At 56.2% G+C, this 112,435-nt stretch carries 110 protein-coding genes and 4 tRNA genes (2 of these 114 only partly in view); 78 read left to right on the top strand and 36 right to left on the bottom strand.

The features are described 5' to 3' along the window. Both ftsB and ispD read left to right on the top strand, forming a co-directional pair. On the top strand, window positions 1-153 hold the 3' portion of the coding sequence (gene ftsB / locus D3Z90_RS20845; protein WP_136477809.1) for a cell division protein FtsB. Its footprint begins 126 nt before the window's first position; only the last 153 of its 279 coding nucleotides appear in the window; the start codon falls outside the window, past its left edge; it ends in the stop codon at window positions 151-153. Further along, a complete protein-coding gene (gene ispD / locus D3Z90_RS20840; protein ID WP_136477808.1) occupies window positions 150-857 on the top strand; it encodes a 2-C-methyl-D-erythritol 4-phosphate cytidylyltransferase in 708 nt (235 codons plus the stop codon). Before ftsB ends, ispD begins: the two co-directional genes overlap by 4 nt. Window positions 858-939: 82 nt before the next feature. On the opposite strand, the gene D3Z90_RS20835 is transcribed toward ispD, so the two are convergent. Continuing rightward, window positions 940-1,836, bottom strand: coding sequence for a LysR substrate-binding domain-containing protein (locus D3Z90_RS20835; RefSeq protein WP_136477807.1), 897 nt, complete (start codon window positions 1,834-1,836; stop codon window positions 940-942). 106 nt (window positions 1,837-1,942) lie between these two features. Here D3Z90_RS20835 and D3Z90_RS20830 point away from each other — a divergent pair, with 106 nt between their 5' ends. The 8 genes from D3Z90_RS20830 to rpoS all read left to right on the top strand — a co-directional run bounded on the left by D3Z90_RS20830 (window position 1,943) and on the right by rpoS (window position 9,100). Further along, window positions 1,943-3,055 carry an S-(hydroxymethyl)glutathione dehydrogenase/class III alcohol dehydrogenase gene (locus tag D3Z90_RS20830; protein ID WP_136477806.1) on the top strand — a complete coding sequence of 371 codons (1,113 nt, stop codon included), beginning with the start codon at window positions 1,943-1,945 and terminating at the stop codon, window positions 3,053-3,055. 8 nt (window positions 3,056-3,063) lie between these two features. Beyond that, entirely contained in the window at window positions 3,064-3,912 is an 849-nt protein-coding gene (fghA, locus tag D3Z90_RS20825; protein WP_136477805.1) for an S-formylglutathione hydrolase, read from the top strand. Window positions 3,913-3,988: 76 nt separating this feature from the next. Next, entirely contained in the window at window positions 3,989-4,462 is a 474-nt protein-coding gene (gene ispF / locus D3Z90_RS20820) for a 2-C-methyl-D-erythritol 2,4-cyclodiphosphate synthase (RefSeq protein ID WP_136477804.1), read from the top strand. Then, entirely contained in the window at window positions 4,459-5,505 is a 1,047-nt protein-coding gene (gene truD, locus D3Z90_RS20815; RefSeq protein WP_136477803.1) for a tRNA pseudouridine(13) synthase TruD, read from the top strand. Before ispF ends, truD begins: the two co-directional genes overlap by 4 nt. Further along, window positions 5,505-6,254 (top strand): 5'/3'-nucleotidase SurE, encoded by a 750-nt coding sequence (gene surE / locus D3Z90_RS20810; protein ID WP_136477802.1) that lies wholly within the window; start codon window positions 5,505-5,507, stop codon window positions 6,252-6,254. The genes truD and surE overlap by 1 nt, the downstream gene beginning before the upstream one ends. Beyond that, complete coding sequence (locus D3Z90_RS20805; protein ID WP_136477801.1) at window positions 6,254-6,931, top strand: protein-L-isoaspartate(D-aspartate) O-methyltransferase; 678 nt, start codon at window positions 6,254-6,256, stop codon at window positions 6,929-6,931. The genes surE and D3Z90_RS20805 overlap by 1 nt, the downstream gene beginning before the upstream one ends. 178 nt (window positions 6,932-7,109) lie before the next feature. Continuing rightward, entirely contained in the window at window positions 7,110-7,985 is an 876-nt protein-coding gene (locus D3Z90_RS20800) for a peptidoglycan DD-metalloendopeptidase family protein (protein WP_136479014.1), read from the top strand. A 107-nt stretch (window positions 7,986-8,092) separates the two neighbouring features. Next, the gene (gene rpoS / locus D3Z90_RS20795) at window positions 8,093-9,100 is read left to right on the top strand and encodes an RNA polymerase sigma factor RpoS (protein WP_136477800.1); all 1,008 of its coding nucleotides are present in this window, start codon (window positions 8,093-8,095) and stop codon (window positions 9,098-9,100) included. 563 nt (window positions 9,101-9,663) lie between these two features. Here rpoS and fdxA read toward each other — a convergent pair. Continuing rightward, the gene (fdxA, locus tag D3Z90_RS20790; RefSeq protein WP_136477799.1) at window positions 9,664-9,987 is read right to left on the bottom strand and encodes a ferredoxin FdxA; all 324 of its coding nucleotides are present in this window, start codon (window positions 9,985-9,987) and stop codon (window positions 9,664-9,666) included. Between the two features lie 140 nt (window positions 9,988-10,127). Continuing rightward, window positions 10,128-12,695 (bottom strand): DNA mismatch repair protein MutS, encoded by a 2,568-nt coding sequence (gene mutS / locus D3Z90_RS20785; protein WP_136477798.1) that lies wholly within the window; start codon window positions 12,693-12,695, stop codon window positions 10,128-10,130. 207 nt (window positions 12,696-12,902) lie between these two features. Between mutS and D3Z90_RS20780 the strand changes: the two genes are divergently transcribed. The 3 genes from D3Z90_RS20780 (at window position 12,903) to recX (ending at window position 15,030) form a co-directional block, all read left to right on the top strand. Next, complete coding sequence (locus D3Z90_RS20780) at window positions 12,903-13,385, top strand: CinA family protein (protein ID WP_136477797.1); 483 nt, start codon at window positions 12,903-12,905, stop codon at window positions 13,383-13,385. A gap of 103 nt (window positions 13,386-13,488) precedes the next feature. Further along, window positions 13,489-14,553 carry a recombinase RecA gene (recA, locus tag D3Z90_RS20775; RefSeq protein ID WP_136477796.1) on the top strand — a complete coding sequence of 355 codons (1,065 nt, stop codon included), beginning with the start codon at window positions 13,489-13,491 and terminating at the stop codon, window positions 14,551-14,553. A gap of 9 nt (window positions 14,554-14,562) precedes the next feature. After that, on the top strand, window positions 14,563-15,030 hold the full coding sequence (gene recX, locus D3Z90_RS20770) for a recombination regulator RecX (RefSeq protein WP_136477795.1): 468 nt from the start codon (window positions 14,563-14,565) through the stop codon (window positions 15,028-15,030). A 12-nt stretch (window positions 15,031-15,042) separates the two neighbouring features. Here recX and D3Z90_RS20765 read toward each other — a convergent pair whose 3' ends face one another. Continuing rightward, on the bottom strand, window positions 15,043-16,161 hold the full coding sequence (locus tag D3Z90_RS20765) for an LOG family protein (protein WP_136477794.1): 1,119 nt from the start codon (window positions 16,159-16,161) through the stop codon (window positions 15,043-15,045). 390 nt (window positions 16,162-16,551) lie between these two features. Between D3Z90_RS20765 and D3Z90_RS20760 the strand changes: the two genes are divergently transcribed. Then, a complete protein-coding gene (locus tag D3Z90_RS20760; RefSeq protein WP_136477793.1) occupies window positions 16,552-16,755 on the top strand; it encodes a hypothetical protein in 204 nt (67 codons plus the stop codon). A gap of 10 nt (window positions 16,756-16,765) precedes the next feature. Here the strand turns inward: D3Z90_RS20760 and D3Z90_RS20755 are convergent, their stop codons facing one another. Next, window positions 16,766-17,182, bottom strand: a complete 417-nt coding sequence (locus tag D3Z90_RS20755; protein ID WP_136477792.1) for a quorum-sensing-regulated virulence factor family protein — start codon at window positions 17,180-17,182, stop codon at window positions 16,766-16,768. 237 nt (window positions 17,183-17,419) lie between these two features. On the opposite strand from D3Z90_RS20755, the gene D3Z90_RS20750 reads away from it, so the two are divergent. From D3Z90_RS20750 to D3Z90_RS20740, 3 genes are all read left to right on the top strand, one after another. Then, a complete protein-coding gene (locus D3Z90_RS20750; RefSeq protein WP_136477791.1) occupies window positions 17,420-18,130 on the top strand; it encodes a tRNA-uridine aminocarboxypropyltransferase in 711 nt (236 codons plus the stop codon). 265 nt (window positions 18,131-18,395) lie between these two features. Continuing rightward, window positions 18,396-19,046 carry a response regulator transcription factor ErdR gene (gene erdR, locus D3Z90_RS20745; RefSeq protein WP_136477790.1) on the top strand — a complete coding sequence of 217 codons (651 nt, stop codon included), beginning with the start codon at window positions 18,396-18,398 and terminating at the stop codon, window positions 19,044-19,046. Between the two features lie 77 nt (window positions 19,047-19,123). Next, window positions 19,124-19,489 (top strand): diacylglycerol kinase, encoded by a 366-nt coding sequence (locus D3Z90_RS20740; protein ID WP_136477789.1) that lies wholly within the window; start codon window positions 19,124-19,126, stop codon window positions 19,487-19,489. Here the strand turns inward: D3Z90_RS20740 and D3Z90_RS20735 are convergent. After that, window positions 19,486-20,412, bottom strand: a complete 927-nt coding sequence (locus tag D3Z90_RS20735; protein WP_168198491.1) for a LysR family transcriptional regulator — start codon at window positions 20,410-20,412, stop codon at window positions 19,486-19,488. The two genes, D3Z90_RS20740 and D3Z90_RS20735, sit on opposite strands and share 4 nt — an antisense overlap. 119 nt (window positions 20,413-20,531) lie before the next feature. Here D3Z90_RS20735 and fpr point away from each other — a divergent pair, with 119 nt between their 5' ends. Continuing rightward, window positions 20,532-21,311, top strand: a complete 780-nt coding sequence (gene fpr / locus D3Z90_RS20730) for a ferredoxin-NADP reductase (protein WP_007908723.1) — start codon at window positions 20,532-20,534, stop codon at window positions 21,309-21,311. A gap of 118 nt (window positions 21,312-21,429) precedes the next feature. Here the strand turns inward: fpr and tsaA are convergent, their stop codons facing one another. From tsaA to rimO, 5 genes are all read right to left on the bottom strand, one after another. After that, window positions 21,430-22,125, bottom strand: a complete 696-nt coding sequence (gene tsaA, locus D3Z90_RS20725; protein WP_136477788.1) for a tRNA (N6-threonylcarbamoyladenosine(37)-N6)-methyltransferase TrmO — start codon at window positions 22,123-22,125, stop codon at window positions 21,430-21,432. Between the two features lie 7 nt (window positions 22,126-22,132). After that, window positions 22,133-22,594 (bottom strand): DUF1456 family protein, encoded by a 462-nt coding sequence (locus D3Z90_RS20720; RefSeq protein ID WP_136477787.1) that lies wholly within the window; start codon window positions 22,592-22,594, stop codon window positions 22,133-22,135. Between the two features lie 47 nt (window positions 22,595-22,641). Further along, window positions 22,642-23,352 carry an rRNA pseudouridine synthase gene (locus tag D3Z90_RS20715; protein WP_136477786.1) on the bottom strand — a complete coding sequence of 237 codons (711 nt, stop codon included), beginning with the start codon at window positions 23,350-23,352 and terminating at the stop codon, window positions 22,642-22,644. Between the two features lie 129 nt (window positions 23,353-23,481). After that, window positions 23,482-23,952, bottom strand: coding sequence for a GNAT family N-acetyltransferase (locus tag D3Z90_RS20710; RefSeq protein WP_136477785.1), 471 nt, complete (start codon window positions 23,950-23,952; stop codon window positions 23,482-23,484). A gap of 84 nt (window positions 23,953-24,036) precedes the next feature. Continuing rightward, window positions 24,037-25,380, bottom strand: coding sequence for a 30S ribosomal protein S12 methylthiotransferase RimO (gene rimO, locus D3Z90_RS20705; protein ID WP_136477784.1), 1,344 nt, complete (start codon window positions 25,378-25,380; stop codon window positions 24,037-24,039). A 255-nt stretch (window positions 25,381-25,635) separates the two neighbouring features. Here rimO and D3Z90_RS20700 point away from each other — a divergent pair, with 255 nt between their 5' ends. Further along, the gene (locus D3Z90_RS20700) at window positions 25,636-27,534 is read left to right on the top strand and encodes a potassium transporter Kup (protein ID WP_136477783.1); all 1,899 of its coding nucleotides are present in this window, start codon (window positions 25,636-25,638) and stop codon (window positions 27,532-27,534) included. Window positions 27,535-27,563: 29 nt separating this feature from the next. Here D3Z90_RS20700 and D3Z90_RS20695 read toward each other — a convergent pair whose 3' ends face one another. From D3Z90_RS20695 to D3Z90_RS20680, 4 genes are all read right to left on the bottom strand, one after another. Further along, window positions 27,564-28,859: a virulence factor family protein gene (locus D3Z90_RS20695; protein ID WP_136477782.1), complete on the bottom strand. Its 1,296-nt coding sequence runs from the start codon at window positions 28,857-28,859 to the stop codon at window positions 27,564-27,566. After that, window positions 28,859-31,501 (bottom strand): bifunctional lysylphosphatidylglycerol flippase/synthetase MprF, encoded by a 2,643-nt coding sequence (gene mprF / locus D3Z90_RS20690; RefSeq protein WP_136477781.1) that lies wholly within the window; start codon window positions 31,499-31,501, stop codon window positions 28,859-28,861. The genes D3Z90_RS20695 and mprF overlap by 1 nt, the downstream gene beginning before the upstream one ends. Before the next feature lie 213 nt (window positions 31,502-31,714). Continuing rightward, window positions 31,715-31,791, bottom strand: a tRNA-Met gene (locus D3Z90_RS20685). A gap of 133 nt (window positions 31,792-31,924) precedes the next feature. Further along, window positions 31,925-32,001: transfer RNA gene (locus D3Z90_RS20680), tRNA-Met, on the bottom strand. Between the two features lie 217 nt (window positions 32,002-32,218). On the opposite strand from D3Z90_RS20680, the gene dinB reads away from it, so the two are divergent. Further along, entirely contained in the window at window positions 32,219-33,283 is a 1,065-nt protein-coding gene (gene dinB, locus D3Z90_RS20675; protein WP_136477780.1) for a DNA polymerase IV, read from the top strand. Window positions 33,284-33,326: 43 nt separating this feature from the next. Here the strand turns inward: dinB and D3Z90_RS20670 are convergent, their stop codons facing one another. The 3 genes from D3Z90_RS20670 to D3Z90_RS20660 all read right to left on the bottom strand — a co-directional run bounded on the left by D3Z90_RS20670 (window position 33,327) and on the right by D3Z90_RS20660 (window position 37,492). Next, entirely contained in the window at window positions 33,327-34,280 is a 954-nt protein-coding gene (locus D3Z90_RS20670) for a hypothetical protein (protein ID WP_136477779.1), read from the bottom strand. 18 nt (window positions 34,281-34,298) lie between these two features. Next, on the bottom strand, window positions 34,299-36,014 hold the full coding sequence (locus tag D3Z90_RS20665) for a proline--tRNA ligase (protein WP_136477778.1): 1,716 nt from the start codon (window positions 36,012-36,014) through the stop codon (window positions 34,299-34,301). Between the two features lie 170 nt (window positions 36,015-36,184). Further along, window positions 36,185-37,492 carry an OprD family porin gene (locus D3Z90_RS20660; protein WP_136477777.1) on the bottom strand — a complete coding sequence of 436 codons (1,308 nt, stop codon included), beginning with the start codon at window positions 37,490-37,492 and terminating at the stop codon, window positions 36,185-36,187. Window positions 37,493-38,313: 821 nt separating this feature from the next. Between D3Z90_RS20660 and D3Z90_RS20655 the strand changes: the two genes are divergently transcribed. Further along, a complete protein-coding gene (locus D3Z90_RS20655) occupies window positions 38,314-38,739 on the top strand; it encodes an HIT domain-containing protein (protein ID WP_136477776.1) in 426 nt (141 codons plus the stop codon). A gap of 3 nt (window positions 38,740-38,742) precedes the next feature. Next, a complete protein-coding gene (locus D3Z90_RS20650) occupies window positions 38,743-38,949 on the top strand; it encodes a SlyX family protein (protein WP_136477775.1) in 207 nt (68 codons plus the stop codon). Between the two features lie 66 nt (window positions 38,950-39,015). Here D3Z90_RS20650 and D3Z90_RS27245 read toward each other — a convergent pair whose 3' ends face one another. Further along, window positions 39,016-39,603 (bottom strand): cold-shock protein, encoded by a 588-nt coding sequence (locus D3Z90_RS27245; RefSeq protein ID WP_136477774.1) that lies wholly within the window; start codon window positions 39,601-39,603, stop codon window positions 39,016-39,018. A gap of 320 nt (window positions 39,604-39,923) precedes the next feature. On the opposite strand from D3Z90_RS27245, the gene D3Z90_RS20640 reads away from it, so the two are divergent. The 21 genes from D3Z90_RS20640 (at window position 39,924) to D3Z90_RS20540 (ending at window position 56,063) form a co-directional block, all read left to right on the top strand. Then, window positions 39,924-40,397 (top strand): Dps family protein, encoded by a 474-nt coding sequence (locus D3Z90_RS20640; protein ID WP_136479013.1) that lies wholly within the window; start codon window positions 39,924-39,926, stop codon window positions 40,395-40,397. Between the two features lie 240 nt (window positions 40,398-40,637). Then, window positions 40,638-40,967, top strand: coding sequence for a ribbon-helix-helix domain-containing protein (locus D3Z90_RS20635; protein ID WP_136477773.1), 330 nt, complete (start codon window positions 40,638-40,640; stop codon window positions 40,965-40,967). A 93-nt stretch (window positions 40,968-41,060) separates the two neighbouring features. After that, window positions 41,061-41,282, top strand: a complete 222-nt coding sequence (locus tag D3Z90_RS20630) for an FmdB family zinc ribbon protein (RefSeq protein WP_136477772.1) — start codon at window positions 41,061-41,063, stop codon at window positions 41,280-41,282. Window positions 41,283-41,375: 93 nt separating this feature from the next. After that, entirely contained in the window at window positions 41,376-43,151 is a 1,776-nt protein-coding gene (aspS, locus tag D3Z90_RS20625; protein ID WP_136479012.1) for an aspartate--tRNA ligase, read from the top strand. Window positions 43,152-43,271: 120 nt separating this feature from the next. Further along, on the top strand, window positions 43,272-44,018 hold the full coding sequence (locus tag D3Z90_RS20620) for a YebC/PmpR family DNA-binding transcriptional regulator (RefSeq protein WP_136477771.1): 747 nt from the start codon (window positions 43,272-43,274) through the stop codon (window positions 44,016-44,018). Window positions 44,019-44,137: 119 nt separating this feature from the next. Continuing rightward, window positions 44,138-44,662, top strand: coding sequence for a crossover junction endodeoxyribonuclease RuvC (ruvC, locus tag D3Z90_RS20615; protein ID WP_136477770.1), 525 nt, complete (start codon window positions 44,138-44,140; stop codon window positions 44,660-44,662). A 108-nt stretch (window positions 44,663-44,770) separates the two neighbouring features. Then, window positions 44,771-45,379: a Holliday junction branch migration protein RuvA gene (gene ruvA, locus D3Z90_RS20610; RefSeq protein ID WP_136477769.1), complete on the top strand. Its 609-nt coding sequence runs from the start codon at window positions 44,771-44,773 to the stop codon at window positions 45,377-45,379. Continuing rightward, entirely contained in the window at window positions 45,380-46,435 is a 1,056-nt protein-coding gene (gene ruvB, locus D3Z90_RS20605; RefSeq protein WP_136477768.1) for a Holliday junction branch migration DNA helicase RuvB, read from the top strand. A gap of 125 nt (window positions 46,436-46,560) precedes the next feature. Beyond that, window positions 46,561-47,016, top strand: coding sequence for a tol-pal system-associated acyl-CoA thioesterase (gene ybgC, locus D3Z90_RS20600; RefSeq protein WP_136477767.1), 456 nt, complete (start codon window positions 46,561-46,563; stop codon window positions 47,014-47,016). Between the two features lie 2 nt (window positions 47,017-47,018). After that, window positions 47,019-47,714 (top strand): protein TolQ, encoded by a 696-nt coding sequence (gene tolQ / locus D3Z90_RS20595; RefSeq protein WP_128322363.1) that lies wholly within the window; start codon window positions 47,019-47,021, stop codon window positions 47,712-47,714. A 14-nt stretch (window positions 47,715-47,728) separates the two neighbouring features. After that, the gene (gene tolR, locus D3Z90_RS20590; protein WP_136477766.1) at window positions 47,729-48,181 is read left to right on the top strand and encodes a protein TolR; all 453 of its coding nucleotides are present in this window, start codon (window positions 47,729-47,731) and stop codon (window positions 48,179-48,181) included. Next, window positions 48,181-49,257, top strand: coding sequence for a cell envelope integrity protein TolA (gene tolA, locus D3Z90_RS20585; protein WP_136477765.1), 1,077 nt, complete (start codon window positions 48,181-48,183; stop codon window positions 49,255-49,257). The genes tolR and tolA overlap by 1 nt, the downstream gene beginning before the upstream one ends. Before the next feature lie 47 nt (window positions 49,258-49,304). Beyond that, complete coding sequence (gene tolB / locus D3Z90_RS20580) at window positions 49,305-50,555, top strand: Tol-Pal system beta propeller repeat protein TolB (protein WP_211201883.1); 1,251 nt, start codon at window positions 49,305-49,307, stop codon at window positions 50,553-50,555. 52 nt (window positions 50,556-50,607) lie between these two features. Then, window positions 50,608-51,105, top strand: a complete 498-nt coding sequence (pal, locus tag D3Z90_RS20575) for a peptidoglycan-associated lipoprotein Pal (RefSeq protein WP_028943075.1) — start codon at window positions 50,608-50,610, stop codon at window positions 51,103-51,105. A 6-nt stretch (window positions 51,106-51,111) separates the two neighbouring features. Beyond that, window positions 51,112-51,924: a tol-pal system protein YbgF gene (gene ybgF / locus D3Z90_RS20570; RefSeq protein WP_136477763.1), complete on the top strand. Its 813-nt coding sequence runs from the start codon at window positions 51,112-51,114 to the stop codon at window positions 51,922-51,924. Between the two features lie 159 nt (window positions 51,925-52,083). Next, on the top strand, window positions 52,084-52,731 hold the full coding sequence (gene queE / locus D3Z90_RS20565; protein WP_136477762.1) for a 7-carboxy-7-deazaguanine synthase QueE: 648 nt from the start codon (window positions 52,084-52,086) through the stop codon (window positions 52,729-52,731). A 14-nt stretch (window positions 52,732-52,745) separates the two neighbouring features. After that, window positions 52,746-53,420, top strand: coding sequence for a 7-cyano-7-deazaguanine synthase QueC (gene queC, locus D3Z90_RS20560; protein ID WP_136477761.1), 675 nt, complete (start codon window positions 52,746-52,748; stop codon window positions 53,418-53,420). A gap of 61 nt (window positions 53,421-53,481) precedes the next feature. Next, window positions 53,482-53,557 (top strand) — tRNA-Lys (locus tag D3Z90_RS20555). Between the two features lie 200 nt (window positions 53,558-53,757). Next, complete coding sequence (locus D3Z90_RS20550) at window positions 53,758-54,651, top strand: glycosyltransferase family 2 protein (RefSeq protein WP_136477760.1); 894 nt, start codon at window positions 53,758-53,760, stop codon at window positions 54,649-54,651. A gap of 49 nt (window positions 54,652-54,700) precedes the next feature. Beyond that, window positions 54,701-55,324, top strand: a complete 624-nt coding sequence (locus tag D3Z90_RS20545) for a CatB-related O-acetyltransferase (protein WP_136477759.1) — start codon at window positions 54,701-54,703, stop codon at window positions 55,322-55,324. A gap of 52 nt (window positions 55,325-55,376) precedes the next feature. Next, window positions 55,377-56,063: a peptidoglycan DD-metalloendopeptidase family protein gene (locus D3Z90_RS20540; protein ID WP_136477758.1), complete on the top strand. Its 687-nt coding sequence runs from the start codon at window positions 55,377-55,379 to the stop codon at window positions 56,061-56,063. A 1-nt stretch (window position 56,064) separates the two neighbouring features. On the opposite strand, the gene D3Z90_RS20535 is transcribed toward D3Z90_RS20540, so the two are convergent. The 4 genes from D3Z90_RS20535 to D3Z90_RS20520 all read right to left on the bottom strand — a co-directional run bounded on the left by D3Z90_RS20535 (window position 56,065) and on the right by D3Z90_RS20520 (window position 60,359). Further along, window positions 56,065-56,460 (bottom strand): hypothetical protein, encoded by a 396-nt coding sequence (locus D3Z90_RS20535; RefSeq protein ID WP_136477757.1) that lies wholly within the window; start codon window positions 56,458-56,460, stop codon window positions 56,065-56,067. A gap of 93 nt (window positions 56,461-56,553) precedes the next feature. Beyond that, a complete protein-coding gene (locus tag D3Z90_RS20530) occupies window positions 56,554-57,867 on the bottom strand; it encodes an FAD-binding oxidoreductase (protein ID WP_256658263.1) in 1,314 nt (437 codons plus the stop codon). Further along, window positions 57,864-58,952, bottom strand: coding sequence for a polyamine ABC transporter substrate-binding protein (locus tag D3Z90_RS20525; protein WP_136477756.1), 1,089 nt, complete (start codon window positions 58,950-58,952; stop codon window positions 57,864-57,866). Before D3Z90_RS20525 ends, D3Z90_RS20530 begins: the two co-directional genes overlap by 4 nt. 48 nt (window positions 58,953-59,000) lie before the next feature. Next, window positions 59,001-60,359: a glutamine synthetase family protein gene (locus D3Z90_RS20520; protein WP_128322352.1), complete on the bottom strand. Its 1,359-nt coding sequence runs from the start codon at window positions 60,357-60,359 to the stop codon at window positions 59,001-59,003. Between the two features lie 173 nt (window positions 60,360-60,532). On the opposite strand from D3Z90_RS20520, the gene D3Z90_RS20515 reads away from it, so the two are divergent. The 4 genes from D3Z90_RS20515 to nadA all read left to right on the top strand — a co-directional run bounded on the left by D3Z90_RS20515 (window position 60,533) and on the right by nadA (window position 65,244). Continuing rightward, a complete protein-coding gene (locus tag D3Z90_RS20515; RefSeq protein WP_136477755.1) occupies window positions 60,533-61,444 on the top strand; it encodes a helix-turn-helix domain-containing protein in 912 nt (303 codons plus the stop codon). Window positions 61,445-61,536: 92 nt separating this feature from the next. After that, window positions 61,537-62,406, top strand: coding sequence for an oxaloacetate decarboxylase (locus tag D3Z90_RS20510; RefSeq protein WP_136477754.1), 870 nt, complete (start codon window positions 61,537-61,539; stop codon window positions 62,404-62,406). Between the two features lie 51 nt (window positions 62,407-62,457). Continuing rightward, the gene (locus tag D3Z90_RS20505) at window positions 62,458-63,948 is read left to right on the top strand and encodes a YdgA family protein (RefSeq protein ID WP_136477753.1); all 1,491 of its coding nucleotides are present in this window, start codon (window positions 62,458-62,460) and stop codon (window positions 63,946-63,948) included. Between the two features lie 237 nt (window positions 63,949-64,185). Continuing rightward, entirely contained in the window at window positions 64,186-65,244 is a 1,059-nt protein-coding gene (gene nadA / locus D3Z90_RS20500) for a quinolinate synthase NadA (protein WP_136477752.1), read from the top strand. A 102-nt stretch (window positions 65,245-65,346) separates the two neighbouring features. On the opposite strand, the gene D3Z90_RS20495 is transcribed toward nadA, so the two are convergent. Continuing rightward, window positions 65,347-66,780, bottom strand: coding sequence for a M48 family metalloprotease (locus D3Z90_RS20495; protein ID WP_136477751.1), 1,434 nt, complete (start codon window positions 66,778-66,780; stop codon window positions 65,347-65,349). 108 nt (window positions 66,781-66,888) lie between these two features. Here D3Z90_RS20495 and D3Z90_RS20490 point away from each other — a divergent pair, with 108 nt between their 5' ends. Together D3Z90_RS20490 and D3Z90_RS20485 are read left to right on the top strand one after the other, a co-directional pair. Beyond that, window positions 66,889-67,128, top strand: coding sequence for a sulfurtransferase TusA family protein (locus tag D3Z90_RS20490; protein ID WP_136477750.1), 240 nt, complete (start codon window positions 66,889-66,891; stop codon window positions 67,126-67,128). A 22-nt stretch (window positions 67,129-67,150) separates the two neighbouring features. After that, on the top strand, window positions 67,151-68,221 hold the full coding sequence (locus D3Z90_RS20485; RefSeq protein WP_136477749.1) for an AI-2E family transporter: 1,071 nt from the start codon (window positions 67,151-67,153) through the stop codon (window positions 68,219-68,221). Window positions 68,222-68,284: 63 nt separating this feature from the next. Here the strand turns inward: D3Z90_RS20485 and D3Z90_RS20480 are convergent, their stop codons facing one another. The 3 genes from D3Z90_RS20480 to D3Z90_RS20470 are packed head-to-tail and all read right to left on the bottom strand — an operon-like array spanning window position 68,285 to window position 69,592. After that, a complete protein-coding gene (locus D3Z90_RS20480; protein ID WP_136477748.1) occupies window positions 68,285-68,758 on the bottom strand; it encodes a peroxiredoxin in 474 nt (157 codons plus the stop codon). A gap of 11 nt (window positions 68,759-68,769) precedes the next feature. Further along, window positions 68,770-69,330, bottom strand: a complete 561-nt coding sequence (locus D3Z90_RS20475; RefSeq protein WP_136477747.1) for a glycine cleavage system protein R — start codon at window positions 69,328-69,330, stop codon at window positions 68,770-68,772. Between the two features lie 40 nt (window positions 69,331-69,370). Beyond that, the gene (locus D3Z90_RS20470; protein WP_136477746.1) at window positions 69,371-69,592 is read right to left on the bottom strand and encodes a hypothetical protein; all 222 of its coding nucleotides are present in this window, start codon (window positions 69,590-69,592) and stop codon (window positions 69,371-69,373) included. On the opposite strand from D3Z90_RS20470, the gene dapA reads away from it, so the two are divergent. The 10 genes from dapA to D3Z90_RS20420 all read left to right on the top strand — a co-directional run bounded on the left by dapA (window position 69,591) and on the right by D3Z90_RS20420 (window position 78,117). Then, window positions 69,591-70,469 carry a 4-hydroxy-tetrahydrodipicolinate synthase gene (gene dapA, locus D3Z90_RS20465; RefSeq protein WP_136477745.1) on the top strand — a complete coding sequence of 293 codons (879 nt, stop codon included), beginning with the start codon at window positions 69,591-69,593 and terminating at the stop codon, window positions 70,467-70,469. The genes D3Z90_RS20470 and dapA overlap by 2 nt on opposite strands. 17 nt (window positions 70,470-70,486) lie before the next feature. Continuing rightward, window positions 70,487-71,602: an outer membrane protein assembly factor BamC gene (gene bamC, locus D3Z90_RS20460; protein WP_136477744.1), complete on the top strand. Its 1,116-nt coding sequence runs from the start codon at window positions 70,487-70,489 to the stop codon at window positions 71,600-71,602. Beyond that, window positions 71,603-72,361, top strand: coding sequence for an MBL fold metallo-hydrolase (locus D3Z90_RS20455; protein WP_136477743.1), 759 nt, complete (start codon window positions 71,603-71,605; stop codon window positions 72,359-72,361). A 32-nt stretch (window positions 72,362-72,393) separates the two neighbouring features. Then, window positions 72,394-73,104, top strand: a complete 711-nt coding sequence (gene purC, locus D3Z90_RS20450; protein ID WP_038613804.1) for a phosphoribosylaminoimidazolesuccinocarboxamide synthase — start codon at window positions 72,394-72,396, stop codon at window positions 73,102-73,104. A gap of 93 nt (window positions 73,105-73,197) precedes the next feature. Further along, window positions 73,198-73,287, top strand: a tRNA-Ser gene (locus D3Z90_RS20445). Between the two features lie 391 nt (window positions 73,288-73,678). Continuing rightward, window positions 73,679-74,350, top strand: coding sequence for a hypothetical protein (locus tag D3Z90_RS20440; protein WP_136477742.1), 672 nt, complete (start codon window positions 73,679-73,681; stop codon window positions 74,348-74,350). A 9-nt stretch (window positions 74,351-74,359) separates the two neighbouring features. Further along, window positions 74,360-74,803: a DUF488 family protein gene (locus tag D3Z90_RS20435; protein WP_136477741.1), complete on the top strand. Its 444-nt coding sequence runs from the start codon at window positions 74,360-74,362 to the stop codon at window positions 74,801-74,803. Then, the gene (locus D3Z90_RS20430) at window positions 74,800-75,399 is read left to right on the top strand and encodes a DUF4326 domain-containing protein (RefSeq protein ID WP_136477740.1); all 600 of its coding nucleotides are present in this window, start codon (window positions 74,800-74,802) and stop codon (window positions 75,397-75,399) included. The genes D3Z90_RS20435 and D3Z90_RS20430 overlap by 4 nt, the downstream gene beginning before the upstream one ends. A gap of 372 nt (window positions 75,400-75,771) precedes the next feature. Then, complete coding sequence (locus D3Z90_RS20425; protein ID WP_136477739.1) at window positions 75,772-76,305, top strand: hypothetical protein; 534 nt, start codon at window positions 75,772-75,774, stop codon at window positions 76,303-76,305. Between the two features lie 111 nt (window positions 76,306-76,416). Continuing rightward, window positions 76,417-78,117, top strand: a complete 1,701-nt coding sequence (locus tag D3Z90_RS20420; RefSeq protein WP_136477738.1) for an LA2681 family HEPN domain-containing protein — start codon at window positions 76,417-76,419, stop codon at window positions 78,115-78,117. Window positions 78,118-78,204: 87 nt separating this feature from the next. Here D3Z90_RS20420 and D3Z90_RS20415 read toward each other — a convergent pair whose 3' ends face one another. After that, window positions 78,205-78,909, bottom strand: a complete 705-nt coding sequence (locus D3Z90_RS20415) for a hypothetical protein (protein WP_136477737.1) — start codon at window positions 78,907-78,909, stop codon at window positions 78,205-78,207. A 793-nt stretch (window positions 78,910-79,702) separates the two neighbouring features. On the opposite strand from D3Z90_RS20415, the gene D3Z90_RS20410 reads away from it, so the two are divergent. The 5 genes from D3Z90_RS20410 to D3Z90_RS20390 all read left to right on the top strand — a co-directional run bounded on the left by D3Z90_RS20410 (window position 79,703) and on the right by D3Z90_RS20390 (window position 82,909). Continuing rightward, window positions 79,703-80,644, top strand: coding sequence for a replication initiation protein (locus D3Z90_RS20410; RefSeq protein ID WP_136477736.1), 942 nt, complete (start codon window positions 79,703-79,705; stop codon window positions 80,642-80,644). Further along, window positions 80,635-81,036 (top strand): hypothetical protein, encoded by a 402-nt coding sequence (locus D3Z90_RS20405; protein ID WP_136477735.1) that lies wholly within the window; start codon window positions 80,635-80,637, stop codon window positions 81,034-81,036. Before D3Z90_RS20410 ends, D3Z90_RS20405 begins: the two co-directional genes overlap by 10 nt. Next, window positions 81,029-81,700, top strand: coding sequence for a hypothetical protein (locus tag D3Z90_RS20400; RefSeq protein WP_136477734.1), 672 nt, complete (start codon window positions 81,029-81,031; stop codon window positions 81,698-81,700). The genes D3Z90_RS20405 and D3Z90_RS20400 overlap by 8 nt, the downstream gene beginning before the upstream one ends. Before the next feature lie 10 nt (window positions 81,701-81,710). After that, complete coding sequence (locus D3Z90_RS20395; RefSeq protein ID WP_136477733.1) at window positions 81,711-82,256, top strand: hypothetical protein; 546 nt, start codon at window positions 81,711-81,713, stop codon at window positions 82,254-82,256. 191 nt (window positions 82,257-82,447) lie between these two features. Further along, window positions 82,448-82,909 carry a hypothetical protein gene (locus D3Z90_RS20390; RefSeq protein ID WP_136477732.1) on the top strand — a complete coding sequence of 154 codons (462 nt, stop codon included), beginning with the start codon at window positions 82,448-82,450 and terminating at the stop codon, window positions 82,907-82,909. 15 nt (window positions 82,910-82,924) lie between these two features. Here the strand turns inward: D3Z90_RS20390 and D3Z90_RS20385 are convergent, their stop codons facing one another. The 6 genes from D3Z90_RS20385 to D3Z90_RS20360 all read right to left on the bottom strand — a co-directional run bounded on the left by D3Z90_RS20385 (window position 82,925) and on the right by D3Z90_RS20360 (window position 91,788). Beyond that, window positions 82,925-84,487: a relaxase/mobilization nuclease domain-containing protein gene (locus tag D3Z90_RS20385; protein WP_218571411.1), complete on the bottom strand. Its 1,563-nt coding sequence runs from the start codon at window positions 84,485-84,487 to the stop codon at window positions 82,925-82,927. Beyond that, window positions 84,484-84,936 (bottom strand): hypothetical protein, encoded by a 453-nt coding sequence (locus D3Z90_RS20380; RefSeq protein WP_256658261.1) that lies wholly within the window; start codon window positions 84,934-84,936, stop codon window positions 84,484-84,486. Before D3Z90_RS20380 ends, D3Z90_RS20385 begins: the two co-directional genes overlap by 4 nt. Before the next feature lie 317 nt (window positions 84,937-85,253). After that, a complete protein-coding gene (locus D3Z90_RS20375; RefSeq protein ID WP_168198490.1) occupies window positions 85,254-86,726 on the bottom strand; it encodes a tyrosine-type recombinase/integrase in 1,473 nt (490 codons plus the stop codon). A 310-nt stretch (window positions 86,727-87,036) separates the two neighbouring features. Continuing rightward, entirely contained in the window at window positions 87,037-87,909 is an 873-nt protein-coding gene (locus tag D3Z90_RS20370) for an alpha/beta hydrolase (RefSeq protein WP_136477729.1), read from the bottom strand. Then, window positions 87,909-90,497 (bottom strand): autotransporter outer membrane beta-barrel domain-containing protein, encoded by a 2,589-nt coding sequence (locus D3Z90_RS20365; protein WP_136477728.1) that lies wholly within the window; start codon window positions 90,495-90,497, stop codon window positions 87,909-87,911. The genes D3Z90_RS20370 and D3Z90_RS20365 overlap by 1 nt, the downstream gene beginning before the upstream one ends. 298 nt (window positions 90,498-90,795) lie before the next feature. After that, on the bottom strand, window positions 90,796-91,788 hold the full coding sequence (locus D3Z90_RS20360; RefSeq protein ID WP_136477727.1) for a YeiH family protein: 993 nt from the start codon (window positions 91,786-91,788) through the stop codon (window positions 90,796-90,798). A 93-nt stretch (window positions 91,789-91,881) separates the two neighbouring features. Between D3Z90_RS20360 and D3Z90_RS20355 the strand changes: the two genes are divergently transcribed. From D3Z90_RS20355 to D3Z90_RS20335, 5 genes are all read left to right on the top strand, one after another. Beyond that, window positions 91,882-92,808: a LysR substrate-binding domain-containing protein gene (locus D3Z90_RS20355; protein ID WP_136477726.1), complete on the top strand. Its 927-nt coding sequence runs from the start codon at window positions 91,882-91,884 to the stop codon at window positions 92,806-92,808. Window positions 92,809-93,100: 292 nt separating this feature from the next. Beyond that, window positions 93,101-94,087, top strand: a complete 987-nt coding sequence (locus tag D3Z90_RS20350) for a LysR substrate-binding domain-containing protein (RefSeq protein ID WP_136477725.1) — start codon at window positions 93,101-93,103, stop codon at window positions 94,085-94,087. A 250-nt stretch (window positions 94,088-94,337) separates the two neighbouring features. Continuing rightward, entirely contained in the window at window positions 94,338-96,572 is a 2,235-nt protein-coding gene (gene katG, locus D3Z90_RS20345) for a catalase/peroxidase HPI (protein WP_136477724.1), read from the top strand. 255 nt (window positions 96,573-96,827) lie between these two features. Continuing rightward, on the top strand, window positions 96,828-97,298 hold the full coding sequence (locus tag D3Z90_RS20340) for a VOC family protein (RefSeq protein ID WP_136477723.1): 471 nt from the start codon (window positions 96,828-96,830) through the stop codon (window positions 97,296-97,298). Window positions 97,299-97,399: 101 nt separating this feature from the next. After that, on the top strand, window positions 97,400-98,203 hold the full coding sequence (locus D3Z90_RS20335; protein ID WP_136477722.1) for a glycine betaine ABC transporter substrate-binding protein: 804 nt from the start codon (window positions 97,400-97,402) through the stop codon (window positions 98,201-98,203). A gap of 41 nt (window positions 98,204-98,244) precedes the next feature. Here D3Z90_RS20335 and D3Z90_RS20330 read toward each other — a convergent pair whose 3' ends face one another. Continuing rightward, entirely contained in the window at window positions 98,245-98,910 is a 666-nt protein-coding gene (locus D3Z90_RS20330; RefSeq protein ID WP_218571410.1) for a TetR/AcrR family transcriptional regulator, read from the bottom strand. A gap of 285 nt (window positions 98,911-99,195) precedes the next feature. Between D3Z90_RS20330 and D3Z90_RS20325 the strand changes: the two genes are divergently transcribed. Next, the gene (locus D3Z90_RS20325) at window positions 99,196-99,543 is read left to right on the top strand and encodes a type 1 fimbrial protein (RefSeq protein ID WP_136479008.1); all 348 of its coding nucleotides are present in this window, start codon (window positions 99,196-99,198) and stop codon (window positions 99,541-99,543) included. 13 nt (window positions 99,544-99,556) lie between these two features. Here D3Z90_RS20325 and D3Z90_RS20320 read toward each other — a convergent pair whose 3' ends face one another. After that, on the bottom strand, window positions 99,557-100,585 hold the full coding sequence (locus D3Z90_RS20320; RefSeq protein ID WP_136477721.1) for an AraC family transcriptional regulator: 1,029 nt from the start codon (window positions 100,583-100,585) through the stop codon (window positions 99,557-99,559). Window positions 100,586-100,797: 212 nt separating this feature from the next. Here D3Z90_RS20320 and D3Z90_RS20315 point away from each other — a divergent pair, with 212 nt between their 5' ends. The 8 genes from D3Z90_RS20315 to D3Z90_RS20280 all read left to right on the top strand — a co-directional run. After that, window positions 100,798-102,393 (top strand): FAD-binding oxidoreductase, encoded by a 1,596-nt coding sequence (locus D3Z90_RS20315; protein ID WP_136477720.1) that lies wholly within the window; start codon window positions 100,798-100,800, stop codon window positions 102,391-102,393. Between the two features lie 4 nt (window positions 102,394-102,397). After that, a complete protein-coding gene (locus D3Z90_RS20310; RefSeq protein ID WP_136477719.1) occupies window positions 102,398-103,993 on the top strand; it encodes a glycerol-3-phosphate dehydrogenase/oxidase in 1,596 nt (531 codons plus the stop codon). A 20-nt stretch (window positions 103,994-104,013) separates the two neighbouring features. Further along, window positions 104,014-105,582: an FGGY-family carbohydrate kinase gene (locus D3Z90_RS20305; RefSeq protein ID WP_136477718.1), complete on the top strand. Its 1,569-nt coding sequence runs from the start codon at window positions 104,014-104,016 to the stop codon at window positions 105,580-105,582. A gap of 194 nt (window positions 105,583-105,776) precedes the next feature. Next, window positions 105,777-107,093 (top strand): phospholipase, encoded by a 1,317-nt coding sequence (locus tag D3Z90_RS20300; protein ID WP_136477717.1) that lies wholly within the window; start codon window positions 105,777-105,779, stop codon window positions 107,091-107,093. A 50-nt stretch (window positions 107,094-107,143) separates the two neighbouring features. Further along, on the top strand, window positions 107,144-109,099 hold the full coding sequence (locus tag D3Z90_RS20295) for a DUF1302 domain-containing protein (RefSeq protein WP_136477716.1): 1,956 nt from the start codon (window positions 107,144-107,146) through the stop codon (window positions 109,097-109,099). Window positions 109,100-109,149: 50 nt separating this feature from the next. Continuing rightward, window positions 109,150-110,523: a DUF1329 domain-containing protein gene (locus D3Z90_RS20290; RefSeq protein ID WP_136477715.1), complete on the top strand. Its 1,374-nt coding sequence runs from the start codon at window positions 109,150-109,152 to the stop codon at window positions 110,521-110,523. Window positions 110,524-110,914: 391 nt separating this feature from the next. Further along, a complete protein-coding gene (locus D3Z90_RS20285) occupies window positions 110,915-112,354 on the top strand; it encodes a sodium:alanine symporter family protein (protein ID WP_136477714.1) in 1,440 nt (479 codons plus the stop codon). A 28-nt stretch (window positions 112,355-112,382) separates the two neighbouring features. Continuing rightward, window positions 112,383-112,435 carry the start of a LysR substrate-binding domain-containing protein gene (locus D3Z90_RS20280; protein ID WP_136477713.1) on the top strand. It continues 844 nt past the right edge of the window, so the window shows 53 of its 897 coding nt (coding positions 1-53); it begins with the start codon at window positions 112,383-112,385; its stop codon lies off the right edge, out of view.

Raw genomic sequence — 112,435 nt, 5'->3', positions numbered from 1 at the left:
CACGCCGAGAACGAGCGGCTGCTGGAACGTAATCGTGTGCTTGATGCTGAAGTACTGGAGTTGAAGAAAGGTATGGAAACCGTCGAAGAACGGGCTCGCCACGAACTGGGTATGGTCAAGGAGGGTGAAACCCTCTACCAGCTTGCCCAATGAACCAGACCTTGCCGGCCTTCTGGGCCGTGATTCCTGCTGCGGGCGTTGGTGCCCGCATGGCTGCCGACCGTCCCAAGCAGTACCTGCAATTGGGCGGGCAGACCATTCTCGAGCATAGCCTCGACTGTTTTCTCGACCATCCCTGCGTAAAAGGGGTGGTGGTCAGTGTTGCTGCTGACGACCCTTATTGGCCTAGCCTGCGTTGCGCCAGCGATCCGCGCATTCAGCGTGCCGCTGGAGGCTTGGAGCGCGCCGACTCGGTGCTCAATGCCTTGTTGCTGTTACACGCACAGGGTGCTGCCGACAGCGATTGGGTGTTGGTACACGATGCCGCTCGGCCGAACCTTGCGCGCAGCGACCTTGATCGGCTGCTGTTTGAACTTGCTGACGACCCGGTTGGCGGGCTGCTGGCGGTGCCCGCGCGCGATACGCTCAAGCGCGCCGATGGTAAGGGCCGGGTCAGTTCTACCATTGATCGCAGCGTTGTTTGGCAGGCGTACACCCCGCAGATGTTTCGTTTGGGCACTTTGCATCGGGCGCTGGCTGATAGCCTGGTGGCGGATGTGGCGATCACCGATGAGTCCTCGGCCATCGAATGGGCCGGACAGGCACCGCGCTTGATCGAAGGGCGCAGTGACAACATCAAGGTCACTCGACCGGAAGACCTGGAATGGTTGCGCCAGCGCTGGGCCAAACGCTGCTGAAAGCCCCCGTCTGTAGCGGCGGGCTTGCCTGCGATCGTAACTGCCCATAAGCGAAGTTTTCCCTGAATACGCGGGAGCTGCTTCAGCCCGCGCGATACTCGGGTAGACGCGCCAACCCCTCGCGTAAATAATCCACCAGCTTGCGTACTTTCGGTGACAGGTGCCGTTGCTGTGGATACAGCGCCCAGACCGCGGTGTTGGGTGGTTGCTGGGCCTCAAGCAGCGACACCAATGTGCCCGTCTTCAAGTGTTCCAATACGTAGTAATCCGGAAGCTGACACAACCCTATGCCTTGCAATGCAGCGTCCAGCACCGCCTGGCCGCTGTTGCAGCGCCAATTGCCCTGTACCCGCAGAGCATGCTCACGGCCGTCCTGTTGCAGGGTCCACACATCCGAGCTGCCGATCAGGCAATTATGCCGTGCCAACTCCGAAAGGCTGTGCGGACGCCCGTAACGCTCGAGGTAGGCAGGCGATGCGCACACATACATGCGTCGCGCAGCCAAGCGGCTGGCGACCAGGCGCGAGTCCTGCAAACGGCCCAGACGAATGGCCAGATCCATGCCTTCATGGACCAGGTCCAGGGTGCGGTTGCTCAGTTCGATATCGACTCGTAACTGTGGGTATAACGCCATGAATCGCGTTACCAACGGAACAATGAAGCGCTCGCCATAGGCCACCGCACAAGTCATGCGCAGCAACCCCTTGGGTTCACTGGTGAGGTCGCCGATGGCGCGCAGCGCTTCCTCACGGCCATCTTGCAGGCGCTGGCAGTGTTGAAGAAAGGTTTGTCCGGCCTCGCTCAAGGTCACTTTTCGTGTGCTGCGGTACAGCAAGCGAGTTTGCAGGCGATCTTCCAGTCGGGCGATCTGGCGGCTGATATGCGAGGACGAAACCCCCAAACGCTCGGCTGCTGCAGTGAACTGGCCTGACTCCGCCACCGCGACGAATTCATCGATCCCTTCCCAGCGACTGCTCATTGATTATCCCTGTATGGCAATAATGTTTTGTCTTTGCCCGGATTATTAAGCAAAACAGGATGAATTACACTTCGAGCTTGAACCAACCTCTTGCTGGAGAAGATTGATGATCAAGTCCCGTGCCGCTGTTGCCTTCGAGGCGAAGAAACCGCTGGAAATCGTCGAAGTCGATGTGGCAATGCCCCAGGCTGGCGAAGTGCTGCTTCGCGTTGTTGCCAGCGGTGTCTGCCATACCGATGCGTACACGCTGTCCGGTGCGGACCCTGAAGGTATCTTTCCATCGATTCTGGGTCATGAAGGCGGAGCTATCGTCGAGGCCGTGGGCGAGGGCGTCACTTCGGTAGCCGTGGGTGATCATGTTATCCCGCTGTATACACCCGAATGTGGCCAGTGCAAATTCTGCCGTTCCGGCAAGACCAACCTGTGCCAGGCCATCCGTGCGACCCAGGGCAAAGGCCTGATGCCAGATGGCACAACACGTTTTTCCTACAAAGGTCAGCAGTTGTTCCATTACATGGGTACTTCGACTTTTTCCGAGTACACCGTGCTGCCGGAAATTTCCGTGGCCAAGATCCAGAAAGAAGCGCCGCTGGAAAAAGTCTGCCTGCTCGGCTGCGGCGTCACTACTGGCATCGGCGCAGTGCTCAACACCGCCAAGGTAAAGCCGGGTGACACCGTGGCTGTATTCGGTCTTGGCGGTATTGGTCTCTCGGCGATCATTGGTGCAGTCAAAGCCAAGGCTTCTCGGATCATTGCCGTAGACATCAACCCGAGCAAATTTGAAATCGCCCGGCAGTTGGGTGCCACCGATTGCGTCAACCCAAAGGACTACGATCGTCCGATCCAGGAGGTAATTGTCGACCTCACCGATGGCGGCGTGGACTTCTCGTTCGAATGCGTCGGCAACGTGCAACTGATGCGCGCAGCGCTGGAATGCTGCCACAAGGGTTGGGGTGAATCGGTGATCATTGGCGTTGCCGGTGCCGGCCAGGAGATCTCGACGCGTCCGTTCCAACTGGTTACGGGTCGGGTATGGCGCGGTTCGGCCTTCGGTGGCGTGCGTGGCCGCAGCGAGTTGCCAAGCTACGTTGAAATGTCGGAAAAAGGTGAGATTCCGCTGGATACGTTCATTACCCATACCATGGGTCTGGAAGATATCAACAAGGCTTTCGACCTGATGCATGAAGGCAAGAGCATTCGCAGCGTCATTCATTTCTGAGGTTAGCCATGAGCCTGGAAAACATTTCCTGCCAGAAAAGCTTTGGTGGCTGGCACAAGCGCTACCGCCACCGGTCCGAAGTGCTGGGTTGCGACATGGTGTTTGCCGTTTACCTACCACCTCAGGCAGAGCATGGCGGCAAGCTGCCCGTGCTGTATTGGCTTAGCGGCCTGACCTGCACGGACGAAAACTTCATGCAGAAGGCTGGGGCACAGAAGCTTGCCGCCGAGTTGGGGTTGATCATCGTTGCGCCTGACACCAGCCCTCGTGGGCCGCAAGTGCCGACAGATCCGGAGGGTGCCTGGGACTTTGGCCTGGGGGCCGGTTTCTACCTCAATGCCAGCGAGCAGCCCTGGGCGCAGAACTATCGCATGCACGACTATGTTGTGCAGGAACTGCCAAAATTGGTCGAGGCGCATTTTCCAGCCTCCGATCTGCGCGGGATCAGTGGGCATTCGATGGGTGGGCACGGAGCGTTGGTCTGTGCGCTGCGCAATCCTGGGCGTTATCGCTCTGTGTCGGCGTTCTCACCGATCAGTAATCCAATGGATTGCCCATGGGGACAGAAGGCATTTTCGCGCTTCCTGGGCGAAGATCGGGCGCGCTGGCGCGAGTGGGATGCCAGTGTGTTGATAGCCGAGGCTCAACAGCGTTTACCGCTGCTGGTGGACCAGGGGGATCGTGACGACTTTCTTGAAAACCAGCTCAAGCCACAGGCATTGATCCAGGCCGCGCAAGCGGCAGGCCATCCACTGGATCTGCGCATGCAGCCAGGCTATGACCATAGTTACTACTTCATCGCCAGCTTTATCGATGAGCATTTGCGCCATCATGGAGTGGCACTGGGTTTGTTGTAGGCACCGTCTTACAAATCAGCCTAATGCCCGGCAAAGCAGGTAGAATCACGCCCTGACTCAATCAGGGCGTTTTTTTATGCGTATTGGCCACGGCTACGATGTGCACCGCTTCGCGGAAGGCGATTTCATCACCTTGGGTGGGGTGCGCATTGCGCACAAGTTCGGGCTGCTGGCCCATTCCGATGGCGACGTGGTGTTGCACGCCCTGAGCGATGCCTTGCTTGGGGCTGCGGCGCTGGGTGACATCGGTAAGCACTTTCCCGATACCGACCCTCAGTTCAAAGGCGCCGACAGTCGTGTATTGCTGCGCCATGTGCTCAATATCGTTCAGGCCAAAGGCTGGAAGGTTGGCAATGTCGACGCCACTATTGTCGCCCAGGCACCCAAAATGGCGCCGCACATCGACACCATGCGTGAACTGATTGCTCTGGACCTGCAGGTCGAGCTCGATCAGGTCAACGTCAAGGCCACCACTACCGAGAAGCTTGGCTTCACCGGTCGCGAGGAGGGCATTGCCGTACACGCTGTCGCCTTGTTGCTGCCCGCATGAATGAACTGCAACTGTTAGGCCCGCGCGCGTCGGGCCCGGTACTCGGCAACGCTATTCTCAAAGCCACCGCGGAAGACTTTCAGGTCGATGAGGTGCTGGACATCCCGCTGTCCGGTAACGGTGAACACCTGTGGTTGTGGGTCGAGAAGCGCAATCTAAACACTGAGGAGGCCGCGCGCCGTTTGGCCCGGGCCGCCGGTGTACCGCTGCGCAATATCAGCTACGCCGGTCTGAAGGATCGCCAGGCACTGACCCGTCAATGGTTCAGTCTGCACCTGCCAGGCAAGGCCGACCCGGATCTTGGCGCGGCCGAAAACGAGACCCTGGGCATCCTCAAACGCACCCGGCACTCACGCAAGCTGCAGCGTGGCGCGCATTCAGCCAACGGCTTCACCTTGCGCCTGACGGGTCTGAACGCCGATCACCCAGCCCTGGATGCACGCCTGGAGCAATTGCGCAGTCAGGGCGTCCCCAACTATTTCGGTATCCAGCGTTTTGGTCACGAAGGCGGCAACATTCATGACGCCCGTGACTGGGCTGGGCGCCAGGCTTTGCCAGAACAGCGCAACGTGCGTTCGCGACTGCTTTCCAGCGCGCGCAGCTACCTGTTCAATCAGGTGTTGGCGCAACGGGTGGCCGACGGAAGTTGGCAGCACGCTCAGATCGGTGATCTTCTGGCCTTTACTGACAGTCGCAGTTTTTTCCCGGCGGGCGAGGCGGAGTGTTCCGATCCGCGTCTGGCAATTCTTGACGTGCATCCCACCGGTCCGATGTGGGGCGAGGGGCTGCCAGCTACCAGTGGCGCCCCTGGCGAACTGGAACAACGTCTCGGCGAACAGCACGCTTCGCTGTGCCAATGGCTGGCGCGGGCGGGCATGGCTCAAGAACGTCGTATCCTGCGACTGCCCATTGGCGGTCTGACGTGGCATTATCCCGAGCCTGATGTTCTGCAACTGGAATTCGTCCTGCCGGCCGGATGCTTTGCCACCGTAGTGGTGCGCGAGCTTGTTGAGCTGGTGTCGGTAGGGCAGACGGACAGCTAATGCATATTCTGATTTCGAACGACGACGGGGTTACCGCACCGGGGCTCGCCGCGCTGCACGCTGCGCTGGCCGATTATGCCGAATGTGTGGTCATAGCTCCCGACCAAGACAAAAGCGGCGCCAGCAGCTCGCTGACGCTCGACCGTCCACTGTGCCCGCAGACTTTGCCCAACGGCTATATCAGTCTCAATGGCACGCCTACCGACTGTGTGCACCTGGGGCTCAACGGCTTGCTCGAGCAAACGCCGGACATGGTGGTGTCGGGGATCAACCTAGGCGCCAACCTGGGTGATGACGTATTGTATTCCGGGACTGTCGCGGCAGCGCTGGAGGGGCGTTTCCTGGGCGGGACGTCTTTCGCGTTCTCGCTGCTGTCGCGCCTTCCAGACAATCTGCCGACTGCTGCCTATTTTGCCCGTAAGTTGGTTGAGGCGCACAAGAGCCTGGAATTGCCGCCGCGAACAGTGCTCAATGTAAACATTCCCAACCTGCCGCTGGAGCATATCCGTGGCATCCAGTTGACGCGCCTGGGGCACCGTGCCCGCGCTGCGGCACCTACCAAGGTGGTCAACCCAAGGGGCAAGGAAGGTTACTGGATCGCGGTGGCGGGTGACGCTGAAGATGGCGGCCCGGGCACCGATTTTCATGCGGTGATGCAGGGTTTCGTCTCGATCACACCATTGCAGCTAGACCGCACTTTCAACGATGCATTCGAGCGTCTGGATGGTTGGCTGGAGGGGCTGCTCTGATGCGCGAACAGGAGGATCTGATGCGCCATGGTATCGGTTTTACCTCTGAGCGAACTCGTGAACGTCTGATCAAGCGCCTGATGGAAGAAGGGGTGTCCAACCCCAAGGTGCTCGACGTATTACGGCGTACGCCACGTCACTTGTTTGTCGACGAGGCCCTGGCTCATCGCGCCTATGAAGACACTGCGCTGCCAATCGGCAACAATCAGACGATCTCCCAGCCGTTCATGGTTGCGCACATGAGTGAACTGTTGCTCGAAGCAGGTCCTCTGGACAAGGTGCTGGAGATCGGCACCGGTTCTGGCTATCAGACTGCAATCCTCGCCCAGTTGGTCGAACGGGTTTTTTCGGTTGAACGCATCAAAGTGCTTCAGGATCGCGCCAAGGAGCGACTGACCGAGCTGAACTTGCGCAATGTGGTGTTCCGCTGGGGGGATGGTTGTGAAGGCTGGCCGGCGCTCGCACCGTACAACGGCATCATCGTTACCGCCGTTGCTCCGGAAGTTCCGCAAGCCTTGCTTGACCAGTTGGCACCTGGTGGACGCATGGTCATCCCCGTAGGGCCAACGGGTGAAACCCAGCAGTTGATGCTGATCGTGCGCGAAGAGCATGGTTTTTCGCGACGAGTATTGGGCGCCGTGCGCTTCGTCCCCCTGCTGACCGGGCCGTTGGCCTGATCAGCTTTTTTTCGTAGCGGGCGAATTACTCCGGTATTGCTCTGTCTATCTGCCTGGCTGCCCCTAATCTGTCAGGGTTCACATTTGCGAAGACCCGGTGTCCGCAAGGTGCATGTGCTCGGTTATAATTGAAACACTATTGCATTTTCACAGCGTTCACCAAGAGAGGGAGCGGCGGGTGGGTCACACAATCATTCAGCAGCGCAGGGGATTTTCGAGCTTCAAGCTTCTGGTGATTGCACTTGCCGTGGGTTCACTATTGTCCGGCTGCTCCAGCACCTCCTCCAACAGTGCCCGAGTGGTAGACCGCAATGCACCGGCGGTAGCCAAGCGCCCAGCCACTACTAGTGGTCAGTATGTGGTGCGCCCCGGCGATACCTTGTTCTCTATCGCCTTTCGTTACGGTTGGGATTACAAGGACCTGGCTGCGCGTAACGGTATTGCGCCGCCCTATACCATCCGCCCCGGACAGGCTATTCGATTTGATAACCGTACGGGGGGCGCTGTTGCAGGTGCAACCAAGGTCGTTACTTCCTCCTCCTCTTCTTCAAGCAAAACCACCGTCACCACCCGCCCGGCAGGTACGCCTGCGAAGCCGCCGACAACGGCGCCAACCACTCCAGCGCCAGTGGTGAGCGCCACTACGGCGGCCCCGGTGCAGGTGCCTGCAACGGAGCGTGTAGTGGGCGGCTGGGCCTGGCCGGCTAGCGGTGTGTTGATTGGAAAATTTGCTTCAAACGGTAGTTTGAATAAAGGCATTGATATCGCCGGTGATTTGGGACAGCCTGTTTTTGCTGCGTCTGATGGTTCAGTTGTCTACGCCGGGAGTGGCTTGCGGGGCTACGGCGAGTTGGTAATCATCAAACACAGCGATACCTACGTCAGTGCCTACGGTCACAACCGCAGGCTTTTGGTTCGGGAGGGTCAGCAGGTCAAAGTAGGGCAGACAATTGCCGAAATGGGTTCCACGGGCACAGACCGGGTGAAGCTGCATTTTGAGATTCGCCGCCAGGGCAAACCTGTTGATCCGCTGCAGTTCCTGCCGCGTCGTTGATTGCTAGAACCCGGCCTGTTCCTCGCGTAGAGGGGACAGGCTCCAGCGCTGCCAAGGATATCGGCGTCGCTTGAGTCTGAGTTCGAACTCAGCAAAGGACTATAACAATGGCTCTCAGTAAAGAAGTGCCGGAGTTTGACATCGACGATGAAGTTCTCCTGATGGAGACCGGCATTGTTTTGGAAACGGATGCGGTGTCAGACGAACCTGCTGTATCTACGGTTCGGACCAAGGCTAAACAAGGCTCCTCACTCAAGCAGCACAAGTATATCGACTATACGCGCGCGCTTGATGCAACCCAGTTGTACCTCAATGAAATCGGCTTTTCGCCTTTACTCTCACCCGAGGAAGAGGTTCATTTTGCGCGCCTGTCGCAAAGTGGCGATCCGGCCGGGCGCAAGCGCATGATTGAGAGCAACCTGCGTCTGGTGGTGAAAATCGCCCGACGCTATGTCAATCGTGGGCTGTCGTTGCTGGACCTGATCGAGGAAGGCAACCTGGGGTTGATTCGTGCAGTCGAGAAATTCGACCCTGAACGTGGTTTCCGTTTCTCTACCTATGCTACCTGGTGGATTCGGCAAACTATCGAACGGGCAATCATGAACCAGACCCGTACGATTCGCTTGCCCATTCATGTGGTCAAGGAGCTTAACGTTTACCTGCGCGCTGCTCGCGAACTGACCCAGAAGCTCGATCACGAACCGTCCCCGGAAGAGATCGCCAGCCTCCTGGAAAAACCAGTTGGTGAAGTTAAACGCATGCTCGGGCTCAACGAGCGGGTATCGTCAGTGGATGTGTCCCTGGGGCCAGACTCTGACAAGACCTTGCTTGATACCCTGACCGATGACCGCCCCACTGACCCTTGTGAGTTGCTCCAGGATGACGACCTGTCCCAGAGCATCGATCAATGGTTGAGTGAACTGACCGACAAGCAGCGGGAAGTGGTGATTCGTCGTTTTGGCCTGCGGGGGCATGAAAGCAGTACCCTGGAGGATGTTGGACTGGAGATAGGCTTGACCCGTGAACGGGTTCGCCAGATCCAGGTAGAGGGGCTCAAGCGCCTGCGTGAGATCCTTGAGAAGAATGGCTTGTCCAGTGAGTCGCTGTTCCAGTAAGCATTGCTTGCAGCAAAGAACGCCTCGACATGATCGAGGCGTTTTTGTTTGTAGCGTTGCCCTGGTTGTTGCTAATGCTTGTGCCGCAGCGTAAAGCGTCTAAGGGTAAATGTTTCCTTTCAATACCAGTGAAACATTTGGACTCGACGGATGATGCCTTCCAAGGGTGTCTGAGTGCGTTTCCGTGTAGGCGTTTGCTTACGTGCGGTGTAAGCCATCAGTAAGAATTCAAGTAAATTTATGCCGATTATTTCGTGATCGTTTTTGTAAGTTATTGAAAAATAAAATTATTCTTTTTTATTTCAGCAATGTTTCTGCAGCTTTTTGAGAGCTTTAACCAGTTGCTGTAAATATTGCGCACGCTAGTATCTGAACTGTGTCTACGGACTGACACAGGCTTTCAAGGATGACGGCCAAGGACATCGCAGGACGCGATTCATCAGGACGATGACAGGGAATAAAGGGACTACGGAAAAAATGTGGGCGGGTCAAACCGCCCCTTTTTTTGCCCGCGATAAACATGAAAAAAGGCCCTTGAAGGGCCTTTTTTTGATCCGGAGCGCTTAGCGCTCCAGGTCTGCGATCTTGCCTGGCTTGCCATCCCACTCTTCAGCGTCTGGCAGGGGATCCTTACGCTCGGTGATGTTTGGCCAGATTTCTGCCAGCTCGGCATTGATCTCGATAAAGTTCTCCATGCCGCTTGGCACTTCGTCTTCCGAGAAAATGGCTTGGGCAGGGCATTCAGGCTCACAAAGTGCACAGTCGATGCACTCATCCGGGTGAATGACCAGGAAGTTCGGGCCTTCGTAAAAGCAGTCCACCGGACAGACTTCTACGCAGTCGGTGTACTTGCACTTGATGCAGTTGTCGGTGACGACGAAGGTCATTTCTAATTCTCTCCTCAGGCGACGGCAGCGATACCCTTCCAGACAGGGTCGCTCGGTTTGATCATCTGGCTGCAGGCCAGGCTAGTAACCTGCAGCACCGTCAAACCGCGCGGGATTCTATCAGCTTGTGCGGGCTCGCGTTATAACAGAGTCTTTAGTGTATAGAGCATTTCGATAGCTTGACGCGGCGTCATGTTGTCCAGGTCGAGCTTCCCGAGCTTCTCAATGGCCGGGTGAGGCAGGCTGGCAAACAAGTCGCTCTGGTGCGGAACATCAGGCGCACCTTTGGGCACAACGGGCATTTCATGGGGCAAACTGGCGGTTTCCAGCCTGCCCAGGTGTTCGCGTGCACGCTGGATTACCGGCGTTGGAACGCCGGCCAGCTGGGCCACGGCCAGACCGTAGCTCTGACTGGCAGGCCCCGGCAGCACATGGTGAAGAAAGACAATACGTTCGTTGTGCTCGGTTGCATTCAGGTGGACGTTGGCAACCAGTGGCTGGTTTTCCGGCAACACCGTAAGTTCGAAGTAGTGCGTGGCAAACAACGTATAGGCACGTAGCTGGGCCAGGCGCTCGGCCGCTGCCCAAGCCAGCGACAGGCCGTCGAAGGTGCTCGTCCCACGACCCACTTCGTCCATCAGCACCAAGCTGCGGTCGGTAGCGTTATGCAGGATGTTGGCGGTTTCACTCATCTCGACCATGAAGGTCGAACGCCCGCCGGCCAGGTCATCGCTGGAGCCGATACGGGTGAAAATCCGATCTACCAGTGACAGCTCGCAACTGGCGGCGGGTACAAAGCTGCCGATATGCGCCATCAGCACGATCAAGGCGGTCTGACGCATGTAAGTGGATTTACCACCCATGTTCGGGCCGGTGATCACCAGCATGCGGGTGTTGTCATCCAGGTTCAGGTCGTTGGCCACGAAAGGTGTGGTCAGTACCTGTTCGACGACTGGATGGCGACCCTGGTTGATGCGCATGCATGGTTCATCAACAAAGTTCGGGCAATTCAAGTCGAGATTCAGCGCGCGTTCGGCAAGATTGCTCAACACATCCAGTTCGGCCAAGGCCGCAGACGTGTCTTGCAGCGGCGCCAGATGGTCGATCAGGGTTTCGAGCAGGGCGTCGTAGAGCATCTTCTCGCGTGCAAGGGCGCGGCTCTTGGCCGACAGTGCCTTGTCTTCGAAGACTTTCAACTCAGGGGTGATAAAGCGCTCTGCGCCCTTGAGTGTCTGGCGACGGATATAGTCGGCGGGTGCCTGTTCGGCTTGTTTGCTCGGCAATTCGATGAAGTAGCCGTGCACACGGTTGTAGCCGACTTTCAGGTTGGCAAGGCCGGTGCGCGCTTTTTCCCGGGCTTCCAGATCGATGAGGAACTGGCCGGCGTTCTCGCTCATCGACAGCAGTTCGTCCAGCTCGCTGTCGTAACCGGTTTTCAGCACTCCGCCGTCACGAATGACAGCAGGTGGGTTGTCGATGATGGCTTTTTCCAGCAGGTCAGCCAATTCCGGGTAAGTCCCCGCAATGACCGCCAGGCGTGCCAGGTGAGGGGCTTCAAGCTCTGCCATGGCATTTTGCAGTTCCGGCAGGGCGCCGAGGGCATCGCGCAGTCGCGCCAGGTCGCGGGGACGGGCGTTACGCAAACCAATTCGGGCGAGAATCCGCTCTAGGTCGCCGATTTCCTTGAGCTGGGGCTGCAGCTTCTCGAAGCGGTAGCTATCGAGCAAGCAGCGAATCGAGCCCTGGCGCGCTTGCAGCACTTTCAGGTCGCGAAGCGGCCGGTTTAGCCAGCGCGTCAGAAGGCGGCTGCCCATGGCGGTCTGACAGCGGTCGATGACCGACTGCAAGGTGTTGTCGCGGCCACCGGCCAGGTTTACATCCAGCTCGAGGTTGCGGCGGCTGGCGCCGTCGAGCACCACGGTGTCGTCCAGGCGTTCATGCTTGAGACTGCGCAGATGCGGCAGGGCGGTACGCTGGGTTTCCTTGGCGTAGCCCAACAAGCAGCCGGCGGCGCCGATGGCCAGGGTAAGCTTCTCGCAGCCAAAGCCTTTGAGGTCCTGGGTTGCGAACTGCTGGCACAGGCTCTTGCGTGCCGAGTCGCGATCAAAATCCCAAGGCGCACGGCGACGCGCGCCACGACGCTTTTCCGCCGGCAGGCCTTGCGGCCAGTCATCGGGAATCAGCAGCTCGACCGGATTGATACGTTCAAGCTCGGCCAGGAGGTTTTCCCAACCCTTGATTTCGACCACGGTGAAGTTGCCACTGGTGATATCCAGCACTGCCAGGCCGAACAGGCGCTCGTCCCCCAGCACCGCAGCAATCAGGTTGTCGCGACGCTCATCGAGCAGCGCTTCGTCACTGACCGTACCTGGCGTGATGATTCGCACAACCTGCCGTTCTACCGGCCCTTTGCTGGTGGCCGGATCGCCAACCTGCTCGCAGATCACCACCGACTCGCCCAACTTCACCAGCTTGGCCAAATACCCCTCGGCCGCGTGGAAGGGGATACCACACATGGGAATCGACTGGCCCGCCGATTGCCCGCGAGCAGTCAGGGTTATGTCCAGGAGTTTTGCGGCCTTCTTCGCATCTTCATAGAAGATTTCGTAGAAGTCGCCCATGCGGTAGAACATCAGTTGGTCTGGGTGCTGATTTTTCAGCTTCCAGTACTGCTGCATCATCGGGGTGTGCGCGGAAAGATCACTCATTACAGAAACATGGCTCGCAGTGTCGTTTAGACCTAAGGCAAGCGGACAATGTTACAGGGATTTTGCCGCGGATGCCGAGCCATCCTGCGCGCCGCGACCATTTGTCCATGCATTTTCGTGCCTCTCCTGCGCGCCTGGTGCTGCTCTGAAGATGTATGCCGCACAGGGCTGGTGTAGGGTAGGCAGCAGTCTTTCAAGGAGCTTGTCATGGATACGATCACTGCGCTTTCTGCCCGTTTGGGTGAGCACTTGCGGCGTTTCAATGCCCAGGTGACCACCGCCGAATCCTGTACCGGGGGTGGCATCGCCGAAGCGATTACGCGGATCCCGGGCAGTTCCGCCTGGTTCGAAGCCGGCTATGTAACGTATTCCAACCGCCAGAAGACTCGACAGTTGTCAGTGCCTGAAATTCTTTTTGCTCAAGTTGGCGCCGTTAGCCAAGAAGTGGTCGAAGCCATGGTCCGTGGCGCCCGGGCCGCCAGTGGCGCACGCTTTGCCGTGGCGGTCAGTGGTGTGGCCGGGCCAGACGGTGGTTCGCCGGCAAAGCCGGTAGGTACCGTGTGGCTGGCCTGGGCCGATGGCGAGCGCGTGAGCAGTGAGCGCCGGCACTTCGATGGCGACCGCGACGAGGTACGCCGACAAACGGTAATCGCCGCGCTAGAGGGCTTGTTACAGCTTGGTGCAGAGTAAATCGCACTTCGGGGGTAGGCGGGAAGAAAACCCTGTGGAATAATACTGGCTACTTATACAGGTGTTCAGGCCGTCAGGCCCTATCGATTACGTGAGGACTTCAATGGACGACAACAAGAAGCGCGCCTTGGCTGCGGCCCTGGGGCAAATCGAGCGTCAATTCGGTAAAGGCGCGGTCATGCGCATGGGCGACCACGAGCGCCAAGCTATTCCGGCCATTTCCACCGGCTCCCTGGGCCTGGATATTGCCCTGGGCATTGGCGGTCTGCCAAAAGGTCGTATCGTCGAAATCTACGGTCCTGAGTCGTCGGGTAAAACCACGCTGACCCTGTCGGTTATCGCCCAGGCCCAAAAAATGGGGGCTACCTGTGCGTTCGTCGACGCCGAACACGCGCTCGACCCTGAGTACGCAGGCAAGCTGGGTGTCAATGTTGACGACCTGTTGGTCTCGCAGCCAGACACTGGCGAACAAGCCCTGGAAATCACCGACATGCTGGTGCGCTCCAACGCTGTCGACGTGATCATTGTCGACTCCGTAGCTGCGCTGGTACCCAAAGCTGAAATTGAAGGCGAAATGGGTGACATGCATGTGGGCCTGCAAGCTCGCTTGATGTCCCAGGCGCTGCGTAAAATCACCGGTAACATCAAGAACGCCAACTGCCTGGTTATCTTCATCAACCAGATTCGTATGAAAATCGGCGTGATGTTCGGCAGCCCGGAAACCACCACCGGTGGTAACGCGCTGAAGTTCTACGCTTCGGTCCGTCTGGACATCCGTCGTACTGGCGCGGTGAAGGAAGGTGACGAAGTCGTCGGTAGCGAAACCCGCGTCAAGATCGTCAAGAACAAGGTGGCACCTCCTTTCCGTCAGGCTGAATTCCAGATTCTCTACGGCAAGGGTATCTACCGCAACGGCGAGATCATCGACCTTGGCGTACTGCATGGTTTCCTGGAAAAAGCCGGCGCCTGGTATAGCTATCAGGGCAGCAAGATTGGTCAGGGCAAGGCCAACTCGGCCAAGTTCCTCCAGGACAATCCGGAAATCGCAGCCACCCTCGAGAAGCAGATTCGCGACAAGCTGCTGAACCCAGGTGCTGTTGAGGCTGCAGGCAAAGCTGCTGCGGTTAACGCCGAGCCTGAAGACGAAGCTGAAACTGAAGTTGGTTGATTTGTCTCCATGTCCGTTGTACTCGACACCCCCGTCGCCGTAAGGCGGACAGCCATGGACCTGCTCGCGCGTCGCGAGCATGGTCGAGTCGAGCTGACGCGCAAGTTGCGTCAGCGCGGCGCTCCCCCCGAATTGATTGATCAGGAGCTCGACCGTTTGACGGAAGAGGGCCTGCTCAGCGAAGCCCGCTACCTGGAAAGCTTTATCAGCTATCGCTCGCGATCTGGTTACGGTCCTGCACGCATTCGCGAAGAACTCAGCCAGCGCGGCCTGCAACGTGGCGACATCGACCAGGCCCTGCGCGAGAGCGGAGTGGACTGGGCGGGGCTGTTACAAGATACCTGGCAGCGAAAATTTTCCGGTCAGTTACCCAGCGACCCGCGTAGCCGTGCACAGCAAACCCGCTTTCTGGTCTACCGTGGTTTTTCCATGGAGATGGTCGGCCGCTTGTTGAGCGGCCGAGGTCTGGACGACTAGACGTGCACGCGCCTAAGTAACTTTGAGCGCTTCGCGGGCCCGTTGCGTCGTGTGCATGGGTTCGGGTTTGGCCCAGTTTTCCGACAGGTTGATAAAGTCCACCAGTTCGCGCAGGCGTCCCTGGTCACGGCCATTGAAGGCGAAGGAAAGCCGTGTCAAGTGACTGAACCTGGCTTCATCGTGGTGTTCTCCCGCGTAGGCGTGCTGGTGGTACTGGCCGCTCAGGCGCAGGTCGGCAAAGCCTTCTTGCAGATCGAACAGCGCACCCTCGTTAAGAGGATGGTGCATGCGAATCACAAACTGGTTTTTCAGCCAGCGACTGGAATGGTAGTTGCTGTAGAACTGATTGATTTCCTCTACAGCTTCCTCGGCACTCTGTACCAGGCGCAGCAGCTTCAGGTCGCTAGGTAGGATGTAGCGGTTTTCTTCCAACTGCCGGCTGATGAAGTTCAGGGCATCCTGCCAGAAGTTGCCGCCTGGCGAGTCCAGAAGCACCACAGGCACCAACGGGCTCTTGCCGGTCTGGATCAGGGTGAGCACTTCCAGCGCTTCGTCCAATGTGCCAAAGCCACCTGGGCAAAGTACCAGGGCATCGGCCTCCTTGACGAAGAACAGCTTGCGGATAAAAAAGAAATGGAATGGCAGCAGTTTGTCAGTGCCGTCCACGGTGGCATTGGCGTGCTGTTCGAACGGCAGCGTGATGTTGAAGCCCAGGCTATTATCGACCCCTGCGCCTTCGTGGGCAGCGGCCATGATGCCGCCGCCAGCACCGGTAATGACCATCAGGTTCGAACGGGCAAGGGCTGCGCCCAGTTCCCTGGCCAGTGCATACATGGGGTGTTCGATGGGAGTACGGGCGGAGCCGAACACGGTGACCTTGCGCTTGCCCTTGTACTGTTCAAGGGTGCGGAAGGCGTGGTCCAGCTCGCGTAGCGCTTGCAGGGTGATCTTGGCATTCCAGCGGTTACTGTCGTCCTGGGCCATACGCAGGACGGTCAGCATCATGTCGCGGTACAGCGGCAGGTTGGGGCTATTCGGTGCAACCAGGTTCAGTTGTTCTTCCAGCTTGCTCAGATCGATTCCATTGCTTTTGAAATGACTGTAAAGCAGCTCATTCGGATGGTACGGCATTCAGCGTCTCCTTCTGCAGCAAAACCTCTGACCGGCCCCATTGTAGGGCTTCCGGCCGCGACACTGCATGTGTCGCTGGCTGCTGTGGCTCGAGTGTGCATCTCGAGCATTGCAGTAGACCTGCAAGGTCTCATTGCAGTAATGATGGGCTCTTTGTTGTTGTCGCTCGGCAATGCTGATGCAAGGCCTGGGCAGGCATCCCCCGGTGCTAGCCCCTGAACGGGCGGGCGCTTGCTATCAATTTAGACCCTGGCAGGGTTTTATGCAGAAAGGTTCGCTGTCGAGTTGTGCAGTAGCACTGCGCACCGCTCGTCAGTCGAGGATCTGCAGAGGCAAGGGAATGGTTAACTGGAAATCTGAATAGTTGTCGCGGTGCAGGGAGGCTGTCACATGCAACGGCTGAATCTGGAGCTCGATGCGCAATTGTTTGAGCAACTCGAGCGTTCGGCTCAGGACAACAATCTGAGCCTTGAAGAAGAGTGTCTGCGTCGTCTTGGGGGAGGAGAGCGACACTCACGTTACGTCCAGGCCCTGGTGGCTGAACTGCGCGCCGACGAAAAGCAACGGCGCGACAGTGAAGAAGAGGTGGTCTAGGGGTTTGAGGCTACTTGGTTACTTTCAGGCCGCAGCTTGCAGCATCAAAGGCCTGTTCACCGACCAGGCGATTGGTTTTGTACTCGGTGAAGCGATAGGTCAGCACCGCGCCTTTGGCCAGCAACTGGCGGAAGCCGGTGTTCTTGCAAACGCTGTCGCCCAGTTGGCTGCGCACCGTGTTCGGATCAGCCTGCATTTTTTCGGCATGGCTGGCGCGCACGCTCAGGTGGTTGATCAATTGCTTGCCTTCGACGGTATAACCTTGGTCGAGGATGTCTTCGTTGATCGCCCGCGGTGTGCCCACGCTGCTTTGGGTGGCAACTTTCTGCAGCATCTTGCTCAGTTCGTATTCCTGCTTGGAGGCGGCATTGGCAGCCAGGGGCAGGGCGAACAGTAGGCTCAGAGTCGGGGCGATGAAACGCAGCATGAATTTCTCCTGATTCGGTAACTGGCGATTTGACCGGCAACTGCGCACGGCGTTCCCTCAAGTGCGAAGTCGTGGTGCCAGTGGGTAGCGGCAGGGTGGGGATTATAAGGAGTCGCCGCTTAAGCTGCACGGCAAATACCGTCAGCCAATAGGGAAGCTCTGATAAACTGCACGGGTTTTCCTGTCTTGCCGAGTCCGCGCAGTGCCATCCCTTAATTGCCTACATAGTCTGCTGCCATGAGCCACGCCGTATCGCGCCTGCGCGCCGAACGCCTGGCGCGCAGTGTAAAACCTTTCGTTGCTCGTGGATCGCGGGCGCCACGCTGCCCGCAGTGTCGCGTCATTTTCAGTCACTGCCTATGTGCCTGGCGGCCGCAGTTGCCGTCCGACTCAGCCATGTGTCTGCTGATGCACGACACCGAGCCATTGAAACCGAGCAATACCGGCTGGCTGATTGCTGACCTGATCGCTGATACCTCGGCATTTGGCTGGCAACGTACTTCGGTTGATGAGGCCCTGTTGGCATTGCTGGATCAACCGCATTGGCAGCCTTACATCGTCTTTCCGGGGGAGTTTGTCGTGCCGCAAAGGGTGGTCAACGAGGTGGTCCGCGAGCCGGGTAAACGGCCGCTGTTCATTCTGTTGGATGCAACCTGGACCGAAGCCCGCAAAATGTTTCGCAAAAGCCCTTACCTCGATCGCTTCCCAGTACTGAGCCTGCAGCCGGAGCAGCTCTCGCGTTATCGTCTGCGTCGCTCCAAGCGTGACGACCATCTCTGTACCGCAGAAGTTGCGGCCTTGTGCCTTGACCTGGCGGGTGACCAACGCGCCTCCGAGGCGCTGGATGCTTATCTGGATGTATTCAGTACGCACTACCTCAGTGCCAAGCACCAAAGGCCGATTGACGAGCAGGACGCAGTACACCAGCGTTTGCATACCTTCCTATAGTACAAGGGGCAGGCACTGCACATTGCGTCATAATGGACGGGCTGGCGACCATTGCCTGCCTGCCCTGACCGGGCAATCAGCTTGACCACCCGGTTCTGGCTCGGCATTCTTGGCGCCGATTCGGGCATAGACAAGGCTTGAAACACTGCAATTCCTGGCCTTGAAGTGCCTTTTGGGTGCGCGGCAGTGCCGCCAATACCTTGAGTTGCCCGCCAGGCGCCTATTCTTCCTCCCTGCGCCTGCACAGAACAGGATCATTAGATCGATGGCCACGTACGAAATCCTGATTGCCGATGACCACCCGCTGTTTCGCAGTGCCCTGCGTCAAGCCGTAACCTTGGGCCTTGGGCCCGATGTTCGCCTGGTAGAAGTGGCAAGTATTGCCGAGCTTGAAACCCGTCTCGCTGAAAAGTCCGACTGGGACTTGGTGCTGCTCGATCTCAACATGCCGGGAGCCTACGGTTTCTCAGGCCTGGTTTTGCTGCGTGGACAATATCCACAGATTCCCGTGGTGATGGTTTCGGCTCAGGAAGAAGCCGCAGTGGTGGTGAAGTCGCGTGAATTCGGCGCCAGTGGCTTCATTCCTAAATCAAGTTCGCTGGAAGTCATTCAGGAAGCGGTGAAGAAGGTCCTCGATGGTGACATTTGGTGGCCGCCACAAGCGTTTGAAAAAGTCGATGTGTCGCCGGAGGCCAAAGCTGCCAGTGAGGGGCTGGCCAGCCTTACACCACAGCAGTTCAGGGTGCTGACCATGGTCTGCGAAGGTTTGCTGAACAAGCAGATCGCCTATGAACTGAGTGTGTCGGAAGCAACCATCAAGGCTCACGTAACGGCGATCTTCCGTAAACTCGGTGTACGTACCCGAACCCAGGCTGCGTTGCTGCTGCAACAGCTTGAATCGGTTTCGTCGAGCTGACGTCCCGATCTTCACGCTTTTTTGACTCAACTTGCATTAGGCTGCGCGCATTTTTTCAGTGGATGAAGTGACCTTCTATGTCATCGCCTTTCAAGGGTCAGACCGGCCTCAAACGTATTTTCAACGCTGCCGGCTATTCGTTCGACGGTCTGCGCGCAGCCTTTACCGGCGAGGCGGCTTTCCGCCAGTTGGTGCTGCTCAATGTAATATTGGTTCCGATAGCGTTCTGGCTGGACGTCAGTCGCGCCGAACGGGCGATTCTTATCGCCGTGTGCCTGTTAGGCCTGATCGTTGAATTGCTGAACTCCGCTATCGAGGCGGCAATCGATCGGATCTCCCTGGACCGCCACCCCCTGTCGAAAAACGCCAAGGATATGGGCAGCGCCGCTCAGCTCGTGGCCATGTCGATGGTGGGACTGATCTGGGCGGTCATCCTGCTCTAGGCAATGTTGGGCAAGACGATTTCGTCACTGCGCTGCACACCGGCGGTAAAGCTGCGGCATAGCTCAAGAAACTCTCGCATGGCAGAGGTTTGATACTTCTGCTTGTGCCAGATGAAGTAGAACTGCCGAGCCAAGTCCAGTTCTGGGGTTTCCACCGCTACGAGGCTACCGCGACGAAAAGCGTCGCGTAACGCCAGACGCGAAATGCAGCCGATACCCAGTCCCGATTCCACCGCACGCTTGATGGCTTCGGTATGTTCAAGTTCCAGGCGGATGTTCAGGCTGGAGCGATGGTGACGCATGCCCTGATCGAAGGTCAGGCGGGTACCGGAGCCCTGTTCACGCAAGATCCAGGCTTCGTGGGTCAACTGTTCCAGGCTAGCCTGGCCGCGGCTCGCCAGCGGATGCTGCGGCGCGCAAAACACCACCAGTTCGTCCTCCACCCAAGGCTGAACTTCTATATCGGGATGGTTGCAGTCGCCCTCGATTAGACCCAGATCAATTTCATAATGGGCAACTTGTTGCACAATATGCGCAGTGTTTTGTACGTGCAGCTTTACCTGGCTTTCCGGGTGAACCTGCATGAAGCTGCCGATCAGCAAGGTGGCCAGGTAGTTACCGATGGTCAAGGTAGCGCCGACTGCCAGGGAGCCGAAGCCAGACTTGCCGTTGAACAAGTCTTCTATTTCTTTGGCCTGATCGAGCAGTGCCACAGCCTGTGGCAACAGTTGCTGGCCGAGAGCATTGAGGCTCAACCGTTTACCGGCGCGGTCAAATAGCTTGCAGCTGGACTGGCGCTCAAGCTCGGTGATCGAAGTACTGGCGGCCGACTGCGATAACGCCAGAATTCCTGCGGCTCGCGAGACGCTTTGGTACTGGGCTACGGCGACGAACACTTGGAGCTGACGAAGCGTAAATCGCATATCTATATAACCGATAAGACATATCTTGATAATTCAGTTAACAGATATTGTCGCTCGCACTAAACTATCGCGCAATCGCGCTCTAGGTTAGCGCTGCGTTTTATTTCAGGAGCCCGTACATGAGCAACATGAACCACGAACGTGTCCTCAGTGTTCATCACTGGAACGACACCCTGTTCAGCTTCAAGTGCACCCGCGATCCGGGTTTGCGCTTCGAGAACGGTCAGTTCGTGATGATCGGCCTGCAACAGCCCAACGGCCGCCCGCTCATGCGCGCCTACTCGATCGCCAGCCCGAACTGGGAAGAGCATCTGGAGTTCTTCAGCATCAAGGTGCAAGACGGCCCGCTGACCTCGCAGTTGCAACACCTGAAGGAAGGCGATGAGATCATCATCAGCAAGAAGCCTACTGGTACCCTGGTGCTGGACGACCTGAACCCGGGCAAGCACCTGTACCTGCTGAGCACCGGTACTGGCCTGGCGCCGTTCATGAGTGTCATCCAGGATCCGGAGACCTACGAGCGCTTTGAAAAAGTGATCCTCGTTCACGGTGTTCGTTACGTTAACGAAGTGGCTTACCGCGAGTTCATCACTGAGCACTTGCCTCAGAACGAATTCTTCGGCGAAGCACTGCGTGACAAACTCATCTACTACCCAACCGTTACGCGCGAGCCGTTCGAGAACCAGGGTCGCCTGACTGACTTGATGCGCAGTGGCAAACTGTTCAGTGATATTGGTTTGCCGCCAATCAATCCTCAGGATGACCGTGCGATGATCTGCGGTAGCCCAAGCATGCTGGATGAAACCAGTGAAGTGCTCGACAGCTTCGGTTTGAAGATCTCGGCGCGTATGCGTGAGCCGGGTGACTATCTGATCGAGCGTGCATTCGTCGAGAAATAAGCAGCGCTAGAACCAAAAAAACCGGCCAATAGAGCCGGTTTTTTCATGTCTGCAGAGGCGGGCTCGCCTCGCGATTGTCATCGTCCCGCAGGGCAAGCCTGCGTCTACGCTGATATTTTCATCGATCCAGAACTACTTCCAGCACGCGAATCTCGTCCGCCTGCGGATAGTGCCAGCGCACCTGCACGTCCCAGAATTTCACTCCGTAGACGCGTTCGGGTGGTGGCATCTGGTAGGCCGGGCGCGGGTCTTGGGCCAGGCATTGTTCAATCAGTTCCACCAACGGCTCGGCAAGGCGCAAGGCGTGCTCGTGGGCCTGGGGCAGGGCGGTCTCGCTCCAGGCGACCGCGATCGATGCGGGGGGCGCACTGGCCATCTGGTTGGTCGCACCGCTGACCGCATCGGCATAGGGTACGTAGGGCTTGATGTCGAGCACCGGGGTGCCGTCGAGCAGGTCGATGCCTGACAGCGTCAGACGTCCGGCTTCCACCTTCTCCAGGCGCACTACCGACTGGCCGATGCCATTGGGTCGATGTGTCGCCCGGGTGGCAAACACGCCCATTGAGGTGTTGCCGCCCAGGCGCGGCGGGCGCACCTTGAGTCGTGGCTTGTCTTCAAGTGCCTGATGAAACAGGAACAACAGCCAGACATGGCTGACCTGCTCCAGTCCGGCTACCGCATCGCCACTGTTGAAGGGGGGGACTAATTCCAGGACGCCGCGTGCCGCCGGTGCCAGGTGCGGCTGGCGCGGAATGGCGAACTTTTCCTTGAAGCAGGAGCGGACGAAACCGATCGGTGCGACGCTGTAGCTCATAGATGGCTCAGCCACGCACTCGCAGGGTCAGGCCCTTGAGGAAGTTGCGCAGCAACTGGTCGCCACAGGGACGGTAGTTGTTGTGTCCAACCTTGCGGAACAAGGCGCTGAGCTCTGGCTTGGATACCGGGAAGTCGGCGGCCTTGAGAATTGCATGCAGGTCGTCTTCCTTCAGCTCGAACGCCACCCGCAGCTTTTTCATGATGATGTTGTTGGTCACTGGCAGTTCGACTGGCTGCGCAGGACGACTTTCGTCCTTGCCGCGCTTGAAGATCACCAGGCCATCAAGAAAGTGCGCGATGACCTCGTCAGGGCAGCGTACGAAGCCTTCTTCGTCTTCTTTCTTGAGGTACGAGACGACATCGCCGGTGGCAACTTCCAGGCCGCCGAGCTTGGTGATGTCAGTGAGTTTGGCGTCGTTGACGTCGAGCATATAGCGCAGGCTGCGCAGTACATCGTTGTGAATCATGGTGACAATCCTGTTCGGGGCGCAACCTGATTGGTTGCGCGGTGTTGCTAGAATTTTTCGGTGGCGGCCAGATAGCGCCATTGACCCAGTGGCAGCTTGCTCATGGAAACGCCGCCAAGGCGAATCCGCCGCATGCTTACCGGGGTGACTCCGACACTGCTGCACAACAGGGCAATCAAGCCGGGCTGCGGGTTCTTCAGCACCATGCGCAGGCGAGTCTCGTTCTGCCAGCTGGCCTTGATCTTCGGCAGTTCCTTGCCTTTCCAGGTGAACCCACGGTTCAGCCGTTCCAGACCGTGAGCTATCATCTCGCCAGTCACTTCAACGACATATTCCTGTTCCAGCTTGCCCAGGTCAGAGTCGAGCTTGCGGGTGATCCGCCAGTCCTGGGTGAACACTTGCAGGCCGCTGGCACCTTGTTGCAGCGGCGCCACGCAGTTCAAACGAGCGAAATGGCCCTTGAGTGGGCGACGGCCCTGACTGTGCTCTTCAGACAAGCTGGCGGCATTGATGCTGCTGCAAGCGCTGTCGACCTCCTGGTCGGCAGGTTGATGGAGCAGCAGGGTGACCGGCTCCAGCGCTTCGGCACGGGCGCCAGTCAGTAGTTCGACTTTATGCTCGGACACCTTGAACTGCGGTTCATCGACCACAACGCCATCGACCGTTACCCAGCCGCCTTCGATATAGAGTTCAGCCTCCCGTCGGGAGCAACCGACCAGTTCGATAAGGCGTTTGGAAAGGCGAATGGGTTCAGACATGACGACAGCCGTAGGCATAGGGGAAGGTGCCTATTGTAACCGCCTGGGCGTGCCCTGGTCCGGCAACATTCGCCCATCGGGCTATTAATCTGCGATTTCGCTTGTTTCAGAAGGCTACGAGGCTGGCTGTCAGCCCAGTTGCGCCTCTTTTGCCTGGATGAGTCTAAGGTGCAGCAAGGGATAGGGTTGGCCCATGCCGTCGGTCTCTGAGCGCCCGATGACCTCGAAACCCTGGCGCAGGTAAAAGCCTAGCGCCTGCGGGTTCTGTTCGTTTACATCAAGCTGGTAGGCATTGAGTTCGTGGATCGCGTATTGCAGCAGACGTTTGCCTACACCTTGGCCGCGACTGTCTGGATCTATGAAGAGCATCTCCACCCGCCCGGCGGCAACACCGGCAAACCCGATGATCCGCTGCTTGGCATCCTTGCAGCAGATGAGCATCACCGCATCCAGGTATTGATCGAGCAACAGCTCGCGCAGCAGGCATATATAGCTGTCCGGCAGGAAATCATGGGTTGCACGTACCGATGCCTCCCACACACGCACCAGCTCCGAGTAGTCGCTCAAACTTGGGGTCTGCACGTTGCTAGGCCTGTACATCGATCCGTTCTCCATGGACAACAGAAACAACGATAGTTGCAAAAAAAAGCCCCGCCAGGGTCGGCAGGGCTATTTTTCAGCAGGTCAGGCCTGCAGGGGTTCGGCCCACATGTCGTACTCATCGGCGTCAGTGACGCGGCAGCGTACGGTGTCGCCTGGCTTGAAGCCGTGGTTGCCGTCGATGAATACGTTACCGTCGATTTCCGGTGCGTCGAAGTAGCTGCGGCCTACCGAGCCTTCCTCCTCGACTTCATCGATCAGAACGTCGATTTCACGGCCGATGCGCAGTTGCAGACGGGCAGTACTGATTGCCTGCTGATGGGCCATGAAACGATCCCAGCGCTCTTGCTTGACCTCATCAGGAACGATATCCAGGCCCAGGTCGTTTGCCGGGGCGCCTTCAACCGGCGAGTACTGGAAGCAGCCTACGCGGTCGAGCTGGGCTTCGGTCAACCAGTCGAGCAGGTACTGGAAGTCTTCTTCGGTTTCACCTGGAAAGCCGACGATGAAGGTCGAGCGGATGATCAACTGCGGGCACTGTTCGCGCCAGCTTTTGATGCGTGCCAAGGTACGGTCTTCAAAAGCCGGACGCTTCATCGACTTGAGCACTTTCGGGCTGGCGTGCTGGAACGGGATATCCAGGTACGGCAGGATCTTGCCAGCCGCCATCAACGGAATGATGTCGTCGACATTCGGGTAGGGGTAAACGTAATGCAGGCGTACCCAGGCGCCCAGGCTGCTCAGTGCCTCGCACAGCTCAAGCATGCGCGTCTTGACCGGCCGACCGTTCCAGAAGTCGGTCTTGTACTTGACGTCGACACCATAGGCGCTAGTGTCCTGGGAAATTACCAGGATCTCCTTGACCCCGGCTTTGACCAGGCGTTCGGCTTCGCTCAGCACTTCACCAACCGGGCGGCTGACCAGCTTGCCACGCATCGACGGGATGATGCAGAAGCTGCAACTGTGGTTGCAGCCTTCGGAAATTTTCAGGTAGGCGTAATGACGGGGTGTCAGTTTGACGCCTTGTGGCGGTACCAGGTCGATCAACGGGTTGTGATCCTGACGCGGCGGCACCACTTCGTGCACGGCGGTAACCACCTGCTCGTACTGTTGTGGACCGGTTACAGCCAACACGCTTGGATGCACATCGCGGATGCTGCCTTCCTCGACACCCATGCAACCGGTGACGATGACCTTGCCGTTTTCCTTGATGGCTTCGCCGATCACTTCAAGGGATTCGGCCTTGGCGCTGTCGATGAAGCCGCAGGTGTTGACCACCACTACATCGGCGTCCTGGTAGGTCGGCACGACTTCATAGCCTTCCATGCGCAGTTGGGTCAGGATGCGCTCGGAATCGACCAGGGCCTTGGGGCAACCCAGAGATACGAAGCCGACCTTAGGCGTGGTTGGCGTAGGAGTGGTGGACATGACTAACCTCGGTGTAATGGGGACAGTCGTGCCACAAGCGCGCTGTCCTGGATGGGCGCTGGCAGCGCCTCTGATCAAAAAGTGCGCAATTCTAGCGGGCGCAAAGTCACTTGACCAGCAGAAAAGCGACGAACGCTAAGCTATGCTTCGCCCCAGCATGCCTGTGTTTGCATAGGGCCTGGCTAGCGATGGCGGCAGGGTGGCAATCATTTTAGCGTTCTACCAACTCATAGGCCTCGGTTGCGGGAGTGATGGATGGTTCAGGCAAGCGATCAGGCTGATTCCGGGCATTCGGCGGCGAAGCCGCTGAGCTTGTTGGTGGCGGCAGTAGGTGTGGTTTACGGCGACATTGGTACCAGTCCTCTTTATACCCTCAAGGAAGTGTTTTCCGGTGACTATGGGGTGCCGGTCAACCATGACGGCGTACTGGGCATTCTGGCGCTGATCCTTTGGTCGCTGATCTGGGTGGTTTCGCTCAAGTATGTGGTGTTCATCCTGCGCGCCGACAACCAGGGCGAGGGCGGCATCATGGCCCTGACCGCGCTGGCTCGCCGGGCCTCGGCGCCGTATCCCAAGCTGCGTACGCTGATGGTTGGCTGCGGCCTCATTGGCGCTGCGCTGTTTTATGGCGACAGCATGATCACCCCGGCCATTTCGGTGTTGTCGGCAGTGGAGGGCATGCAACTGGCCTTCGACGGTATCGACCATTGGGTGGTGCCTGTGGCGTTGGTGGTTCTGGTTGCGCTGTTTCTGATCCAGAAACACGGCACGGCGCGAATCGGCATTCTGTTCGGGCCGGTGATGGTCGTTTGGTTTGTCGTCCTGGCAGCGTTGGGCGTGCATGGTATTTCCCAAAGCCCCGAAGTGCTCAAGGCATTCAACCCGATCTGGGCGGTGCGGTTCTTCATTGTGCACCCTGGGATGGGCGTCGCCATTCTAGGCGCTGTGGTGCTGGCCTTGACCGGTGCCGAGGCGCTTTACGCCGACATGGGCCATTTCGGCCGTAAACCCATAGCCCGGGCGTGGTTCATCCTGGTGTTGCCAGCGCTTGTGCTCAATTACTTTGGCCAGGGGGCGATGTTGCTGCAGAGCCCCGAGGCTGCGCGTAACCCCTTTTATCTGCTGGCGCCGGGTTGGGCGTTGATCCCCTTGGTCGGCCTGTCCACCCTGGCGACGGTGATCGCTTCCCAGGCGGTGATATCAGGGGCCTTCTCCCTGACGCGCCAGGCCATTCAACTGGGCTATGCGCCGCGCATGCAGATTCAGCACACCTCTAGTGACGAGCAGGGGCAGATCTACATTGGCACTGTGAACTGGGCGTTGATGGTGGGGGTAATCCTGTTGGTGATCGGGTTCGAATCTTCGGATGCGCTGGCATCAGCCTACGGCGTGGCGGTTACCGGGACCATGTTGATGACCACGTTGTTGGTATCCACTGTCATGCTGTTGCTGTGGAAGTGGCCCCCCGTGCTGGCGGTGCCGGTGCTTCTCGGCTTTTTGTTTGTCGATGGCCTGTTCTTCGCCGCCAACGTGCCCAAGGTTGTGCAAGGCGGTGCTTTTCCGGTTCTGGCGGGGATTGCTCTGTTCGTCCTGATGACCACCTGGAAGCGCGGCAAGCAGATCCTTGTCGAGCGCCTGGATGAGGGTAGCTTGCCGTTGCCCCTGTTTATCAGCAGCATTCGCGTGCAGCCACCGCACCGGGTTGAAGGCACCGCAGTGTTTCTGACGGCCCGGCCGGATGCAGTGCCTCATGCGTTGCTGCACAACATGTTGCACAACCAGGTGCTGCATAACCAGGTGGTGCTGTTGACCGTCGTCAGCGAGGACACGCCGAGGGTGCCAGCGCAGCAACAGTTTGAGGTCGAGGCCTATGGAGAAGGTTTTTACCGAGTCTTGCTGCACTTTGGCTTCATGGACGAGCCGGACGTCCCCGCCGCGCTCAAGCTGTGCCACCTTGAAGGCCTTGATTTCAGCCCGATGCGAACCACCTACTTCCTCAGTCGCGAGACGGTGATTCCCTCTCGGCTGGTAGGCATGAGCCGATGGCGGGCCATGCTCTTTGCGTTTTTGTTGAAGAACGCCAACGGCAACCTGCGCTTCTTTAACCTGCCGTTGAACCGAGTGATCGAGCTGGGCACCCAGGTCGAAATCTAGGAACGGGCAGCTGCGCGCCAAGGCGCGCATCAATTCTGTTCGGCGACGCTGGTTTTGCCCTGGCGGTTCTCGATGTCGCCGATAAGGCGTTTGGCCAGTGCTGGGTAATTCTCGTCAAAATGATGCCCGCCTGGAAGTTTCAGGCGTTCACCAACGGCGGTGTGCTCGGTGCAGCCACTTTCATCGGCTTCTTCTTCACCGTAGATACACACCACTTTGGCGGCCGGCAACTTGGCCATTTCCGGGCCGGTAGGGGCCTCTTTGCCGGCATTGCCCAGCCAGCCCTCGACTTCGATCTCGAAACTGCCACTGCGGGCGAAGGCCAAAAGGATGACTGCATCGATTCGTTTCTGGTCTTCGGCTGGAAGGCGGTTGTAGATAGCAGGCAGCACATCGGCTCCGAAGGAGTAGCCCGTGAGGACAAAGCGCTTGGTGCCCCATTTCTGGCGGTAGTGCTGCATCAGCTCCGACAGGTCGATGGCGCTTTGTTCGGGCGTCTTGTGTTGCCAGTAGTAGCGCAGGGTATCGATGCCGACCACTGGATAGCCAAGCTTGGCCATCTCGCCAGCTACATCGCGATCCAGGTCGCGCCAACCACCGTCACCCGACAGAAACAGGGTTACCGTGTCGGTGGTCTGGCCGGCCGGAACTTCAACTACCGGGATGCTCATGGCATTGCCTTCCTCGCCCACCAGCGCTTGGGTCAGTTGCGCCTTGAGCACTTGCGGCAAGTGGATGTCGTAATCGCTGATGCTGGTTTCGGCGTTCGGCTGGTCGCGTACAAAAGCTGCGCTGGCGTCATCCGGGTTGTCGTTCCAGGCCACGCTCCAATGGCCGTGGGCGGCCGACTTGGGCAGCGGTGTGGCGCAGCTGGGGCGTTCGATACTGAAATCCACCGAGATGGCCTGGACCTTGTCATCGGTCTGTGTCGCGAGCCAGTCCCATGCTTGGGTGGCGCCTGGGCCGATACCTGCGACCAGCGTCGCGGGGCCCTGCAGGTGTTGCAGTGCTTGCTTGACAGCAGCCTGTTGCACGCTGCAGTCCCCGGGCGGCAGGATGACCTGGACCAGTTGCGCTTCCCCGCTCTGGCTCAAGTTCAACAATTGTTTGTCGGTCAAGGATTGGTCCTGGGCAACTGCGACAACCACGCGGGCTTTGGGGGGGGTGCCGGGGGTGGCTCGGGTCAGGCTGCTGCCATCGCCCAGCGTCAGATGCTCCAGGCGGGGTTCGGGGGCAGGGCGATTCCACAGCCAAAAGCCCAATGCGGCGGTGAACAAACCCAGTAGCAGCGTTGCCACAATATGCAGCCAATAGCGTCGAATCATCAGCGTTTCACCAAACCAGTCAGGCCGCCAGCGATCAGGGCGGCAGTGTCAGCCAGTGCCACCAACGGATCGAGTCCGGCGGGCACGGCCATGTATCGGGGCTCCCAGTCAGGCTGGAACTTGTCCTTGAAACGCCGCAGCCCCTGGAAGTTGTACAACTGCTCGCCTCGCTGGAACACCATCGAACCCAGACGTTGGGTCAACGGTGCGCCACGGCGAGGTTGCAGGCCAGCAAGTGGCACCATGCCCAGGCTGAAACGGCTGTAAGCCTGATGCTTATAGTGCTGGATCAGGCCGATCATCATGAACTCCATGGTCAGCTTCGGTGCTTGCGGATGAGCGCGCATCAGGTCAATGCTGGCAAGCTCGCGGCTATGGGTTTCCAGTAAGTTGGCAAACGCCACCGGACGGCCTTCGAAGCGGATCAAGGCGATGCGAAAATGGTGCAGGTATTCGGGGCTGAAACGGCCCAGGGAGAAGCCCTTTTCGCGCACGTTCTTGCCGCTAAGCCAAGCATCGGAAATCACTTTCAGCTCTTCGAGTGGCGCTTGCCCTGGTTCGTGGATTTCCAGGGTCAGGCCATCGCGCCCGCCACGATTCCAGGTGTAGCGCAGGTCCTTCATTTCTTTGCCTTTGGCGTCCAGATCAAAGCGATCCAGATCGACGCGAGCCTCTTCACCCAGCTTGATGGCAGTCAGGCCAATGTCCATATAGAAAGGCAGATTCTCGGCGCGCACCTGGTAAAAGACTGGGCGGGCATGGTGCACATCACACAGGTCGCGAAATTGCCAGATCATCTCGGCACGCTTGTGCGCCGGCCCGATGGGGTCATACAGGGCTACCAGGCTACGACCACGTTGAGCATACATAAGGAACGCATCATCATCGGGATGGAACAGCAGTGCCTTGTCGCCGGTCAGCGCCAAGCCTCCATCTGGCTGGTCCGATGCCTGCAATATGCGATTGGCGCGCTGCAGTTCTTCCTCATTAGGCAAATGAATCACCGGGCGTGCGGTGCGAAGTAGCCAGGTCAGCGCGAACGCCACCAACAGTACCGCGCTACCTAGCGCCGAGCGCAGTCCTCGAGGGGCATCGGCGTCCAGCGTGAATTGCCACCATAACTGGTGGCTATAGGGCACGTCCTGGTAGGCGAACAGCAATAGCCAGATCGATGCACCCAGCACGCAGGTGCTGGCTGCCAGGTAAACCGGAGAAAAAGGCAGTTCCAGCAAGCGGCTGGGCCGGTAGAAAGCGCGGCGGAACAGCGCCAGTAGGCAGGCAGTGAAGGTCAGGATACTGGCCTCTTCCCAGTCAAAACCTTTGAGCAACGAGAGCAGGGCGCCGACCAGCAACAGAATGGTGGTCAGCATCCAGGCCGCGGAGAGACGGCGGCGCAAGCCTTGAGCCAACAGCAGGCACAGTACGCCAATCAGGCTGGCGCCAAAATGCGAAGCGTCGATCAGGCGATGGGGAATGAGAAAGCCCAGGTGCTGGAGACGTTCGTCGATCTCCGGTGTCGCGCCGGAAAACAGCAGCACTACACCGGAAAGAAATACCAGTACAGCGAGCACTGGAGCGGCAAGTCCTGATGCCACCTTGATTGCCTGGCTGGCGACTTTGTATCGACGCGCCTCACTGAACAGCAGCACGGCGCAGGCAAGCAGCAACGGCAATACCACATAGATCAGGCGATATAGCAGCAGCGCAGCAGCCAGAGGCGCGGCACCCAGTTGATCGGCGAACGCTGCCAGAAGAATTGCCTCGAATACCCCGACACCACCTGGCACATGACTCAGCACCCCGGCAGCCAGCGCCAGTAGGTACACCAGCAGGAAGGCGCCAAAGGGCGGCGCCTCGGGCAGCAGCAAGTACAGCACGGTCGCTGCGGCAGCGACATCCAGTGCAGTAATCAGCACTTGTAGAAGTGTCAGGCGGGCACCCGGCAAACGCAGGGTGCGACGACCCACCCTGACCAGCAAATTGTCAGCATGAGGCTGTTCTGGCAGGCGTCGACGGTACAGCCCGTAGACCATCAGCATGGCCAGGCCTAGTACTGCCAATGCAATACCGGCTAGCAGTGTTGATGAGAGGCGCAGGGCGGATGCGGCCGCAGGCAGATTGCTCAGTGTCGCCAGAGCAGCCAGCGGCGGCAGCGCACATCCCAACGACAAGCTGGCGAACAGGGTCATACGCGCGACTTCGGTAGCACTGACACCCTGACGGACATAAAGTCGGTAGCGCACTGATCCACCGGAAAGCAGCGACAGGCCTATGGCATTGCCAATGGCAAAGGCGCTGAAGCCCCCCATGATCAGCGTACGCGCCGGTAGCTGTACGCCGGCATAGCGACTGGCAGACCATTCGTACCCCAGCAGGATGATGAAACCGACAGCAGTCGCCAGTAGGGCTCCGGCAAGCGAAGAAGGCGGAACGCTCAGTAACGAATCATGCAGTGCATAGATATCCAGCTCGCTCAGCAGGTGGCGGCAGGCGATCAAGGCAATGGTGAATAGCAATAGTGTCAAAGCCAGGCCGATGGCTTGGCGATAACGGCTAAAGCGGTCGAGCCAACGCAACTGGCGTTTGGCATTGGGCAAGGTTGCGGTAACAGGCGCTTCTGTCTCGGATATCTGGCTGCGCATCAAATACCTCGTGGGTGGTGCACGCCAGGACGAACGTATTCAGCCAAGGTACCAATCCCTATGGAAAGTAGTGACGGCTATGATCGGGCCGCTGCCTTCCTTGAGGATAGTTAAAGAAAATTTATGTTGCCGCGTGGAGGGGAGGGCGGAGATGAGAGGCGAATCGCAGATGCAAAAAAGGCCACTTTATTCAAAGTGGCCTTTTCTGTTGTTTGGTTGCGGGAGCCGGATTTGAACCGACGACCTTCGGGTTATGAGCCCGACGAGCTACCAGGCTGCTCCATCCCGCGTCTGATGCGGCGAATTCTACAGCCTTTGAGAAAGCTGTCAATGCTTAATTATTGATTTTCAATAAATTTATGTGCCAACACTTTATTTCGGACAAAGAAAAAGGCCACTCCGAAGAGTGGCCTTTCCTGAATCTGGTTGCGGGAGCCGGATTTGAACCGACGACCTTCGGGTTATGAGCCCGACGAGCTACCAGGCTGCTCCATCCCGCGCCTGTGAGGTGAATTCTACAGTTATGCGCCAGGGTGTCAAGCACTCATTTTGAGAAAACCTTTTTTCTTCAAGCGCTTAGCGGTTGTCTGGAGGATAGCGGGGCTTCTGGTGTGGGGCTGTAGGTTATGCGGGTGTATATTTATCCAGTGCGGATGGTCGTGGCTACCTTGTGGTGAGATACTGCCTACACCTTTATACCCGTGGTTACGGTTGCTGATGTCCCAGCGCAAGATCATCCATATAGATTGCGATTGCTTCTATGCCGCTATTGAAATGCGTGACGATCCACGTCTGTCTGGGCGACCTCTGGCCGTGGGGGGCTCTGCCGAGCGGCGCGGTGTAATTGCAACGTGCAACTATGAGGCGCGAGCGTATGGCGTGCGTTCGGCGATGTCGTCTCGCCATGCACTCAACCTGTGTCCCGACCTGTTGATCGTGAAGCCACGAATGGATGCTTATAAAGAAGCCTCCAGGGAAATTCATACTATCTTTCGTGACTACACCGATCAGATCGAGCCGTTGTCACTGGATGAAGCCTACCTTGATGTTTCGGACAGCTCCTGGTTTGCCGGCAGTGCGACGCGCATTGCCGCTGATATTCGTCGTCGAGTTGCCCAGCAGTTGCATATCACGGTGTCAGCCGGCGTGGCACCGAACAAGTTCCTGGCCAAGATTGCCAGTGATTGGCGCAAACCCAATGGCTTGTTCGTGATCACCCCGGATCAAGTCGAAGCGTTCGTGGCGCAATTGCCAGTCAGCAAGTTGCACGGTGTGGGCAAGGTCACTGCCGATAAGTTGAGTCGCCTGGGCATCAGCAATTGTCTGGATTTGCGCGATTGGAGCCGACTGTCTCTGGCTCGCGAGTTTGGAAGTTTTGGTGAGCGATTGTGGGGGTTGGCGCGCGGCATTGATGATCGGGCAGTCCATAATGACAGTCGCCGTCAGTCGGTCAGTGTTGAAAACACCTACGATGTCGATTTGCCTGATCTGGCCAGCTGTTTAAGCAAATTGCCGGAGCTGATGCAAACCCTGGCCGGGCGTATGCAGCGTATCGACGATAGCTATCGGCCAGGCAAGCCGTTCGTCAAAGTGAAGTTTCACGATTTCACCCAGACGACCTTGGAACAGGCTGGCGCTGGACGAGACCTGGTTAGCTATCAGCAGTTGCTCAGTCAAGCCTTTGCCCGTGGTGGCAAGCCGGTGAGGCTGCTGGGAATCGGCGTGCGCTTGCAGGACTTGCGTGCTGGGCACGAGCAGTTGGAGCTTTTCAGTCGAGATTAAGAAAAAACGCCAGCAAGCTGGCTTTTTTTCAAGGCCCAGGCAATCAATGCACGCCAGGGTCGGCAACCAGACGACCGGCATCCTTGGTCAAAGACTGGAGAAACTCCTGCTGCAGCTCGGGATCGTTGCGGGTGAGCTCGATCAGGCTTTGTTCCAGCTCGCTGGCTTCTTCCTCCAGGCCCAATTCGGACAGGCGCTTGACTCGGTGTACCCACTGACTGACTTCATCGTCCTCAAGGTCGTCGAAAATCAGGTCGTGGGCTTCAACCAGCTTGCTACGCAAGGTGCCGCTGATCAGCAGGCTGGCATCGCCACGTACATCGTTGTCCTCATCGGCGACTTGCAGATGCAGAGTGCCGATATGGGTAAGGTTCTGCTCCGAAAACGGGCTATCGAGCAAATTCAACAGCAGCACGCCGTTGCGGTCGGTAGTCAGCGTGTGGGTGACCTTGCCAGCCTTGACTTCAACCGGACGATCACTCCACGGCAGACTCGCATACTCCTTGCGCTTGTCTTTCTGTACCTCGGTGATCCCGGCAAGATTCTGCTGGGCGCGGCCATTGGACTGGGCGTTCATGAATGGATTGAGACCATCGATGCCGTAGCTGAACCAGTCGCGGGTGACACTGTCGGGCAGATTGCCCAGCGCAAAGATGTTAACCACGTTGGCGCCGACCCCGGCAACCACAGCTACCGCGCCGAGGGGGATCTCGTAGACTTCCCGCCAGGGTTGGTAGGGCGTGTAGCGATCATAACGACGGGTCACTTCAAATTCGGTGACTTCGAAGTTTTTCTGTTCATGAATACGCACACGCCGCTGGGGCAGCTCGAGTACCTTGGGGTCCCCGACATCTATCTGCAGGCTGTGCTCGAGCAGCTTGCGCTCGATGCGTTCCTCGTGCTCGCTGCGCTGGGACATCTGGTTGGCGCAGCCGCTGAGCAACAGGGCGCCGCACAGTGCGGCGCCCCCCAGGGAGTAGGTACTTCGCTTGAACATGATTACTCTTGCGTTGACTTAGCGGCGGATGCGGGCTTGCAGGAACGACAGCACCTCAGCCACTGGCAGTGGTTGCGCGTCACGTTCGGTGCGGTGCTTGTATTCCAGGTTGCCTTCGGCCAGGCCGCGGTCGCTGACGACGATGCGGTGTGGAATGCCGATCAGTTCCATGTCTGCGAACTTGATGCCTGGGCTGGTTTTCTTGTCACGGTCGTCCAGTAGCACTTCGAAACCAGCCGCGGTCAGCTCGGCATAGAGCTTGTCGGTGGCTTCGCGAACCTGCTCGGTTTCGTAGCGCAGCGGTACCAGGGCAATCTGGAATGGGGCCAGGGCATCGCTCCAGATAATGCCGTTATCATCGTAGTTCTGCTCGATGGCCGCAGCTACCACGCGCGATACACCAATACCGTAGCAACCCATGCTCAGGGTTACCGGTTTGCCGTTATCGCCCAGTACCTGGCACTTGAGCGCCTCGCTGTACTTGGTGCCCAGTTGGAAGATGTGCCCAACTTCGATGCCGCGCTTGATCACCAGGGTGCCTTGGCCATCAGGGCTTGGGTCACCGGCAACAACGTTGCGCAGGTCGGCTACCTGTGGAACGGGCAGGTCACGCTCCCAGTTGACGCCGAAATAGTGCTTGTCGTCGATGTTGGCGCCGATACCGAAATCGCTCATCAAGGCCACCGAGCGGTCGATGATGCACGGCAGTGGCAGGTTCAGCGGGCCAAGGGAGCCTGCACCTGCGCCGATGGCGTCACGCAGTTCTTCGTCGCTGGCCATGACCAGAGGGCTGGCAATTTCTGGCAGGTTGGCGGCCTTGATTTCGTTCAGCTCGTGGTCACCGCGAACGACCAGGGCAATCAACTTGCCTTCTTCGGCAGCATGAACGATCAGGGTCTTGACGGTCTTCTCGATCGCCAGATTGTAGTTCTCTACCAGTTGCGCGATGGTCTTGGCGTCGGGGGTGTCGACCAGGCGTAGCTCTTCGGTAGGTGCAGGGCGCACGGTTTCCCGTGGAATCGCCTCGGCTTTCTCGATGTTGGCGGCATAATCGGAGCTGTCGCTGAAGATCACGTCGTCTTCACCGGACTCGGCCAGTACATGGAATTCGTGGGAGTAGCTGCCGCCGATGGAACCGGTGTCGGCTTGCACTGGACGGAAGTCCAGGCCCAGGCGTGTGAATATGTTGCTGTAAGCCAGGTGCATGCGGTCGTAGGTTTCCTGCAGGGAAGCCTGGTCGGCATGGAACGAGTAAGCGTCCTTCATGATGAATTCGCGACCGCGCATCAGACCGAAGCGTGGACGGATTTCGTCACGAAATTTGGTTTGGATCTGGTACATGTTCAACGGCAGCTGTTTGTAGCTGTTGAGCTCGTTGCGGGCGAGGTCGGTGATGACCTCTTCGTGGGTTGGTCCCACGCAGAACTCGCGGCCGTGACGGTCTTTCAGGCGCAGCAGTTCAGGGCCGTACTGCTCCCAACGACCGGACTCCTGCCACAGCTCTGCAGGCTGGATGCTTGGCATCAGCACTTCCAGGGCGCCGGCGGCGTCCATTTCCTCGCGGACCACGGTCTCAACCTTGCGCATTACCCGAAGGCCCATCGGCAGCCAGGTATAAAGGCCGGAGGCGAGCTTGCGGATCATGCCGGCACGCAGCATGAGCTGGTGGCTGATGACGACCGCGTCGGACGGGGTTTCTTTCTGGGTAGCGAGCAAATATTGACTGGTGCGCATGGTAGGCCGTTGTCGGTTGCTTAAGACTTAAAATGACCCCGCATTGTACGGGGGCGATTCGGTGGCGTACAGGATGCCGGAGCACGAAGGCGTTGTCAGCCCGGTTCAAGACAAGAAAAAGCCCGGCAGTGCCGGGCTTCTTCGTACTGGGAATACTGAAAGCCCGGGGCTTACAGGATGCTCAGCGGGTACTCGACGATCAGACGCAGCTCGTCGATCGATGGCGAACCGTAGTACACACCATCGCCGGAACGGTAGGTCGCTTGACGGACGCGGAAGCTCAGGTCCTTGGCAGCGCCTTCTTGCAGCACATACTTCACGTCGATGTCGCGTTCCCATTCCTTACCGTCGTCGGTGGTACGGGTCTTGGCATCGGTACCACGGGCGTAACGCGTCATGAAGGTCAGGCCAGGCACGCCGAACTCAGCGAAGTTCAGGTCGTAGCGGGCTTGCCAGGACTTTTCGTCTTCGGCGTTGAAGTCGGAACGGGCAATGGAGTTCGCCAGGAAGATCGAGCCACCACCGTCGATGCCGTAGGCATAGTCGCCGTCACCGCTCAGAGCCTGGTATGCCAGGGTGAAGGTATGAGCACCAATGTTGTAGGCGCCGGAAAGGCTGAACGCGGTGTTGTCGAGCTCGCCGCCGCGGGTGCGGTAAGCGCCGGTGCGGTTGTCGCCGATGGACTTGGTGTCATAGATGTTGAAGTCGAACACCAGGCCTTGGTTGTCGCTGATTGGCAGCGCCCAGTTGATGTTGCCGTACCATTTGCGGAAGTGGTCTTCTACATGAGAGTAGTAGACGCTGGAGCTGAGGTTGTCAGTGAGGGCGTAGGTGCCACCAATGACGTCGGCTTGGGTCAGACCAGGATTTTTGAGGCGGTCATCATCAAGGCCACCAATGCTGTCATGGTAGGACTGTGATTGCGCATTCAGCGCGGTGAAGCGACCAGCGTTCACCTCCAGGCCTTTGATTTCGTTGGTGGTCAGCAGGAAGCCTTCAACGGTTTCAGGCAGCAGACGGCTGTCGTCTGTTGCCAGGACCGGCATGGCAGTGAACTGGGTGCCGTATTTCAGCACGGTGTCGGAGATGCGCATTTTGACTGCGCCGCCGCCTTCGGAGAACGAGTCTTCGGAGCGACCGTCGGAGCCGGTAGGGAATTGGCCGGTGCCGGCGCGACCTTTGCCGCTGTCCAGTTTCAGGCCGAGCATGCCGATCGCGTCAACACCAAAGCCTACAGTACCTTGAGTGAAGCCCGATTCGTAGGTGCCGAGAAAGCCCAGACCCGTTTCTTCAGCACGGCTTTGCTCGCTACTTGGAACGTTGCGGAAGTCACGGCTGAAATACAGCATCCGAGTTTTGACGCTCAGTTGGCTGTCTTCGATAAAGCCCTTGGATTCACTCTGAGAAGACGCAATTGCCATCTGCGAGGTGCCTGCTGCAACAGCCAGGGCGATCATGCTCCACTTCATCACGCGCATCGTGATTTGCTCCTTTGGTTTTTAGGAAGAGTACTGCCGTCGCCGATTGGTTTTTTTATGCGGCGCGGCTCTTTCTTTTTGTGTCGGCGGAAATGTATATCACGCTGACTGTAGTTGGCGATATGGGGATAAAGAACCTTTCGGTAACTTTATGGTCATGTCGCTAACGGTTAAGTCCCTGTCGCAAATCACGCCCCGGTTTTCGCGGGTCGTGCAACTCCAGCGCTGTTCCGAGCGGCTTAAGGATAGGTAAAAAACATCTAACCCCCACATCCCCGGAACTCCCTGGTTCACCCATGCAACTGTTGTTATTTGTCGCACTTCACCGCCTCCAGTGCAGGTGTCGTGCCGACTGTGGCGAAAGGGAATGCAACAAGCGTGCTCAAAATTCCGCACAGTTCACAAAATTTTCACAACGGCGCTAATCGCAGGACGAAAGCCCCGTAAATCCGGGGGCTAAGATCGGTTGGTTTGCTGGTCTGTGTCGTTCGGGAATAAGCGCAAAAGCTGTCCGTTAAGTCAAAGCGTTACCGTTAAAGTCGTGCGCTGAGTAGTTTGCGGATACTTTGAGTGCTGGCATCCGCAGCAGGGCCTCATTTTGGTGCGAAAAGTAGCGTTTACCAGGATGTCAGGCTGTTACCTGATTCGGTGCAGGGAGTCCGATGGCAAAAAAACGTTCAAAGCGGTGCGCTTCATGCTGATCTACCGGCTGTCCGGCGGTGCTCCAGCATGCAAACGGAGGTATCCTGCAGCATTAGGTCTGCGGCGCAGGGTTTGGCGGTGAGTGGACAAGGTATTAAACAGTTGTAGGAGATTCTCCCGTGTTTGAATTGGACCCACGCTTGCAGCAAGACACCTATGTGCTTGGGGACTTCCCCCTTTCGCGACTGTTGTTGAGTAAGGATGCCAACTACCCGTGGTTTATTCTGGTGCCGCGTCGCGCGGGTATCAGTGAGTTGTTTCAACTTGATGACAGCGAGCAGCAGCAATTGTGGAAAGAAACCACCGCGCTGGCTGAAACACTTAAAGACTGTTTTGCTGCCGACAAAATGAATGTTGCCACGCTTGGCAATGTCGTCAGTCAACTTCATATGCACGTTATAGTGCGCCGCCGTAATGATCCGGCCTGGCCTGCTCCGGTCTGGGGTAGCAAGCCGGCGACCGCTTATACTGCTGAACAAGTTGCAGGCATTCGCCAGCGACTGGCGACTGTTCTCGATGACAACTTCACATTCGCCGAGGCTTAAGACATGACACTCGAAGCGCGGGTAACAGAGTTGGAGAGCCGTTTGGCCTTCCAGGACGATACGGTGCAAACCTTGAACGATGTCCTGGTCGAACAGCAGCGGATTGTCGAGCGGTTGCAGTTACAGATGGCAGCGCTGCTCAAACGTTACGAAGAGATGGTCGGCCAGTATCAGAGCAGCGAGGAGGAAGCGCCGCCGCCACATTATTGATCGGCGCGCATCCCCAGGCATAAAAAAACCGCGGACGCTTTGGCTCCGCGGTTTTTTTCTGCTCGATCAGCGCCGTGGGGCGGCGATTACATCTTCTGCCTGCAGGCCTTTGTCGCGATTCATGACCGAAAACTCCACACGTTGGCCCTCGACCAGTACGCGGTGACCTTCGCCACGAATAGCGCGAAAGTGCACAAAGATGTCATCGCCAGAATCACGCGAGATGAAGCCGAAGCCTTTGGAAGTGTTGAACCACTTGACCGTCCCGGTATCACGGTTGGTCATGTCGTATTGAGGGGCCTGGCTACGGGCACTGCCGGTTTTGAGGAAGCCGGCAACCAAATGCACCACTACGGCCAGCAGGGCACAGCCCAGGGCTGGCAGGTTGCCCAGTTCCGGGCGGGCCAGCAGGGTAAGCGTCTGTAACACCACTGCCAGCACCAGCAAGACGCTCGCCAGGCGTTGCAGGTGGAGGCGGGCACCTTTGTAGTAATGGGGTACTACGGGAGCGAGGAGCAGGTTAAGCAAACCGAAAAGTGCCAGGTAAACGGCTTCCGGTTGTTGCAGCAGCGGTTGCGCATCAGTTCTGAGGCTGGGAATGAAGGACAGCAGCAAAGCTGCAGCGCCCGTCAAAAGGTGGACGATTTTGAACATGTTGGTTGGCTCACATTTATAAGGCACATCACAGGAAGAGCTGACATCACGGCGCGCATTGGGTTGAGAAGCGCAAAAACGTGAGAAAAGGTCAGCCTATGCGCCCCTGCATTAACAATCGTCAGAGACGGCACGCCGCCTATTTAACAGCAAAGCCGGGGGCTTCTCAAATCATAGGCCCGCCGTGTGTCGCTTGCCTTGGATCAAGGTCTCGCTGCCTGCAGCCAGCGGTCGCAAGTCTCTGGCTGCAGGCGGTGACGAGTCTTGATACAGTGGGGCGTACCTGCTTGATCATCAAACATCATGGAAAGGGGAATCGCATGGCTATTGATATCGGTATTAGCGAAGAAGATCGCAAGTCTATCGTCGATGGATTGTCGCGACTCTTGTCGGATACTTATGTACTTTACCTGAAGACTCATAACTTTCACTGGAACGTGACCGGTCCGGCTTTTCGGACATTGCACTTGATGTTCGAAGAGCAATATAACGAACTGGCGTTGGCGGTTGATTCCATTGCAGAACGAATTCGCGCTTTGGGTTTCCCGGCGCCGGGTGCTTATTCCATTTATGCACGCCTGTCTTCGATCAAGGAAGAGGAAGGCGTGCCGGCAGCCGATGAAATGATCAAGCAACTGGTTGAAGGGCAGGAGGCCGTGACCCGCACAGCCCGGGGTATTTTCCCGCTGCTGGACAAGGTCAGCGACGAGCCCACCGCAGACCTTTTGACCCAGCGCATGCAGGTGCACGAGAAAACGGCGTGGATGCTGCGCTCGTTGCTTGAAGGCAAGTAATCTCACGCCCTTCAAACAGTTGGTAGCCAGCGCCCGAACCACGATGTTCGGGCGTTTTGTTTGGTGGGGAAGTAGTTCTGTTCTTACATGATTCTTCGCAGGTTATCGAGGAATCCTACAATTAGAGTGAGTGGGTCTGCTGGATTCAATGCGCGGGTGCAGTGCTTATTAGGGTTCATCTTCAGGTAATAGCGATTGCCCGGAGTTGTTTCCCCGATAGTTAAAGTGCGTGGTGCTTGTATGTCTTCATGGATGAATCGTGTGGGGCGCGTGGCGGGCGATACCGGTACAGAGGGTATCGATCCGTTCGAGGCGGACTTCAATATGGGCCTGGCACAGCCATTGTCACGCTCGGTCCGACTGAACGGATTTGCCACTTGTCTGCGTCTGGAGGAAATCTACTGGCACGTGCTTGAACGGATTGCCCAGGCAAACCATTGCTCGGTCAACGCCGTGCTGTCCTACGTGGATCGCGAGGTGCACCTGCGTCATGGCGGGGTAAAAAATTTCAGTGGCCTGATTCGGGTGGTCTGTGTGGTCTATCTGCTGGGCACCCAGGTGACACGCTAGTCGGTTGTCGGGCTGCACAGCACTCCTTAACCATATATAATCCCGCTCTTTACTGCCTGAACCCGCCCGCGCTGTGGTTAACGAGACACACTTATGCCCCTGTACGACTATCAATGTGCTTCCTGCGATCACCAGATGGAAGTCCTTCAGAAGATCAGCGCAGAGCCGCTGAGCGATTGCCCGGCCTGTCAAAAGCCGGCGCTGAAGAAGCTGATCTCCGCACCGGGGTTCCGTCTGGGCGGTACAGGCTGGTACGAAACCGACTTCAAGACCGGTGCAAAGAAGAATCTTGCGGGCGGCGACAAAGCCGACTGAGTTGAATGCACCGGCCGGGTCTTGCACTATTAGCCTTTTGTGGCGCCAAGACCTCCACTGAACACACGAATGACGAGAAGCGAAACCACCATCATGATGCGCAGCCATTATTGCGGCCAACTGAACGAGAACCTGGAAGGTCAGGAAATTACCCTTTGCGGATGGGTCCATCGTCGCCGCGACCACGGCGGGGTGATTTTCCTCGATATCCGTGACCGCGAAGGCATGGCCCAGGTCGTATTCGACCCGGATCGCGCAGACAGCTTTGCTGCCGCCGATCGCGTGCGTAGCGAGTACGTGGTGCAGATCACCGGTAAGGTACGCCCACGTCCAGCGGGCGCTGTGAATGCCAATATGGCGTCCGGTGCCATCGAAGTGCTGGGTTATGAGTTGACCGTCCTGAACGAAGCGGAAACCCCGCCGTTCCCGCTCAACGAGTACTCCGACGTCGGCGAAGAGACCCGCCTGCGCTATCGCTTCATCGACCTGCGTCGCCCGGAAATGGCCGAGAAGCTGCGTCTGCGCTCGCGGATCACCACCAGCATCCGTCGCTTCCTCGATGAAAACGGCTTCCTCGATGTTGAAACACCAATCCTCACCCGTGCCACTCCGGAAGGCGCGCGTGACTACCTGGTGCCGAGCCGTACCCACGCTGGCAGCTTCTTCGCACTGCCGCAATCGCCGCAGCTGTTCAAGCAATTGCTGATGGTCGCGGGCTTTGACCGCTACTACCAGATCGCCAAGTGCTTCCGCGATGAAGACCTGCGTGCCGATCGTCAGCCAGAGTTCACCCAGATCGACATCGAGACCAGCTTCCTCGATGAGTCCGAGATCATGGGCCTGACCGAGAGCATGATCCGCAAGCTGTTCAAGGAAGTCCTGGACCTGGAGTTCGGCGAATTCCCGCACATGACCTTCGAAGAAGCCATGCGCCGCTACGGCTCCGACAAACCAGACCTGCGTAACCCGCTGGAACTGGTTGATGTTGCCGATCAGCTCAAGGACGTAGAGTTCAAGGTCTTCAGTGGCCCGGCCAACGATCCGAAGTGCCGTGTTGCCGCCCTGCGCGTTCCTGGCGCTGCCAGCATGCCGCGCAGCCGCATCGACGAGTACACCAAGTTCGTCGGCATCTATGGTGCCAAGGGCCTGGCGTACATCAAGGTCAACGAGCGCGCCAAAGGCGTTGAAGGTCTGCAATCGCCAATCGTCAAGAACATCCCTGAAGCCAACCTCAATGTGATTCTCGATCGCGTTGGCGCGGTCGACGGCGACATCGTGTTCTTCGGCGCCGATAAAGCCAAGATTGTCAGCGAAGCACTGGGTGCACTGCGGATCAAGGTCGGCAACGACTTCAACCTGCACACCTGCGAGTGGGCCCCGATGTGGGTTGTCGACTTCCCGATGTTCGAAGAGAACGACGACGGCAGCTTCACTGCCCTGCATCACCCGTTCACAGCGCCCAAGTGCACGCCTGAAGAGCTGGCGGCCAACCCGGCCACCGCGCTGTCGCGTGCTTACGACATGGTCCTCAACGGTACTGAGCTGGGTGGCGGTTCGATCCGTATCCACCGCAAGGAAATGCAACAGGCGGTCTTCCGCTTGCTGGGTATCGAGGCAGCAGAACAGGAAGAGAAGTTCGGCTTCCTGCTCGACGCCCTGAAGTTCGGTGCACCGCCGCACGGTGGCCTGGCTTTCGGTCTGGACCGTCTGGTCATGCTGATGACTGGCGCCCAGTCGATTCGTGAAGTGATCGCCTTCCCGAAAACCCAGAGCGCCGCTTGTGTCATGACTCAGGCGCCTGGCTTGGTCGATGCGAAGGCTCTGCGCGAGTTGCACATCCGTCTGCGTGAACAGCCCAAGGCTGAGTAAGTAGACCCCGGGCGCATCCAAATGGATGCGCCTTTGCGTTAAGCGGTACGGAATTTATTGTTCCTGCCCGATTGTTGTCGGGCAGGGGCGTGGCATTGTTTCAAAGGATTCGGAGTCGTTATGGCTGGTCATTCCAAATGGGCAAACATCAAGCACCGCAAAGAGCGTCAGGACGCCAAGCGGGGCAAGATCTTCACCAAGTGGATTCGTGAGCTGACCGTTGCTGCCAAGCAGGGCGGCGGTGATCCGGGCACCAACCCGCGTCTGCGTCTGGCGCTGGACAAGGCGTTGGGTGCCAACATGAGCCGCGACATCATCGACCGGGCCATTGCCCGCGGTGCTGGTGCGACCGAGGCCGATAACGTTGAAGAGCTCAGCTACGAAGGCTATGGCCCTGGTGGCGTGGCGATCATGGTCGAGGCCATGACCGATAACCGCAACCGTACCGCAGCTGCCGTGCGCCATGCCTTCAGCAAATGTGGCGGCAACCTGGGTACTGACGGTTCCGTGGCCTACCTGTTCGAGCGTAAAGGACAGATCAGTTTTGCCGCTGGGGTCGACGAAGATGCGTTGATGGAAGCGGCAATGGAAGCCGACGCTGACGACGTGGTCAGCAACGAAGATGGCTCCTTTGATGTGTTCACCTCGTTTGCCGGCTTCTATGCCGTGCGCAATGCCTTGGAAGAAGCAGGGTTCAAGGCGGCGGACGCCGAAATTGTCATGCAGCCGACCACCAGTGCCGAACTGGACCTCGAGGGTGCGCAAAAGGTGCTCAAGCTGATCGATATGCTGGAAGATCTGGACGACGTACAGAACGTCTACTCCAATGCTGAGATCCCCGATGAGGTCATGGAGCAACTGGGTTAACTCGCTTCCAGCCGATTTTCTCCAAGCCGGGTCTGCTTGCAGGTGTACTGTACCTGCAAGCAGATCCGGCTTCTGTCTTTACAACGACGCCTAAGCGCGTCATTGAGTATGCAGGCGTTATGACTCTGATTCTTGGCATCGACCCGGGCTCGCGCATTACAGGCTACGGTGTGGTGCGCCAGGGGCCCCGGGGCTGTGAGTATGTGGCATCCGGGTGCATTCGAACCGGTAGCGGCGAGTTGCCCGAGCGCTTGCAGATAGTCTTTCGCGGGGTGCGCGAAATCATCAGCCAGTACGGGCCGGTAACCATGGGGATCGAGCGAGTGTTCATGGCCCGCAACGCCGATTCAGCGCTTAAATTGGGGCAGGCCCGCGGCGCCGCTATCGTGGCGGCCATCGAGGAGGGGCTGGAGATTTCCGAGTACAGTGCGACCCAGGTCAAGCAAGCGGTTGCCGGTACCGGTGGCGCTAATAAGGAGCAGGTGCAGATGATGGTTATGCACTTGCTCAAGTTGACCAAAAAGCCGCAGATCGATGCTTCCGATGCCCTGGCCATCGCCCTGTGCCATGCCCATACTCGCTCCAGCTTGTTACCCCATGGGCTTTCCACTGCACGAAGCCGTAGCGGACGTCTGCGGCTCTGATAGCATCATGCGCTGAAACAAATTTTGACCGGGCAATGCCATCGGCCATTGCATTTGCTGTTAGGGTTGGTCGGTTGTTTGCCGGCGCCCATGAGGAAGGATTGCAACGTGATTGGACGTTTGCGCGGTACATTGGCTGAAAAGCAGCCGCCGCACCTGATTGTTGATGTCAATGGCCTGGGCTATGAGCTCGAAGTGCCCATGACAACCTTGTATCGTTTGCCCAAGATTGGCGAAGCGGTAACGTTGCACACCCACCTGGTGGTGCGTGAGGACGCTCATCTGCTCTACGGCTTTCATGAAAAGCGCGAGCGCGAACTGTTCCGTGAATTGATCCGCCTCAACGGCGTAGGTCCCAAATTGGCCCTGGCGTTGATGTCGGGCCTTGAGGTCGACGAACTGGTGCGCTGTGTTCAGGCGCAGGATACGTCGGCGTTGGTCAAGGTACCAGGTGTCGGCAAGAAGACTGCCGAGCGCCTGCTGGTCGAGCTTAAAGACCGCTTCAAAGCCTGGGAAACCTCTCCTGCCATGTTCGCCCTGGTGCCCAATGGACCAGCGCCTGTGGCCAGTGTGTCCAGCGCCGAAGCCGATGCCGTCAGCGCGCTGATTTCCCTGGGCTACAAACCCCAGGAAGCCAGCAAGGCGGTGGCTGCTGTCGATGCCAAGGGTTTGAGCAGCGAAGAACTGATCCGCCGCAGCCTGAAGGGAATGATCTAAGTGATTGAAGCTGATCGGCTGATAGCCGCCACCGGGCGTGACCGCGAAGAGGTCCAGGATCGGGCGATTCGCCCGCTGCGTCTGGCCGAATACATTGGTCAGCCAGTGGTGCGCGAGCAGATGGCCCTGTTCATTCAGGCGGCGCGCGGACGCAGCGAGTCGCTGGATCACACGCTGATCTTCGGCCCGCCGGGGTTGGGCAAGACCACCCTGGCCAACATCATCGCGCAAGAAATGGGCGTATCGATCAAGAGCACTTCGGGCCCGATTCTGGAACGACCAGGCGACCTGGCGGCATTGCTGACCAATCTCGAACCTCACGATGTGTTGTTCATCGATGAGATCCATCGCCTGTCACCGATTGTCGAAGAAGTGCTGTACCCGGCCATGGAAGATTTCCAGCTGGACATCATGATTGGCGAGGGACCGGCAGCCCGTTCCATCAAGCTCGACCTACCGCCTTTCACCCTGGTCGGCGCCACCACGCGGGCCGGCATGCTGACCAACCCGTTGCGTGACCGTTTCGGTATTGTCCAGCGCCTGGAGTTCTACAACACTGAAGACCTGGCCACTATCGTCAGCCGCTCCGGTGGCATTCTCGGTTTGCCGATCGAAGATGAAGGGGCTTTCGAGATCGCTCGCCGGGCGCGAGGTACGCCACGCATTGCCAACCGCCTGCTGCGTCGGGTGCGAGACTTTGCCGAGGTTCGGGGCAAGGGGCATATCACCAAGCCGATCGCCGACATGGCGCTGAACCTGCTAGATGTCGACGAACGTGGTTTCGATCATCAGGACCGTCGCCTGCTGCTGACCATGATTGAAAAATTCGACGGCGGGCCCGTCGGGGTCGACAGCCTGGCTGCAGCCATCAGTGAAGAGCGCCACACCATCGAGGATGTACTGGAGCCCTACCTTATTCAGCAGGGCTACATCATGCGTACGCCGCGAGGCAGGGTGGTAACCCGGCATGCTTATCTGCATTTTGGCCTGAACATCCCGAACAGACTGGGTGAGTCGGTCTCTGCCGAAGGTTTTTCTGCCCAGCCCGATGAATGACAGATTTATCTGGTGTTTTCGTGGTCCTATCGGCTGTCATGGAAGGACCACGCTGGCAATACGACATAATCAATGAAAAACAGTTGCTGGGGCGGATTGGCAAGCTGAGGAGTAAGCACTAGAGTATGCGCGCGCAAAATGGGCTTGAGTCGTTCGCACACCGTTGTCGGGTCTATTACGAAGACACTGATGCGGGCGGCGTGGTGTATTACGTCAATTACCTGAAATTCATGGAGCGTGCCCGCACCGAGCGGTTACGCGCCCTGGGCTTTGCCCAGTCGGCATTGGCGCAGGACAACCTGCTGTTCGTTGTTCACTCCAGCGAAGCGCGCTATCACGCGCCTGCGCGGTTGGACGACGAGTTGCGGGTTACCGCGCAAGTGCTTGAGTTGAACCGTGCCAGCCTGCGATTCGTGCAGCAGGTATGGCGCGAAAAAGATGCAACGCTGCTCTGCGAAGGGCAGTTCCTGGTGGCCTGTGTGCGCGCCGATACTTTCAAACCCCGGGCCATTCCCCCAGCGCTGCGAACGGCATTCGCCGAGGCGGGCGATCCGGGTACTCATTCAAATGCAGGAGATTAAGCGTGGAAGCTAACGTCGTCGACCATACCTCCATGTGGAGCCTGGTCAGCAATGCCAGCATCGTGGTGCAGCTGGTTATGCTGGTTCTGGTTGCCGCATCGGTAACGTCATGGATCATGATTTTTCAGCGCAGCACCATGCTGCGTGCCGGTCGTCGAGCGCTGGACAGCTTCGAAGAACGTTTCTGGTCGGGTATCGACCTGTCCAAGCTGTACCGTCAGGCGGGCAGCAACCCCGACCCGGATTCGGGTGTCGAGCAGGTATTTCGTGCCGGCTTCAAGGAGTTCTCACGCCTGCGCCAGCAGCCAGGTGTTGACCCAGATGCGGTGATGGAAGGTGTCGGTCGTGCCATGCGCGTCGCCATTTCCCGCGAAGAAGAGAAGCTTGAGCAGAGCCTGCCGTTTCTGGCCACTGTCGGTTCCACCAGCCCGTATATCGGTCTGTTTGGTACCGTGTGGGGCATCATGAACTCCTTCCGCGGTCTGGCCAGCGCCCAGCAAGCCACCCTCGCCACTGTGGCTCCGGGTATTGCCGAAGCACTGATCGCAACCGCAATCGGTCTGTTCGCTGCAATTCCAGCGGTTATCGCCTACAACCGCTTCGCGGCCCGCAGTGAAGTCTTGATCGGCCGTTACTACACGTTCGCCGACGAGTTCCAGGCCATTTTGCACCGTAAAGTGCACACCAGCGAAGAGTGATCAGGTAAAAGCCCATGGCCCGAGTTCGCCACAAACGCAAGCCGGTCGCCGAGATGAACGTGGTGCCTTACATCGACGTGATGTTGGTACTGCTGGTCATTTTCATGGTGACCGCACCGATGCTCAACCAGGGCGTGAAGGTTGATCTGCCCAAGGTTTCCAGTGAAGCCTTGCCGCAGGACAACAACGTCCAGGTCCTGACTATTTCGATCAAGGCTGACAAGACCTATTACTGGAACCTTGGCAGTGAAGTCGACACCGACAAGCAAATGGACAAGGCCATGACCTTGCCGCAGATGACCGACGCGGTGACCAAGATCATCGCTGCCGGCCGTGACCAGGGCAAACAGACCCAGGTCTTCATTCGTGGCGACAAAACTGTCGACTACGGCGCGGTCATGGGTGCCATGGGCGGGTTGCAAAAGGCAGGTGTCGGTAACGTTGGCCTGATTACCGAGGCGCCCTGATGCAACAGCGAGAGCCATCCGCCTCGGAAAGCTATTTCTGGCCCAGTGTCTGGGCCATTGCGCTGCACGTTCTGGTGTTCGGCATGCTGTTCGTCAGTTTTGCCATGACGCCGGAGCTGCCGCCGGCCAAGCCTATTGTTCAGGCAACCCTGTACCAGCTGAAATCGAAAAGTCAGGCCACCACCCAGACCAATCAGAAGATTGCGGGTGAAGCGAAGAAAACCGCTTCGCGCCAGACCGAAGTCGAGCAGATGGAACAGAAGAAGGTCGAGCAGCAAGCAGTAAAAGCTGCGGAACAAAAGAAAGAAGAAGCTGCTCAAAAGGCGGAAGAAGCGCGCGCCGAAGCCGAAGCGAAAAAGGCCGAACAAGCCAAGCAGGCAGAGGAAGCGAAGAAAACAGCCGAGGCCAAGAAAGCCGAGGAGGCCAAGAAGGCCGCCGAGAAACAACAGGCTGACATCGCCAAGAAGAAGGCTGAAGAGGAAGCCAAGAAAAAGGCTAACGAAGAGGCCAAGAAGCAGGCGGCTGAAGAAGCCAAGAAAAAAGCAGCCGAGGACGCCAAGAAAAAGGCAGCCGAGGATGCCAAGAAAAAAGCAGTAGCCGAGGAAGCAAAGAAAAAGGCTGCTGAAGACGCCAAGAAGAAAGCTGCAGCTGATGCGGCCAAGAAGAAGGCGCAGGATGCGGCCCGCAAGGCAGCAGAAGACAAGAAAGCCCAGGCCCTGGCCGAGCTTCTGTCCGACACTACCGAGCGGCAACAGGCATTGGCTGACGAGCAAGGTGACCAGGTAGCCGGCGATTTCGACGACCTGATCCGTGCACGTGCGGCCGAGGGCTGGGCGCGTCCACCTTCTGCGCGCAAGAACATGACGGTGGTTCTGCAGATCGGCATGCTGCCCGATGGCACCATTACTTCGGTGAGCGTAGCTCGCTCCAGTGGCGATGGTCCGTTCGACAGCTCGGCAGTTGCCGCGGTCAAGAACATTGGTCGGTTAACCGAAATGCAGGGCTTGAAACCGAGCGAATTCAATCCCTATCGTTCATTCAAGATGACATTCACACCTGAGGATCTAGCCTTGTGATTAAACTTCTTCGAGGACTGCTGGTTGTTCTCTGCTGCGTAGCAGGAATGGCCGTGGCAGAAGAAAAGAACATCCTGGTCACCAGCGGCAGTGATCGCGCCACCCCTATCGCGGTCGTACCGTTCGGTCTGCAGGGCGGTAGCGTGCTGCCTGAAGACATGGCCGACATTATCGGTAATGACCTGCGCAACTCCGGTTATTACTCGCCGATTCCGCGCCAGAACATGATCAGCCAGCCTAGCCAGGCCAGCGAAGTCATCTTCCGTGACTGGAAAGCCCTGGGTGCCCAGTACGTCATGGTCGGCAGCATCGTTCCGGCTGGCGGTCGCCTGCAGGTGCAGTACGCACTGTTCAACGTCGCGACCGAGCAGCAAGTGCTGACCGGTAGCGTCTCGGGCAGCGTCGATCAATTGCGCGACATGTCGCACTACATTGCCGACCAGTCTTTCGAGAAACTCACCGGTATCAAGGGTGCGTTCTCTACCCGCATGTTGTACGTCACGGCCGAGCGCTTCTCCACCAACAATACGCGCTACACCCTGCAGCGTTCGGACTACGACGGTGCCCGCGCCGTTACCCTGCTGCAATCGCGTGAGCCTATCCTGTCGCCGCGGTTTGCGCCTGATGGCAAGCGTATTGCCTATGTCTCGTTCGAGCAGAAGCGTCCGCGCATCTTCGTTCAGCACATCGATACTGGTCGTCGCGAGCAGATCACCAACTTCGAAGGCCTGAACGGTGCACCGGCGTGGTCGCCGGACGGTTCGCGCCTGGCGTTCGTGCTGTCCAAGGACGGCAACCCTGACATTTATGTAATGAACATGGGGTCGCGCCAACTGTCTCGTGTTACTGCAGGTCCGGGTATCAATACCGAACCGTTCTGGGGTAAAGATGGTTCGACCATCTACTTTACTTCCGACCGTGGCGGTAAACCGCAGATCTATAAAACCAATGTTTCGGGCGGTGGCGCCGAGCGTGTAACTTTTGTAGGAAACTACAACGCCAACCCTAAACTTTCTGCGGATGAAAAGACTTTGGTGATGATTCATCGCCAACAAGGTTTCACCAACTTCAAGGTGGCTGCTCAAGATTTGCAGCGCGGTAGTGTAAAGATTCTCTCTGAAACAAGTCTTGATGAGTCTCCTACTGTTGCGCCCAACGGCACCATGCTAATCTACGCCACCCGCCAGCAGGGCCGGGGAGTCTTGATGCTCGTCTCTCTCAACGGACGCGTGAGGCTCCCGCTTCCTACCGCTCAAGGCGAAGTCAGAGAACCGTCCTGGTCCCCTTACCTGAACTGACGCGGCGCTTTACGTTGTACTTAACACATTGGGGTTCATTAGGAGTTTCACGATGGAAATGCTGAAGTTTGGTAAGTTTGCTGCGCTGGCTCTGGCCATGGCCGTAGCTGTAGGTTGCTCTTCGAAAGGCGGCGACGACGCTGGTCAAGGCGCTGTTGACCCTAACGCTGGCTACGGTGCCAACACTGGTGCTGTTGACGGCAGCCTGAGCGAAGAAGCTGCTCTGCGCGCAATCACCACCTTCTACTTCGAATACGACAGCTCGGACCTGAAGCCAGAAGCCATGCGCGCTCTGGACGTTCATGCCAAGGACCTGAAAGGCAACGGCGCTCGCGTCGTGCTGGAAGGTAACACCGACGAGCGTGGTACTCGCGAATACAACATGGCTCTGGGCGAGCGTCGTGCGAAAGCCGTTCAACGCTACCTGGTTCTGCAAGGCGTCTCTCCTGCTCAGCTGGAACTGGTTTCCTACGGCGAAGAGCGTCCAGTTGCTACCGGCAACGACGAGCAGTCCTGGGCTCAAAACCGTCGCGTCGAACTGCGTAAGTAATTCGATATGCGAACGTGCCGTCGTGCTCTAACCGTCCTGGCGCTCAGCCTGCCACTCGTGGCCTGGGCTGAGGTTCCTGTTGTTGATGACAACGCTGGCTATAGCGGCGCAAGCAGCTATCCGCCATCGGGTTATGGTACGAACGGCGCCTACGCCGGGGGAGGGGTTACCGCCCCTGCCTCGGCGCAGGGTCAGCTGTTCATGCAACTGCAGCAAATGCAGGATCAGCTATCGCGTCAACAAGGCATCATCGAAGAGTTGCAAAACGATGTTGCGCGCATGAAACAGGAAAGCCTGGAGCGATACCAGGACCTGGATCGGCGTATTGGAACCGGCGCTCCTGCCGAGGCTCCACAGAATTCTTCCGCGGGTGGCGAAGCCGCCGGCGCCGCTGCAGGGGCTGCCGCTGCGCAACAACCAGCAGCCAGCAGCGAACCTGGTGATCCGGCCAAAGAAAAGCTCTACTACGATGCTGCTTTCGACCTGATCAAAGCCAAGGATTTCGACAAGGCCAGCCAGGCGTTCAACGCCTTTCTGCGCAAGTACCCCAACAGTCAGTACGCCGGCAATGCCCAGTACTGGTTGGGTGAAGTGAACCTGGCCAAGGGTGATCTGCAAGCTGCAGGGCAAGCCTTTGCCAAGGTCAGCCAGCTGTATCCCAAGCACAACAAAGTGCCGGATTCGCTGTACAAGCTAGCCGATGTAGAGCGCCGCCTGGGCCACACCGACCGGGTCAAGGGCATTTTGCAACAGGTCATCACCCAGTACCCGGGTACCTCCGCAGCACAGCTCGCTCAGCGCGATCTGCAAAAGCTCTAAACCAGCTGTTTCAAAAGAAACCCGCGCTTGCCGCGGGTTTTTTCGTTAGAATCTCTGCCCTTTTATTGAACTACGCTGCTGAAAACTACGCGATGCCGGGTTTTCAGCAGTGCCTGACGGAGGCGGACAGCCTGTTTAGCTGTTACGCCCGTGGCGACTATGCAAGACACATTACGTATTACCGAAGTTTTTTACTCTTTGCAGGGTGAAACGCGCACCGCTGGCTTGCCCACGGTTTTTGTCCGTCTCACCGGCTGCCCGTTGCGCTGCCAGTATTGCGACAGCGAATATGCCTTCAGTGGCGGCACCGTGCGCACACTCGACTCTATCCTTGAGCAGGTAGCAGGCTTCAAGCCGCGCTATGTCTGTGTCACCGGGGGTGAGCCGCTGGCCCAGCCCAATGCCATTCCTTTGCTCAAGCAGCTGTGCGATGCAGGTTACGAGGTTTCGCTCGAGACCAGCGGCGCGCTGGATATCTCCAAGGTGGATACGCGCGTCAGTCGGGTTGTGGACCTGAAAACGCCGGGCTCCGAGGAAGTGCACCGCAACCGTTACGAGAACATCGAACTGCTGGGCGCAAATGACCAGGTCAAGTTCGTAATCTGTTCGCGGGAAGACTACGACTGGGCGGTGTCAAAGCTCATTCAGTACGGTCTGGAAAAACGTGCGGGTGAAGTGCTGTTTTCGCCGAGCCATCACCAGGTGAGCGCTACAGATCTCGCTGATTGGATTGTGGCCGACAATTTGCCGGTTCGTTTTCAGATGCAGTTGCACAAGCTGCTGTGGAATGACGAGCCGGGACGCTGACAGGAGTGAATGCAATGACTGAGAAACGTGCGGTAATCCTGCTTTCCGGTGGCCTTGATTCGGCAACCGTGGTGGCCATGGCCAAGGCCGATGGCTACAAGTGCTACACCATGAGTTTCGACTATGGCCAGCGTCACCGTGCCGAGTTGAACGCTGCTGCGCGAGTGGCCCGTGACCTGGGTGTGGTCGAGCATAAAGTGATTGGCTTGAACCTGGACGGGATTGGCGGCTCGGCCTTGACCGACAGCAGCATCGATGTGCCCGAGGCGCCCTCTGAGGGCATTCCGGTAACCTACGTGCCGGCGCGCAATACTGTGTTCCTGTCGCTGGCGCTTGGTTGGGCAGAGGTGCTCGAGGCGCGGGATATCTTCATTGGCGTCAATGCCGTGGACTACTCGGGTTATCCGGATTGCCGCCCAGAGTTCGTCAAAGCATTCGAGCGCATGGCTAACCTTGCCACCAAAGCCGGTGTAGAAGGGCAGGGCTTTCGTATCCAGGCGCCGCTGCAGAACTTGAGCAAGGCGCAAATCGTTCAGGCCGGCGTTGCCCATGGTGTCGATTACAGTCTTACCGTTTCCTGCTACCAGGCCGACGACGAAGGCCGTGCGTGCGGTAAATGTGACAGCTGCCGCCTGCGCGCCGATGGCTTTAAAGCAGCGGGTGTAGAAGACCCAACACGATATTTTTAAATTATTTTGCGATGGGGTGTTGATTTCCTGTTAGAAATCAGTATTATACGCGCCATCCAACGGGTCGTTAGCTCAGTTGGTAGAGCAGTTGGCTTTTAACCAATTGGTCGTAGGTTCGAATCCTACACGACCCACCATATGCTGTAAGTCAAAGCCCGCGTCCTGCAAAGGTCGCGGGCTTTTTCGTTTTCATCTTTTTGATTGTCTGGAGTACTGCGTGTCTCACCGTGGGTTCATGACAAAACACTCAAGTTCCCGCATCATGGTTTTCCACTTGAATGCATGACAATCAGGAATAGGCCCGCTTTGCGGGTCACGCATGAGGCATGAAGTAGCTATGACTGAAGGTCGTATCAACGCAGGTTCCGAGGCCGTGAGCAGTCAACCACTGGTATCGATTGTTGCCCCTTGCTATAACGCCGAGAAGTACCTCGAAGTAGCCCTGCAGAGCATCTTCGCCCAGGACTATGGCAACTTTGAAGTGATCATTGTCGATGACGGCTCGACCGACAATAGTCTCGCCATGTTGCGCGCCTTGCAGCAAACCTACGATTTTCAGCTCTACACTCAGCCCAACCAGGGGGTCAGTGCCACATTGAACAATGGCCTGGCCCACGCCAAAGGCGTTTATGTTTCAACGCCTGACCTGGATGACATCATGCTCCCTCATTCGATCAGCACCCGAGTTCGCTATCTCGATGAGCACCCCAAGGTCGGCTGCGTTGGTGCGTTGATTGCCTATATGGACAGCGATGGCGTCGAGATAAAAACCCAGCACCGTAGCAAGGTGAAGAAGTTCAGTTTCGACGAGATCGTCAGTGACGCTGTGGTCATGGGGGCGCCGGGTGCGCTGTACCGGATGGAGGCGATGAAGGCTGCGGGCTTCTACGATCCTGCGATCAAGGTTCAGGATTTCCAGATGACCTTGCGTATTGCCAGCAAGGGTTACGAGATTCATGAGTTGCCGGTGGTGGTTACGCGCTATCGTCGGCATCCCAATAACTTGTCGCGGCGCTTCAAGGTATTGCTTGATGCCGACCTGCAGGCCATGGCGCCTTTTCAAGATCATCCAGGTTACGAGAAGGGCCGCTCGGTCCTGATTCACAAGGCCTTGAAGTACGCTGTGGTGTCAGACAAAAAGTACGCATGGAGCTTGCTGCGCTCCATTCCGTTGCGTCATTTCAACCGTACGACGTTCAAACGACTGAAGCGTCTCGTACTGCACCGTTGATGTTCATCCGCCTACAAAAACGATAACAACTGCACGCAAGGATCAACCTGTGAAGCTTTTCGAGATGCTGAAGGATCGCCGAGAGTACAAGCGACTGCGCGCGATGGACAGGCTTGAACGCAAGGCCGAGAAGATCCGCCTTAGATACCCTCGATACACCATCGGTACCGGAACCTACGGAATCCCCGAAGTGATTGAGTTCGGTGATGACACGGTGCTTAAAGTGGGTTCCTACACCTCGATCGCAGAAGGTGTGCAAATTCTCCTCGGCGGTGAACACCGCACCGACTGGCTGACGACTTATCCTTTCCCAGCGATGGTCGATGAAGTTCGCGACATCAAGGATTACGCCCCGAGCAAAGGTGATGTGGTCATCGGCAGTGACTGCTGGATCTGTACCAATGCAGTCATTCTCTCCGGTGTAACCATTGGCCACGGTGCCATTGTGGCAGCTGGTGCCGTCGTTACCCGTGACGTGCCGCCTTTCGCCGTGGTGGGTGGTAACCCCTGCAAGCAGATCAGGTGGCGCTTCGAAGAGGACGTTCGTGCCCTGCTGCTTGAGGCCGCGTGGTGGGATTGGCCGATGGAAGAGGTCAAGGCGGTGGCGAGAATGTTGTGCAGCACCGACCAGGAGGCATTCCTCGCCTACATCAGGACGCGCAAGGCCCAGTAATCATTTATGATCGCCCGCTTGGCCAGTAGCTCCTGCGGGAAAAGGATGTTGTGTGTTTTTCAGGTCTGTTCTGATCGCCCTCATGTTGGCGGTATCTGCTTGTAGCTCTCACTCCCCAAGTTCCGGGGTTTCTGCCAACAAGGTGGTAGCCGGTAGCTACAAGGTCAAACGTGGCGACACGCTGTACTCGATTGCCACGCGTCACGGCTGGAACTTCAAGGAACTGGCGCGCTATAACGGGATCAGCCCGCCCTATGCGGTTAATGTCGGTCAGACAATTCGGTTCGGCGGATCGAAAGCTACGTCACGAAACAGAACCACTACTGCCAGCAAGCGCAAATCGGTTGCCCCGGCCACCAAGGTGACGCTGCGCGGTTGGGCGTGGCCGGTACAGGGCGCGGTGATTGGTCGCTACTCTGCGGCGGATAAACTCAGCAAAGGCATTCGTATTGCCGCCACTCAAGGGCAACCGGTGTTCGCCAGCCTCGGCGGCAAAGTGGCGTTCGCAACGAATATCCGCGGCTACGGCAACCTGATCATCCTTCAGCATGGTCCCTCCCATGCCAGTGTCTACGGCCACAACAGCAAACTGCTGGTCAAGGAAGGGCAAACTGTCAGCAAGGGCCAGAAAATTGCCGAGGCAGGCGACCTGGATGCCGATCGCGTGCAGCTGTACTTCGAGATTCGCCAGAACGGCAAGCCGCTCGATCCGCTTAGTGTCCTGCCGGCCGCCAGTTGAATTACTGGTACTTGATCACGATGCCCTTGAGCTTGCGCCCTTCGACAGAATGTATGTCACGGTCCCACAGGGGGCCGCTGACATAGGCCGACAGTGGCTGGATACGGTCGTAGACCACAACGACGGCATCACCACCAATCTTGGCGGCTTCGCTGCGCAGTTTCTGTTCTACGTCGCTGATAGGCGGCGCTGGCTCGACACTGGCATCGACGAGAATCTCGCCCAGGCGCGTATGCGCACGCAAAGGTTCGCGGCGCAGCACTTCAACATGAGCTGCGTCGGTGGGGGCGGCGTGTTCAACGCCGACATATTCGGTAGTGCGGGCATCGATGCTGCTGCAGCCAGCCAGTGCCAGCAGCAGCGCACCTGACAAGCAGAGTTTACTGATTGTCTTCATGGCTTCTCCCCTTCGGTACCCGTTGCCCAATGCAACGCGACTCAACTGACAGTAGCTGCAATTGAGTCACTGGCAAGGGGTCGAAGGCGGGGCTCAGCCGAGTACTTCTCGCAGGCGATACCACATCATTCCCAAGGCCAGCAGCGGCGAGCGCAGGGCCTTGCCGCCAGGGAAAGTCATGTGAGGCACAGCGCTGAATACATCCATGCCTTGGCTATGACCAACATCGATGGCTTCGGCGAGCAGGCGAGCCGTCCAGTGGGTAACGTTCAGGCCATGGCCCGAGTAGCCTTGGGCGTAGTACACGTTAGGGTGCTGCGACAGGCGGCCAACCTGCGGAAAACGGTTGGCAGTGATGCCAATCTTGCCACCCCATTGGAACTCGACTCGGGTGTCAGCCAATTGCGGGAACACTTTGAGCATCTTCGGACGCATGTAAGCGGCGATGTCCAGCGGATCACGACCGGAGTAGTGACAGGCGCCGCCGAACAGCAGGCGGCGATCTGCCGTGAGGCGGTAGTAATCCAGGCCGACTTTCTGGTCGCACAACGCCAGGTTCTGCGGGATCAGTGCATCGGCCTGCGCAGCGGACAACTGCTCGGTGGCGATGATGTAGCTGCCAGCAGGAAGTACCTTGCCGCTCAGGCGTGGCTCCAGTTCTTCCAGGTGAGCATTGCAGCCCAGCACCAGGCTACCGGCCCGCACGCTGCCCTGGGCGCAGCGCACGTGGACGGTGGCGCCGTGGTTGATCTCGATAACCGGGCTGTGCTCGAAAATCCGCACCCCCAGGGACGCTGCTACTTGTGCTTCGCCCAGCACCAGATTGAGTGGGTGCAGGTGGCCCGAACCGCGATCGATCAAACCGCCCGCATACAGCTTGGAATTGACCACTTCACCCATTCGCTCGGGCCCGATCAACTGGGTCTGGTGGCGGTAGCCCAAGGTTGCCAGGTGCTCCTGCTCGGCGCGAAATGCGGCGAACTGGGCCGGGGAGTTGGCCAGTTCGCAAAAGCCCCAGCGCAAGTCGCAGTCGATGCCATGTTCCTTGATGCGGTTGGCGACAACTTCAACCGATTCAATCCCGGCCCGCAGCAGATACTTCACGCCGTCCTGGCCAACGTAGCGGGCAAAACCTTCGACGTCGTGACCGATGCCGCGAATCAGTTGACCGCCGTTGCGCCCGCTGGCGCCCCAGCCTATGCGTCGCGCTTCGAGCAAGATTACCGACAGGCCGCGCTGTGCCAGTTCGATAGCGGTATTGACACCGGTGAAGCCACCGCCGATCACGCAGACATCGGCGCTAAGGTCGGAACTCAACTGTGGGTGTTCAGGCATCGGACCCACCGATGCCCGGTAATACGAGCTGGCATGTTGCGCAGCAGGATTGATCATGGCGTGCTGGTTCATTTGTTCGACTTCACTTTGCTCCACGAGCGTGTCATCAGGCGCATGATTTGCGGGGTAGGGGTGTTGGAAACGTAGAGTTTGTCCAGCACCTCCTGCGGCGGGTACACCTCTGGGTTGTTGACCAGATCGGCATCCATGTACTGCTTGGCGGCCGGGTTGGCGTTGGCATAACCGACAGTGGCGCTGACCTGGGCGATCACTTTCGGCTCAAGCAGATAGTTGACGAAGGCATAGGCCTCTTTTGGATTGCTGGCATCGGAAGGGATGGCCAGCAGGTCGAACCACAGGTTGGCGCCTTCTTTGGGAATGGAGTAGGCGATGTTCACGCCGTTGTTGGCTTCCTTGGCGCGGTTGGCTGCCTGGAAAACGTCGCCTGAGTAACCGAAGGCCATGCAGATATCACCGTTGGCCAGGTCCGACACATACTTGGATGAGTGGAAGTAGGTGATGTACGGGCGCAGGGTCAGCAGCTTGGCCTCAGCCTTCTTGTAGTCTTCGGGATTATTGCTGCGTGGGTCCATGCCCATGTAGTTGAGCATCGCCGGGAACAGCTCGTCGGCCGAGTCCATGAACGACACGCCGCACTTGCTGAGCTTTTTCAAATTCTCTGGTTCGAACATCACGGCCCAGGAGTCGATGTGATCGACGCCGAGCACTTGCTTGACCTTGTCGACGTTGTAGCCGATGCCGTTGGTGCCCCACAGGTAAGGTACCGAATGCTGGTTGCCGGCATCGTTGCTCTGCAGAGCCTTGAGTAGCACAGGGTCAAGGTTTTTCCAGTTGGGCAGTTGCTCGCGATCGAGCTTCAGGAACGCGCCAGCTTGGACCTGGCGCGCCAGAAAGTGGTTGGAAGGCACGACCACGTCGTAGCCGGTGCGGCCGGCCAGCAACTTGCCTTCCAGGGTTTCGTTGGAGTCGAATACGTCATAGATGACTTTGATGCCAGTGCTGCCCTGGAAGTCTGCCAGGGTGGTGGTGCCGATGTAGTCGGTCCAGTTGTAGACGCTGACGCTTGGCTGGGCTTGGACTGTGGCGCTGACCAGCAGCGCCAGGGTTGCACTTGCAACGGTTTTCAATGAACGCATATCGACCTCTTCGAATTGTTTTTATCGATGCTTGTTACGCAGCAGGATTTAAACGCTGAGCAGCAAGAACTCTCGCTCCCACGAGCTGATCACACGTTTGAAGTTTTCGTGTTCGGCCCGTTTGACTGCCACGTAACCGCGCACGAACTTGCTGCCCAGGTGTTGCTCCACGCTCGGGCAGTCTTCCATGTTGGCCAAGGCGTCTTCGATGGTGATTGGCAAGCGCAAATTGCGCCGCTCGTAGGCGCGGCCCTGAACCGGGGCGCTCGGATTGATTTTCTCGACCATGCCCAGGTAACCGCACAACAGGCTCGCGGCGATGGCCAGGTATGGGTTGGCGTCGGCACCCGGCAAGCGGTTCTCCACGCGCATTGCATCTGGGCTGGAGGTAGGCACGCGCAGGCCTACGGTACGGTTTTCCTCACCCCATTCAACATTCACTGGCGCCGAGGTATCGGGCAGGAAGCGGCGGAACGAGTTGACGTTGGGGGCGAACATCGGCAACACCTTGGGGATGTACTTTTGCAGGCCGCCAATGTGTTGCAGGAACAACTCGCTCATCTGGCCGTCTTCATTGACGAAGATCGGCTTGCCGGTGGCGATGTCAACCACGCTCTGATGCAGGTGCATGGCACTGCCTGGCTCGTCGCCCACCGGTTTGGCCATGAACGTAGCGGTCACGTTGTGCTTGAGTGCAGCCTCACGCATGGTGCGTTTGAACACGGTGATCTGGTCGGCCAGATCCAGGGCGTCGCCATGGCGGAAGTTGATTTCCATCTGTGCCGGGCCGTCTTCGTGAATCAGCGTATCGAGGTCCAGGCCTTGGGCTTCGCACCAGTCGTAAACATCTTCGAACAACGGATCGAATTCGTTGGCGGCATCGATCGAGAACGACTGCCGACCGCTTTCGGCGCGGCCCGAACGACCCAGTGGAGCCTGCAACGGCAAGTCCGGGTCTTCGCAACGCTGGGTCAGGTAGAATTCCATCTCCGGCGCGACGATTGGTTGCCAGCCCTTGTCGGCATACAGCTTGAGTACTTTCTTCAGGACGTTGCGTGGCGACAGCTCAATCGGGTTGCCCTGCTTATCGAAGGTATCGTGGATCACGATGGCAGTCGGCTCGATGGCCCATGGCACCACGTATACGGCGGCCGAGTCTGGGCGGCAAACCATGTCGATATCGGCAGGGTCAAGCAGGTCGTAGTAGATGTCGTCGTCGACAAAATCCCCGGTTACCGTTTGCAACAGCACACTTTCCGGCAGGCGCATGCCTCGCTCATGCAGGAACTTGTTGGTGGGTGCAATTTTGCCGCGGGCGATACCGGTCAGGTCACTGACCACGCACTCGACTTCGGTAATCTTGTGTTCTTTCAGCCAAGCAGACAGCTGATCGAAAGGGGCATTCATAAAGACCTCGTTATTGGTTTTATTCCGCGCCAGGACCTGCGATCAAGGCTGGCATGCCGTCTGGACGACTTCCCCTGCAGCGCGTTGAGGGCTATCTTGGTCGAGGTGTGCAGATCCATCTATCCACTTTTTCCGGAATTAAATGCACCAAAAGAGTGCATGACGAGCCGTTTATGACAGCGCCAAATCCGTTTCAGGTTCAGGCTTTCAGTACCGCTACAGTGATCGAGCAAGAGCGCGCCTCGCCCAATTGGAGCGTGCAATACCAGCAGATGTCGCCGGGGCATTTCGAGGGGCGTATACGCTGCCTGGAGCTTGAAGGCGTAGAGATCTACGAAGAGTCCATGAACACGCGGGTAGAGCAGAGTTTTCACGCTCCTAGCGGGGCCTTGACCTTCTGTTTTGACCGCACGGACAACAGCCTTTACTTGCTCAACGGTGAAAGCCGCAACATCTGGATTACGCCAGAGAACTACCAGGAAGTGGCGGTGGTGTTCGGCCCCGAGTTCGTCCAGCGCCACGCTGTGGATATCGCCAGGCTCGAAGGGCTGTTCATGGCGCCGCTCAACTCGAGGCAGACTGCATTGTTCGGCGGTTGGTTAAGCAGCACCTTGACCCGTCTGGGGCAGGAAATTGATCCGCCCAGCCGCGAAGCCCTGACCGAGCAGTTGCTTCAGGATTGCCTGTACATACTCGACAGCGCCAGTGTTTGCCTGGACCGCAGCGCATTGGGGCGGCGCACCGAAGAACGCACGATCATGCGCCGTATCAGCCAATGGGCTGCCGACTGCCCGGAAGAGACGCTCAACCTGCTGGAGTTGGCGCAGGTTGCCGAGGTGCCATTGCGTCAGTTGCAGCAAGCCTTCAAGACCTACACCGGGATGACGCCGGCAAACTGGTTGCGTTTGCGTCGCCTGAACAGCGCGCGCCGTGAGTTGTTGAGCGCTCGACCCGGTGCCAGCACCGTCGCGGAAGTCGCCATGCATTGGTCATTCTGGCACTTGGGGCGCTTCTCTAATAGCTATCAGCAATTGTTCAAAGAGCTGCCTAGTGAAACGCTGAAACGAACGCAGCAGCGCAACTGAGCCGACAACTGCATGGCATCTGACCCTGTCGGCCATAGGCCCTGCAGTGGTATGTTCTGTCCGATAAATGAAGTCGATAGATTGGAAAGACCATGCCAAGAGCCTCACACCAAGACCTGCGTCGCGCGTTTCGTAAACTCCTTGCTTCTCCCGCCTGTTACCACACGGCTTCCGTGTTTGACCCGATGTCGGCGCGTATCGCCGCTGATCTGGGGTTCGAGGTGGGCATTCTCGGTGGTTCGGTCGCATCCCTGCAGGTGCTTGCTGCACCTGATTTTGCCCTGATCACCCTTAGCGAATTTGCCGAACAGGCGACGCGCATTGGCCGTGTGGCCCAATTGCCGGTGATTGCCGACGCCGACCATGGCTATGGCAACGCCTTGAACGTAATGCGCACGGTCACTGAACTTGAGCGTGCCGGAATCGCGGCGCTGACCATCGAGGACACGCTGCTGCCCGCTCAATTCGGGCGCAAGTCCACCGACCTGATCAGCATTGCCGAAGGTGTCGGCAAGATCCGTGCGGCGCTGGAGGCGCGTGTCGATCCCGAGCTTGCGATCATTGCGCGCACCAACGCTGCGTTGATTCCGGTTGAGGAAGTCATTGCCCGCACCGTGGCGTATCAGAATGCCGGTGCCGATGGCCTGTGCATGGTTGGCATTCGTGATTTTGACCACCTTGAACAGATCGCCAAGCACCTGAGCGTGCCGTTGATGCTGGTGACCTACGGCAATCCGCAATTGCACGATGATGCGCGTCTGGCGCAGTTGGGAGTGCGCATTGCCGTGGACGGTCATGGCGCTTATTTTGCGGCGATCAAGGCGACCTATGATTGCCTGCGCGAGCAGCGCCGCATCACCAGCAGTGCCTCGGACCTGAGTGCCACCGAACTTACCCATACCTACACGGTGCCTGGCGACTATATCGTCTGGGCTCGTGAGTTCATGGACGTCAACGAATAGGCCCATGGCCTTGCTGCAACAACTCTCAAAAATGGACAAGCGGAACAATTCATGAAGAAGACAGTAGGTGTACTTTCCGGGCTCGTAGTCGCCGTGGCAGCAGTTTGCACGGCGGGTGCCTGGTACACCGGTAAGCAACTCCCGGCGGTGCTCGAGCAGGCTATGGTGCAGGCCAATATCCAGCTCAAACAGTCCGCTGGCAATATGACCGTGGAGCTGGCATCGCTGGATTCGCACCTGTTCTCGAGCACCGCGCACTACCGGGTGAAGGTCAAGGACATGGTGGTTGGCGATCAGCTCAAGAGCTTTGAGTTCGGCATCGTCGATCGCATCGAGCATGGTCCGTTGCCCTGGACCCGGGTCAAGGCGTTGAAGCTCATGCCAGTGATGGCGGCGAGTAACTATGCACTGGAAAAAGATGCTGTCACCGCTGACTGGTTTGCCGCCAGTGGCGATGTGGCGCCGGTATACGGGCAGAACAGTCTGGGTTACGACGGTTCCACCGATGGCACCCTGATCATGCCGCCCATGGAGTTGAAAGAGGCGGGTGTCACGCGCATAAAGTTCTCCGGATTGCAGGTGCAGGCGACTGGCACCAAGGATGCCGAGCAGGCCAGGTTCACCGGCGATTCGGCGAGCTTGATGTTGAACCTGGAGGACGCAGACGACGTGCCCATGAAGGTGGAACTCAAGGACTTGCGTGTGTTTGGCGACCTGACCAAGACACCCCATGGTTTCTATGTGGGTACCATGAACATGGGTATGGGAGAGGTCAGCGCGTTGCTGGGTGAGCAGCAGAAAGTGCTGTTGATGAAGCATCTTGAGCAAAACAACGAATACCAGGCTGACGGCGACAAGCTGTCCGGCACCATGGCCTACAAGGTTGGTGATATCAACTTTGATGGCAAACCGGTAGGTTCCGGAGCGATGCACTGGAGCATCAAGAATCTAGATGTGCCAGCCATGCAGGCGCTGGCTGCCTGGTACCAGACCCGTTTGCCCGAGTTTCAAGCGGCAGCTGCGCAGGGTGATGCACTGCCATCACTGCCGATGACCGACGCAGAAAAAGCTCAGGTCAGCGCCCATGTTCAGCAAATGCTGGCCGCCAAGCCGCAAATTGCCCTGGACGATTTCTCGTTCAAGACAGCCAACGGTGAAAGTCATTTCAGCTTGAGTGTTCAATTGGGCAAGCCGGCTTCGCTGGAGTTGCCGACGGCTGAGCTGTATCAGCAGATGATTACCCAGGTGCAGAGCAAACTGCAGGTATCCAAACCCATGATCGGTGACTTGGCCACATTGCAGGCACGCCTGGAAGGGCAAAGCGATGCGCAGGTGCTTTCCCAGCAAGCATCGCAGGCTGGCGAAATGGTCGGCATGATGGCGCTGCAGAGCCGGATGGCTACGGTGCAGGGCAACGATATCCTTGCCAATCTGCACTACGCCGAAGGCATGGTTGACTTCAACGGCCAGAAAATGACCGTCGAGCAGTTCGCCAGCTTGATCATGGCCCACCTCGGCGCAATGCAGCCGACGGAAGGCTGACGGCACGCCTTGGGGCGGCATGGTCGTCGCCCCAAGGCCTGTTTCACTAAAAAAACCTTTTGAATTCATCCGATTAACTGTAGCCTTCGGCATCCCATAAAAACCCGAGGCCGCAGAAGGTCTTTGGTTCCGCCTGCCATGTCATTGTGTACGTTGCCTGCGGAGCCTGTAGCCGATTTGCCAGGGCTCGGTGATACACTCGGCTTACGCGCACAAGCGCCTGCAGGTCCAGCGATCATGACCCAGATTTCCGAACGCCTTTTGGTGCAAGCCCACCTCGATGCCAAGCAGCCCAAGCCGCTGACGCCCGAGCAAGAGGCCGACTACCGCGCCGCCATCGCCGCCGAACTCAAGGCGCAGAACGCGGTGCTGGTTGCCCATTACTACTGTGATCCTGTGATTCAGGCACTGGCCGAGGAAACCGGCGGCTGCGTGTCTGATTCGCTGGAAATGGCTCGCTTCGGCAACAAGCACGAAGCCAGTACCGTGATTGTCGCGGGCGTGCGCTTCATGGGCGAGACGGCAAAAATCCTCAATCCCGAAAAGCGTGTGCTGATGCCCACCCTGGAAGCGACGTGCTCGCTAGACCTGGGCTGTCCGGTAGAGGAATTCTCGGCCTTTTGCGACAAGCACCCAGAGCGAACCGTGGTGGTCTATGCCAACACTTCGGCGGCGGTCAAAGCCCGCGCCGATTGGGTGGTGACCTCCAGCTGTGCGCTGGAAATCGTCGAAAGCCTGATGGACAACGGCGAAACCATTATCTGGGGCCCGGACCAACACCTGGGGCGCTACATCCAGAAACAGACCGGCGCCGACATGCTGCTTTGGGACGGTGCCTGCATCGTTCACGAAGAGTTCAAGTCACGCCAGTTGGAAGACATGAAGGCGCTGTATCCGGATGCCGCGATCCTGGTGCACCCGGAATCGCCGGAGTCGGTGATCGATCTGGCGGATGCGGTTGGCTCTACCAGCCAGCTGATCGCCGCAGCGCAAACCATGTCGAACAAAACCTTCATTGTCGCCACCGACCGCGGCATCTTCTACAAGATGCAGCAGCTGTGCCCGGACAAGGTGTTCATTGAAGCGCCGACGGCCGGCAACGGTGCTGCTTGCCGCAGCTGTGCCCATTGCCCGTGGATGGCCATGAACACGCTGGAACGCACGCTGCAATGCCTGCGTGAAGGCAGCAACGAGATCTTCGTGGAGCCTGCGCTGATTCCCCAGGCGATCAAGCCACTCAAACGCATGCTCGATTTCACCCAGGCAGCGCGGATGAAACTGTCTGGCAACGCCTGACGAGGTCGTTCACTCACTGCCTAGTGTAGGCGCCGGCATCGCCGCGAAGGACTGCCCTGCAGTCCCTCGCGGATAAATCCGCTCCCACACGGACGGTTGTTCTCAGCGCATCATGTCCTTGACCATCCGCTGCTGCTCCAGCAATTCGCGCTGACGTGCATCGATTTTCGATGCCAGCACAAAGTTGCTGCCTGCACGTTGCTTGGCATAGTCGAGTTGCTGCAGCGCCTGGTCGAAATCGCCCACCAGGGCGAAATATTCAGCGCGCGCCTGATGCAGGCCGATGGTGTTGCCAGAAAGCCCGCGAACTTCAGCAACGTCGTACCAGACATCCGGGTCATCCGGGCGACTCTTGAGCAGGGCATCCAGGGCTTTTTCCGCTTCAGGCGCGCGGTTCTGTTTGAGCAGCAGGTCAATTCGCGCCTGCTGCAGCGGGTAGTTCCCTGGATACAGTGCGCGCATGCGCTCGATCCGTTGCTGGGCATCGGTCAGGCGATTGTTGGTAACGTCGAGGTCGATTTGGGCCAGGTTGTAGGTGACGTCGTTGGGCGCCTTGGCCAGCAAGGGCTTGAGGGCATCTCGCGCTTCGTTGAGACGGCCACCTTTGATCAACGCTAGCGCCAGGCCGTAGCGGGCCGAGTCCAGGTTCGGGTTTTCATCCAGCTGCGCCCGGAAGCGTTTGGCTGCAAGGCCCGGAGTGCCCTCGTAGATCAGCGCAACGCGAGCTCGAATCAACTGGTAGCGCTGGCTGTCCTCAGTACCACCCTTTGGCGCTTGTTCGGCGCGGTTGCGGGTGTCGGCGATACGCGACTCGGTAACCGGGTGAGTGAGGAGGAATTCCGGTGGCTTGGCGTCATAGCGGTACTGGCGCATCAAGCGCTCGAACATGCTCGGCATGTTGCGTGGGTCGTATCCGGCTTTTTCCAGGTTGAGAATGCCGATGCGGTCGGCCTCTTGTTCGTTCTGGCGCGAGAAGCGCCGCTGTTCCTGGATAGCGGCTGCCTGGGTGCCGGCAATCGCGGCGATACCGGCATCACCGGCACCGGCTGCGGCAGCGACGATGCCCGCTAGCAACGCCGCCATCATCGGCAGTTGCATGCGCTGCTGGGCTTCGACACCTCGGGCAAAGTGACGCTGAGACAAGTGCGCCAGTTCGTGGGCCAGTACCGAGGCATATTCGCCTTCGGTCTGCGCGTTGAGGAACAAACCCCCGTTGACCCCGACAATCCCGCCTGGGGCGGCGAAGGCGTTGAGCTCGCGGCTGTCGATCAGGACAAATTCCAGGCGACGGTCCTGCAACTGACTGGTTTCAGCCAGGCGATAGACGCTGGTTTCGACATAGTCCTTGAGTTGCGGGTCATTGAGCTGGTTGATGTTGCCCCGTAGCAGGCTGAGCCAGGCACGACCCAACTGGTGTTCCTGTTGCGGAGAGACAATGGCAGAACTGGCGTCGCCAAGTGACGGCAGGTCGTCGGCATGACTGGGAAGCGCCATCAAACAGGCCAGCGTCAGCAGGGTAGGGCGCAGTAAATTCATGCACAAAGCTCTGGTCGACAAAGAACCTTACTGTAGCTGGCTCACACGTTGGCGACCAGTGGCGGTATTCTACGAAGCTTGTTCGAATGTGCCTGCCTGGAGTCCCTGATGAGCGATACCCTGACGTTTGACGCCGAACTCGACGCCTGTGGCCTGAACTGCCCGCTGCCGTTGCTCAAGGCAAAGATGGAACTCAATCGCCTGGCCAGCGGCGCGGTGCTCAAGGTGCTGGCCACCGATGCCGGGTCGCAGCGCGATTTTCGCACTTTTGCCAGATTGGCCGGTCATACGCTGCTGCTCGAAACAGCAGAAGAAGGTGTTTACACCTACTGGCTTCGCAAAGCCTGAGTTTTTTTCCTAAGGATCGTCAATGTTCAAGGTGCTTCGCGACTGGATGCAGCGCTACTTCTCCGATGAAGAGGCAGTGGTGCTGGTGGTCTTGTTGGTTCTGGCTTTTACCGCTGTCCTGACGCTGGGCGGCATGCTGGCGCCAGTGCTCGCCGGCATGGTTCTGGCGTTTCTCATGCAAGGCCTGGTCAATGCCCTGGAACGCCTGCATGTACCGACCCGCTATGCCGTCGGTATGGTCTTTACCCTGTTCATGGGCGCCTTGGCCGTGTTTTTGCTGGTGCTGGTGCCATTGCTCTGGCATCAGTTGATCACCCTGTTCAACGAACTGCCGGGTATGCTTGGCAAGTGGCAATCGCTACTTCTATTGCTTCCCGAGCGTTACCCGCACCTGGTGTCTGACGAACAGGTGCTGCAGGCCATCGAGGCGATGCGTGGCGAAATTGGCAAGTTTGGCCAATGGGCACTGACCTTCTCGCTGTCGAGCTTGCCGCTGCTGGTCAACATCATGATTTACCTGGTGCTGGTGCCGATCCTAGTGTTTTTCTTCCTCAAGGATCGCGAACTGATTGCTCGTTGGGTCAGTGGCTACCTGCCGCGTGAACGCACGTTGCTGAATCGGGTGTCCGAGGAAATGAACCGGCAGATCGCCAACTACATTCGCGGCAAGGGTATCGAGATCCTGATCTGCGGCGTGGCGACCTACATCGCCTTCATCGCCCTGGGGCTCAACTATGCGGCGCTATTGGCGCTGTTGGTGGGGTTTTCGGTGGTGGTGCCTTACGTCGGCGCCGTCGTGGTGACCGTGCCAGTTACCCTGATTGCATTGTTCCAGTGGGGCTGGGGCGATCAGTTCATCTACTTGATGGCGGTGTACGCGATCATCCAGGCGTTGGATGGCAACGTGCTGGTGCCACTGCTTTTTTCCGAAGCGGTCAGCCTGCACCCGGTGGCGATCATTTGCGCGGTGCTGTTGTTTGGCGGGTTGTGGGGCTTCTGGGGGATTTTCTTTGCGATCCCGCTGGCAACCCTGTTCAAGGCTGTGCTGGATGCCTGGCCGAAGCAGGAGCCGGCAGTCGCGCCGTTGTTGTGAAAGCATCGTGGAGCCAGTCGGGCCGGCGCTTGTGACGACTCCACTGGCTCCACAATTGACGGCTCAGGCCTGGTTCAGCGCCTGTGCTTGAATCAGCACTGCATCCACATGTCCTGGCACCTTAACTCCGCGCCACGCCTTGCGCAGCACGCCGTTCTTGTCGATCAGGAAAGTGCTGCGGTCAACGCCCATGTATTCCTTGCCGTAAAGCTTCTTCAGCTTGATCACGTCGAACAGTTGGCACAGGGTCTCGTCTTTGTCGCTGATCAGCTCGAACGGGAAGGCCTGCTTGGCCTTGAAGTTCTCATGAGACTTGATGCTGTCGCGGGAAACACCGAACACCACGGTGTTGGCTGCTTCGAAGGCCGCATGTTGGTCACGGAAACCTTGGCCTTCGGTTGTGCAGCCCGGCGTGCTGTCCTTGGGGTAGAAATACAGCACCACTTGCTTGCCTTTGAGATCAGCCAGACTGACGGTCTGGCCGCTGGTGGCCAGCGCCTGGAAATCGGCGACGGGTTGGTCGAGTTCAACGGCCATGGAAAGCTTCCTTACAGTGGGTTCTGTGGGCGCCAAGGTTCGATCAGCGCATCCAGGTTCAGGGCGTCGGAGAAATCCAGGAACTGGTCACGCAGCCAACTGATTTGAGTTCCGGCCGGCAGGGTCACGGTAAAAGTGGCATTGAGCATGGTGCCGCCGGTTTGTGGCGCCTGGTAGGTGTCGCACGTGAGGTTTTCCAGTTCGACGTGGTGGTCGATGAAGAACTGGCACAGCTCATTGATGATGTCCGGACGATAGGCTGCGCTGACATAGGCCACGTAGGGCAGCGCCAGCGGGCGCACTTCAAGCTCGGCACTGCGCACCACATTCACAGTGAAGGTGTGCTTCTTGGCCAGGCCAGGCAGGGCTGCTTCGAAGCGAGCCAGGGCATCCCAACTGCCGGAGACTTGCAAGACCAGTGCGCTGCATTCACCGTGACGGGTCAAGCGCGAGGTGACGACCGAGCAGCGATTGTCGTTACTGGCCCGGCACAGGATGTTGGTCAGTTCCATGGGATTGGCGCCCAGGGCACTGATGACAAGGAATTGTTCGCGAACGGTGGGGGTGGACATGCAGCATTCCTAAAGCGATGAGCGGTCGGTACCTGACGACTCAGAACGGCGGGAAGGCGTGGTCCCGGGGCTTCAGATCGAGGCTTTGGGCACTGCCTGCGCAGGTTGTCGGCAGCCCGGCGGGCCACTGTGTACCGATCAAAGAGAGAAGGGTAGCGAAAATGGTCGCCGAGGGGAATGCTCCAGCCTCCAGCTTTGCTTGTGCAAGGCCGATGGCGCCAGTACCATTACCGCTCTCTTTTTCCGGCAGGAGCAGTTTCATGATTGCGGGCAGTATGGTGGCATTGGTCACACCCATGGATGCACAAGGGCGTCTTGATTGGGACAGCCTCGGCAAACTCGTGGACTTCCATCTGGAGAAGGGCACTCATGCCATTGTCGCCGTCGGTACCACCGGCGAGTCCGCAACCCTGGATGTCGAAGAACATATCCAGGTCATCGAGTTCGTGGTCAAGCGTGTCGCTGGACGCATTCCGGTCATTGCCGGTACCGGTGCCAACTCTACCAGCGAAGCCGTGCACCTGACCCGCAACGCCAAGAAGGCTGGCGCCGATGCCTGCCTGCTGGTCGTCCCGTACTACAACAAGCCGACCCAGGAAGGCCTGTACCAACACTTCAAGCATATTGCCGAAGCTGTCGACATCCCGCAGATCCTCTACAACGTTCCCGGCCGCACCTCGTGCGACATGCAGGCCGAGACCGTGATCCGTTTGTCCAGCGTACCGACCATCATCGGTATCAAGGAAGCCACCGGCGACCTGAAACGCGCAAAAGCCATCATCGATGGCGTGAGCAAGGATTTCATCGTGTTGTCCGGCGATGATCCGACCGCTGTCGAACTGATCCTGCTCGGTGGCAAAGGCAACATCTCCGTCACTGCCAATGTCGCCCCGCGCGAAATGGCCGATTTGTGCGAGGCCGCCCTTGAGGGCAATGCCGAGAAGGCTCGCGCAATCAACGAAAAACTCATGCCGCTGCATAAAGACCTGTTCTGCGAGGCCAACCCGATTCCGGTGAAGTGGGCGCTCGTTGAAATGGGCTTGATGCAGAAGGGCATCCGCCTGCCGCTGACCTGGCTGAGCGAATCCTGTCACGAAACGGTACGCAAGGCGATGCGCCAGTGCGGCCTGCAGTTTTAATTGAGGACGTACACCGCATGAAGCGATTGGCTGGTCTTTCCGCCCTTGCCTTGATCATTTCCAGCACCAGTGGTTGTGGCTGGCTCTGGGGCGAAGAGGGTTACTTCCGTGACCGTGGCAGCGATTATCTGGAGGCCACTCAGAAGGCGCCGATGCAGCTGCCACCAGACGTCAGCAACGCCAAGCGTCTTGATCCGCTGCTGCCGATCCCGCGTAACGTTGCCGATGACAACGTCAGGGGCGAGTTCGAGGTTCCGCGTCCACAACCCCTGAGCGCCGGTGCCGACATCAGCGATTTCAGCCTGCAGAAGAGCGGTACTTCCCGTTGGGTCCTGGCCCAGCGTGCGCCTGCCGAAGTCTGGCCGGTAGCCCGTCAGTTCTTTGAAGACAACGGTTTCCGTATCGACGAAGAGCGTCCGCAGACCGGTGAGTTCAATACCACCTGGCAACGCTTCGACGAGCTTTCCGGTTCCATGGCCGGTCGTCTGGCGAGCGCTTCGAGCAGCCGCGACAACGAAGTGCGCACCCGTGTGCGTATCGAGCCGGGCGTGCAGCGCAACACCAGTGAAGTCTACATCGTGACCGTCGAGCGTCCGGCGGGCAGCACTGCCCAGCCTGATTTTCCGAGCAGCTCGCAGAACACCGGTGTCGACGCCATGCTGGTCGACGAGATGCTCGCCAGCATGACCCGTAGCGCCGAGAAGGGCGGCTCGGTGTCGTTGCTTGCCGCACGTGATTTCGATACGCCAAGCCGTGTCAGCCTGAGCGAAGATGGCAGTGGCAACCCGGTATTGAACCTGGGCGCCGACCTCGACCGTGCATGGTCCAGTGTCGGCCGCGCTCTGGAACAAGGCGAGTGGCGTGTTGAAGACATCAACCGCAGCCTGGGCTTGTATTACATCAACCTGGCCGAAAAAGCCGATGCCAAAGACCAGGAGCCTGGTTTCTTCAGCAAGCTGTTCGGTAGCGCGCCAAGCAAGGAAGAGCGCGAAGCTCGTGCCGAACGTTATCAGGTTCGCCTGAGCAAAGTTGGTGAAAGCGTCCAGGTTACCGTCGAGAAGAACATCAACACCGTGGCCCCGGCTGATGTCGCCCGCCGTGTGCTGAGCGTGATTCAGGATAACCTGGGTTAAGTGCGCTTCGCGGTTCTAGGAAGTGGAAGCCAGGGAAATGGCACGCTGATCGCCAGTGACAAAACACTTGTCCTGGTCGATTGCGGCTTTTCCCTGCGTGAAACCGAGCGGCGCCTGGCGCTGCTCGGCGTTTCAGCCCATCAATTGAGTGCGGTGCTGGTAACTCACGAACATGCCGACCATGTGCATGGCGTCGGTTTGCTGTCGCGGCGCTACAATGTACCGGTCTACCTCAGTCGTGGCACGTTGCGCGGTATGCGCAAGCCGGTCGAGGCCGCCGGGTTCCTGGCAGCAAACGAAACATTGCAGATCGGTGGCTTGAGTATCCGTGCGGTGGGCGTGACCCATGATGCGCTGGAGCCTCTTCAGTATGTTTTTGACGACGGTGGCCGGCGTTTCGGCGTACTCACCGACCTGGGTTCCTATGACGCATCCTTGTTGCAGAGTTACCAGGGCCTGGATGCATTGCTGATCGAGGCCAATCACTGCCGAGACATGCTCGGACGCGGGCCTTACCCAATGTTTCTCAAACAACGGGTGGGCGGCGACTACGGGCATTTGAACAACCACCAGGCCGCGCGCCTGGTGTCGGAGCTGGACTGGCAGAACCTGCAGCATCTGGTGCTGGCCCATCTCAGTAGCAAGAACAACCAGCCACAGCTGGCCCGGCAATGTTTCGTCGACACCCTTGGGTGCGACCCGGACTGGCTGCAAGTGGCCAACCAGGATTGCGGGCTCGACTGGCGCGAAATCGCCTAGCCCATCTTATTAGTTAGCAAGCGGAGCCCATCATGGAAAAACGTGAAGAACTCTACCGCGGCAAAGCCAAGTCGGTTTACAAGACCGACGACGCTGACCGCTTGATCCTGCTGTTTCGCAACGACACCTCGGCGTTCGACGGCAAGCGTATCGAACAGCTTGATCGCAAGGGCATGGTGAACAACAAGTTCAACGCCTTCATCATGCAAAAGCTGGAAGAAGCCGGTATTCCTACCCAGTTCGACAAGCTGCTGGGCGACAACGAGTGTCTGGTCAAGAAGCTCGACATGATTCCGGTTGAATGCGTCGTGCGTAACTACGCAGCCGGCAGCCTGGTCAAGCGCCTGGGTGTCGAGGAAGGCATCAAGCTGGAGCCTTCGACCTTCGAACTGTTCCTCAAGAACGACGAGAAGGGTGATCCGTTCATCAACGAATCCCACGTTGTTGCCTTCGGTTGGGGCACCGCCGAGCAACTGGTGAAAATGAAAGCCTTGTCGCTTAAGGTCAACGAAGTGCTGAACAAGCTCTTCGACGACGCCGGCCTGCTGCTGGTCGACTTCAAGCTGGAGTTCGGCGTATTCCACGGCGAAATCGTCCTGGGCGACGAGTTCAGCCCTGACGGCTGCCGCCTGTGGGACAAGGAAACCCGCAAGAAGATGGACAAGGATCGCTTCCGCCAGGGTCTGGGCGACGTGATCGAAGCCTACGAAGAAGTTGCCAAGCGCCTGGGCGTGCCGCTGTAAGCGGCAAGTTCACGCAAGCGCCTGATACCACGCGAATTTTTTTCGCAAACGGGCTTTGCCTTTGAGCGAACTGCTGGTATCATGCGCGCCACTGGAGAGATGCCGGAGTGGCCGAACGGGACGGATTCGAAATCCGTTGTACTGGCGACAGTACCTAGGGTTCAAATCCCTATCTCTCCGCCATTACAGAAAAACCTTTGCAAATCAATGAGTTGCGAAGGTTAAGAAACAGCGATTTGTAGCAGTGGTTTGTAGCATTTTTTTGCCAAACTGCAGCGATCAAATCGCTGTTTTTTTTCGTCCATACTTTTTAGTTTTGCGTTTGAGTGCTAACTCACACTTCATTGGCCCGCACCCTGTGTGACCGCCTATGGTGCGAAAGAGCGAGGTTCGCCTCGCTTTGCATAGCACGCGAGCAATTGTGCGTTAGAAGCTCTTAGATTGTGACGTAGCCCTCTTGATTAACCTTTGGGGGTGGTGGGGTCGTGGATTCACGAAAGTAGGGCTTGCCATCTGTGATGAGCGAAGGGAGGATGCTGCAAGGCACATCGCCATCATGGAAGGGACGCACAAAATGCCGTATCAATATCGAATCATCTGCTTGGCAAATTCTCGTAAGCTCAGTGGCCGTTGTGTGGCTGGTAAGGTGACAACGGGAGACTATACAGGGGCTTGGCTGCGGCCCATTGGCACCACTGCAACACATGAAATCACTGAGCGAGATCGTGAGTATCAGGACGGTACTACGGCTCAAAAACTGGATGTTATCGACATCACCTTCACGAATACCGCCCCTGCGGGTTTCCAGCGTGAGAACCACATCATTGATGACACCATTTATTGGGAGAAAGCGGGTCAAATGGTTGTCAATGACCTTGCAGGGATTACGGATGCTCCGGAGACCCTATGGGAGAATGGCAATCACAGCTATTCAGGTGTGAACGATAGGGTTTCTGTCGAGCACCTGACTGAACCCCGTCAGAGCCTTTACCTCATTCAGCCGCAGAACGTCACCTTCAAGGTCAGTGCCGAGGGAGCCCAATTTGGTAATCCGAAACGTGTTGTACGAGCCAAGTTCACCTATAACCGCATTCAGTATGCTCTGACCGTCACAGATCCAGAGACAGAGCAACACTACAAGGCCCAGCAAAATGGCGAGTACGCGGCTAATGTAAGCTATTTCACCATTAGCCTAGGTGAACCTTACAACGGAGATGCTTATAAATTGGTCGCCGCAGTATTCTAAGGGGTAAAAATGAAGATTTTCACAATAGGTTTTACGGAGAAAAAGGCAGAACGTTTTTTCTCCTTGATAAAATTATCAGGCACAAAGCGGGTTGTTGACGTTCGATTGAATAATATTTCACAGCTCTCAGGATTTGCAAAAAGAGATGACTTGAAATATTTCCTAAAAGAACTATGCGACGTTGACTACGTGCATTTACCAGAATTGGCACCTACGAAAGAAATTTTGTCTCCATACCAGAAAAAGGAAATTTCTTGGCAGCAGTATGAGGATAAATTCCTAAACCTGATGGCAAAGCGAAATATTGAAAAGCACGTAAAACCAGACATCATTGACGAAGGGTGCTTGCTTTGCAGTGAGCATCAGCCGCACCAGTGTCATCGAAGGCTGGTTGCAAATTATCTCAAGCAAGCGTGGGATCAATCTGATGCGGTTGTCAAAGATTTAATATGAGTAAAGATGCAAAGGTATTAATTGCTTATCCTATCGACTTCCTTTCATATTCGAAATTTGAAAGGAAGGTCGATAAAATTATTAGCTCTCTTGAAAAAGTAGAGCTGATCTTCGTATCTGATGAAAATAGTTTCATCGAAAAGTATTCACAGTCCAAAGGGCTACCAGCAATCCCGTTTAGCTCAGATAAAGAAGCATTGAAGGAAGTCACACACGCTATTCTTTTTCAAGATGAAGAAAGAAACTGTTTTTTCATACTCGATAATGATTTGCGAGAAAAAGAAATACCCACAAGAATTATAAACTTAAAAATCACCAAAGTATCTAATAAAGATAATGGTGATAGTTATGATATTTACATCGGTAGGGGAACCCTGTGGGGCAACCCCTACCAGATGGGTAAAGAAGGGACACGCGACGAAGTTATAGCCAAGTTTGCTTATGATTTCGAAAAACGTTTTTTGAAATTACCCGAAAAATTTGATGAAAACATCGAAAAGCTCAGAGGCAAGACGCTCGGTTGTCACTGCAAACCTGCAGCATGTCATGGTGATGTCATCGCCAACTATCTCAACTCCCAAGACGATGGCAAGTGATTCGGCAACTCTACGCTTGTCGATTTCTAGAGGAAAAACAGGGCTGATGTATCTTCGTTGTAAGCCCGTTCGTTGAAAAAATAATCTGTTCCCATTCCGCTCCCCAGCTCCCAGGTTGCGGTTGCTTCTCTGAGGCTCTGGGCCATTCCTGTGGCATTTTTCTCTGGTTCGGCAGTGTTGCTGGGATTTCAACTCGTGCCGGCGGGATCGGATTGTCCCACCCCAATCAAGAATGAGTCAGAGACGGTCTGAATGCATATCAGAGCGTTTGAGGGGTGGGTATTCATTCGATAGTTGAAAAGGCTCACCCCTTAAGCAAGAATGGCATTTAGCTATCGTTTTGGCGTTGTTTGAAAAACAGGGAGAAAGGGAATGAAGTTTAAAATTGCGGTCGCATTAAGCTGCTTTCTAGGTGCTATGAACTTGGCATACGCGAAGCTAGATTTCCAGATGAAAGAGTTACCTGCGGACAGAACCAGTATGGAATACGGTTCGGAAATCAAAGCTCTTGAGAAGGTGATCGCCGGGTACAAATGGCAAGGCGAACTGGGTTCAGGGTTTGAAATTACATCTATGCCGAATTTTAATAAATCGGCGACTGATGAGTACACGGTAAAAGGCTTGTTTTTTGAGGTGAAGAGGTATTATTACGATAAGGTTGCCAAAACATCAGTTTTCTACGCTAGGCAAAGTGAAAGGGTAGGGTACGTTGAGTTCGTGGATATAGAAGAACGAACGACTATGAATGTGAAAGTTGATGATGCTGATACTATTGAGCTTTTTGAAAAAGCCAACGAATCACGCGAGAATAATCGTTTAATTTATAAAAAAGTAGTGAAGCTGGAAAGCGATACTAATAATAAAGGTAAACTGAAAAGTGCCAAAGACTCCGGAATGGTTTTTTAACTAGAGATGGTTCGGCGTGCGTCGGCTTTGCAGACGTGCGATGAGCCATCAGTGTTAGAGCTTTACGGTTTTCGTAGATAGATAATATTTGAATTTTAGGCGGGCGGATTTATGGAAGGGAAGCTCCTAAGTCACAAAAGTGTAGAGCGTATCAGCCAAAAAATGGATGAATACATAGACACTAATAACGCTGGCCTAGAAAAATACTGTCGAATGCAGCATGACAAAAAATGCGAAAGTCCATTTTTAGCTGCTCAACTATATTACGTGATCGGCACTGGCTACTCCGCCGTGCACTCTAATAGAGTACAAGCAGACTGGTATTCTCCAAGTATAGGCAACGCTGTTTATTTCTTGAGGAAGGCTCTGCATGAGTTAAAAAAATTCAAAGATGAATACTATGAGGTAAAGCATGGTAGTGCCACAGTTTCACTGAGCTATGCTGAGCTTTATTCACGTATCAACATAAATCTTGCAAATTATTTGACTGAGCAGTCTCGCCATATAGAAGCACTAGAGTTTTATGATAGGGCTATAGCACTGAAGAATGCCTTCGGGCATGCGACTAAGGCACGTTGCCTTATCAAGTTTAATGAGGATGTATATGATGAAAACGCTCACTTCTTTTTATCAAAAAAAATATATAATTCAATTCAGGAAGCTTTGAAGCCAGAAAGCACTACGATAGAAGGAGACGAGGAGCAATTCGTAGCACTCAAAAAACGTCTTGAATCGTATTTACCATATTTTGAAGATAGATATGCTGAATATATTGATTCAGATCACTCAGATACGCATCAAGAACACTTTAGAAATGGCAAGCATAAGTCATATTGTAACTGGGTTGGAAAAAATAGAATTTTTCTCAATATGTCCAATCTAGTTATCATTAAGGAATATGCCTACGAGGACTGTTTAAGTCTTCCTTCCTTCTCTGGAGAAATAAATTCGTTATTGCTAGCGAGTGAAGAACTCTCATTTCACGCTCATTTTGATGAGCTGAAGGATACGTATTGCTACGCAAGATACACATATTACACAGCATTAAATATGCCCATAGATACGGATCATGTTTACAATTCCAGTTACAAGAAAGTAAATAGCCTTGATTACTCGATAAATAGCTTTAAAACAAATCAGTATAAGACTGCTCTAAGGTGCTTGTATTCATTGCTGGATAAAATAGCCTACTTTATCTACAAATTTTTTGAGGTCAGTGCTGATGAGCTGGAAGAGCACGAGGTCACAATAAGGACGATTTTTATCACTAATAAAAAGCCAGCAGCTTGGTTTTCCCTAATAAAAAATCCGTTTCTTTCCGCCCTGTATTTTTTAAGCAAAGATATAAACGACGTCAAACGCCCTTCGAAACGAGGTCAAATACAAAACTCTGATGAGCCTCTATATCTTTCAGAGACGACTTTTCCGGCCGCTAATCACATCAACCAAATCCGGAATGCGTTAGAACATAAGTCTTTAAAAATAGTAGACGGATTTGCTTATGAAATGTCAATTGAGAACTACAATTCATCATTTACTCTAGATAAAGCTCACAAAAAGAGAGCAGGGCTAGATGAATCCTCTGATGCTTATCAAAAGCTTACCCGAAATATAGATGAGAAAAATAGATTAAAATCCTTCCATCTCACTGTTTCAGTCGATCATATCGAAGAGCAAATTTTAGAGTTAATAAAGCTTTCTAGAAATGCTTTGATGTATCTTGCACTTTCTATCCAATACCACGAAAGCCATAAGCCTGCTGATGTTGACAGTGAAAAAATTCGATTGGAGCGTGAGGTTCCCTACTTGTGAAGACAGCTCAAAATAAAGGGCCTTGGAGGAATAATCGATATAAGGACGAAAACGGAAAATTGACCGAAATCGCCATCATAGGCTATTTCAAATCCTTAACATATCTACAACTTCTCTGTAGCTCTTTTTGCTTTCGTTAAATGTAACCATCACATCATTATCAGCGATACGATATACAGGGTTAGAAAGTGACAACCTAGTCGCTTTTACTTCCTCTCCTTCAGTCTCTTTGAAGTCAAATGGCTTCAATGTCTGTATCAGCGTAAAATTACCTAAATTACATTTTATCGTTTTTACTACCTTTCTGTTTTTCACAAGAGAGATTGATACTCGATATTCGTATCTGACTTCGTGAAATTTAAAAAAATCGTCAGGATGTAAAAGCTCATCGAACGCTAGACGCATCGTAGCATCAATCTCGACTTTATTAACTGACGCTAGCTCATTAGACGCAAGGTGAGTGGTCAGTTCATGAATTCGAGATGCAGACGAGACAGCTTTATATTTTCTCGCTTTGCAAATCCTAATAGAAGAATAGTCATAATCATGCTCATCGAGGTTGTAGAGATGGACTCGCTTTTGAGATGAATTTTCGTATTCTATCGATTTGAAATAGTCATAAAAAACAAAGCTGGCGTTATCAATGGATGAGTTTGATCTACTAACTAAGAGAAATTTGGATGGGTTCTTGAAGTCGTTTTTAAAGCTTTTATCGATCCCATACTGAAAGCACGAACAATATGCTTCATGTGCTAATTCCGCTAAATTGAATTTCTTTTCTTGATTTATCATATTTTCCTTTCTTGTGTTGTTAATTATATGAAAACACAAAAAAACAAGAAGTCAAATTAAAGGGCCAAGTTTTTTAAAAATAATTCTTATCATCGAACCCTATTTTTAAATAAGGTCAGACCCTAAATATATTTTCAACTTGCTATTGACATGTAAATAATGGCTTGCGAAAGCCGTTATTGAACCGTAATCGAAATGCCGCAACTCGAAAATAAATAAAGAAAAGGAAAACAAAATCGATGGTTTTTATAAAAAAAATAAGTTGTCAAAATAAAGGGCCTTGCATTTTTAAGTTAGATTGTTTGATCTGTATCTATTTAGCTATACATTAATATAACGAATAAAACGATTTTCTATACTTAGACTTGCTTGTCGGATGACTTGTCTTGATGGGGTGGAAATATATTGAGGTGATTTTGACTGATAAGGCTTGTGGTTGTAATGTCAAAATAAAGGGCCTCAGTTCTTTTAACCTTTATCAGCCAGGATTTGTTCTTTTGTTCATATATTGTATATCGATTTACGAAGTAAATATCTTTTCTTTTTGAGTTTCGGTCGAATAACCCCTTATGTATCGGGAAATTCTTAATGTCGCGGTTAATGTTTGCCGTAAAAATAGTAGGTGTACGGTTAATGTTTGCCGTAAACATTGTTGTATTTCCCTTTTAGTAATGGAAATAACAGAGAGGCGTTTGATAGTGGTTAATGATTTATGTAAATATTTTGCCAGCATCTATTGAAAAGCTATAAATATATGATTCAATATATTTATTAAACGAGGATTTAAATAACTATGGAGTATATAATAACTAGAAAAGAAAGAAGAATTGCCTCGCTGGAGCACTTTATTTCTTTGCCTAAAATATTTTTAGCATTGCCCTTCTTTACTCCAAAAAACACTACGTCACAAGAAAGCCATATTACTGTGGCCAAATTTGGTGAGCTTAAAGATATTAAGTTGAAGTCTGTAAATCTTTCAGTAATTACAGATTTTGAAGTGTTTCTTTTCTTAATGAAGAAAGCATATGAAAAGAAATCAAATACGTTTGAATTTGACAATTTCGAGATTTACGATTATCTAAAAATCAAAAGTAACCACAGAGATACTTTTTTTAAATCGGTTTATCTAAATCTTGTTGAAGAGAAATTGAGTTCTATTGATGTTTCGTATAGCAAGAAAAATGACGCTGAAACCAGTCGGTATGGATTCAAATTTATTGAGTACAGAAAAGTTAGTAAAAAGAAAACCTCAGTCCGTCTAAGTAAGGAGTTTATTGAGTTTTTTAACGGGCTTGAAGATCTGTATGAGATATCAAGAAGGGTGTTGAACCTTTTGTCCAATGAGTACCAAAGAATTTTGTACATCCTCTATATCTGTAATAGACGTAATACTACAAATTATTTTAGTGTTGATGACCTTAGAAAAAGATTTTCCGTTACTGAAAAGATGCCGAACAAAACATTTGTCATGAAGATTAGAGACGCAAATAAAGCACTTCAAGCACTTGGTTTTATTTCCGGCTTTAAAGAAGATAAAGGCGAGAAGGCAAATGGGCCAACAATTAGATTTTTGGTTGACTATACATACAAGACGCTATATTCGGATTTTGGCAAGAAAAGAGCTGCTGCCGAGTTGAATCTTTCAGCTTTCAATAGCACCAAAAAAATCAAAATCCTTGAGGCTGAGAATCTACCAAAAAAAATAATAAATACTGGGGACGATGAATGGATATAAAAAATAACACTGAGAAAACAATATTTATATCCTCTGCGGCTCAAGGTCTTATCGGACAGATCGAACGCTTGGTCTCTCTGATTAAAAGTCAGGTGCTTCGAGGGTATATCATGCGGTGGCTACAGATCGGACGTTCAACTGGCGATGTAGGTTATTTAGCCAGCGTGCTTAGACACGCTCAGTCAGCAATTGACGCTGATGAGCTACACAGGCTCAGGGAGAGTAACAAAACCTCCGGAAGTAGTCTTGTAACGCCGGTCAGTGTAGATGAAATAGATCACAGTAAAGCAATGAAGGCGGTAGAGACATTACTACAAGAAATTGAAAAGGATTTAGAGAGAGTACTGAGCCGAAAAATACCGAACAATATCGATCAGGAAAACAATGTATGAGAGAGTAATAAAATCGATTCTTCTTTCTGTGCTAGTTCTAGCCAGTTCTTACGTATTTGCAGACGCTCCCATTGATGATTCAACGAGTGCAAGGGTTGAGTTGATCACCGCTATTTTAACAGCGATAAAAATTACGGGTTTCATGATTGGGTTGGGTGTGCTCATCGTATCTCTCTATAAAATGAAGTTGATCGGGGAAAGTGGACATAAAAACGGTATATCTGTTGTTTACATAGGAGTTCTCACTAGCATGTTCATGATGAATACGGATGCGTGGTTTAGCGTATTTACCTCCACTTTTTTCGACAGTGATGAAATTTGCTACGTGATTGCTCAAAACAAAATCGACGAGAACTGCTTTCGCGACGAGATGAGTGGAGTAACCGGTGATCTCAAAGAAAGGATAAAAAAACAATCCAGCGAGAGTGCTGCGACCGCATTTGTGGATAATGTGAAAGTAATAATCGGGATGTTTCAGATCATCGGATTTACTTATTTCTTGGTCGGAGCGAATGGATTAGTGCAGGTCGCCAACGGTTCTTCCCGAGACGGTGGTTATGGGAAACCCATAATTACCATGATCGCGGCGGCACTCATAGTGGATATACCCCATACTGCTCAGATGGCGATCAACACGTTAGAACAAATTGGAGTTAACTTTTAAGAGGGAAAGTATGAATAGAACTAAATTAATTTTAACCGGTTTAATAACCTTGTGGTCACTCAGCGTGGTGGCAAGTGATCAAGTATGCTTGGACGCTAAATTACTAAGTGAAGAACTAGCACTTGAGTACGGCGACATACCGCCAGCAAGACAAGAGAGTTTCGATGCAGATTATAAAGTCTGCCTGTGTGCGGGTTGGAGATCTTCGAGGGCAACGGAAATGAGAAATGCAATAGAAGGAAATATTACTCGTAAGCTTATGTCCGCAGACCGCCTCATCGAAGTTCCTGTCCATTGGGGGGCAGGAAATGGATACATTATTTTTAGTGAAACTCCCGGTGAGTGCGTCGTAGGCTTTGTTGCCGATGTTGATTTGTGCGAACAGATTGATAAATTCGAAGCCGTTATCAATTTGTCATCTAGCCAAAAAAAAGTTTGTGACTATAGATTGAGGCAAGACGAAATTGTTAAAACTACGGAAAGAGGGCCAGAAAGGAATCGCAAAGCAGCCGAGCTTGAATATGAGTTTTGGGGGGATGCACAGCCTATGTATTGAAATGTGCGAACGAATAAATTAAAAAAATAATGATGAGGATATATGAATAATGTTTACACGGTAATAATAATCGCTACAGCAACAATTTCTGTAACGCACGAGTTCTCTCTATTGCTATGCTCATTTTTAGCGTTAGGGTCTTTCGCTGCTTTTGAGCTGGTCAATAATAATTCAAAAGCAAAGGTGGGCGAATGAAGAGGTCAATTTTATTCTTAGCTGTAGTATCTACTTTTTTTTTACATTCTGTTAATGCTGAATATTTAGTGAAAATACCTTTAGAGAGCAGCTTGTTTGCGAAGGTAGTGGAACCTCCTATAGAAGACGATGAGCCAATATTGTTGGCTACTGAAAATTGGACGATTGACGAGAATATACAACCTTGGCTTTCTGGGAATCCAAATGGAATCCCGCAAATAGTTCAATCGAAAAATTTCAGTGGAGTAATCCCGGATATTCAAATTTCGATTCCATACGACGATAAAATAGACAGGACGACAAAAATTAAGGTCAACGGGTTGGTTTGCTCTCCCGAAAAAACGTACTACGATCAACATGGTGTGAATGTAATATTTTTTTGGTGCCAGAATACGATAATGATACCGTTTGACACACCTGTAGGAGCTTCGGTTAAAGCTGAGTTTTACGACAAATAAAACGCCAAATGGCGTTTATTTTGGTTTGTACTTGGGTTTGTTGCGTTTCTGATTTTCGTATTGCCCTAGTGCTTTGTCACTCTTTGCTTTCTCAGCACGCTCTTTTTCCATCTTGATCAACTCGCTCATTTCGGCTTTAAACTTTTCAGCAGCTTCTTTGTCTTTGACTTTTTCCAGAAGCTTTTGAGTCGACTCATAGAGGGTTTTCTCATCGCTCACACTTGTAAATCCCTTGCCGTACATTTCTTCTAAACGTCTATTTTCTTTATAGCTGCTTTCATCAAATGCTTTAAGTTTTGAGTTTGAACCGTGATTCTTATCGTGAGCATCAATCAAGTCTGTTATTTGTTGTTGAGCTTGATCGATTGTCAATGAATCATCTTGTTTTTTGCCGTAACGTGCTTCTTGCTCTTCTTTTAGTTTTTTCAGGGCTGCATGATCGGCTGCAGTCGGTCTGTAGCCGCTGATTGAGTAGCCTTTTTTTTCTAGATTCATCATATGAAACTCAATCCAAGCATTCTTTTTAAAAGCGTCTGTACCTGATATGTAAATAGGGCCGGGCTTCATATCGTCTATCAATCGTTGTAAACCTGCTTTAATAGCCATTCTGTTAGAGCTTTGGAACGAAACCTTACCGCCTGATTTATCGTACTCAAAAGCGATTCTTTCTGAGTCTTTGTAGCGGTAGGAATTATCGTCGCGTGTGTCAAAATTCAGATCTAGCGTTCTGTGTCTTTTTTTTCTATTTTGGATCTCGCTGGTAGCTCCAACAAGAGCTCCAAAGTCATGCATGCGGGGCTTTTCTTTGTGGAGCGATACCAAAGTAGCGGAAAAATTAGGATCGTAGCCAAGACGGCCTTTTAGTGCCTTGTAAGAGAGGCCTAGATCGGAAGCCTTGAAGGTTTGACCGTTCTTCGTAAGTGAATAGGATTCGTTGCTGTTGTGAGTGATGTTGAGTCCTGCACCGTCAATAAGGATTAAGAATTCGGAAGCTGTTAAAGCTCTTTCCAGAATTGCTTTTAGCTCCTCTCTGAAATCATTTTTTAGATTTCTTTCTGATAGCTTCTCATTGCTCGGTTTGGTATTTGTTAGTGTTGGAGTTCTGTGCAGGTTATACAGGCCATATTTGTTTTCGAGCTTTTCAAGGATCGGGTTGTATTTGATAAATTTGTTGTTAACGCGGTTGGCGTGAAGGTCGGTCAAGTGTAATAAGGCGTGAACGTGTGGGTGATCTGTATTTCTCTCGACAACAAAAAGGTAATGGCGGTTTTCTCCAAGCCCGTTTTTTAAATAGACTTCTTTCGCAATGTCGATCATTTGAGCGTCTGTTAGCTTCTCACCATCGGTAGGGTGGAAAGCCAAAGCAGTGTGCTGGTAGAGATTCTTTTGATTTGGAACGCGAGCACTTTCAAAGATTTTTTCTATGCGATTCGCGTATGCCTGATTTGATTCACCCTCAAGGCGTTCAATTGAGCAATCAATTGAATCGCCTTCGGGTTCTGTTTTCAAAAGATACTTTGCCGAGTTTGCGACTCCGTTTTTATAGCCGCCGGTTCTGATTTTCATTTTGTTAATCATTTTTTTTGCCCCTTATTCTTAGTTTTTATGAAATCTTTAAGGGTCAAATCTGCAGAGCAGTTTATATTGTCTTCGTAGAGGCAGAATGTGTTGACAGCTTTTTCAAGATTACTCGCAAACGCCAATAGGGCGGCAAGATTTTTCTTGTTGTCTTTTTCAAGATAGTTTATGAATGTTTGAAGTTTTTCAGGTTGGGACTGAATGAGGTTTAGACCCTTGATTATATTTTTACCCAGTCCGCCAGCTTTAGCAAAAACGTCGCTGTAGCTCTCAATCTCATTGATTAATATTACGTTGGAGTTATTGATGCAGTTCATTACGAGATCAGCAACTGACGCTGTACGAGACGCAGCCATTGCGGCGAGTAGTGTGTCTTTTTCTTTTTGAGAAACACGTAAGGTAAAACGTTTGTCGCGAGTTCTAAGTTTTGATTTTTTTACATTGCTCATTGTTCTCCTGGTCGATATTGATTTTGGTTGTTGCTTTGCTTTTTAAATTTCAAACGAAGTGCGTAAATTCAAGCGGCCCGTCCCGAAGGGTGGACAGACACGACGAAGTCAGTGGCAGTCCAAGGGCCTTGCTTGCAAATAAAGAAAGCCTGCATAAATATAAGTACCATATTCAAAGGTGTTGTCAAATTGTGGACGCCTCTTTGGACTGCCAATAGCAACCAAGATCGGTCGTTTATTTTGGACAGCCAAAATAATAGCCATCCTATATGGACAGCCATTAAATTGCTTTAGGAAGCTATGTGGTTCGGTGTCGGTCAGTTTTGCTTCAATTTATATTTTATTTTCGAGATGGCTTTTAATTTTTGCTGTGGGCTTGGCCCTGCACTATACACGTCAAAGGTGATGGTTCCGGTTTCGTGACCGACGATTGAGGCAATGAGTATTCCGGGTACGTCTGCACGTTGTAATTGCGTGATAACGGTTTTACGGAAGCTATGGAAAACGAACTGGCTGTTGTATTCGAGGGTTGTTTTTAATCGGCCAAACTGTTTACTGAGTGCATCGGAACGGTTGCCGTATTTGTTTCCTGCTGGGGAGCTAATCAAAAAACCGTCTTTTGAATTACGGATCAACCTTTCCACGGTTTCTTTTATGGCAGGATGTATCGGTGTATGTCGCTCACTGGCGGCGGTTTTACCATCATAGAAGTAGAAGCATTGAATGCCTTCCTCGGTAACTATGTCTTGGGCTTGAAGCTGGCAAAGCTCTTCAATGCGTGCCCCGGTGTAAGCACCTAATAGTATAAGGTCGGTGAGTGTTTCACGGTTCTTTGTAGCTTTTGCTGCGTCATGGAGCTTTGTAACGTCTTCCGGGGTGAACGCCTTTCTCTCGGTTGCCCCGTTGCTTTTTTTGCTTCGACTTACCGGGAACTCGTGCTTTTCAAAAGGTGATTGCTGGTCGCGGTGCAGTTTCTTGAAGTTTTCGTCGTGCCTGATAGCCCATTTCCAAAAGCTTGACCCTGCGAACAAGTACTGTTTTTTTGTTTTTATGGAAACGCTAAGCGTGTCGAGATAGCTGGCAATACTTTCGTGTGTGAGATCGCGTTTGCTCGTTTCAAGCCATGCCTTCATCAATTCCAACCGCTTGACCTGTGTATCTATAGTCTTCTGGATGATTCCCTTGGTTTTGGACTGATACGCTTGAAACGACGCGATTCTGCTCGTCGTAATGACTGATTTGGTTGTGTAGTGGCTCGGGTCTTTGAGTATCTGCCGAATGTCTTCTCGTTCGGCTGGCTTGAGGGGGAGGGTGCTTGCGTGTCGATCCATATTGGCTTGAACAAGCGATTTGATATCGCGGTTAAAGCCAAGGTCATTGGGGACGCTGCCCACTTCAAAATGCCGCAAAATTGACTCCCATTCGTCTTGACCATGCTGCGGGCCAAGCCGCAGATAATCGACCACGGATTCGGCTTTGGTGTTGTCCACTGAGCCATTTTCGATGGTTGCGTGTGCCAAATCGGAATAGAAGTCACGGGCACGCTCAGCGAGTGTCTTGGCGTTGATCCGGGCGTCTTCTACGTCAAGTCGATTGTGTCGGCGGGCTTTATCTATCTGTTCCTGCCAATGCTGCAAAAAAGAGATCTTCAACCGCTGAGCTTCGGTCTTAGAGCCAGTCTTTAGGGACGCGGTGAACTCTCGACGGTTAAGGCTTGGACGGGCGTCGATTGGGATGGTGAGTCGGACGTGCCATGTTCCTGACCTTAATACTAGGTTATCGCTTGCCATTTTCCGTCCCTGATCGCTGGGTTTTGATGTCGAAAAGGTAGCTGTTTTTTGTCTGGGTTTGTAGCAAATATTTGTAGCAAAATCGCCTGAAAGCTCTGTATTCCTTGAGTTTAAAGGGCTGCAGGGTGCGATTCGGAAAGTCCCTATCTCTCCGCCATACATCGAAAAGCCCCTGAAACCCAAGGTTTCAGGGGCTTTTTGTTTTCCGCATTTCAAGTAACTTTCCCAGAATTGCCGCCTATACAGCGCTGGGCATATTTTTGCTCCCCAGTCTTCAGTGACGTGGTATCAACCGTCTTGTCCCATTGCTTTATTCGCCTTGCAAGACAGCGCTCGATCCACACGCTATCGATTTTCCCCGCCAGTTAAGCCAGGCCTTGTCCCAGCCGGTTTCATGCGTGGTGCCGGGTATCACGATCGTTTGCAGGCATGCGGCTGGCCCTAGTTGATGCCGGTAAAACGTTTCGATCATCGTCGGCACTACCCGATCCTCTGCACCTACCAAGTGCCGCTGAGGGATCTGCGCCAGGCGCTGGCGATACTCCAAAGGGTCGAGTGAGCCGCGCAACGGCGCAAGCTGGTGTATCCGAACCCATTCTGCCGGACTCAAGTTGCCGGCCAGTGTCTGAACCTGAGTGATGTCATCGCGCCGAGAGGCCAATAGCAGTGCCAATGCGGCGCCACCGGAATAGCCAACAAGTTCGAATTCCCGGTTGTGAAAGCGCACTTTCAGTACATCCAATGCCTGATCGAGGCTTGCGACGACTTGTTCAGAGAATCGCCGGTTGGTCCACATTTCGGTCGTACAACGAGGCACGCTGACGAACTGGCAGGGGCGAGCGAGATAAATCGAAGGTGTTGGATCATTCAGCGCCAACCGCGCCACCAGCAGTTTCCGGGGGCTGGGGTCGAGGCTGGGCTGCGTTGGTGTTGCCCAGGCGTGGCCATCACCTTCCAAATAGATGCGCAGTCGGGTGGGGGCATCGTGCTTGAGCGTCGCCACCATCGCCAGGGGAAAAGGATGGGTTGCCAATATTTCCGGATGCTGGCCGTGGGCGGATGCCAGCCCTTGAAGTGCCTGCTGAGATGACTGGCAACCGCTCAGCACGGCACTGAACATCAGTGCCGTGCCTTGCAGGCAAATCCCAACCCAGCGCAGCGGGCTGAGTTTTGCAGCGGTCATCAGAAGTCGTAACGCACTTTGGCGGTGACAGTGTTGGCATCAAAGTCCGACTTGCCCACGTAGTCGTAGTTCAAGCCAACCGTTACGGCGCCCAAGTGATAGTCAGCGCCTACACCCGCTTCATAGCTGTTGCGTACGGCACTGGCACCGCTGGTGACGAAGGGGGTGTTGCCCGAGATGAAGGTAGAGGTACTGCTGACTTCGTCACCGATAAAGTCGTGATAGGCCATGACTTGGGCTTGCGGTTCAAAGGTGCCGTTGCCCAGCGGGAAACTTCCGGCAACACGCAGGCCTGCACCCAGTTCCGCCACTTCAAAGCGCTGATCTTCGACTTTCAGTGCAGCAGAGCTGCCTTTTTCACGATAGCCGTCGATGTTCACCAAGCTGTATCGAGCGGCAATGCGTGGTTCAACCAGTACCGATGGCGAGACATGATAGGTGTAGCCACCCACCAGGTTCACACCAAACAGGTTGCTGTCGTAATCACCTTTGGCGGTCGTGCTGGCGATGCTGCGTTTGCTTTCGTTGTCGTTGATGCCGTAAGTCAGGCTGCCATCGACAAAGTAGTTGTCTTGCTCGAATCCACCGTACAAGGTGAAGGCATGGCCGTCGACTTTGGTTTTGTCGCCGCTCTTGCCGTTCACATCGGTGTTCAAGTAGCTATACGCGACACCCAGGGTCACCTGATCATTCAGTTTGCCGTCGGCACCAACCGCGATACCGCGGCTGTAGGCGTTGTAGCCTGCGACGTTGTCGCGCAGGTCTTGGCTGGCATCGCTGTACAAGGTTTGTACCCAGACACCCGCCTCCTTGAAGCCTTCACCCGAAGACATGCCGCGCGCTCCGGAGGTACGGGCGCTGGTAACGTTGCTGATGAGCGTCTGGCCAGTGGTTGCAGCCTGAGTCGCACCGCCGTTGACCTCAGGGGTCAGTTGTTCAGCCAGGGTACGCAGTGCTTGCGCGTCCTGCGATGCGTTGACGTAGGCCTGGAACACCTGATCCTGCGGGTTCAGCGTGGCCAACTGAGTGGCAACACTGCTGAATGCCGAAGCGGCGCGCTGGGCGTTGCCCGAACCGCCGATGTCCTTGATCACCTCACCCACTTGCGAGGACGATTTGCCGGTGACGGTGGCAATCACCTGATTACCTTCGACGGTATAGGTATCGACATTCAACAGCGAAGAACGGCTGCTGACCAGCTTGCCTGTCTCGGTCTGATTGTCCAGCGAATCAGCCTTGACCAGGGTGTAGGTGCTGCCGTTGGCGGTGAAATCTTTGCCCTGGGCGGCCAGCGTAATGTGTGAGCCTTTTTCGAAGGTCGCCTTGCCGTCGACGCTCAGGACCGCCTTGTTGGCATTCGTCGCGTTGCTCAGGTTCAGATCCAGCGACGAACCATTGCCCACCACCAGATCACCCTTGAGCGAAGTGTGCGCATTAGCCAACTGCAGATGCCCAGCGCTGCCCGCGGTGCCGACAATCACCGGGCCATTGTCGAACATGCGGATGTTGTAGCCATCGACATCGGCGTTACTGCCTTTGAACACTGCATCGCCGGTGACATAAATGCGATCCAGATCGATCAGGTTGCCGGTAATAGAGCCGGCCTGCCAATCCAGTACCACTGCGCCCGATGCGTCGGAGGCGTCAATGGCTTCATCTTCAGAGGTGATGGTGCCTCGGTTGACCAGCGTCAGCGCGCCGCCTTGGCCGTCGCCATCGATGTCAAAGCCACCAATCTCAATGGCAGCATCGGTAGCCTGAATCAGACCATTGTTGACCAATTGAGCAGATGAAGTGGAGAAGCTGACGCCATCGAGCTCCACGCCAATGGCGTCGGCGCCCGTAGCGATAATGCGGCCATTGTTCTCAATGCCACCAATGTCCACACGGTCGCTGTAAGTCGTGCCCGCCCATGAGTACTCGTTGGAAGTCACGTCCAGCGCAGTGGCATCCTCGCCACTGACTTGAATCAGGCCGTTGTTGATGAGCTTGCCGTCGATCTCGCCGCCTTCAAGCAGGATGCCTGTGGCGTTCTTGCCGTCTGCCAGAATCTTGCCAGTGCTGGCGTTGATCAGGTCGCCGTGCAGTTCCGACTCGCCCGAGAATTCCAGGGCACGGATACCGTCACCTTCAAACTCGTCGCCCTTGACGCTCAAGGTGCCTTCGTTGATCAGGTTGCCGTGGATAATGGCCGGGTCAACCAGCATCGCCGACACACCACCGCCACTCACCGCAATACTGCCCTTGTTGACCAGATTGCCGAATATTTCGGTTGCTAGGCCGAACGACGACGGGTCTTCGTCTTCACCTGCCATCGACAGATCCAGTCCATCAGCGTTATTGCCATTGGCATTTACGCTGGCATTGATCACCAGATCCTTGTTAAACGTCACACTGTTGAACTCAATAGCGTCCACATCGCTGTTGGAGGTCGTGAACGAGCCTTTGACTTCAACCTGCTCCGCATAGCTGCTTCGTTCGATCTGCACGCCGGAGTTGGTCAGCGCCAGCGTCTGTGCATAGACAGGTTGCGCTGCGGCGGCAATGGCAAGAGCAATGAGTGTTTTTTGGAGTTTGACGACAGCCACTTTTTATTCCTTTGACAACCAATGTGAAAAAGCTTCCTTGCATGGCTTTGCCTCGCCTTGATGGCCAATTGCCACGCTGGAGGTCGCGGAGTATAAATCCTGTGGTTTATCAGTGATATAAATTTTTGACGTCATGAGAATGACTCGGTTGGGCTAGCCTCGAACTCACGGCGTTCGCTCGACGCCCTATGTGAAAAGCCCCCGCCAATCATCGATTGGCGAGGGCTTTTGGTGTACGGGTTTTAAGTGTTCCAGGGCAGACAGGCAGGGAAACGGTTGCGATGAGCGCTAACTCTCCTCAGACCATCCACAGATGGACGGTGAGCAGTCCCCCTCCCATCAGCATGATGAAAAGACTGAAGGCCAGAGCGAATGGTTTCAGGCCCAGCGCCTTGAGCTTTTCCAGCCGGGTCTCGTAACCCAGTGCCGCCATCGCCATGGTCAGCGCGATTTGCCCCGCCAGAACCAGCCCACTGTGCAGTGCGGCAGGTAGCGTTACGTAACTGTTGAAAACGACCATCGCCAAGAAACCGAAAGCGAACCAGGGAATGGTGATTTTCTGCTTTTCGCTGCCGGCTGCGCGGGGCTGACGGGCGAACCACCATTGGCCGACGATCAGCAGAAATGGCACCAGCAACATCACCCTGACCAGCTTCACAATGACCGCATTGGCCAAGGCATCAGGTCCGACGGCAACACCTGCCGCGACCACTTGCGCCACTTCATGGATGGTCGCCCCGATGTACACCCCGAACACATTTTCGCCAAGGCCGGCCAACGGGTAGAGCAACGGATAAACGACCATCGCCATGGTGCCAAACAGCACCACGGTTGCTACCGCCATGGCGGTGGCTGCGGGGCGTGCACGAATCGCCGCTTCAGTGGCGAGCACGGCAGCGGCGCCGCAGATCGCGCTACCTGCACAGGTCAGCAGGGTGACGTCGCGGTCCAGCTTGAGCAGCCGTGTGCCAATGAAATAGCCAGCAACCATGACAACGGTGATCACGCCGGCATCCAGGGCAATGATTGCCGGTCCCAGCTTGAAGATTTGTTGAAGCGTTACTGACAAGCCGAACAGCACGATCCCGCCACGCAGCATCCACCGCGTACACACCTGCAGGCCCCGTTGTGTGGACGCCAAGCCGCCGATCAACGGCAGGTTGCCGACGACGATACCCAGCAACAGTGCGAACACGAGCGGGCTGAAGCCGCTCTGTTGAAGCAGCGGAATACGGCTGAGCCCATATCCACCCAAGGTCAAAAGTGCGCTCAGTAAAAGGCCCCGAAACATGAAGTTGTCTCCTCTGTGACGACCTCAAAAATAGTCCTGTTTCGTTCAGATGAAAAAATGGTTATAACGATATAACCATTCGGAGAAACTGAAATGAACATCGGGGTTAGCTTCCGACAGCTGCAGGTCTACGTCACCGTGGCCAAACTTGGCACCATCGGCGCAGCCGCCCAGCGTCTGAACCTGTCACAGTCAGCTACCAGTCAGTCGCTGTCCGAGCTGGAGCGCCACTTGAACGTGCCGTTGTTCGAAAGAACCGGCCGCCGGCTGGTCCTCACCGAGGTTGGCTTGCGGCAATTGAGCCATGCCGAAGCGTTGCTGGACGGCTTGCAACGTTTCGTCGAGGGGGCCCAGGAGCCTGACGGAATTATCCAGGGCAACTTGTTGATTTCTGCCAGCTCGACCATTGGTACCTACCGGGTGCCGTTTCTGATCGACCGTTTTTCCGATCTTTACCCAGGTGTTTCGCTGCAGGCTCGCCTGCGAAATACCGAAGAGGTGCTTGCTGAGGTCTCGCGCCTGGAAGCGGATATCGGTCTGATCGAGGGACCGTGCACCGACGAGCGGCTGATGACGGAGTATTGGTGCGATGACGAGTTGGTGATTGTCTGTGGTGCAGCGCATCCATTGGCCCATGTCGGCAGGATCGATGATGCAGGCATCGCCACCCAGCCGTGGATAATCCGTGAAGCCGGATCCGGCACGCGATCGGTGCTGGAGTCTGCTATTGCCGGACATGCGCAGAAGTTGAACATACGCATGGAGCTCGGCCAGAGCGAAGCCATCAGGGAAGCAGTCAGGGCGGGGTATGGGTTGGCCTGCTTGTCAAAGCTCAGTGTCATCGAAGACCTGCACCGCGGTTCGCTGGTGGAATTGAAGAGCAGCCTGAATCTCAAGCGGGCGTTCCATATCGTCTGGCATCCACAACGTTACCAAAGCCCGGCGTGGCAAGCGCTCAAGGTGTTTTTGCGCGAGCGTGCAACTGAGTACATGAGGTCCGAAAGCGTTGTCGGCAATTAATTCTGTACGGATTCGTTTGTAAGTTTATACATCGATCTGCGTGCAGATATGGAAGTTCGAAGGGAACTCAACTATCGCGAGTAACGATATGGCGAAATTCTTTCAATGCAGGTCATGATTTTTTTTAATTTCACTGACCCGATCCTGTTTGGCAGCCTTGCCATGAAAGTTGAAGCTGACCCATCTATTACGAAAAGTAAAAGTGCACGTGGCGATATAACCTGAAGGCCAACGCTGCTACGGTGATGGCGGGTTTGTTATACCCTGGTGCGTGCTTTCCAAGGATATGTTGATGACCTTACGCGAACTCCGCTATCTCGTTGCATTGGCGGAGCACCGTCATTTCGGCCGTGCTGCCGATGCCTGCCATGTCACTCAATCCACGCTGTCCACCCAGTTACGCAAGCTGGAAAACTACCTCGGCCACGTGTTGGTAGACCGTCACGCCAAGCAATTCACCCTCACCCCCAGTGGCGAGCAGATCGTCGAGCGCGCGCGGAACATGCTTGCCGAAGCAGACACCATTCTCGCCCTGACCCGTGCGCGCCGCGACCCGCTTGAAGGGATTCTTACCCTGGGCATCATCCCGACCTTGGCGCCGTATTACCTGCCGCACCTTTTGCAGGCAGTAGAGGCCGCCCATCCCAAGTTGCAATTGGTGATACAGGAAAGCTTTACCGCTGATTTGTGCGAACGGCTGAACGAGCAGTCCATCGACTGCGCATTGCTGGCACTCCCGCGGCCGCTGTACCAGACGATGTTGCGCTCTGCGGAGTGTCTGCGATGCGAGGCGGCAGTGCAGGGCGGGCCGCGCCTGCTCGATCCTGAAGCCTATGACGAGCGAGTGCTGTTCGACGAGCCTTTCTGGGCGGCATTGCCGTTAGGGCATGAGCTCGGCGCCGGCAGCGATGTGGCGGTCGAGGCACTGAGCGATCTCAAGCTCTTGCTGCTTACCGATGGTCATTGTCTGCGCGGCCAGGCGTTGCAAGCATGCGGCGTGAGTGAGGTGCAGGCAAACGATTCGGCAGACTGCCGGGCGGCCAGCCTGGAAACTCTGCAGCATCTGGTCGCTGCTGGCCGCGGATGTACCTTGCTGCCAGCCTTGGCGGCGATCAATGCCGACCGCAGCCGATTGACCGTGAAGCCGTTGCGTGGTGATGAGCATCGGCGCATTGGTCTGGTATGGCGTCGTACTCATCCACGCGCGCAAGAGTTCGAGCTATTGGCTGCGACACTCAAGCGTACAGCCCCCACCGGTACTAAACCCTGGCAGCTTTGAAGTTTTCACGGTGTAATGTTTGAACTTGCCGTGCGCTAAGTGTGTTTCCAGAACTTTCATCAATCAGGTTATCAATCGGCCCCGTTTATAACCTCAATTGTTCGAAAAACGGTGCGCAATTAAAGTTTGTGAAGCATATGCAACCCGGTAACTCCCGGTTTCATTGCGTACTTTTTTCCTGACTCGACGCCCGTTTTCAAACCCGGTTGATGATTGGCCTGGTTTACACACTTACAAGGATTAAGCCCCCATGCGCATGAAACAGCTGCCCTTGGCGATTGCCCTGATAGTTGGCTTTTCACCCATTGTTCACGCCGATAATACCGGCGCCGCCTCGTTGGCTGGCAAGCACCACCAGATGACCAACAAGGATTGGTGGCCCAATCGCCTGGACCTTTCCTTGCTGCGACAACACAACCCGGCCTCCAGCCCTGCCGACGCTGATTTCAATTACGCCAAGGCGTTCAACAGCCTTGACTTGAGTGCGGTTAAAAAGGACATCCAAGCAACCCTGACCCAGTCTCAGGACTGGTGGCCAGCGGACTACGGCAACTATGGGCCGTTCTTCATCCGCATGGCCTGGCACAGTGCCGGCACCTACCGGACGCTGGACGGTCGCGGTGGTTCTGACGGTGGCCAACAGCGTTTCGATCCACTTAACAACTGGCCGGATAACGTCAGCCTCGATAAAGCACGGCGCTTGTTGTGGCCGGTGAAAGAGAAGTACGGAGCGAGTATTTCCTGGGGCGACCTGATGGTGTTGGCCGGCACCGTGGCGATGGAATCAATGGGGATGAAAACCTACGGTTTCGGCGGCGGTCGCGAGGATGACTGGGAACCGGATCTGGTCTATTGGGGCCCTGAGAGCACCTGGCTCGGTGATGAGCGCTACCACGGCAAGCGTGAGCTGAACAAACCCCTGGCGGCCGTGCAGATGGGCCTTATCTATGTGAACCCGGAAGGCCCCAATGGCAAGCCAGATCCGCTGGCCGCCGCCAAGGATATCCGCGATACGTTTGCGCGCATGGGCATGAATGATGAAGAAACCGTGGCACTGATTGCCGGCGGTCACACCTTCGGCAAGGCGCACGGTGCGCACAAACCAGAGGGGTGCCTGGGCGCGGATCCTGCCAGCGCACCGACCGAGCAACAAGGCCTGGGCTGGAAAAATACCTGCGGCAAAGGCAACGCTGAAGACACCATAACCAGCGGCCTGGAAGGCGCGTGGACCTCAAGCCCTGCGAATTTCACCAATCAGTATCTGGCCAACCTCTTTGGCTGGACATGGGTTCAGACCAAGAGTCCGGCAGGTGCAATCCAGTGGATTCCATCCGATCCGTCGGCTGCGGTCATGGTTCCCGACGCACACGTCAAAGACAAACGCCATGCGCCGATCATGTTCACCACTGACCTTGCGCTGCGATTCGACCCCGCGTACGAGAAAGTTTCCCGTCATTTCCTGGATAACCCCAAGGCATTCGAACTTGCCTTCGCCAAGGCCTGGTTCAAGCTGACTCACCGTGATCTTGGCCCGCGCACCCACTACCTGGGAGCCGACGTACCCAAGGAAGACCTGATCTGGCAAGACCCGATTCCAGCGCTGGACCACAAGCTGATCGATACCAAAGACATCGAAGCCCTCAAAACCAAGGTTCTCGCCTCGGGCCTTAGTACCGGCGAGTTGGTACGTACTGCCTGGGCCTCGGCCTCTTCGTTCCGTGGCTCTGACATGCGCGGCGGTGCCAACGGTGCACGGCTGCGTCTTGCCCCACAGAAGGACTGGAATGCCAATAATCCGGCCGAGTTGAGCAAAGTGCTCGCCAAGCTCGAAGCGATTCAAAAGGACTTCAACCGCAAACTCAAAGGCGGCAAGCAAGTCTCGCTGGCGGACGTGATTGTGATTGCGGGTTCTGCAGCGGTTGAGTCTGCCGCGAAGAAAGGTGGATTCAACGTGCAAATTCCGGTAACCCTGGGGCGGATGGACACTACCCAGGACAAGACCGATATCAACTCCTTCGCGGTGCTGGAGCCCAAGGCTGACGGTTTCCGTAACTACTACAGCGCTGACGCTCGTCTCTCGCCAACCGAAATGTTGGTCGACAAGGCCAGCTTGTTGACCCTCACTGCACCGGAGATGACCGTGCTTGTCGGTGGCATGCGGGCGCTCGGGGCGAATACCGATGGCAGCAAAAATGGTGTGCTTACTGCTCACCCAGGCACATTGTCCAACGACTTCTTCGTCAACTTGATGGACATGTCGACTGCCTGGTCGAAGTCTTCAACTGATGGCTTGTATGAAGGTCGCGACCGCAAGACTGGCGAGGTCAAATGGTCAGCCACGCCGGTCGATCTGGTCTTCGGTTCTAACTCGGAGTTGCGTGCGGTGTCCGAGTTCTACGCCGCAAACGATGCCAAGGAAAAGTTCGTCAAGGACTTCGCCAAAGCATGGACCAAGGTCATGAACCTCGATCGCTTCGACATCTGAACAGTGGCTGAGCCTGTGCCGTAGCGCCTGTGCTTAAGGCCCTATCTCTGGGAAATACCACGGAGCCCTCGCAAGTCGCTGATTTTCGAGGGCTCTTTTGCGTCTGTCAGAGCCTCTATGCCGTACATGAATATTATCAATCGATAAATTATTGTGCGTGAGAAGTTATCGTCTGATAATTAACTTCGGGTCGCGGCGTTTCCGACCTTTCGCAACGACCTTGATCTCTTTACTCACTGACAGGCAGGGGAAGCTATGGGTGTACTAGCGCTCGACCATTTCACAATTCGAACCCGTCGTTGGGGCGAAACCGCTGACTTCTTCGAACGGGTCATCGGTCTCACGCCGGGACCTCGGCCAGGTTTCAGTTTTCCTGGGTGCTGGATGTATGCCGGTGGCCGCCCGTTGTTGCACATCGCCAGTGTCGATGTTGACCAACAGGAGTTGCGTGCCTATTTGGGCGACAAGCCAGACAGCTACGGCTCCGGGGCGCTCGATCATGTGTCGCTGCGTTGCGAGGGGCTCAACCACGTTCAGACGCGCTTGCAGTCGCTGGGTATTGCCTTTCGTGAACGGGTGATTCCGGATATCGGCGAACATCAGCTGTTTCTCGAAGACCCAAACGGCATCACCATCGAGATGATCTTCGAGTACATACCTGGAAGCCGAATTGTCGGGCGCGCTATGCCGAGCCTGGCCGTAGACCAGACTCAGGCTGATGACTGATGTCGGGATTCAATAGAAGGCAGTTCATTCACGCTTTCGGGGGCGCGGCGCTGTTGGCGGCGGCGCAAGCCCGTGGCAATAAACTTGCGGGAAGCCAGCCCATGATTCGCCTTGGTGTAACAGATCTTTCCTTTCATCGTGCGACGGCTGCCGTTGTTTCCTTGGTATTGCAGCGCATGGGCTTTAGCGTGGAGCGTTCCTACGCGTTGCACGAGGCCAACTTTGAACGGCTGCGTGAAGGTTCGATCGACATGATCGCGTCCGCCTGGATTCCTTCCAGCCATGGCATGTACAAGGCCCGTGTTGAAGAGCAGGTTGCTACCCGTGAGATGGGGCTGCACTACCAGCCTTATGCGCTGTGGGGAGTACCGGACTATGTTCCGGCGTCCGAGGTGGACTCAGTCGAGGATCTGCTCAAACCCAGGGTGCAGGCGCGTATGCACAAGCTTATCCAGGGGATCGGGCCAGGTGCGGGTATAACGCGTTTTTCCCTGCGGATGATGGACGATTACGGCCTGGCTACGGCCGGCTATAGCTTTCGTACTGGCACCCAGGAAGAATGCGTCGGCGCATTCGAGGCGCTGGTGCAGGCGGGCGAGTGGGGCGTGGTCCCGCTCTGGCACCCGCAGTTTCTACATTTTCGCCATCGAATCCGCGATCTCAAGGACCCCAAGGGACTGCTGGGCAGCGTCGACCGCGCGGTACTGCTCGCTCGGGTTGATCGCCTCGGTGTATTCAGTACAGCGCAGATCCAGGTTCTGGACAACGTTCGCCTGAGTAACGCCATCGTTGCTGAGCTCGATTACGCAATCAACCGCGAGGGTAAAAGTGCCGACCAGGCCGCTGCCAATTGGTTGGACAACAATCCACAGGTGCTCGCTGCATGGCTCGCCCCGCTAGGTTGAGTCGTGCCAGCGATTCTCACGGCAAGGCATAGGTCAGAGGGTCACGGCGTCAGATCCTGATTGTAATGCAAGGCACCCTCCAGAAAGGCATTCACCCGGTGGGTGATCAATTCGCTCAGGTCTTCGGGAACGGGCATTTGATACACCCACTTGCGCACCCCCAGGTAGAAGAAACTGCTGTGGAAACCCCACAGCACTTCCATTTCAACTGCCAACTCGTGTTCAGTCGGCGGCTGAGTAAAATGCCGCTGATGGCGTAGTTCTTCATTGATCACCACGAAAGTGTCCTGATGCAGGCGCTGAAGATAACGCTGGTTCAAGCTGGGGTCTTGCAGCCCTGCGTAAAGAAAGATACGCACCCATTCATTGCTCAGAATTGTCTCGGTATAGCCAATGAAGTAGTCAATCAGGCGCTCTTTCAAAGGGCGGCTGCGATCTTTGAGTTGAAGCTCCAGGCCAGGGTCCCAGCGATTCATGAACACTTGCTTGTAAACCTGTTCAATCAACAACTGCTTGCTGGGGAAGTAGCGGTACAGCAGGGGTTGGGTAACCTGCAGACCCTTGGCAAGTTCTCGAGTGGTCAGGGCAAAGCCTTTTTCAGCGAAAAGGGCAATGGCCCTCTCAACCATTTGCTGCTGACGATCGGCAGCAGCAAGATTTTTCCGGCCAGCCGTAGCCGTCTTACCGGTAGCGCTGATTTTTGCCATTTTCGACCTTTGCAGTGACTCATATTGAACGCGTGACAGGATCATACCCGTTGACGTGTGCATGTGTTACGGGTCGCTACGCTTGCAGTCATGCCACCTGGCCTTGTATGCCAGCGTTTACAGGCGTGTGCCGATGTGGCCAGGCGTTGCATTTGTGACGCTTTTGGCGCTTCGCAATATTTGCTGGCAGCCAGCCCTGGAATTTATCCCAAGCTTGCCGACACTCAAGCAAGGGACTTTTTCTTCGGGAGTGCCAACATGCACAGGACGTTTCAGGTTGTCGGTATGGCCATGCTCGTTTGCCTCAATGCAGTGGGTTCAACGGCAATTGCAGAGGCTCAGGGTGTGATCAGGTTTGCCGGGAGTATTGTCGAACCGACGTGTTCCACCTCCACCCTGTCGAGTGGTTGGCGCGTAGAAGGGTGTTCAGAAATGTCCCGCGGTACTGCAATCAATGTACGCGAGTTGAAACCGCAGGCGTCGGCCAGTTCCTTGGACAACGCATCGGTGCAGGTCAAGTTGGTGGCCGACAGTAACCGGGGCCTTTATTACGATCAGCTTTACACGCTGGTTGATAACTCAGGCAAGGCGGTCACCCAAGGCTTATACCTGATTACCCTGACCTCACCATGAGCCAACGCCTTGCTCATTCTCCAGCCGGGTCCCGGTAAGTCTGGCGAAACTCGCCCGGCGGCATGCCGCGTCGGCTTTTGAAGGTGCGATGGAACGAGCGCGGTTCAGTAAAGCCCAGGTACTGGGCGATGTCTTGTATCGGCAAAGTGCTGTGCAGCAGGTAGTGCTCGGCGAGCTCCTGGCGCAGATCATCGAGGATTTGTTGGTAGGAGGTATTGGCCTGGTGCAGTTGGCGTTGCAGGGTGCGTACCGATACCGAAAATTGCTCCGCCACTTGCTCCTTGCGTGGCAGCCCCTCCTTGAGCAACTGACGCAAAATGCTCTTCACGCGTTGCTCCAGCGATGCATCTTCGAGCGTGGCCATCAATCCTTGGGCGTGTTCCTCCAGGGTGCGTAGCAACTGCGCGTCGGCTTGGCGCAAGGGCAGTTGCAGGTAGGGCAGGGGCACCACAAGCGCTGAATAAGGCTGGCCGAACAGCACCGGGCAGTCGAAGAACTGTTCGTATCGGACGAGCTCGATATCAGCCGGCTGGGCATGTTCGAACCAAACTTGAGTCGGGGAAAGCTGGGTATCGGCAATCCAGCGCGCATATTGCAACCACGAGCCGAGGACGTTCTCCACCAGGTGACGGCGAATGCGTGGGCGTTGGTGGCGGCAATTCCAGATCAGGTGGACCTGTTCGCCCTGCATTTCGGCACGACTGACACCCATGTCACCGACCAGTTTCTCGAAGGGCATGATGCGATTCATGGCATCGCCCAGGGTCGCGCAGTTCATGGTGATGTAGCCCAACACGCTCCAGGAGTTGGGCAGCACGAATCGGGCTGAATTGAGGCCGAACAAGGGGTCGCCTGAGTGCTCGCAGAAGTAGTCGAGCAAACGTTCGTGGGCTTCGCCCGGCAGTCGCAGAGTATTGTCACTCAGTTGTTGGGCCTGCAGTCCGGCGACCGCCAATGCAGGTTCGATGGCCATGCCCAGTTGCTCGGCGTGGCGCACGTACTTGAGCAGGGGCGGAACCGAAGTGTAGCCAAGGGATTGCATGATCGGGTTCCTTTGATCGAGGCAGACTGGCACAGATAAAGACCCTGAAAGGTAATTTGAAACCACCGTTAAAGTAAATGGCTGGAGCGCGCTACGGCCCTTGGCTCAATTGGCTACTCCAGCTGGCTTGATGCGACCGTGACAGGCCTGGGCGGCTGGCTACTATAGGCGCCAGAACTATTACCTTATAAGAACCGCAAAAGGACACACGCATGCGACGCTGGAACGGCTGGGGGGATGCAACCACGGTGGTCGAACTGCCGGCCCAGGGCGCGGGGTTTCTCGCTGCGCGGGTAGGGGCGGGACGTGCACTGCCAGACGCTACCCTGGACACTGCACTGGCCCGGGTTCCGGCGTCACGCCTGCCGGCCCACAGGTTGTACAGCGTGGACGTTCAGGATCGCCTGCTGCACGCTCGCGGCCAGAGCCTGCCGGATTGGCTGGCACTGCGCGAGGGGGCGTTGGGGCGATACCCGGATGCGGTGGCGTTCCCGCAAAGTGCCGAGCATATCCGCCAGTTGCTGGCGCTCGCCCATGACCAGGACTTGTGCCTGATTCCCTATGGGGGCGGCACTTCGGTCGCCGGGCACATCAATCCGCCGTCATCCACTCGGCCGGTACTGACCGTTTCCCTGGCGCACATGAGCCGCCTGCTCGATCTTGATGAACAGAGCTTGCTGGCCACCTTTGGCCCCGGCGCCACCGGGCCGCAAGTGGAAAGCCAACTGCGTGCCCGTGGCTACACCCTGGGGCACTTCCCTCAATCATGGGAGTTGTCGACCGTCGGCGGCTGGGTTGCCAGTCGTTCCAGTGGCCAGCAGTCGTTACGTTATGGCCGCATCGAGCAACTGTTCGCTGGCGGCACCCTGGAAACCTTCTCCGGGCCATTGGAGATCGCCACCTTTCCGGCCTCGGCTGCCGGCCCCGACCTGCGCGAAGTGGTGATGGGCAGTGAAGGGCGGTTCGGGATCATTTCCGAGGTCAAGGTAAGGATCAGTGCCCTGCCTGCCGACGAGCGCTTTTATGGCGTGTTCCTGCCGAACTGGGAGCAGGCCTTGCAGGCTATTCGGCAATTGGCCCAGGCACGCGTACCGCTGTCGATGCTGCGCTTGTCCAATGCCGTGGAAACCGAAACCCAACTGGCCCTGGCCGGGCATCCGCAACAAATCGCCTGGTTGGAAAAGTACCTGGCGTTTCGCGGGGCCGGTAGCGGCAAATGCCTGCTGACCTTCGGAGTGACTGGCAACCGGCGGCAGAATGCGCTGTCTCTCCGCCAGGCCAGGCAGCATCTAAAAGCCTTCGGCGGGGTATTCACCGGCACACTGCTGGGCAACAAGTGGGCGCAGAACCGCTTTCGTTTTCCGTACCTGCGCGAGAACCTGTGGAACGCTGGATACGTGGTGGATACCCTGGAAACCGCTACCGATTGGAGCAATGTCGACAACTTGCTCAACCGGATCGAGAGTAGCCTGCGCGATGGCCTGGCCGCTGAAGGCGAGCGGGTGCATGTGTTTACTCACCTGTCCCATGTATACGGTGAAGGGTCGAGTATCTACACCACCTATGTGTTCCGACCGGCAGAGGATTACCCGGCTACTCTGGCACGTTGGCAGGCGCTCAAGCACGCAGCCAGCCAGGTTATCGTCGAAAACAACGGCACCATCAGCCATCAGCATGGCGTGGGCAGGGACCATGCCCCTTACCTGCTGCGTGAAAAAGGCGAATTGGCGCTGGATACGTTGCAGGCATTGAGTCGCCACTTCGACCCGGCCGGACGCTTGAATCCCGGCACGCTGTTGCAGGAGTGACGGCATGAGCCAGGACTGGAATGGCGCTTGGCGCCAGCAGGTGTTGCCGACGCTGGCGCAGGAAACCTGGGACCTGATCGTCATTGGCGGCGGCATAAGCGGTGCCGGTATCCTGCGTGAAGCCGCTCGGCGTGGCTGGCGTTGTCTGTTGCTTGAGCAACGCGATTTTGCCTGGGGCACCTCCAGCCGCTCGTCGAAGATGGTGCATGGTGGCTTGCGCTACATTGCCAAGGGTCAGTGGCGCTTGACCCGCGACTCGGTCCACGAGCGCCAGCGCTTGCTCGATGAAGCACCGGGGCTGGTCGAACCCATGAGTTTCATGATGCCGCACTATCGCGGTGGCTTCCCTGGACCTTGGGTTCTGGGGGGGCTGTTGACGGTATACGACGCTCTGGCCAGGCGCCGCAACCACAGCTTTCACAACGCGCAACAACTGCGTTATCTGGCCCCGGGGCTCAAGGAGGACAAGCTGCTCGGCGGCACCTGTTTTATCGACGCCCTCACCGATGATGCGCGCCTGGTCATGCGCGTGCTGGCCGAAGCTCGGGCTGATGGCGCGCTGGCGCTCAATGGGCTGCGGGTTGCGCAACTGCTACGTGAAAACGACCGGGTTTGTGGCGTTCAGGTTGAAGACGAGGAAAGCGGCGATTTGCTGCAGTTGCGCTGTCGAGCCTTGGCAGTGGCAACGGGCGCCTGGGCCGAGCGCCTACGTCCCACTGATGCGCCGCCTCAGTTGCGTCCGCTGCGCGGCAGCCACCTGCTGTTACCCGGCTGGCGCTTGCCGGTGGCCCAGGCCTTCACCTTTTTGCATGCTCACGACCGGCGACCGGTGTTTGTGTTTCCCTGGGAAGGCGCCACGGTGGTTGGCACTACCGACCTGGATCACCACGAGGACCTGGACCACAGCGCGAGTATCAGCAGCGAAGAACTCGACTACTTGCTGGCCGCGTGCGCTCAACAGTTTCCCCAGGCCCAGGTGCAGGCTAACGATGTACTTTCGACCTGGTCTGGCGTGCGACCTGTGGTGGGGAGTGCCCACGGTACTGCGCAGGACAAACCGTCCAATGAAACCCGTGAGCATGTGCTGTGGTGCGAACCCGGTTGCGTGACCCTGGCCGGTGGCAAGTTGACCACGTTCCGACCGCAGGCCCTCGAGGTGCTCAAGGTTTGCGCACAGATGATCGGCCGTGAAATCAGCGATGACGGCGCCCCGGTTTTTGCCAAGGTAGCAGGGCAGCCGATTGCCGGACTCAATGGCAGCCAGTGGCGGCGCCTGGCCGGACGTCATGGCCGAGACCTGCCGCGCCTGGCGTTGCTGGTCGAACAGCTGGGCCACGCAACCGTCGGCGCCAGCGACACGTTATGGGCGGAGCTGGCGTTTGCCTGCGATGCCGAACTGGTCCTGCATCTTGATGACCTGTTGCTGCGCCGCACCCGTGTCGGCCTGCTCCTGGCGCAAGGGGCACAAGAATACCTGCCGGCCATTCGCCGCCTGTGTCAGCCCCGGTTGGGCTGGGGCGACCAGCGTTGGCAGGCAGAAGAACAACGCTACAGGGTTTTGTGGCAACGCCACCATGGTTTGCCGGATGCCACGCATTAATGCCCATCGAAGAGAGTTCCATGGATAACAACAAGAACAAGCGCTACCTGCTGGCAATTGACAATGGCACCCAGAGCGTACGGGCGCTGCTGTTTGACCTGCAGGGCAATCTGTTGGGCAAAGGCAAGGTCGAACTGCACGCCTACACATCGGCGCAACCTGGCTGGGCGGAGCAGGAACCTGATTATTACTGGGCCAAATTGGGCGAAGCCTGCCAGCAGTTGTGGCAGCAGACCGGCATCGATCGCACACAGATCGCCGGCGTGTCACTGACTACTCAGCGCGGCACGGTGATAAACGTCGATGCCCAAGGCAAGGCGCTGCGTCCGGCAATTCTCTGGCTCGATCAGCGCCAGGCCGAGGTTGAAGGCGGGATCAAGGGACCGTGGGGCTGGCTGTTCAAACTGGTTGGCGCGCAGGCTACCGTGGATTACTTCCGGGCCCAGGCCGAGGCCAACTGGATCGCCCAGCATCAACCCGAGGTTTGGGCCGCGACCGACAAATTCCTGTTGCTGTCGGGTTTTCTCACCCACCGCCTGTGCGGGCGCTTCGTCGACTCGGTAGGCTGCTGCGTCGGCTACTTGCCGTTCGACTTCAAGCGCCTGCGCTGGGCTGCGCCCTCTGATTGGAAGTGGCAGGCGTTGACGGTACGGCCGGAGCAATTGCCGAGTTTGTTCAAACCGGGCGAAACCCTGGGTCATATCAGCGCCGAGGCGAGTCGGCACACGGGTATCCCCGAGGGCACGGCACTGATTGCTGCAGGTGCCGACAAAGCCTGTGAAGTACTCGGTGCCGGTGTGGTCGATTCGTCCACGGTGTGTCTGTCCTATGGCACTACGGCAACCATCACCACCACCCGGTCGCGCTACCTGGAAATCATCCCGTTGATTCCGCCGTATCCGGCAGCGGTGCCGGATCAATTCAACTGTGAAGTGATGATCTACCGTGGCTACTGGATGGTCAGCTGGTTCAAGAACGAATTCGGCTTGCGAGAGATGCAACAGGCCAAGGAGCAGGGGCTGGAACCAGAGCAACTGTTCGATGCCCTGGTCAATGCAGTGCCGCCCGGTTCCATGGGGCTGATGTTACAACCCTATTGGTCGCCTGGGATTCGAGAGCCGGGCATGGAGGCCAAGGGCGCGATGATCGGCTTTGGTGACGTACACACCCGTGCGCATATTTATCGGGCGATCCTTGAAGGCTTGGCGTATGCGCTGCGACAGGGCAAGGAGAACCTTGAAAGACGCTCGAAACAATCAATCCAGCGCCTGCGTGTTGCCGGTGGGGGGTCGCAGAGCGATGCAGCGATGCAACTCACGGCAGACATCTTCGGCCTGCCGGCAGAGCGTCCGCATGTCTATGAAGCCTCGGGGTTGGGGGCCGCCATATGCTGTGCGGTGGGGCTTGGTCTTTATCCCGACTTTCCTACGGCAATCGGGTCCATGACCCGGGTCGGCACGGTGTTCATGCCCCAGCCTGAGGCGCAACAGATTTACCAGCGGTTATACAAGGAGGTTTACCTGCGTATGTACCGTCAGCTCAAACCGTTGTACCAGAGCATTCGGCAGATCACCGGCTACCCGGCCTAGTGAGCATCCTTGGGGGTGGGACTGACGTGTACAGAGAAAACCAAGCCCGTGCCTGAATGCCCACCCCGCGCTTACCGATTTGACACATTGCGGTGGCGCTATCGGAGAACTTTATTGGCGAGATCGGACAGTGTCAGGCGCAAGGGCGATTGTTAGGCTCAGCCCCCAAGCACATCCAATAAGAATTAAAATCAATGAAGCTCAAACTTCTCTTAGCGCTGCTTTGCGCGTTCGCTCCAGCGGCCTGGGGATGGTCCAATCATACGGTTGGCAGTTACCTCGCATTGCAGGACCTGGCGGCCTTGCGTGAAGCCTCTCAGGTTGAAGTCGAACCGCTGGAGCAGTTTCTCTCTGAAGAATACGACGCGATTGCCAAACTGCTCGATGAGCAGGAACGCTTCGCCCGCAAGCACTTTCCCCAGTACCCCTCTCGCCCCGACAACCTGCGATTGCCCGCAGCGCCAAGGGACAATCTGCGCCACGACTTTTTCACCGCTCTGCGCATCAATCCGCAGATCCATCTGGCCATGGTCATCCAGCCACTGCCAGGGCAGGACCAGCCCCAGCGTGCCCACCTCAAGGCCGAACAGGTGATGGTCGAGCAGACGCTGTCGCCATGGAACCAGCAGCGGTTCATGGTTGTGCAAGACGGTGAAAAAGTTTCGCCATTGGCGGTGCTTGCCACCGCTGCCGACGAGCCGGACTACGGTCACGACATCAACCTGTTCAGCGACAACAAGGGTGATGTCGCCGCCCTTTACGGCTTTGGCCCGCAGCCATTTGGCGATGAGCGCTTCCAGTACAGCTCGCAGGCTCCCTTTCACATGGGCTTCTTTCACGAGAATCCAGTGGTGTATGCCGCAGCCGGCTTTCTTGAGCGCAGTTGGCCCGATTGGCGCGCCTATCAATATCTGGGCCTGGCTCGGCTGGCTTTCGCTACCGGTCATCATTATTGGGGCTATCGCTTTCTTGGATGGGGTGTCCATCACGTCCAGGACCTGACTCAGCCTTATCACGCCAAGCCACTGCCCGGGGTGGGGCTGGCCAGTATGTTGCTGATGGAAGGCAAAGCCTTGGTTGGTTTTGATGGCGACAAGCATGCCTCTATCGAGCGCGTCGCTACACGCCACATGGAGGTGGAGAAGTATCAGGCCGCCTGGCTCTCCCAACTGCTGCGCAGCGCCCATCAAGTGCATCCGATGCTTCAGGCCTATGCCGATACCGCGCAAGACGCTGGATACCCTCCGTACTCGGTGGACTATTTGCGCCAGGTGGTCAGCGCGCAGTCCGCCGCCGCCGGGGCAGCGTTTGACCAGGTCATCGGCCAGTGGCTGGCCACGACGCCCGTTACCAGCAGCTTCAGTGCCGGCAACCACGTGACGCGCGAAGACTACGACCATCCGCAGCTCAATCAGCAACTGTTCCAGTTGCTCGGGAATTTTGGCGCACACAGTCGAATTTACGTTCGCGCCGGGCTGACGCCGCCAGCAGTAGCCAACACAGGGCAATAGCCGCTGTGCAGACACAAAAACAACAAGATCAACAAAGGGAGAAGCACACCATGGGGATGCGATTACGCCAGTCTGGCGCTGTGATGTCCGGGGTAGGGTTGGCAGGGCTGTTGCAACTGTTCGCGCTAGAGGGCGCACAGGCTGTCGAGTTCAAGGTGCTGGATAACCAGGTCATCGGCTCGCTCGACACAACCTTGTCATATGGCCGCTTGTGGCGGGTGCAGGGGCGGGACAAGACCAACGATGACGTCAACACCAACGACGGCAATCGCAACTTCGATACCGGGCTGGTTTCCGAGGTCTACAAGATTACTTCGGAGCTTGAGGCCAACTATCAGAACTATGGTGTGTTCCTGCGCGGCAGCGCGTTCTATGACACCCAACTGATGGACAAACGCAACGACTACTACGGCAACAACAAACCGTCGCAACCAAGCCAGAACTACCCCAACGACGACCGCTTCACCGACGAAACTCGCGACATCGCCGGTAGCCACATTGAAATGCTCGACGCCTATGTCTATGGCAGTTGGGACGTGGCACAGATGCCAGTGACCGCCCGCCTGGGGCGCCAGGTGTTCAACTGGGGCGAGGGCATTTTCTACCGCGGCGGAATCAACACCACCAACCCGGTGGACGCGGCCAGGTTCCGCCTGCCGGGGGCTGAGGTCAAGGAAGTGCTGATTCCGGTGGAGGCGCTGAGTTTCAACATCGGCCTTACCGACAACCTGACCATGGAAAGTTTCTACCAGACCAACTGGAAAGAAACCCGCATCGACCCGGTCGGCACTTTCTACTCGCAGACCGACCTGTTCGCCGATGGCGGCAACACAGCCTACAACGACTTCACTGGCACAGCGCTGGATACACCTGTGCCAGGCTTTGGCAACGTGATCGGCATGTACGAGGCGCTGGGCAACAACCCGATGTTCAACCAGTTGCTGGGCAGCACCGGCCTGTACGCCAACGGCGTGACCCCGGCGTTTGGCAACACCTTGAAAGTGGCCAGCATCGGCAAGGACTTCAACGCCCGCAACGACGGTCAGTTCGGTTTCGCCTTCCGCTACATTGCCGAGGAACTCAACAGCACTGAGTTTGGCCTGTACATGGTCAACTACCACGCCAAGGAACCCACCATTTCCGCTGACCTTGGTGGCTACCAGGGTATCGACATGGCCGCGTTGACCAACCTGCTGTCCGGACTGGCTGGCAGCCAGGCTGCGGCGCTGGCCCATGGCCTGGCCACCGCGGATGTGATGGGTAACATCCAGGCGCATCGTCGCTACGCCGAAGACATCCGCATGTATGGCTTCAGCTTCAACACCACCATTGGCCAGGCATCGGTGTTTGGTGAGTTGGCTTATCGGCCCAACCTGCCCATCGGTGTCGCGGCCACCAACGACTTGATCGGCGACCTGGCCAATGGCGCCGCGGCTGCTGCAGCGGGCCAGACCATCAACATTGGCGGGCAGATGGTCCAGCTCGACAGTCAGATCAACAACGCTGAGCGGGTCGAAGCCTTCAATACCTCGCTGGGCACTATCTACAACTTCGGCCCGGGTATGTCGTTCGACTCGGTTTTCGGCATCTTCGAGTTGTCCTCCGAGCACTTGCGCGGCAGTAGCCTGCACTACACCGCCTATGACGGCAGCAGCCGGTACTACGCCGGCTCCGGCAACTATTCGTATGTGTCCGGCGGTGATCGTGGCGATCAGGTCAACCGTAACTCCTACAGCTACACGGCGATGGTCAATGGCACCTGGAACGACGTGTACGCCGGGGTCAACCTCTCGCCTTACGTCGTCTACAAAGATGACTTCAAAGGCAACAGCTATCAGGCCGGCAACAACATTGAAGGTCGCAAGGCCTACACCCTGGGCATCAAGGCCACCTACCAGAACAAGCTGGAAGCCGAGTTGCAATACACCGAGTTCTACGGTGGTGGCCAGAACAACGGCATTCGTGACCGTGACAACGTTGGCTTCAACCTCAAGTACTTCCTGTGAGTGCCCAGACCCCAAGGCCTTCGGCCCGGTTTTTAATTCGGAGAACGTCCATGCTTCACACACCACGACTGCTCAAGACCACCCTGGCGTTGGTCCTGAGCCTGGCGGCCGGCGGGGCGCTGGCGGCAGTTTCGGCGCAGCAGGCCGAGCAACTTAAAACGACCCTGACGCCGCTTGGCGCAGAACGCGCAGGCAACGCTGCCGGCACCATTCCGGCCTGGGATGGCGGTATCACTCAGGCTCCCCAAGGTTATGTGCCAGGCAAGCATCACCTGGACCCGTTTGCCGCCGACAAGCCACTGTTCACTATTACCAAGGCCAACCTGGAACAGTACAAGGATCAGTTGAGCGAGGGTCAGATTGCGCTGTTCAACAGCTACCCCGACACCTTCCAGATGCCGGTGTACACCAGCCGCCGTTCCGGCTCGGCGCCGCAATGGCTGTACGACAACACCTTCAAGAACGCCACCTCGGCGAAGTTGTTGGAGGGCGGCAATGGTTTTAGCGATGCTTATGGCGGCGTACCGTTCCCCATCCCCAAGGATGGTGTCGAGGCGCTGTGGAACCATATCACTCGCTACCGCGGCATCTACGTGGTACGGCGCGCATCCGAAGCGCCGGTGCAGCGTAATGGCAGCTTCGCGCTGGTCACTTCGCAACAGGAAGGGATGTTCAAGTACTACCGTCCGGGTGGGCAGTTCGCCGACCTCAACAACATCCTGTTCTATTACCTGACCTTCGTGAAAAGCCCGGCCCGGCTGGCAGGTGGCGCGACCCTGGTTCACGAGACCCTGGACCAGATCAAGGACCCGCGTCAGGCCTGGATCTACGACGCCGGGCAACGACGCGTGCGACGCGCACCGAGCCTAGCGTACGACACGCCGATTGCATCCTCCGACGGCCTGCGTACAGCGGACGACACGGACTTGTTCAACGGCTCGCCTGACCGTTACAACTGGAAGTTGGTGGGTAAGAAAGAGATCTATATCCCTTACAACAACTACAAAGTCTCAAGCCCGGATGTGAAGTACGCCGACCTGCTCAAGCAGGGGCATCTCAATCCGCAATACACCCGTTATGAGCTGCACCGGGTGTGGGTGGTGGAAGGCACGCTGAAATCGACCGCGCGGCACATTTATTCCAAGCGCGTGCTGTTTCTCGACGAGGACAGCTGGGGCGCGGCGCTGGTGGATCAGTATGACGGTCGCGGGCAGCTGTGGCGGGTGTCGATGGGCTACCTGAAGAACTTCTACGACCTGCCAACCACTTGGAGTTCGCTGGACGTGTTCCACGATTTGCAAGCTCGTCGCTACTACGTGCAAAACCTCGATAACGAGGAAGCTGAGACTGTGGACTTCAATCAGCCGGTGCCTGAAGACGCCTACTTCATGCCGTCGGCATTGCGTCAGCGTGGAACGCGTTAACGCTTTGATCTGAACCGGGAAGACCGGACGCTGCACCGCCTGCGATGGATTCCTGACAGCGTGCGTTTGATCAAGACGCACCGGCGGTGAGTTCATCGCAGGTACCGCTGGCCACCACCTGGGGCAAGGTGATGGCAAAACCTGCTAATATGCCCCCTTTCAACAGCAAACCAGCCTATCGTCTTACGTAGGCTGGTCGCTTCGAAGTCAGACCTCCTACGCACTTCGTCGCCCCCTGCGGTGATGTCGAAGCGTCTCGCTGAAACCATGGGCATCCCCATCGTTACAGGCCATTCACATTGAAACTGGCACGGGTCGTTTTCCGGCGCCGGTCGCTTTACAGACAGAGCACGGTCCTTACGGGGCCCTGCGCTTTATTTGGGAACATACGATGACAGCCGTGATCAACACGCTCAATACCTTCTTCTGGGGGTATGTCCTGATCTATGGCCTGCTGGCCGCAGGTATCTACTTCACTGTCCGCTTGGGCTTTATCCAGTTTCGCCATTTGCCGGAGTTCTTCCGCTCGGTACTGCGTGCACCGGCCAATGACCCAAGTGGTATTACGCCGTTTCAGGCGTTGTGCACCAGCCTGGCTTCCCGGGTAGGTACCGGTAACCTTGCGGGTGTGGCCGTAGCCATTACCCTGGGCGGGCCGGGTGCGGTGTTCTGGATGTGGGTGGTAGCTTCGTTGGGCATGGCCACCGCCTATGCGGAAAGCACCCTGGCGCAGTTGTATAAAGTGCGCAACAGCAACGGTGAGTATCGCGGTGGTCCGGCGTTCTATATTGCCAAGGGGTTGAATGCCCCTTGGGCTGCGGTGATCTTCTCGGTGTGCCTGATTATCGCGTTCGGCCTGGTGTTTGGTGCGGTACAAGCCAACTCCATTGCCGATGCGACCCTTGGTGCCTTTGGGGTTCCCAAACTGACCACCGGTGTAGCGGTGGCGCTGCTGGCGGGCCTGGTGATATTTGGCGGGATCAAGAAAATCGCCCGTATCGCCGAATGGATCGTGCCATTCATGGCCGGTGCGTACCTGTTGGTGGCGGTGTACGTGATCGTCACCAATCTGGGCGAAGTGCCGGGTGTATTGATGCTGATCGTCAAGAGTGCCTTTGGCCTGGAGTCGGCAGTCGGCGGTGTCGCCGGGGCCATGCTCAACGGTGTCAAACGTGGCTTGTTCTCCAACGAAGCGGGCATGGGCTCGGCGCCGAACATTGCTGCGGTGGCAACGCCCAACCCGCACCATCCTTCCTCGCAGGGCTTTGTACAGGCCTTGGGCGTGTTCATCGATACCCTGCTGATCTGTACCGCCACGGCGATCATGATTCTGCTTTCCGGCGTAGTTCCTGGCCCTGAAATGACCGGTACACCGCTCACTCAGGCGGCCATGAACGTGCACATCGGCTCTGCCGGGCAGTACTTTATTGCGGTTGCGATTTTCTTCTTTGCCTTCACCTCGATCATCGGTAACTACACCTACGCCGAAAACGCCATGGTCTATCTCAAGTTGAACACTCGCCTGGGCCTGACGGTGTTGCGCTGTGCAGCATTGCTGATGGTGGTGTGGGGTGCCTATGAAAGTGTTGCCACGGTGTTTGATGCTGCCGATGCGGCGATGGGCCTGATGGCGACCATCAACCTGATTGCCATTTGCTTGCTGTCGGGTGTGGTGGTCAAGTTGACGCGTGACTACTTTGCCCAGAAGGCTGTGGGCACGCCGGAGTTCAACGCCAAGGATTACCCAGAACTATCGGGTAAGATCGACGCAGAAATCTGGGGCGCGGCCAATGGTACCGAGCAGCCGGTCGAGGCCTTGAAAGACCGCTAACGGTTAAAACACAGCTAAGGGCATTGCGATGATCGGCTTCACCTTTCGCCAGTTGGAGTATTTCGTCGCTGCGGCTGAGCA

This window comes from Pseudomonas sp. DG56-2 (genome assembly GCF_004803755.1).
Taxonomy (GTDB): Bacteria; Pseudomonadota; Gammaproteobacteria; order Pseudomonadales; family Pseudomonadaceae; genus Aquipseudomonas; species Aquipseudomonas auratipiscis.
The sequence above is the reverse complement of the archived record's forward strand: the minus strand, read 5'-3'. Positions and strand labels throughout refer to the sequence as shown.

Excerpts from the sequence above, each read along its gene's own strand:
- ispD (WP_136477808.1), top strand. The coding sequence starts at position 150 with ATGAACCAGACCTTGCCGGCCTTCTGGGCCGTGATTCCTGCTGCGGGC.
- D3Z90_RS20835 (WP_136477807.1), bottom strand. The coding sequence starts at position 1,836 with ATGAGCAGTCGCTGGGAAGGGATCGATGAATTCGTCGCGGTGGCGGAG.
- D3Z90_RS20830 (WP_136477806.1), top strand. The coding sequence starts at position 1,943 with ATGATCAAGTCCCGTGCCGCTGTTGCCTTCGAGGCGAAGAAACCGCTG.
- fghA (WP_136477805.1), top strand. The coding sequence starts at position 3,064 with ATGAGCCTGGAAAACATTTCCTGCCAGAAAAGCTTTGGTGGCTGGCAC.
- ispF (WP_136477804.1), top strand. The coding sequence starts at position 3,989 with ATGCGTATTGGCCACGGCTACGATGTGCACCGCTTCGCGGAAGGCGAT.
- truD (WP_136477803.1), top strand. The coding sequence starts at position 4,459 with ATGAATGAACTGCAACTGTTAGGCCCGCGCGCGTCGGGCCCGGTACTC.
- surE (WP_136477802.1), top strand. The coding sequence starts at position 5,505 with ATGCATATTCTGATTTCGAACGACGACGGGGTTACCGCACCGGGGCTC.
- D3Z90_RS20805 (WP_136477801.1), top strand. The coding sequence starts at position 6,254 with ATGCGCGAACAGGAGGATCTGATGCGCCATGGTATCGGTTTTACCTCT.
- rpoS (WP_136477800.1), top strand. The coding sequence starts at position 8,093 with ATGGCTCTCAGTAAAGAAGTGCCGGAGTTTGACATCGACGATGAAGTT.
- fdxA (WP_136477799.1), bottom strand. The coding sequence starts at position 9,987 with ATGACCTTCGTCGTCACCGACAACTGCATCAAGTGCAAGTACACCGAC.
- mutS (WP_136477798.1), bottom strand. The coding sequence starts at position 12,695 with ATGAGTGATCTTTCCGCGCACACCCCGATGATGCAGCAGTACTGGAAG.
- D3Z90_RS20780 (WP_136477797.1), top strand. The coding sequence starts at position 12,903 with ATGGATACGATCACTGCGCTTTCTGCCCGTTTGGGTGAGCACTTGCGG.
- recA (WP_136477796.1), top strand. The coding sequence starts at position 13,489 with ATGGACGACAACAAGAAGCGCGCCTTGGCTGCGGCCCTGGGGCAAATC.
- recX (WP_136477795.1), top strand. The coding sequence starts at position 14,563 with ATGTCCGTTGTACTCGACACCCCCGTCGCCGTAAGGCGGACAGCCATG.
- D3Z90_RS20765 (WP_136477794.1), bottom strand. The coding sequence starts at position 16,161 with ATGCCGTACCATCCGAATGAGCTGCTTTACAGTCATTTCAAAAGCAAT.
- D3Z90_RS20760 (WP_136477793.1), top strand. The coding sequence starts at position 16,552 with ATGCAACGGCTGAATCTGGAGCTCGATGCGCAATTGTTTGAGCAACTC.
- D3Z90_RS20755 (WP_136477792.1), bottom strand. The coding sequence starts at position 17,182 with ATGCTGCGTTTCATCGCCCCGACTCTGAGCCTACTGTTCGCCCTGCCC.
- D3Z90_RS20750 (WP_136477791.1), top strand. The coding sequence starts at position 17,420 with ATGAGCCACGCCGTATCGCGCCTGCGCGCCGAACGCCTGGCGCGCAGT.
- erdR (WP_136477790.1), top strand. The coding sequence starts at position 18,396 with ATGGCCACGTACGAAATCCTGATTGCCGATGACCACCCGCTGTTTCGC.
- D3Z90_RS20740 (WP_136477789.1), top strand. The coding sequence starts at position 19,124 with ATGTCATCGCCTTTCAAGGGTCAGACCGGCCTCAAACGTATTTTCAAC.
- D3Z90_RS20735 (WP_168198491.1), bottom strand. The coding sequence starts at position 20,412 with ATGCGATTTACGCTTCGTCAGCTCCAAGTGTTCGTCGCCGTAGCCCAG.
- fpr (WP_007908723.1), top strand. The coding sequence starts at position 20,532 with ATGAGCAACATGAACCACGAACGTGTCCTCAGTGTTCATCACTGGAAC.
- tsaA (WP_136477788.1), bottom strand. The coding sequence starts at position 22,125 with ATGAGCTACAGCGTCGCACCGATCGGTTTCGTCCGCTCCTGCTTCAAG.
- D3Z90_RS20720 (WP_136477787.1), bottom strand. The coding sequence starts at position 22,594 with ATGATTCACAACGATGTACTGCGCAGCCTGCGCTATATGCTCGACGTC.
- D3Z90_RS20715 (WP_136477786.1), bottom strand. The coding sequence starts at position 23,352 with ATGTCTGAACCCATTCGCCTTTCCAAACGCCTTATCGAACTGGTCGGT.
- D3Z90_RS20710 (WP_136477785.1), bottom strand. The coding sequence starts at position 23,952 with ATGTACAGGCCTAGCAACGTGCAGACCCCAAGTTTGAGCGACTACTCG.
- rimO (WP_136477784.1), bottom strand. The coding sequence starts at position 25,380 with ATGTCCACCACTCCTACGCCAACCACGCCTAAGGTCGGCTTCGTATCT.
- D3Z90_RS20700 (WP_136477783.1), top strand. The coding sequence starts at position 25,636 with ATGGTTCAGGCAAGCGATCAGGCTGATTCCGGGCATTCGGCGGCGAAG.
- D3Z90_RS20695 (WP_136477782.1), bottom strand. The coding sequence starts at position 28,859 with ATGATTCGACGCTATTGGCTGCATATTGTGGCAACGCTGCTACTGGGT.
- mprF (WP_136477781.1), bottom strand. The coding sequence starts at position 31,501 with ATGCGCAGCCAGATATCCGAGACAGAAGCGCCTGTTACCGCAACCTTG.
- dinB (WP_136477780.1), top strand. The coding sequence starts at position 32,219 with ATGTCCCAGCGCAAGATCATCCATATAGATTGCGATTGCTTCTATGCC.
- D3Z90_RS20670 (WP_136477779.1), bottom strand. The coding sequence starts at position 34,280 with ATGTTCAAGCGAAGTACCTACTCCCTGGGGGGCGCCGCACTGTGCGGC.
- D3Z90_RS20665 (WP_136477778.1), bottom strand. The coding sequence starts at position 36,014 with ATGCGCACCAGTCAATATTTGCTCGCTACCCAGAAAGAAACCCCGTCC.
- D3Z90_RS20660 (WP_136477777.1), bottom strand. The coding sequence starts at position 37,492 with ATGCGCGTGATGAAGTGGAGCATGATCGCCCTGGCTGTTGCAGCAGGC.
- D3Z90_RS20650 (WP_136477775.1), top strand. The coding sequence starts at position 38,743 with ATGACACTCGAAGCGCGGGTAACAGAGTTGGAGAGCCGTTTGGCCTTC.
- D3Z90_RS27245 (WP_136477774.1), bottom strand. The coding sequence starts at position 39,603 with ATGTTCAAAATCGTCCACCTTTTGACGGGCGCTGCAGCTTTGCTGCTG.
- D3Z90_RS20640 (WP_136479013.1), top strand. The coding sequence starts at position 39,924 with ATGGCTATTGATATCGGTATTAGCGAAGAAGATCGCAAGTCTATCGTC.
- D3Z90_RS20635 (WP_136477773.1), top strand. The coding sequence starts at position 40,638 with ATGTCTTCATGGATGAATCGTGTGGGGCGCGTGGCGGGCGATACCGGT.
- D3Z90_RS20630 (WP_136477772.1), top strand. The coding sequence starts at position 41,061 with ATGCCCCTGTACGACTATCAATGTGCTTCCTGCGATCACCAGATGGAA.
- aspS (WP_136479012.1), top strand. The coding sequence starts at position 41,376 with ATGATGCGCAGCCATTATTGCGGCCAACTGAACGAGAACCTGGAAGGT.
- D3Z90_RS20620 (WP_136477771.1), top strand. The coding sequence starts at position 43,272 with ATGGCTGGTCATTCCAAATGGGCAAACATCAAGCACCGCAAAGAGCGT.
- ruvC (WP_136477770.1), top strand. The coding sequence starts at position 44,138 with ATGACTCTGATTCTTGGCATCGACCCGGGCTCGCGCATTACAGGCTAC.
- ybgC (WP_136477767.1), top strand. The coding sequence starts at position 46,561 with ATGCGCGCGCAAAATGGGCTTGAGTCGTTCGCACACCGTTGTCGGGTC.
- tolR (WP_136477766.1), top strand. The coding sequence starts at position 47,729 with ATGGCCCGAGTTCGCCACAAACGCAAGCCGGTCGCCGAGATGAACGTG.
- tolA (WP_136477765.1), top strand. The coding sequence starts at position 48,181 with ATGCAACAGCGAGAGCCATCCGCCTCGGAAAGCTATTTCTGGCCCAGT.
- tolB (WP_211201883.1), top strand. The coding sequence starts at position 49,305 with ATGGCCGTGGCAGAAGAAAAGAACATCCTGGTCACCAGCGGCAGTGAT.
- pal (WP_028943075.1), top strand. The coding sequence starts at position 50,608 with ATGGAAATGCTGAAGTTTGGTAAGTTTGCTGCGCTGGCTCTGGCCATG.
- ybgF (WP_136477763.1), top strand. The coding sequence starts at position 51,112 with ATGCGAACGTGCCGTCGTGCTCTAACCGTCCTGGCGCTCAGCCTGCCA.
- queE (WP_136477762.1), top strand. The coding sequence starts at position 52,084 with ATGCAAGACACATTACGTATTACCGAAGTTTTTTACTCTTTGCAGGGT.
- queC (WP_136477761.1), top strand. The coding sequence starts at position 52,746 with ATGACTGAGAAACGTGCGGTAATCCTGCTTTCCGGTGGCCTTGATTCG.
- D3Z90_RS20550 (WP_136477760.1), top strand. The coding sequence starts at position 53,758 with ATGACTGAAGGTCGTATCAACGCAGGTTCCGAGGCCGTGAGCAGTCAA.
- D3Z90_RS20535 (WP_136477757.1), bottom strand. The coding sequence starts at position 56,460 with ATGAAGACAATCAGTAAACTCTGCTTGTCAGGTGCGCTGCTGCTGGCA.
- D3Z90_RS20530 (WP_256658263.1), bottom strand. The coding sequence starts at position 57,867 with ATGAACCAGCACGCCATGATCAATCCTGCTGCGCAACATGCCAGCTCG.
- D3Z90_RS20525 (WP_136477756.1), bottom strand. The coding sequence starts at position 58,952 with ATGCGTTCATTGAAAACCGTTGCAAGTGCAACCCTGGCGCTGCTGGTC.
- D3Z90_RS20520 (WP_128322352.1), bottom strand. The coding sequence starts at position 60,359 with ATGAATGCCCCTTTCGATCAGCTGTCTGCTTGGCTGAAAGAACACAAG.
- D3Z90_RS20515 (WP_136477755.1), top strand. The coding sequence starts at position 60,533 with ATGACAGCGCCAAATCCGTTTCAGGTTCAGGCTTTCAGTACCGCTACA.
- D3Z90_RS20510 (WP_136477754.1), top strand. The coding sequence starts at position 61,537 with ATGCCAAGAGCCTCACACCAAGACCTGCGTCGCGCGTTTCGTAAACTC.
- D3Z90_RS20505 (WP_136477753.1), top strand. The coding sequence starts at position 62,458 with ATGAAGAAGACAGTAGGTGTACTTTCCGGGCTCGTAGTCGCCGTGGCA.
- nadA (WP_136477752.1), top strand. The coding sequence starts at position 64,186 with ATGACCCAGATTTCCGAACGCCTTTTGGTGCAAGCCCACCTCGATGCC.
- D3Z90_RS20495 (WP_136477751.1), bottom strand. The coding sequence starts at position 66,780 with ATGAATTTACTGCGCCCTACCCTGCTGACGCTGGCCTGTTTGATGGCG.
- D3Z90_RS20490 (WP_136477750.1), top strand. The coding sequence starts at position 66,889 with ATGAGCGATACCCTGACGTTTGACGCCGAACTCGACGCCTGTGGCCTG.
- D3Z90_RS20485 (WP_136477749.1), top strand. The coding sequence starts at position 67,151 with ATGTTCAAGGTGCTTCGCGACTGGATGCAGCGCTACTTCTCCGATGAA.
- D3Z90_RS20480 (WP_136477748.1), bottom strand. The coding sequence starts at position 68,758 with ATGGCCGTTGAACTCGACCAACCCGTCGCCGATTTCCAGGCGCTGGCC.
- D3Z90_RS20475 (WP_136477747.1), bottom strand. The coding sequence starts at position 69,330 with ATGTCCACCCCCACCGTTCGCGAACAATTCCTTGTCATCAGTGCCCTG.
- dapA (WP_136477745.1), top strand. The coding sequence starts at position 69,591 with ATGATTGCGGGCAGTATGGTGGCATTGGTCACACCCATGGATGCACAA.
- D3Z90_RS20470 (WP_136477746.1), bottom strand. The coding sequence starts at position 69,592 with ATGAAACTGCTCCTGCCGGAAAAAGAGAGCGGTAATGGTACTGGCGCC.
- bamC (WP_136477744.1), top strand. The coding sequence starts at position 70,487 with ATGAAGCGATTGGCTGGTCTTTCCGCCCTTGCCTTGATCATTTCCAGC.
- purC (WP_038613804.1), top strand. The coding sequence starts at position 72,394 with ATGGAAAAACGTGAAGAACTCTACCGCGGCAAAGCCAAGTCGGTTTAC.
- D3Z90_RS20440 (WP_136477742.1), top strand. The coding sequence starts at position 73,679 with ATGCCGTATCAATATCGAATCATCTGCTTGGCAAATTCTCGTAAGCTC.
- D3Z90_RS20435 (WP_136477741.1), top strand. The coding sequence starts at position 74,360 with ATGAAGATTTTCACAATAGGTTTTACGGAGAAAAAGGCAGAACGTTTT.
- D3Z90_RS20430 (WP_136477740.1), top strand. The coding sequence starts at position 74,800 with ATGAGTAAAGATGCAAAGGTATTAATTGCTTATCCTATCGACTTCCTT.
- D3Z90_RS20425 (WP_136477739.1), top strand. The coding sequence starts at position 75,772 with ATGAAGTTTAAAATTGCGGTCGCATTAAGCTGCTTTCTAGGTGCTATG.
- D3Z90_RS20420 (WP_136477738.1), top strand. The coding sequence starts at position 76,417 with ATGGAAGGGAAGCTCCTAAGTCACAAAAGTGTAGAGCGTATCAGCCAA.
- D3Z90_RS20415 (WP_136477737.1), bottom strand. The coding sequence starts at position 78,909 with ATGATAAATCAAGAAAAGAAATTCAATTTAGCGGAATTAGCACATGAA.
- D3Z90_RS20410 (WP_136477736.1), top strand. The coding sequence starts at position 79,703 with ATGGAGTATATAATAACTAGAAAAGAAAGAAGAATTGCCTCGCTGGAG.
- D3Z90_RS20405 (WP_136477735.1), top strand. The coding sequence starts at position 80,635 with ATGGATATAAAAAATAACACTGAGAAAACAATATTTATATCCTCTGCG.
- D3Z90_RS20400 (WP_136477734.1), top strand. The coding sequence starts at position 81,029 with ATGTATGAGAGAGTAATAAAATCGATTCTTCTTTCTGTGCTAGTTCTA.
- D3Z90_RS20395 (WP_136477733.1), top strand. The coding sequence starts at position 81,711 with ATGAATAGAACTAAATTAATTTTAACCGGTTTAATAACCTTGTGGTCA.
- D3Z90_RS20390 (WP_136477732.1), top strand. The coding sequence starts at position 82,448 with ATGAAGAGGTCAATTTTATTCTTAGCTGTAGTATCTACTTTTTTTTTA.
- D3Z90_RS20385 (WP_218571411.1), bottom strand. The coding sequence starts at position 84,487 with ATGATTAACAAAATGAAAATCAGAACCGGCGGCTATAAAAACGGAGTC.
- D3Z90_RS20380 (WP_256658261.1), bottom strand. The coding sequence starts at position 84,936 with ATGAGCAATGTAAAAAAATCAAAACTTAGAACTCGCGACAAACGTTTT.
- D3Z90_RS20375 (WP_168198490.1), bottom strand. The coding sequence starts at position 86,726 with ATGGCAAGCGATAACCTAGTATTAAGGTCAGGAACATGGCACGTCCGA.
- D3Z90_RS20370 (WP_136477729.1), bottom strand. The coding sequence starts at position 87,909 with ATGACCGCTGCAAAACTCAGCCCGCTGCGCTGGGTTGGGATTTGCCTG.
- D3Z90_RS20360 (WP_136477727.1), bottom strand. The coding sequence starts at position 91,788 with ATGTTTCGGGGCCTTTTACTGAGCGCACTTTTGACCTTGGGTGGATAT.
- D3Z90_RS20355 (WP_136477726.1), top strand. The coding sequence starts at position 91,882 with ATGAACATCGGGGTTAGCTTCCGACAGCTGCAGGTCTACGTCACCGTG.
- D3Z90_RS20350 (WP_136477725.1), top strand. The coding sequence starts at position 93,101 with ATGACCTTACGCGAACTCCGCTATCTCGTTGCATTGGCGGAGCACCGT.
- katG (WP_136477724.1), top strand. The coding sequence starts at position 94,338 with ATGCGCATGAAACAGCTGCCCTTGGCGATTGCCCTGATAGTTGGCTTT.
- D3Z90_RS20340 (WP_136477723.1), top strand. The coding sequence starts at position 96,828 with ATGGGTGTACTAGCGCTCGACCATTTCACAATTCGAACCCGTCGTTGG.
- D3Z90_RS20335 (WP_136477722.1), top strand. The coding sequence starts at position 97,400 with ATGATTCGCCTTGGTGTAACAGATCTTTCCTTTCATCGTGCGACGGCT.
- D3Z90_RS20330 (WP_218571410.1), bottom strand. The coding sequence starts at position 98,910 with ATGGCAAAAATCAGCGCTACCGGTAAGACGGCTACGGCTGGCCGGAAA.
- D3Z90_RS20325 (WP_136479008.1), top strand. The coding sequence starts at position 99,196 with ATGGCCATGCTCGTTTGCCTCAATGCAGTGGGTTCAACGGCAATTGCA.
- D3Z90_RS20320 (WP_136477721.1), bottom strand. The coding sequence starts at position 100,585 with ATGCAATCCCTTGGCTACACTTCGGTTCCGCCCCTGCTCAAGTACGTG.
- D3Z90_RS20315 (WP_136477720.1), top strand. The coding sequence starts at position 100,798 with ATGCGACGCTGGAACGGCTGGGGGGATGCAACCACGGTGGTCGAACTG.
- D3Z90_RS20310 (WP_136477719.1), top strand. The coding sequence starts at position 102,398 with ATGAGCCAGGACTGGAATGGCGCTTGGCGCCAGCAGGTGTTGCCGACG.
- D3Z90_RS20305 (WP_136477718.1), top strand. The coding sequence starts at position 104,014 with ATGGATAACAACAAGAACAAGCGCTACCTGCTGGCAATTGACAATGGC.
- D3Z90_RS20300 (WP_136477717.1), top strand. The coding sequence starts at position 105,777 with ATGAAGCTCAAACTTCTCTTAGCGCTGCTTTGCGCGTTCGCTCCAGCG.
- D3Z90_RS20295 (WP_136477716.1), top strand. The coding sequence starts at position 107,144 with ATGGGGATGCGATTACGCCAGTCTGGCGCTGTGATGTCCGGGGTAGGG.
- D3Z90_RS20290 (WP_136477715.1), top strand. The coding sequence starts at position 109,150 with ATGCTTCACACACCACGACTGCTCAAGACCACCCTGGCGTTGGTCCTG.
- D3Z90_RS20285 (WP_136477714.1), top strand. The coding sequence starts at position 110,915 with ATGACAGCCGTGATCAACACGCTCAATACCTTCTTCTGGGGGTATGTC.